Origin of the sequence: Aquabacter sediminis, assembly GCF_028863665.1 — a bacterium.
Classification (GTDB): Bacteria; Pseudomonadota; Alphaproteobacteria; order Rhizobiales; family Xanthobacteraceae; genus L1I39.
In genome coordinates, this window is record NZ_JARBFX010000005.1 from 445,048 (window position 1) to 548,030 (window position 102,983).

Genomic DNA, 102,983 nt, shown 5'->3' on the forward strand with positions numbered 1-102,983 from the left:
GTCTTCTGGAATTGCGGCAGCGGCGGGCGGCTCGAAAAATCGATGAGCATGGCGGCCTCCCGGGGTCAGTCGACGGGCAGGAGCTGGGCGGCATCCGCCGGCCAGCCCACATAGACGGTGGAGCCCAGCACCGGCCGGGTGCGCAGGCGGTGGTTCAGCTCCTGAACCAGGAAGGTGTCGCCATTCTCCAGCCGCACCACATGCTTGATGCAGCTGCCCACCACCATGGAGGTCTCCAGCACGCCCTTCAGCGCATGGGTCTCGTCCGGCGCGGAGGCGATGTTGGCGCTCTCCGGGCGCACATGGAGCATGGCCGCGCATCCTTGCGACGCGGCGAAAGCCGGGCGCGGCACCTGGCGGGAGGACCCGTTGCCCAGCGCGATGACGAGCCGCTCGGCTGCCTCGCCCGCCACGGTGCAGGGCAATTGGTTGGAATGGCCGATGAAGTCCGCCACATAGGAGGAGGCGGGATTGAAATAAAGCTCGTCCGCCGTGCCCACCTGCACGCACCGCCCCTCCCGCATCAGCACGATGCGATCGGACATGGAGAGCGCTTCCTCCTGGTCGTGGGTGACGCACAGCATGGTGATGCCGGATTCCCGATGCAGCCGGCTGATCTCGATCTGCATTTCCTCGCGCAGCTTCTTGTCGAGGGCGCCGAGCGGCTCGTCCATGAGGATCAAAGCGGGGCGATAGACCATGCAGCGGGCAAGCGAGATGCGCTGCTGCTGGCCGCCCGACAATTCACGCGGCATGCGCGCGGCCACATGGGGCATGCGGATCAAGTCCAGCGCCTCCGCCACCCGCCGCTTGATCTCGGCCTTGGGCACCCGGCGCACCCGCAGCGGAAAGGCGATGTTCTCGAACACGCTCATGTGGGGCATGAGGGCATAGTTCTGGAAGACCATGCCGAGGTCGCGCTTGCTGGGCGGCAGGTTGGTGACATCCACGCCATCGATGCGGATGGTGCCGGAGGAGGGCCGCGTCATGCCGGCAATGAGGTTGAGCAGCGTCGTCTTGCCCGATCCGCTCGGACCCAGCAGGCTGACAAACTCGCCCTTGGCCACGGTGAGGTTGAACTCGGCGACCGCGAGGAAGTCGCCATAGCTCTTGGTCAGCCGTTCAATCTCGATCATCGACACCGGGGCAACTCCTGAAAACGGCAAGCCGGGCCGCGCGGGCGGCGGGCGATGGCAAGGGGATCAACGACGCGATCAACGACGTTTGGCATCGCGCAGGATCTCGCGGGCGGCATTGTGGCCGGGCACGCCGGTCACCCCGCCGCCGGGATGCACGGAGGCGCCGCACAGATAGAGGCCGGGCACCGGCGTGCGATAATCCGCGTATCCCGGCGCCGGGCGGCGCATGAACATCTGGTCGGCGCTGATTTCCGCATGGTGCACATGGCCGCCGGGCAGGTCGAACACGCGCTCCAGGTCCGCCGGGGAATAGATGTGGCGCTCGCGGACGAGGGCCTTGAAGCCGGGGGCGTAGGTTTCCAGCGTATCCACCACCGCATCGCCAATGGCTTCGCGCGCGGCGTCGGTCCAGCCGCCCTTGAGGTCATAGGGGGCGTGGCCGGCCATGATGCTCATGAAATGCCGGCCGGGCGGGGCCAGCGTCTCGTCCAGCACGGTGGGCGTCATGGCCACCATGAAGGGATGGCGGGCATAGTCGCCATATTTCGCCGGATCGAAGCTCTGCTCCAGATAATCCACGCTCGGCCCAATCCGCACCTGCGCCGGATAAGGGAAGCCGGCGGCGGCGGGATCGAAGGCGCTGAAGCGGGGCAGGGCGTCCAGCGCCAGATGCACCTTGTAGACCGAGCCCCGCGCGCGCAGGTTCTGGGCCGAGGCCGTCACCTCCGCCGGCACATGGCGGGCATCCAGCAGGCGGGTAAAGGTGGTGCGGGCGCTGGCATTGGCGGCGACGCGCCCCGCCCGCAGCGTCTCGCCGGAAGCGAGCACCACGCCGGCGGCGCGGCCATTCTCCACCAGGATGGAGGCCACCTCCGCATCGGTGCGGACCTCCATGCCATGGGCCTTGCCGGACGCGGCGATGGCGCCGCTGATGGCCCCCATGCCGCCCCGCACGAAGCCCCAGCCGCCCGCCGCCGTCTCATGGTCGCGCACCAGAGGGCGCAGCAGCACATAGCCGGTGCCGGGGGAGCGCAGGCTGGCGCTGCCGCCGCCGCCGGTGGCGTAGAAGCCGAGCGCGGCGCGGATTTCATCGCTCTCGAACCAGTGGCTGAGCACATCATGGGCGCTCAGCGTCAGCAGGTCATAGAGCTGGTAGAAATCCCCCACATAGCCGCGCTTGCCCCACAGGAAGCGGGCGGCGGAGAGCAGGTCGCGCGGGTTGGACGAGACGTTGAAGGGCGTGTCCCAGATGATCTCGCGCATGATGGGCGCAAGGCGGCGCATATAGCGCCGGTATTCGGGATAAGCCGCCGCATCCTTCTTGGAGAACTTGGCGATCTCCGCGCAGGTGCGGTCCTCCTCGTCGAAGAAGGTGAGCGAGCGCCCATCCGGGAAGGGCTGGAACATGGGCGGCGGCTTGAGGATCTCATAGCCGTAGCGCGCCAGCTCCAGGTCCAGGATCACCTTGGGCTGGAGGAGGGCCATCACATAGGAGGCGGTGGAGACCTTGTAGCCGGGCCACACCTCCTCGGTGACGCAGGCCCCGCCGATGAGGGGGCGGCGCTCCAGCACCAGCACCTTCTGGCCGGCCCGGGCAAGATAGGCGCCGCAGACGAGGCCGTTATGGCCGGCGCCGATGATGATGACGTCGTAGCGGGCGTCACGCATTTGCGGTGTCCTTCCGGGCTGAGTCCTTCAGGTGCCAGCCGGCGGTCACCCGGTCATAGGAATTGACCCGCAGGTCCGCCTGCTCGGCTTTCAGCACGTGCTTGGCCACCTTCAGCGAGGGGGTCTTGGGCAGGGCCGTGCGGAATTCGTAGAAGCGCGGCACCTTGAAGGGCGCGAGGTTGCGCTGGCAATGGGCGATGACCGCCTCCAGCGTCGCGGCGTCCGGCGCCTCGCCGTCCTCCAGCACCAGATAGGCCTTGATTTCCTCGCCGCGGGTCTCGTCGGGCACGCCGACGACCGCCGCCTCCATCACCACGCCGGAGGCTTGCAGCACCCCTTCCACCTCGCGGGCGGCGATGTTCTCGGCGGACCGGCGGATCATGTCCTTGGTGCGGCCCACAATGGTGAAATAGCCGCGCTCATCCACCCGGAACACGTCGCCGGTGCGGAACCAGCCGTCCAGGAAGGCCTCGCGCGTCGCGTCGGGGCGGTTGTAATAGCCGCGGAAAATGCCCTTGCCGCGCACCACCATCTCGCCCTCCTCGCCCGGCTTGACCGGCTGGCCCTCGGCGTCCACCACCTTGCATTCGCGGAAGGGGCCGGGCTGGCCGCAGGCGCCCGAGCCCACCATGTCGGTGGCCTCAATGGGCATGAAGAGGGTGGGCCCCAGCTCCGTCATGCCGAAGGCTTCCCGCGCCACCAGGTTGAAGCGCTCCTCCACCGCCGCATGCATGGCTTTCGGCAAGCCATAGACATTGGCGCGGACGATGGCGTTGCGGGCATCATCGGGGTGGGGCGGCTGCTTGAAGGCGAGGAAGGGCAGCAGGCAGAAATTGATGTTGTAGGCCCGCACCCAGGACATGAAGCGCGAGGCGCTTTGCTTGGCCGCCACATAGAGCGTGCCGCGCTGATAGAAGGTCATCAGCAGCAGCCACTGGGGGTCCATGTAGAAGAAGGGCGTGGAGGCGAGGATCCGCCGATAGACGCGCCCGTCGCGGGTGGCATTCACCTTGCCAGCCACCAGCCAATAATCCTGCGCCAGCAGGCACCCCTTGGGATAGCCGGTGGTGCCGGACGTGTATTGGATGTTCAGAAGGTCATCATGGCCGACGGGCTCGGAGGGCACGAAGGGGCCGGCCCCTTCCACCCGGCAGTCCTCCCAGGACGGATGACCGTCCGCCATTCCATCCACCAGGAAGGCCCGTTCCGCCGGCACGGTGATGGCCCCCTCGGCGCGGGCGGCTTCAAAGATGGGGCGCACGCTCTCGTGCAGCACCAGGAATTCCGCCTCGCTGTCATTGACCACATAGGCCAGTTCCCGCTCCCGGTAATTCACGTTCACCGGCACCATCACCGCGCCCATGACGCCCAGCGCCAGCCAGGTGAGCGGGAAGGCGGAGATGTTGGGCAGCATCACCGCCACCCGCGTGCCCTTGCGCACGCCGTGGCGGGCAAAGCCGTGGGCCAGCGCATGAACGGCGGCTTTGACCTCGCCATAGGTGGCGCGCTCGTCGCTCTCGAAGAAGTGCCAGGCCAACTGGTCCGGCACGTCGGCGGCGACCATCTCAATGAGGGCGGCGATATTGTCCGGCAGCGGCTCCGCCTCGATGGCGGCGCGCCGCTCCGCGACGGGGCGCACGGGCGCGGACAGGACTTCAACCTTGGACATCAGTGACCTCGGGGAGACTTGCGCAGGGCGATCAGAGCAATGCTGAAGACGAGCGAGAGAACGGTCAGCATGGCGGAGACGGCGGCGATGACGGGGGAGATTTCCCAGCGCAGGGCGCTGTACATCTTCACCGGCAAGGTGGTGGTGGCGGGGCCGGCGACGAAATAGGACGCAACCACTTCGTCGAAGGAGATGAGGAAGGCCAGCAGCGCCCCCACCACCAGGGAATCCTTGATCTGCGGCACCACCACCTGGAAGAAGACCCGCGCCCGGGAGGCGCCCATGATGATGGCGACGCTCTCCAGCGCCGGATCGATCTGGCGCAGGCCCGCGCTCACCGACACCACCACGAAGGGGGCGATCAGGATGGTGTGGGCGAGCACCAGGGCGAGGTCCGTGCCGCCGATGCGGAAGGTGTTGAAATTCAAATAGAATCCCAAGCCCAGCACCACCACGGGCACGAGGATGGGGCTCATGAGGAAGAGGTTCAGCGCCCGCCGGCCGAAGAAATCGCCCCGCACCAGCGCATAGGCGGCGGGCACCGCCAAAGCGAGGGTGAGGAGGGTGGAGGCCACCGCGATCTTCAGGCTCTGCACAGCCGCGCCCCACCAGGAGGGATCGGCGAAGAATTGCGCGAACAAGGCCAGCGAGAGCCGCTCGGGCGGGAAGGTGAGGTTCTGCGAGCCGTTGAGCGACACCGGGATGATGATGAGCGTCGGCATCAGCAGGAAGAGATAGCCGGCCCAGGCGACAAGGCCCCCGGTGGCCCGCCAGAAGCGCGTGGTGCGGTCGACCAGTTCGTTCATGGCGCCCTCACAGCACTTCCGCCTGCCCGCCCCGCACGCGGGTGAGCAAGGCGACGATGGCACCGGTGATGACCAGCAGGATCACGGCGATGGCGGAGGCGGCGGGCCAGTCGAGCGTCTGGCGGGTGTAGAAGTCCACGAGGTTGGCCAGCATCATGTCCGTACGCCCGCCCAGAAGAGCCGGCGTGATGTAGGAGCCGATGGCCAGCGACAGGCACATGAGGACGCCCGAGAGCACGCCCGGCAGGCTGAGCGGCAAGGTGATGCGCAGGAAGATGCGGACCGGCCCCGCCCCCATGGTCTGCGCCGCCCGCGCCAAAGCCGGGTCCTGCGCCATGAGGTTGCTCAGGATGGGCAGCACCATGAAAGGCAGCAGGAAGTTCAGCATGCCCAAGAGCACGCCGGTGCGGTTGAACAGCATCTGGATCGGCTCTTTGTTGCCGAACACGAAGGCGATGGCGCGGTTCACAAGGCCCGCATCGCCCAGCACGATGGTGAAGGCGAAGCTCTTCACCAGGATGGAGGTCCAGAAGGGCAGCATGACGAAGATCATCATTACCGCCCGGTGGCGCGGGGACAGCCGGGCCAGATGCATGGCGATGGCATAGCCCACCACCAGGGTCACCAAGGTCGCCTGGATGCCGATGACGAGCGTGGTGGTCAGCACCTTGTGGAACAGCGCGCTGGTCAGCAGGTCCAGATAGGTGGAGGGGTCGAGCTTGGCCCCGTGCAGGCTGGTCCAGATGATGGAGCCGGCCGGCAGCAGGAAGAAGAGCAGCATCACCACCATCAGCGGCGCCATCAGCAGCGCCACGAAGCGGGTTTCCAGGGCATGGTTCATGGCGCGGCACCGGGCATGCGGGGGCCTTTCGGAACGGCCTTCGGGAACGGGCTATGGAGCGGGCGAAGGAGTGGCCTGATATGGACTGACGGTCACCCTATCTCCCAAAAGCCACCGTCATGGCCGGGCTTGTCCCGGCCATCCACGGGGCTCCGCGATGACGGACTTAAGGGAGAGCCGTGGATGCCCGGGACAAGCCCGGGCATGACGTTTCAAGGGACGGGGAGGCGCTTCCCATCATGAAGCCTCCACCCCCGCGCCGCCCGACCGTCAGATCAGCAGCCACTCCGTGAAACGCTTCTGGAGCTTGGCGTAATTGTCGGACCACCACTCGTCATTGACGACCGCATTGGCGGGGTTCTGCAGGTCCGGCATGTATTGCCGGGCCGCGGGGCTCGCGGCGGCAAGGCCCTTCTTGGAATTGGGGCTGAAGAACAGCATTTCCGCGAACGCCGTCTGCCGGTCGGGCTTCAGGACGAAGTTCACATAGCGCATGGCCGCCTCGCGATTGGGCGTGCCCTTGGGTACGGCCAGATATTCCAGCGAGTTCAACGTCTGCTTGGTGGAGATGGCGATGGAGGCGCCGCCGATCTCGGCCGGCCGCACGCGGCTGATATAGGAATAGGTGAAGTCCAGCTCGTTGGCGGTGACGAGGGTCACCGTCTGCGGCGTGGTCTCGATCCACTTCTTGATGTGGGGCTTGATCTTGTCGAGGGCGGCAAAGCCGCGCTCCACGTCCAGCGGATAGAGCTTGGAGGGCTCCACGCCGCTGGCGATCAGCGCCATTTCCAGCGTCTCGGAAATGCGCGGGCGCAGGCCGCGGCGGCCGGGATAGGTCTTCACGTCCCAGAAGGCGGCGAAATCGGCGGGAGCCTTGTCCGCAGGGGTGCGCTTGGGATCGAAGGCGAGGCCGCCGGCGAACATATAGGTGCCCACATAAGTGGGGCCACCGGGGGCGAAGAGGTCGGAGCGGTCGACGATCTTGGTGTCCACCGGCTCCCACAGATTGTCCTTGGCGCCGGCCGTGATCTGCGGGCCGACGCTGTCGAACACGTCCCATTCCACCCGCCCGCTCTCCACCTGCGCCTTCATGCGGGCAAGGTCCGCATTATCAACCAGGCGCACGGCGATGCCGGTGGCCTCGGTGAAGGGCTTGGCAAAGCAGCGTTCCACGCCGGCGCGGTAGTCGCCGCCCCAGCAGGTGACGGTGAGCGTGGTGTCCGCGCGGGCGCGGCCGGTAATGACCAGAGGCGCCGCCAGCGCGGCGGAAGCACCGATGAGCAGCGACCGGCGATTGAGGCCGTTCGCGCCCGTTCCCTTCGTGTCTTGTGTCATGTTCTTTGCCTTCCCCTCACCAACCGGTTGTTTCCGGATCAGGTCGCGAACCAGACCGCCTTCAGGTCCATGTATTTCTCGATGGCGTGCAGGGACTTGTCGCGGCCGAAGCCGGACTGCTTGAAGCCGCCGAAGGGCACCGACATGGTGCCGCGATCAAAGCAGTTCACCCACACGACGCCGGCCCGGATGGCGCGCGCGGCGCGGTGGGCCTTCTTCACGTCCCGCGTCCAGATGGAGGCGGCGAGCCCATAGATTGTGTCGTTGGCGACCGCGAGGGCTTCCTCGAAGCCCTTCACGGGAATGGTGGCGAGCACCGGCCCGAACACCTCTTCCTGGGCGATGGCCATGCGGTTGTCGACGCCATCGAAAATGGTGGGCTCGACGAAATAGCCCCCCGTCTCGGTGAGCACCCGCCCACCGCCGGTGACGATGCGCGCGCCAGCCGCAGCGGCGCCCTCCACATAGCCCATGACCCGGCTCATCTGCGGCGCGCTCACCAACGGGCCGAGGCGGGTGTCGGCGTTGAGCGGATCACCGGGGCGCAGGGACTTGGCGATGGCGGCGACGCGCTCCAGCAGGTCCTCGCGGATGGCCTCTTCCACCACCAGGCGCGAGCCGGCGTTACACACCTGGCCGGCATTGGTGAAGATGCCGGCGGCCACCGCGCGGGCGGCGGCGTCCAGGTCATCGCAATCGGCCAGCACGATCTGGGGCGACTTGCCGCCCAGTTCCAGGCTCACGCGCTTGGCGTTGGAGCGGCCGGCATATTGCAGGAACAGCTTGCCCACCTCGGTGGAGCCGGTGAAGGTGATGCAGTCCACATCCATGTGCAGGCCGAGCGCCTGGCCGGCGGTCTCGCCATAGCCGGGCAGCACGTTGAGCACGCCCGGCGGCACGCCCGCCTCGGTCGCCAGTTCCGCCATCCGCAGCGCCGTGAAGGGGGACTGTTCCGCCGGCTTCACGATCACCGAATTGCCGGCGGCCAGCGCGGGGCCCACCTTCCAGGCGGTCATGGAGAGCGGATAGTTCCAGGGCACCACCGCGGCCACGACCCCCAGCGGCTCGCGCATGACGAGGGTGGTGAGGTCCGAAGAGGTGGGGGCCACCTCGCCATAGATCTTGTCGATGGCCTCGCCATAGAAGGCGATGCAATTGGCGGCGCTGGGAATGTCGCCATTGAAGGCGCTGGTGATGGGCTTGCCCACGTTCAGCGTCTCAAGCAGCGCCAGCTCCTCGCGATGGGCCAGCAGAAGCTCGGAGAAGCGCAGCATGACGCGCTTGCGGTCGGCGGGCGCCATGCGCGACCAGGTGCCGGCCTCGAAGGCGGCGCGGGCGACGCGCACCGCGCGGTCCACATCCTCCGCCTCGCAGGCGGCGACCTGGGCGATCTCCTGGCCGGTGCCGGGAAACACGCAGGGAAAGGTCTTGCCGGACGCGGCCGGGACGGACGTGCCGTCAATGAAGGCCTTGGTCGGCAGCGCCACAGCCTTTGCCCGCGCCGCCCAGTCCGTCGTCAAAATCTGAGACATCCCAATACCACCCGAATTCCGCCGTCATCCGTGTTGACGGGGGGAAGTGTCGAGGCGGCTACCCATATAGTCAAATATATAGTTTTACGTCATAAAGTTCATTAAAGTTATATGTAGACAAATAAACTAGAGGTTGTCCGTGGCCTGCGCCTCCCTCACCGCAGCGGCGCGCTGGCGATGAGGAAGGGCGCCTGGACGGGGAGAGTCATCTCGTTGCCGGGGGCCTGAAGCAGGGTGCCGTCGAGCGTCCGCCACTCCCCGTCGGGCCAGGGGTCCAGCAGCCGGACACTCGGCTCATCGTCTCCCTCCTGCGGCATCCGGGTGGGGACCAGAACGCGTACGCGGGCGCCGTCTGCCTCCCGTTCGAACCCGAACCAGCCCCAGGGGGAGGGGCCGAGCCGCAGCGCCCGATAGAGGCCGCCGCGCAAGGCGGGGGTGTCGCCGCGCAAGGCGAGGAGGCGGCGGGTGAGATCGAATTTTTCGCGGTCGGCAGCGTCCAGCGTGCCACCGCCTTGAAGCGCAGCCTTGCGCGCGTCCCAGTCCACGGGGCGGCGATTGTCCGGGTCCACCAGGGAGAAGTCCCGGAATTCCGTGCCCTGGTAGAGGTCCGGCGTGCCGGGCAAGGTGTGCTGGAGGATCACCTGGGCAAGGCCTATGAGCCGCCCGGCCCGCTCCAGCCGCGCCGCCAGCCGGGCGAGCGCGTCGCGCACGCTGGCGCCATCCTCCCCTTCGATCATCGCCGCGCTGAAGGCTTGCGCATGGGCCTCATAGGCTTCGTTGGGCGTCTCCCAATTGGTGTGGCGCTTGGCTTCCCGCAGGGCCTTGGTGAGATATTCGCCCATGCGCGCGACGCTCACCGGCCAGACCGAGACGAGGGTCTGGAGGATCAGCACCTGGTCGAGCAGGTCCGGCTGAAGCACGCCCTCCTCCTCCCGCGCCAGGGCGGTGCAGGCTTCGCGCGTCTCTTCCAGGAGGTCGAGCCAGGCTTGGGGCATGGTGCTCAAGGCGGCGAGGCGCGCGCGGGTGTCGGGGCCGCGCTTGGTGTCGTGGGTGGCGAGGGGCGTGAGGTCGCGGGCGCCGGCTGCCGCACGCACCATCTGGAGGTCGTGCATCTGCCCCCCGTCCCGCGCGGGATGGAGGAGGCTCCCGCCCACCTCGTTGACACACAACAGCACGGGATGGCGATAAAGCTCGGTGTCCTCGAACCCCTTGGCCATGGCCGGCCCGCTCAATTGCTGGAAGCGCTGGCGGAAGCGGCGGTCGCTGTCGATGCGGGGATTGCGCAGCCGGTCCAGCAGCACGGCGGCGGCGGCGGCGGTGAGCGGGTCCTCGGCGGCGACGAGCGCCTCGCCAATGGCATCCCAGATGGCCTCGTCCTCCGGCGCGTGCCGGTCCCAGGTGGCATAGGAACGATAGACCGGGCAATGCACCAGGAGCGCGGCCACCGCCTGCCGGATGGCGCCGTCCGTGAGGTCGCCTTCCTGCATGTCGCGGTCGAGGCCGTCGCGGGCGAGCGTCGTGAGCGCCTCCAGCTCGGCGGCAAGGCTGGACTGCAGCACCTGCCGCTTGGCATCGGCGAGACGGGCGGAGGGGGTGCCCGTGAGGAGGTTGCGGGTGCGCAGGTCGCGCTCCAGCATGGCGTATCCCTCACCCTCGACGAACAGGCCGTTGATCTCGTTCAGCCGCTCATAGCCGGTGGTGCCGGTGATGGGCCAGTCGCGCAGCGCCTCCCCCGGCTCCAGGATCTTCTCCACCAGCAGGGGCACGCTTGGCCCCGCCGCCGCCCGCAGCCGGGCGCAATAGCCGGCGGGGTCGGCGAGGCCGTCCACATGGTCGATGCGCAGTCCGTCCACGAGACCGCGCTCCACCAGCTCCAGGGGCAGGCGGTGGAGGAAGGCGAACACCTCCGGGTCCTCCACCCGCGTGCCCACGAGGTCGGTAATGTTGAAGAAGCGGCGGTAATTCAGGTCATGAGCCGCCGCGCGCCACCAGGCGAGGCGCCAGTGCTGGTCTTCCAGAAGCGCGGCGATGTCCGCCTGCGCCAGCACCCGTTCGAGCGCCGCGCGGCTTTCGTCCGTCAACGCTTCCCCCTCATGGAGGCCGGCGGTGGCGCGCAGCGCTTCGACGCTTTCGTGGCGCAAGGGATAGGCATGGTCGGCATAGGACAGCACGATCCGTCCGCTCTCCTGGAGGACGAGCGAAAGAGCACCCGCCTCCAGCGTCGCCTTCAGCGGATCGCCCAGCACGGGCAGCATGAGCTTGCCGGTTTCCCAGAACACGTCGAACAGCCGCGCGGCGGGGGCGTCGGGGCCCTGTTCCAGCATTTCGATCCAGAACGGATTGTGGCTGGAGGCGGCCATGTGGTTGGGCACGATGTCGAGGATCACCCCCATGCCGTGGGCGTTGAGCAAGGCGGCGAGCCGCTCAAAGCCTTCCGCGCCGCCCAGTTCGGGATTGATGCGGGTGGGGTCGGCCACATCATAGCCGTGGGTGGAGCCGGGCACCGCCGTGGTGATGGGAGAGGCATAAAGGTGGCTGACGCCGAGGCCGGCGAGATAGGGGACGAGAGCCTCGGCGTCGGCGAACGTGAAGCCGGCATGGAATTGCAGGCGATAGGTGGCGATGAGATCGCGCTTCATGCGGTGGCAAGGCTCCGGGCGGCAAGGCTCCACAGGGCGGCGGAGAAGGGGGGAAGGGCGAGGTGGCCATCGGCGCCTTCGACGACGGGGCCAAGGGTGGCGTCCGGCGCGCGCCCGGCGCAGCCTTGGGGCGGGGCGAGGGTGGCCTCCTGCGGGCCGGCATTGAGCACCAGCACGAGCGTGCCCGCCTCAAACCGCCAGGTGACCGCCAGCACATCCCCCGCCCGTTCCAGGGCGCTGTCCATATAAGGGCTCGCCGTGAGCGGCCAGACGAGGGACCGGCGCAAGGCGCAAAGGTCGCGGAAGGCGCGCAGGTGGGCCTGGGCGTCCTCGGTGGCGAAGTCGGTGGGGGCGAGAATGGCGGATTGGAAGGTTTCGTCCGCCAGCGGGTCGGGAAAGAGTGCAACCCCATGGGCGGCGAAGAAGTCGGCGAACTCGCCCCGCCGGCCCTGGCGCACCGCGTCCGCCAGGTCGCCCTCGAAATCACAGAAGAACGGGAAGGGCGTGGGAAGCAGCGCCTCCTCCCCCTGGAACAGCAAGGGGATGGCAGGAGAGAGCATCACCACGAAGCGCAGCAAGGCGAGGCGCTCTGGCGGCAGGGTGCCGGCGAGGCGGTCGCCCAGGGGGCGGTTGCCGATATGGTCGTGGTTCTGCGCGAACACCACGAAAGCGTCGGGCGGCAGATGGGTGGAGGGCGCGCCGCGCGGGTGCCCGCTCGCATCGGGATAGGGCTCGCCCTGGAAGACGAAGCCTTCGGTGAGCGCGCGGCCGGCCGCGGCCACGGGATCGGCGGCATAGGGGGCGTAGTAGCCGGTGCCTTCGCCAGAGGCCAGAACGTGGAAGGCATGGTGCCAGTCATCGTTCCACTGGGCGGTGAAGAGGCCGCGATCGCCCTCCATCCAGTGCGCGGCATTGTCGTGGTTTTCCAGCACCAGGAAGGCATCCGGCCGCACCGCCCGGCAGGCCTGCGCGATCTCTTCCAGCAGGCGGCCGGCGCTGTCGGTGGCGAGCGCATGGACCGCATCGAGGCGCAGCCCGTCTAAGCCGAACTCGGCCAGCCAATAGGCCGCATTCTCCGAAAAGAAGGCGCGCACATGGGCGTCGTCCAGGTTGATGGCGGCGCCCCAGGGGGTGGCGATGTCCTCCCGGAAGAAGGATTTCGCGTAAAGCGGCAAGTAATTCCCGCTCGGCCCGAAATGGTTGTAGACCACGTCCAGCATCATGGAGAGGCCGCGCGCATGGCCGGCCTCGATGAGGGCGCGCAGGTCGTCGGGCGTGCCATAGGCGCGATCGGGCGCATAGAGCAGAACGCCATCATAGCCCCAATTGCGGCGGCCGGGAAAATCCGCCACCGGCATCAGTTCCAGCACGGTGAAGCCGGCATCGCGATAATGGTCCAGCCGGTCGATCAGGGCGCGGAAGGTGCCCTCGGGCGTCGCCGTGCCCACATGGATCTCGGCGATCACCGCCTGGGTCCACGGCCGGGCGAGCGGGGCGGGCGCCACAGCGGGGGCGGTGAGCACGCTCCAGCCCTCCGCATCCTCCGCCTGCATGCGGGAGGCGGGATCGGGCGCCGCGCGACCGGACACCTCGAAGCGATAGCGGACGCCGGGCGACACGTCGGCGACGAAGCGCTCGAACATGCCGTGAGGTCCATGGGCCATGGGCAGGAAGCCATGCCCGTCCAGTTCCAGCATCACGTCCGCCGCATCCGGCGCGAACAGACGGAAGCGCGCGCCGCCCTTCTTCAGCTGCGGGCCGAAGCTCCAGTCGGGGCGGGGGAGGTCGTCGTCCGTGGAGACGGCGGAAGCGCTTGGCGTGTGCGGCATGTGGCTGGAAACCGTCCTGATCGAACCCAGGCGGACAACGGCCCCGGCCCCGCCAGCGTTCCGCCCGCGGGGGAGAATTCCCGGCGCGCGGGGCCGCGTGCGGCCTCAAGCTTGACGGTGCCATGCCCGAAAGTGTGCCCTGCCACGCAAAGAAAAGAGGAGCGGGACGGCCGGGGGAACGGTAAAAGCAAAGGGATCGACGAGGGCACCACGCACAGGCGGACCCGATGCGAGACAAGAGTGGAGATCTGACGGAGTCTTCTCCCCTGTGGAACCGCGTCTCTGCGGGCCACGGCGCCTTTGGCGCGCGTCTGCGCACCTGGCGGCGCATGAACAACATGAAGCAGGAGGCGCTGGCCCAGGTGCTGGGCGTCACCCAGAAGACCGTTTCCATCTGGGAAAGCGGGGTCGACCTGCCGTCCGCTGCCCATTTGGCGCGCCTCGAAAGCTTGATGGCGCAGACAGCCAGTTCCGAACTGGCGCTGGAGCGCCTGTTCACCGAGCGGCAGGCGGGGGTGCGGGCCCTGTTCGACGTGGACGGCACACGCCTCCTGGCGGTGTCCCGCGGCTATCGGGCCTTCTGGCCCAACACCGCCGATCTGGAAGGCGCCTTCCTGGTGGAATATCTGGTGAACGAGGCGCAGCACCTCACCGCCAATCCGGAATTTGCGCAGGCGATCCTGTCGGGCGACCTGGTGCTCGCCAGCGGCTACAGCCTGCGCATGACCAGCCTGGAACTGGACGAGATGGTCCCCCATCGCTGGCACGCCTGCTTCCGCCGCTATGGGGCGCGGACCATCGTGGATGTGGTGAGCGAGATGGGGCCGCTCGCACGCGAGCCGGGCATTGACGACATCGTCTACCTGGACGAGATCAAGCCCAGGTGAGCACAGCCCAGCTGAGCACAGCCTGGGTGAGCACAGCCCAGGTGAGCACAGCCCGCGCAATCGCCTCCTGCCTGAATTTCAGCCAGCCTGGCCGCGCAAAAATGTGCAGCGAGACCGGCGAAAAAATCACAAAACCATCATAGAATGAGGGGCATACATCGTCGAGAGTGCGATCGTTCAGACTGGCGCAGCCGGAGCGGCCAGGCGCCCTCTCGGTTTGCCATGAGCCGGATATGCCGGGCCGGCTCCAGACCAGGGATAGCAGCGGGCCCCACATGCCTCCCCAGAATGGAAAATTCGCCGCTATCCCCTCGCTGGAGGGGCGTTCCGGGGTGGGGCAGGGCGCCTTCGCCGCGCGGCTGCGGACCTGGCGGCGCATCAACGGCATCAAGCAGGCGGCGCTGGCGGAGATGCTGGGTGTGTCGCAGACCGCCGTCTCCATCTGGGAAAACGGCCATGAGTTGCCCTCGGCCGAACGCCTCGCCCGGTTGGAAAGCCTGATGGCCCATACCGCCCGCGACGAGGTGGCGGTGGAGCGCCTGTTCGTGGAGCGCCAGCAAGGCGTGCGGGCGCTGTTCGATCTCGACGGCATCCGCGTGCTCGCCGTGTCCCGCGGGTTTCGCGCGCTCTGGCCCCAGACCGGCGAGCTGATGGGTAGCTTCCTCATCGACTATCTGGTGAATGAAGCCCGCCGCCTCGCCTCCGACCAGAAATATGCCCAGGCCATCCTCTCCGGCGAACTGGTGCTGGCGAGCGGCTATAGCGACCGGATGACCGATCTCGACATTGACGAGATGGTGCCGCATCGCTGGCACATGTGCTTCCGCCGCTACGGCGCCCGCACCATTGCGGACGTGGTCTATGAGCCGGGCGAGGGGGAGCACGGGCCGGGCATCGACGACCTCGTCTATCTCGACGACCTCAAGGCGGAATAGACTCGCGCGGGGCGACGCGGGGGCGGTCTGCTGATAGGCTCCCCCTTCCGCATCGGCACCGTCAGGGGGCACCGCGTGTTCTATCCGTCCGGAAAGCCGTTCACCCGCTGGTGGTGGTTCGCCTGCGAGATCCGGCGGGGCGACATCACCGCCCAACTGGAATGGGTCAAGGCCAACGGCTTCGGCGGGGTGGAGATCGCCTGGATCTATCCTCCGCGCGGCGAGCGGCCCTGGCGGCGCCTTTTTCCCGACATCACGCCCGAGGAAGAGGAGCGCCGCGCCAAGGCCGCGCCCTGGCTTTCGGCGGAATGGACCGACGACGTGGCTTTCGCCAAGGCCGAAGCAACCCGGCTCGGGCTCGGTTGCGACTTCACCTTTGGCACGCTCTGGCCCTTCGGCGACAGCCAGGTGCCACTGGCCGATGCCAGCCGGCAATTCGTGGTGGATGCCCTCGGCACCGTCGTCTTCCCGCTCCAGGAGATCGACCAGTCGTGGGAGATGCCCGCCAAGGGGCGGGTGATCGATCATCTCAACCGCGACGCCTTCGCCCGCTATGCCGACCGCATGGTGGCGGCGCTCCAGCCTGCGCTTGCCGGCCCGCCCTCCGCCGTCTTCTGCGAAAGCTGGGAGGTGCGGTCGGAGACGCTGTGGACCGAGGGCCTCGACCAGGCCTTCCTGGAGCGCTATGGCTACGACATCCGCCCCTATCTGCCGGTGATGTGGGCGCCGGGCAGCGATCCGGACACCCGCCACGACTATCTGGAGCTCCTGTCGGATCGCATCATCGCCCATTTCTACCAGCCCTTCGCGGACCAGGCCCGGGCGGCGGGGGCCTTCTCCCGCGCCCAGGTGGCCGGCGCGCCGGTGGACATGCTGCACGCCTATGCGCTGATCGACGTGCCCGAGACCGAGGCCATGCTGTTCGAGCCCGCCTTCAGCCGCGTCGTCGCCTCGGCGGCGGTGCTGGGCGGGCGGGGCGAGGTGAGCTGCGAGGCCTTCACCTGCCTCTATGGCTTTCCCCGCTGGGTGCCGGACACCCACCAGTTCCGCGAGGAGGTGGGCGACCTCAAGCTGGTGGCCGATGCGCTCCTCGCCCATGGGGTAAACCAGTTCGTCTGGCACGGCATGCCCTTCACGCCGGAGGGGGCGGAGCGCGACTTCCCCTTCTATGCCTCGGTGCATCTGGGACGGAACGAGGGCGCCCTTTCGCGGGTCGCGAGGGACCTCAACGCCTATCTGGAGCGGGTGTGCCAGTTCATGAAACGCGGCCGCACCTATTCCGACGTGGCGGTGTGGCTGCCGCTGGAAGATGGCCGCATGGAGCTGGACTATCCGCCGGAGCGCCAGATCCCCGGCGCCAGCCATCCCTATGAGCTGCGCTATGTGAAGGCGCCGGAGGAGCTGGCGGGCTACCACCCCCTTTATGTGTCGAACGCCCTGGTGAAGGACGCGCGGGTGGTGAACGGGGCGCTGAGCGTGGGCGACGCGGTGTTCCGCGCCCTCTATGTGGACGTGAAATACCTCGCCCTTGAGGGCCTTGAGACCCTGGTCCGCCTCGCCCAGGAGGGCCTGCCGGTGGTCCTCAAGCAGGTGCCGCTCCAGCCGGGCCGCGCCAAGTCGCCCCGCTATGCGGCGCTGATCGCCCAGTTGCGGCGGCTCGGCGTGCACGGCGATTTCCGCCAGACCGTGCCCTGGCAGCCGCTGGCGCGGTCCGCCGACGGGACGCGCCTGCCCGACCATTGGGCGCGCGTGCTGGCGCCCAATGACATCCTGGTCTTCTTCGCCCATCCCCACGCCCAGGACCTGGCCATTCCCGTGGACCATGGCCGTGCCGCCCGCTGCCCGCCTGCCATGCGCACCGTGGTGCTCTCGCCCGATGGGGTTCGCCAGCACACGGTGCGCCTGCCCTTTGCGCCCAACCAGTCCATCCTGGTGCGGGTGCGGCCGAGCGGGGTGGAGTTCGTGGAGATCGTCTATCCCCGACCGGAGTGAGGGACGGGCGGCCGCCCTCCATCCAGATCGGCGGGCGCAATCAGGCTCGGGGCCACCAAATGCCGCGCCCGGAGCTTCAGGAGCGGGCGGGACATGAGCAGCGGCAACAGGCGGCGGTTGAGCCAGAGGCCGGCGGACGAGCGCGGCACATAGCTGCGCGCCATGGCCCGCGCCTGATGCTGCACGCGGGTGAGGGTGGGGCGAAGGCCCGCCTCCCAGGCGGCGAGCGCCTGCGCGAGGGCGCCAGACGGGATGGCGGAACCGCCGCCCATCCCGGCGGTGCGCAGCGCCTGCGCCAGGAGATAGGCCCCCGCCATGGCCATGGACGCCCCTTGGCCGGACAGGAAGGACAGGCCCCAGGCGGCATCCCCCAGCAGCACCGTCCGCCCGTCCCACCAGCGCGGCATTTCGATCTGGCCGAGGGCGTCGAGATAGGCCGCCTCCCAGTCCACCGCGCCATCGATGATCTGCCGCAGCACCGGCCAGGTGCCGGCATAGGCGTCCAAGACCACGCGGTGACGGTCGCGGGCTGGCACGGGGGCGAGGTCGTCGCAGCGCCAGCACAGCAAGGTGGAGAGCTCCCGCGGCCCCGACTGGTAGAGAATGACTTGCCGCCCCACCTCCATATAGCCCTCATAAGGCGGGTCGAGCCGCCCGTCGAACGGCATGCGCCAGGCGGCGCCGCGATAGCCGAGCGGCCGGCAGAACTGAGCCTCCGGGCCGAAGGCCAGCGCGCGCACCTGGCTGTGCATGCCATCGGCGCCCACCACCAGGTCGTAGGCCGCCGACGTTCCGTCACCAAGGCACACCTGCGCGCCCTCCCCCGCCTGAGCGAGCGCAGTGACCGTGCAGCCAAAGCGCGGGCCGGGATGGCCGGTGGCGGCGAGAGCCTCGGCGAGGCGGGCCACCAGCACGTCGCGGGGCACGTGCAGCATCTTGCCGCCGGTCAGCTCGGCCACCACCTGCGCCTTGTAGCGGAAGAGCTCGCGGCCCGTGGCGCCGTCGCGATAGACCGAATCCGCTGCCGGCAGGGCGCAGGCACGCACGTCCGCCAGCAGGCCGAGCCGGTCCGCCACGTCCCAGCCATTGGCCTGGAGGCTGACCACGTAGCCGCCCGTATTCAGCCGGGGCGCGCGCTCGATGATGTCGGCCCGCACGCCGCTGCGGGCGAGGCAAAGCGCCAGCGTGAGGCCGGCCGGGCCGGCGCCGACGATGAGGACCCGCATGGCGCCCTCAGAACCGCGCGCGGGCCTGGACGCCGATCATGCGCGGATCGCCGGGCGCGCCATAGGGGCCGTAGCCATTGTTGGTGGCCACCACATAATAGTCCTGGTTCAACAGGTTGAGCGCCACCAGATAGAGGCTCCAGTTCGACGCCTCGACGCCGAGCCGGGCATTGAAAATGCCGTAGGCCTCCTGCTGGATGGTGTTGTCCACGTCGAAATAGAAGGCCGAGCGCCAGTTCCAGTCCAGCCGCGCCACGCCGTTGAGCTGCGGCGTGAGCGGCGCCTTGTACTGGGCCGACAGGGACAGCGAATAGCGCGAGGCCAGCGGCTGCCAGTTGCCGTCCGCATTGCCGCCGGTCTGCGATGCCGGCGCATCCACGAAGCGGGCATCCAGGAGGCCGAGGCCGGCGAACAGTTCCAGGCCCTCCATGGGGCGCGCGGTGATCTCGAACTCGGCGCCGTAATTGCGCGACTGGGGCGCGTTGGCGATCCAGACCGAATAGCCGTTGAAGGAATAGATCTGCTGGTTGCGCCAGTCGAAATAGAACAGTGAGCCGGACACATCCACCCGGCCGTCGAACAGCGAGGCCTTGATGCCGGTCTCATAGTTCCAGGCGGCTTCCGCCGCATAGGACAGGTCGCTGGTGGGGGCGAAGGAGATGTTGTAGCCGCCGGCCTTGTAGCCCCGCGACACGGTGGCATAGGTGCGCACCTTCGGCGCGATCTCGTAGGAAAAACCGACCTTGGGCGAGAGGTCCGAGCTGCCCATGGACTGGGTCTGCGTCTGCCCCGGCGCGCCCAGCGTGATGCCGGCCACGTTGGAGGCGTGGGCATAGTCGATGCTGCGATTGTCATAGCTGAGGCGCGCGCCCAGCAGCACGTCGAAGCGATCACTCACATGCCAGGTGGCATCGCCGAACAGGGCCGCCGACCAGCCGGTGAGGCTGGAAGTGGTGCCCTCCTCATAGCCGGCCGGCAGGGCCGGCTGGCCGGGATAGAAGACATTGGCGGGGATCGCCATGTTGAAGCCGGTATATTCGTATCGCTCGTCCTTGCTCCCGAAGAAGAAGGCGCCGAGCGTCCAGTCCACGGTCCGGTTGGGATGGGAGACGAGGCGGAATTCCTGCGAAGCCTGGTTGTAGTCACGGGAGAAGCCGTTCTGGCGCAGCGGCGAGAGGGTGAAGTCGCCGCCGTCCCCGTCGCCCTGCGAGCCGCGCCAGGCGGTCACCGAGATCAGCTCCGCGATGCCTGCGTCATAGCTCGCCTTGAGCGAGGCGCCATAGCTGGAAATGCTGGAATCATAAGGGATGGCCGCGTTGTAGCCCTGCTGCCAGACGGTGCCGAACGGGCCGCGATTGCCGCGGCTGCCCTGGTCGGTGGCATAGTCGGCGGAGAACAGCAGGTCGAGCCCTTCCGTTGGCCGCGCCGCCACCTGGATACGGCCGCCGCCATCCTTGTCGCCGTCATAGTCCTTGCCATCGGGGGTGTTGGTGACCCAGCCGTCGGCGGTGTCGCCGAAGATCACCGCGCGCATGGCCAGGTCCTGCCCCAGCGCCGCATTGAGCACGGCGCGCCCCTGCAAGGTCATGTCGGTGCCGAACAGCACGTCGAAGGCAGTGTAGGAGGCGCCGAACTCGGGGGCCATGCTGCGCACATTCACCGCGCCGGCAATGGCGTTGCGGCCATAGAGCGTGCCTTGCGGGCCGCGCAGGATCTCGATCTGCGACAGGTCAACCATGGTCAGGTTGAAGGTGGCGTCATTGCCGATGAAGACATCGTCGCGATAGATGGCCACCGTCGGATCGGTGCCAAACGCGGTGTTGGCGACGCCGCGAATGGAGATGACCGAGGCATCGTTGCCGCCCCGCTGGCTGCGCATCACGGTGTTGACGCTGGCATCGAAGGCATCTTCCAGCCGCTCGATGGTGCGCGCCTGGATGTCGGGCGCGGTGAAGACGGCAATGCTCGCCGGCACCTCCAGCCAGGGCTGGGCGCGGCGCATGGCTTCCACTGTCACCTCGTCGAGGGTGATGTAGGTTTCGCCGGGCTGCGCCATGGGCGGGGGCACGCTCACCGCTTGCGCCTCCTGCGCCATCGCCGTGCGGCCAGCGTCCAGCGCGAGCGCCAAAGCGAGCACCGAGACGGACAGGGAGAGCGCGGCCCTGGGCTGCGTCGGGCGGGAAGACTGGGTCATGAGCTTGAACCCCGAAACCATGCGCCGCCGGACAGCGGCATCCTGCGATGACTTTTCGCAAACAAGGGCAGGTGGTTGGATGGGAAAGGCGTATGCCTTCAGCTCAAAGGCGTATGCCTGAGGCCCAGCCCCGCTCAGCGGCGCAAGGTGGAAGGGGCAAAGCCGAACCGGCGGCGGAAGGCGGTGGAAAAATTGGTGGGGTGGCCATAGCCGGCCCGATAGGAGGCTTCCGACACGGACAGCCCCTCCCGCTCGATCAGGGCGCGGCCGAGCAGCAGGCGGCGCTCGTTCACATAGGCGCCCGCGCAGGTGGCGAATGCGCTGAAGAAATCCCGCTTCAGCTTGCTGGCGCTGACCCCGAACTCTTCGGCCAGCCCGGCAAGGCTGACGATGCTGGCCGGATCGGCATCGATCCGCTCCCGAATGGCTTTCACCCGGTCCAGGTCCCGCGCCCGCAAGGCATCGGCGCCCTGGGGCGTCGCCTCGCCCACCGCCTCCACCAGGGCGCCGAGCAGATCCAGCGCCCGGCTTTCCAGCATGAGGGCGGCAAGGCCCGCCGCCTTGGGTGGCTCCAGCACCTGCCAGGCGATGCGCCGCAAATGGGCATCCAGCGGACGGCGCAGGACGTGGAGCGGGCGTTCCATGGAAAGGCGCAGCGGCTCGAAATCGGTGCCGGAATTGCGCCGCGAGGCTTCGAACCAGTGCGGCGTCACCACCAGTTCCACCGTGCGCACCTGCCGCCCGCCATGGAGCACCGTGCGGCAGGGCCGGCGGTCATTGTCCGAGGCGATCCACACTTCGTTGGGCCTGAAGCCGTCCACCCCCGGCGTATGCGAGGTGGCCTCTCCGTCCAGCACCACGCTGAGCGTGCTGGCCGGAAAGCTCTCGCTGTCGAATGTGAGCGGCGCGTCCACCGCCAGCTCCCGCGAGAGCAGGAACAGCCCGCTCTCCACCTCCACGGAGAGGAAGCGCGCGGCCCCCGCCCGATCCGCCCCCTGGGGCAGGTGCACAAGGCGGCGCAGGTCCGCGAGCGTGGTGGGGTGGTGGGTCGGCGTCATGGCGGCTCGGCTGCGGGCGGGAAGGCGCGGGTGGCGGCAGTCTAAAGATAAAAGCGCGCCATGCGTAGCGCTTCGTCAAAGACGTTATTTTGAATAACTCAAATAAACGTCGCGTGCCCTTTCTGTATTTCCGATCAAACCCCATCGCGCCGATCGCGGGCGCGGGCCCGCACGGTCTTTCTCGAAGCACGCCACGCCGGACCCACCGGGTTGCCGAAAATAACATAGCCCCCTATACTATTTTGAGGAGCACGACATGTCCCACACCCTCCGCGACAAGGACCGTCTCATTGCCCGTGTGCGCCGCATCCGGGGGCAGATGGAGGGCATTGAGCGGGCGCTGGCCGCGGAGGCGCCCTGTGCCGAGGTGCTGCGACAGGTGGCCTCCGTGCGTGGGGCCATGAACGGGCTCACCAGCCAATTGTTCGACGCGCACCTGCGCGCCCATGTGCTGGGCGCCGCCTCCGAGCCCGAGCGGGCGGACGGGGTGGAGGAGCTGATGGGCATCGTGCGCACCTATCTGAAATGAACCGCCGGTGGCGCGCATCCGCGCCGGCGAGAGCGCCAGGGAGAGCACGATGACGGAGGAGGCCATCCCGCAGGCCAAGGGCGCGTGCGACCTTTCCGACTTCCGGCACGAGCACGTCTTCCTCGGCGCCGACCACCGGCGCAACGAGCGCAAGGTGTGGGTGGTGATCGGGCTGACCGCCGCCATGATGGGCGTGGAGATCGCCGCCGGCACGCTTTATGGCTCCATGGCCCTGGTGGCGGACGGCTGGCACATGTCCACCCATGCGGGCGCCATGCTGATCGCGGCACTGGCCTATCTCTATGCCCGCCGCCATGCCCGAGATGCGCGCTTCACCTTCGGCACTGGCAAGCTGGGGGATCTGGCGGGCTTTGCCAGCGCCGTGGTGCTGGCGCTGGTGGCGGTGCTGATCGGCGCCGAAAGCCTGGTGCGCCTGGCCGATCCCGTGCCCATCAGCTTTCCCCAGTCCATCGCCGTGGCGGTGATCGGCCTGCTGGTGAACCTTGCCAGCGCGTGGCTGCTGAAGGACGAGCCCCACGGGCACAGCCACATGTCGCATCACGATCACCATCACGACCATCCCGGCCCCGGCGCAGGAGCCGCGCGCGACAACAATCTGCGCGCCGCCTACCTGCATGTGCTGGCGGATGCGCTGACCTCGGTGCTGGCCATCGCGGCGCTGCTGCTGGGCAGTCTGAACGGCTGGATCTGGGCCGATCCGCTCATGGGCCTGGTGGGCGCGCTGGTGATCGCGCGCTGGTCGATGGGCCTTCTGCGCGACACCGCGGGCGTCCTCCTGGACATGGTGCCGGCCACCCATGCGGCCGAGGAGGACCTGGAAGGCGAAATCCGCGCCGCCCTTGCGGGGGAGGGCGCCGTCATCACCGACCTGCATGTGTGGCAGGTGGGGCCGGGCCATCACGCGGCCATCGTCGCCCTCGCCACCCCCACGCCCAAGGCGCCCCGCCACTACAAGGCGCTGCTGGCGCCCATCCATGAACTGGCCCATGTGACGGTGGAGGTGCAGCCCGCTTGACCCGCCCTCGACCGGAGGCGGCGAGCCCTTGACGTGGACGCCGCACCGGTCCAGTCTATTTCCATGAACATCGAAATAGCCGCCCGCCAGATGGAAGCCCTGGGCAACGCCACCCGCCTCGGCCTCTACCGCACCTTGGTGCGGGCCGGCGAGGCGGGGCTGAGCGTGGGCAGCCTGCAGGAAAAGCACGGCATTCCCGCTTCCACCCTCTCGCACCATCTGCGGCGGCTCATCGACACCGGCCTTGTCACGCAGGAGCGCCAGGCGACCACCCTCATCTGCCGGGCGCACTATCCCAGCATGAACGCCCTGGTGGGCTTCCTGGTGGATGAATGCTGCGCCGATGCCACCTGCGCCCCCGGCGCCGCTCCCTTCACCGCGTGCGACGTGCGCGCGCCCTGATCGCCACCTTTATGTCGTCCAAAATTTCCATAGACCTGGAATAATGGAATAAGAGAATGCCCCTGTCGTCCCTTCCTGTCGCCGTCATCGGGGCCGGCCCCGTGGGCCTCGCCGCCGCCGCCCATCTGGTGCGGCGCGGCCTTGTTCCCGTTGTCCTCGAACAGGCGGCCGAGGTCGCCGCCTCCCTGCGCGATGTGGCCCATGTGCGCCTCTTCTCGCCCTGGCGCTACAATGTGGACAGCGCCGCCCGCGCGCTGCTGGAGGAGACCGGCTGGCGCGCGCCGGATCCCGAGGGCTTGCCCACGGCCGGCGAACTGGTGGCGGACTATCTTGCGCCGCTCGCCGCCCATCCCGCCCTCGCGCCCCGGATCCGCCTTGGCACCCACGTCACCGCCATCGGCCGGCGGGGGCTGGACCGCATGCGCTCCGAGGGGCGGGCGGAGGCGCCCTTCGTGATCCGCTGGCGCACCGCCGGCGGGGAGACGGGCCGCCTGGAGGCGCGCGCGGTGATCGATGCCACCGGCACCTGGGGCCATCCCAGCCCCATGGGGGCGGACGGCATGGCGGTGGAGGGGGAGGACAGTCTCGGCGAGGCCCTTGCCTATGGACTTCCCGACGTGGCCGGCCGCGCGCGGGCCCATTATGCGGGACGCCGCGTGCTGGTGGTGGGCTCCGGCCATTCCGCCACCCAGGTGGTGCTGGACCTGGCCAAGCTGCGCGAGGCGGACCCGGCGACCCAAATCCTGTGGGGGCTGCGCACCGAGCATGTGGCCAAGCTCAGGGGCGGTGGCGCGGCCGACCAGCTTCCCGCGCGGGGGGCGCTGGGCCTGTCCGCCGCCCGGGTGATCGAGACCGGCGCCGCGCGGGTGCTGGCGCCGCTGGCCATCACGCGGGTGGAGCGGCAAGGGGAGGGCGTCGCCGTTACCGCCACCCTTGGAGGCGGACCGACCGTGTTCGAGGTGGATCGGATCGTGGTCGCCACCGGCCTGCGCCCAAGCTTCGGCCTGCTGCGGGAATTGCGCGTCGCCATCGATCCCATCACCGAGGCGCCCCCCACCTTGGCGCCGCTCATCGACCCTAATCTGCACGCCTGCGGCAGCGTCCCGCCCCATGGGGCGGTGGAACTGGCCCATCCCGAGCCCGGCTTCTTCATCGTGGGCGCCAAGTCCTATGGCCGAGCGCCCACCTTCCTCATGGCCACCGGCTATGAGCAGGCGCGCTCGGTGGTGGCGGAGATTGCCGGCGACCATGCGGCCGCCCGGCGGGTGGAATTGGTGCTGCCGGAAACCGGCGTGTGCCGCGCCCCGCCCGCCTTGGAGCGGGCCGGGGTTGGCTGCTGCGGCGGGCCGCCGCCGGAAACGGCCCCGGAGACGGCTTCCGCCTGCTGCGCGGACGATGCCCGCGCCAAGGCGGAGGGCCTCACCGGCTGCGGCTGCGGCGTGCCCGCATGACATCGTCCGCGCCCGCCGGCGCCTATGTTCCCTTGAGCGGCCGCAGCCGCTTCATCACCGGGCTCGGCATCGGGCAGGTGTGCTCCTGGGGCTCGCTTTATTATGCCTTCCCCCTCATCGCCGAGGCCATGGGGCGGGAGATGGGCTGGACCAAGCCGCAGCTCTATGGCGCTGCGACGCTGGGCCTGGTGCTGGCGGGGCTCGCCGCCTATCCGGTGGGGGCGGCCATCGATCGCGGGCATGGGCGCCTGGTCATGTCGGCGGGCGCGGCCTGCGCCGGGCTCCTGCTGCTGGCCTGGTCTCAGGTGGAGGGGCTCGCCGCCTTCTATGTCTGCATCGCCGGCATCGGCATTCTCCAGGCCGCGACCCTCTATGAGCCCGCCTTCGCGGTGGTGGCGCGGCGGTCCGGCACGCGGGGCGCCCGCGCCGGCATCACCGCCCTGACCTTGTGGGGCGGCTTTGCCTCCACGGTCTTCATTCCGCTGACGCAGGCCCTGCTCGACCAGATGGGCTGGCGCGGCACGCTGATGGTGCTGGGCGCGGTGAACCTCCTGGTCTGCGCCAGCCTCTATGCCGGCGTCATCGACCCGGCCGCCGACCATCCCGACCAAAGGGAGGCCAAGAGCGCGACGGCCGGGGGCGGGGTGGTGCGCCATGTGATGCGCCAGCCGGCCTTCTGGGCGCTGGCGCTCGCCTTCACCGCCTATGCGGCCACCTTCTCCGCCTTCACCTTCCACTTCTATCCGCTGCTGGTGGAACGGGGCTTCGACACCGCCACCGTGGTGGCGGCCATGGCCATTATCGGGCCGGCCCAGGTGGCCGGGCGGATCGCCATCTGGGTGTTCGCGCCCAAGGCGTCCGTGCGCCTCATCGGCTGCGCCGTGGTGCTCGCCTTTCCCCTGGCGCTGCTGCTGCTGGAAGCAGGCCCGCCCACCTTCGTCCTGGTGGCGGGGGTGGCCGCGCTTTATGGCGGCGCCAACGGCATCATGACCATCGTGCGCGGCCTTGCCGTGCCGGAAATGGTGACGCGGGAGGCCTATGGCGCCGTCAATGGGGTGCTGGCCGCGCCCGCCACCGTCTCCCGCGCCCTCGCGCCCGTGGGGGCGGCGGCGCTGTGGGCCTGGAGCGGCTCCTATGACGCGGTGCTGCTGGCGGCCATTGGCGGCGCCCTGCTGCTGGTGGCCGGCTTCTGGGCGGCGGCGCTCCTCTCCGCCCGCACCTCCTAACACAGGGAAACCCGAACCATGTCCCTCTTCGAACGCTACCTGACCGTCTGGGTCTTTCTGTGCATCCTCGTCGGCATCGGGCTCGGCGCGCTGGCGCCGGGGCTGTTCCACGCCATCGGCAGCCTGGAGGTGGCGCGGGTGAACCTGCCCGTGGCCGTGCTCATCTGGCTGATGATCGTGCCCATGCTGCTGAAGATCGATTTCGGCGCGCTGGCGCAGGTGAGCCGCCACTGGCGCGGCATTGGCGTGACGCTGCTGGTGAACTGGGCGGTGAAGCCCTTCTCCATGGCGCTCCTGGGCTCGATCTTCATCGGCCATCTGTTCCGGCCCTATCTGCCGGCGGACCAGATCGACAGCTATATTGCCGGCCTCATCCTTTTGGCGGCGGCCCCCTGCACGGCCATGGTGTTCGTGTGGTCGAACCTCACCAAGGGCGAGCCCCATTTCACCCTCTCGCAGGTGGCGCTCAACGACGCCATCATGATCGTGGCCTTCGCCCCCGTGGTGGGGCTTCTGCTGGGCCTGTCCTCCATCACCGTGCCCTGGGCGACGCTGCTTTTGTCCGTGGCGCTCTATATCGTCCTGCCGGTGATCGCCGCCCAGATGCTGCGCCGGCAGGTGCTGGCCTCAGGCGGGGCGGCGGGGCTGGAGCGCATCCTGCGGGTCCTCCAGCCCGCTTCCCTGGTGGCGCTGCTGGCGACCCTCGTCCTCCTCTTCGCCTTCCAGGGCGAGCAGATCCTCGCCCAGCCTGTGGTGATCGCGCTTTTGGCGGTGCCCATCCTGATCCAGGTCTATTTCAATTCGGGGCTGGCCTACTTGCTGAACCGCGTCTCCGGCGAGGCCCATTGCGTGGCCGGCCCCTCCGCCCTCATCGGCGCGTCCAACTTCTTCGAGCTGGCGGTGGCCGCGGCCATCTCCCTGTTTGGCTTCCAATCCGGCGCGGCGCTCGCCACCGTGGTGGGCGTGCTCATCGAGGTGCCGGTGATGCTCTCCGTGGTCTGGATCGTGAACCGCTCCAAGGATTGGTACGAGGCCGGCGCGCGGGTGAAGGCGCACAGCGGGGGGAAGGGGTGAGGGGGCGCCTCACGCCGCCCGGCGCAAGGCGAAGGACCGGCCGTCCGGGGAGGCGACAAGCCCCATGCGGAACAAGGCTGTGAGCACATCGGCGACGGCCGCGCGCACCTTGGGGGCGGGCTTGAAGGTGGCGGCGATGGCGGCGGCGTCCAGGGGGCCGGCGGCCTCCATGAGGGCGGCCATGACCACGGCGGTCTGCTCCCGGTCGGTCTTGGGGAAAGCGGGGCGCGCGCCGGGGGCGGCGTCGGGCGTGTCGTCTCCCAGATCCGCCTCCAATTGCTCGGCCTTCTCCTTGGCGGAGCCGAAGCGGGGAATCTGGTAGTCCGGCCGCAGCCAGCGCACGAGGCCGCGCTTTTCCTCCGCCGCCCGTTGCTTGTTGAGGGCGACGAGGCGGGCGAGCACCTCTTCCTCGGGCAGGTCCACGGGCCAGCCATAGGCCTCCGCCACGGCGGCGTCGATCTTCTCGTGCAGCTCTTTCAGGATCAGGACGAGGCCGTCATCGAAGATGCGCTGCTCCTTGGCGTCGAGGTCGGCCCGCGCCGCCCCCGCCTTCAGGCGCTCCAGCACATTGTAGAGGCCGGTGAGGGTGAGATGCTCATGGGCCGCCAGCACGCGCTTGCGATGCGCGTCCAACTCCTCCGCGAGGTCACGGATGACGGCTTTTTGGGCTTCGGTGGCGGCGGGGAAGGGGAAGGGATCGAAAGTGCGGGATTTGACATAAACGGGATCGTTACCGATGCCGAGCCAGCCACCGGCTCGGAGGGCCCAGCGCACGTGTATTTGCGATGAAACAACTCCAAGTACGTATGCATCAGATGAAGAAATGGCAATAAGCTTGTTGTCGGGAGTGATTTCGTCTTTCAGAAACTGAAAAATAGTATGTCGAGATGTTTCTATAGTCGCGATGTATCGCTTTAGTCCGACCAGTGTCGGCCTTAGCTCTCGCCTGGGTTCGCCAAATATCCACCAATTATCCCGATACGAGGGGCGGTTGTTGTGATCCCGCTCCGGCTTCACGGTCCGCAACAGATGCTGATAGACCTCAGGGTATCGGTCCCGCACCTCATCGGCCTCCAGCCCGAAGAGATCGATCACCATGACACCGCGCGGTCGTGCCGCCAGATCGCGCCCATTGCGATAGGGGCGGATGTGCCGCTCCAGTCCCGGACGACGCCCCAGGCCCAGAGCGGCCGCTTCCTCCGGCGTCACAATGAAGCCGGACCCATGCAGTGACATTCCTCTCGACGATAGCCCCTCATTGGCGCGCAATGGGACGGCCGATGCAACATCCACCCCCACCGTCAAATCCGAATTGATCGTCCCCCTCCGCTCGGCAAAGCCGATGATCGGCGCGTCGGTGTCGACGCCCTCTTCGCTGGTCACCTCCCGCAGCAGGCCCTCGCGCTTGCCATTGACGGCCACCGTCATGGCGATGCGCACCGCCGCGCTGTCGCGGGCCGCCTTGGTCCAGGGATGGTCGGGAATGGCCATGACCAGGGAAATGGGCTTCTTGGCCTGGAGATAGCGCTCCATCACCCGGCGCTGGAACACCTGGCTGATGGAATTGGTGGTGACGAAGCCGAAGCGGCGCAGCATTGTGCCCTTGCGGGAGAGGATGTCCGCCGCCCGGTCCCACCAATACATGACGAAGTCGGCGCTCTCATTCATGTGCGGATGGGCCGCCCACAGCGCCTCGGCTCGGGCATCCCCGAGCCGCGCGCGCAAGGTGGCCCCACCGATGAAAGGCGGGTTGCCGACGATGAACTCCGCCTTCGGCCATTCCGGCACCCGCGCGCCGGGATAGGCCTCCTTGCCCGCAACGAATTGCGGGGCGGGAGAACCGTCCCAAGTGAGCACCGCGTCCATGGCCTTGATGTTCTTGAAGGCGCGCAGGATGGGCTCGCTCGGCTGGCCGCCGCGCGTGCGCACATGCCATTGCAGATGGCCGATCCACAGCACCAGCTCGGCGATGGCCGCCGCGCGCGGGTTCAGCTCCAGGCCCAGAAACTGATGCGGGTCCACCGTGTGGCCTTCCAGGCCGATGAGCGCTTCCTGGCCGCCCAGGTCCGCCAGCGCCTCCAGCACCTCGCCTTCCAGGCGCTTCATCAGCTCCAGCGCCACATAGAGGAAGTTGCCGGTGCCGCAGGCGGGGTCCAGCACCCGCGTGGCGCACAATTTGTCGTGGAAGGCCTTCACGGTGGCCGCCGCATCCTTGCCGCGCGCGCCCGCCTTCTGCCGCTCGGCGGTGGAGAGCACCTGCGCCCATTCCGCCCGGAGCGGATCGATGATCGTGGCGATGACCAGCCGCTCCACATAGGCGCGGGGCGTATAATGCGCGCCGAGGCGGCGCCGCTCCACCGGGTCCAGCGCCTGCTCCAGCAGCGTGCCGAAAATCGCCGGCTCCACGTCGCGCCAGTCATATTCCGCCGCCGCCCGCAACTCGCCGATGGCGCCCTTGTCCAGGGGCAAGGCGCGGCGGTTCTTGAAGAACTCGCCATTGAAGCGGCGCACCTTGTGCTTGATGGCGGCGGAAAAGGCGCCCTCGTCCATGGCGCGCCAGAGGTCCTCCAGCATGGCGGGGAAGATGTCCGGGCTCGCCTCGCAGGCGCGCAGCAGCGCCTTGAAGCTGTCCTTGGGCAGCAGCTCCACATCCTCCGCGAACATGGTGAAGAGCAGGCGCATGAGGAACATGGCCACCCCTTCGGCCGGCTGGCCGGCTTCCTCCAGGGCCTTGGAGACGGTGGCGAGGCGCACGGCAATCTCCCGCGTCACCCGCGCCGCATGGCGCGAGGGATCGAGCGACATGGGATCGCTCCAGATCGCTTTCAGCCGCCCGCGCACCTTCTCGTCGCGCAGATCCTCCAGATAGATGCGGAAGGCCGAGCGGTCCGGGAACTGGTCATAGGCCTTCCCGTCGCGGCGGAAATTGGCATAGACCTCGATGCAATGGCCGATGTCGCACACCAGCACGAAGGGCGGCGGCTCGTGGTCCGGCGGCAGCAGGCGCACATAATCCTCCGCCTGCCGGCGGGCATTCATCATCAAGACGTCCCACGCCCGGTCCGCGCCGCGCTTTCCGCGCGTCTTGCCGCCGCCGTCCTGCGGCGCGTCGGCGAGCTTCTTCTCGCCGGAAAAGCGGGATTGCTTGGCCTCCAGGATGAAGCAGTCGCGCTTGTAGAGATCGATGCGCTTGCTGGAGACCGTGCCGTCGCGGGCGGTCTCCTTCACCACCCGCTCGAACACATAGTCATTGCCCTGGGTGGAGGCGTTCGCCGGGTCGGGCGGGGCAAGGCCCAGGATGGCGCACAGTTCCGGCAGGAAGAGCGCGTAATTGGCCCGCTCCTGGCCGCCCTCCCGATCCTGCCACCGCGCGATGAACGCCTCGACCGCCGCACTCATGCCATCCCCCGTCTCAGCCGGGGACAGTAGGGGACGTGCAACCCACGCGGCAAGTGTCTCACGCCCTTGCCTTACGTCCCTGCCTCGCGCCCCACCCTGGCGGCGGCGCTCAAGTTCGCTAGGATGGCGCCGGTTCGTTCGATCCGGTGCCTAAATGTCCGTCTGGTCGCGTTTTTTCGCCGAGCCCGCGCCGCTTCCCGTGCTCGTGCGCCAAGCCTGGCATCCCGGGTTGATCGTGGGCCTCGTCTGCCTGGGCGCGCTGATCGGGCAGCTGGATGCCACCATCGTGCAGCTGGCCCTGCCGACGCTGGGGCGCGTCTTCGACGCGCCGCTCCAGCATGTGAGCTGGGTGGCGCTGGCCTATCTTGCCGCCTTCGTCTCCTTCCTGCCGGTGTTCGGGCGGCTGTGCGAGATGTTCGGCCGCAAGAGCCTCTATCTGGTGGGCTATTTCATCTTCATCCTGGCCAGCGCCCTGTGCGGCCTTGCCGCGAGCTTCGAGCAATTGCTCCTCTTCCGTTTCCTGCAGGGCATGGGCGGCGCGCTGCTGGGCGCCAACAGCATCTCCATCCTGGTGAAGACGGTCTCCCCCGCGCAGCGCGGCCGGGCGCTCGGCTGGTTCGCCGCCGCCCAGGCGGTGGGCATGAGCGCGGGGCCGGTGCTGGGCGGCCTGCTGCTCTCCACGCTCGGCTGGCGCTGGATCTTCTGGCTGACCGTGCCGGTGGGCGCGCTGGCCTTTCTGCTCGGCTGGCTCGCTTTGCCGCGCAGCGCCGAGGCCGGGCGCGCGGAGCCGTTCGACTGGGGCGGGGCGCTCCTGATCGGGCCGGCCTTGGTGCTGGTGGTGACCGTTCTGAACCATGTCTCGCGCGGCGGGCTGCTGTCGGGCGAAACGCTGGGCGGCCTTGCCGTGGTGGCTTTCCTCCTGGCGCTGCTGGTGAGGCGCGAGCGGGCGGCGCCGGCGCCCCTCATCCATCCGGCGCTGTTCAAGAGCCCGGCCTTCTGCAGCGCGGCCGTGGGGGTGATGCTGGCCTATGCCCAGCTGTTCGGCATGTTCTTCCTCATGTCGTTCGCGCAGGGCCATGGCTTCGGCGAGCCGCCGGGGGTGGCGGGCCTCCACCTGGCCATCATTCCCGTCGCCCTCGGCCTCACCGCGCCCTTCAGCAGCCGGGTGCGAGAGCGGATCGGCGAACGCTGGATCGGCCCTGTCGGCATGGCCCTGAGCCTTGCCGCCGTGCTCCTGCTCCTGGCGACGCTGGGGCGGGTGGAGAACCATCGCCTCAGCGACGGCATCGCCTATGGGCTGTTCGGCATGGGCCTTGGGCTCTACATCGCGCCCAACAATCATGTGGCGCTCGCTGCCGTGCCGCCGGCCTTGTCGGGGCCGGCGGGTGCGCTGCTCAACCTGATGCGGGCGCTCGGCACGAGCCTGGGCGTTGCCGGCGCCGCGAGTGTGCTGGCGCTGAACCTCGCCGGACGCGCGGAGGCCGCGAAAGGATGGATCGCCACCAGCGGCGCCGACATGGTCCTTGCCGTGCGGGACAGCCTGCCGGTACTGGCGGGAGTGGTGCTGCTGGCGGCCTTGGCGGCGGCCTCTGCGGCGCGGTGGGTGGCCGTGCGCGCCGAGCGCGGGAACGCCTCACATTGAATCCCCTGCACGTTTCAATGTGAGGGGTGAAAGCGTCTCTGTTCCATAATTCAGAGCGAGAGGTTGGAGGTGTCCGCGCTGCTCGCCACACGGTTGCCGCCCGCGCGCTTGGCGCGGTAGAGCGCTGCATCCACCTGGGAGAGCAGCGCATTGGCATCTTGCGGGCCGGCAGGGATGCAGGTCAGCACACCGAAGCTGGCGGTGACGACGCGGCCGGTGCGAGAGGCCTCGTGAACTATCTCGAGCGCCTCGATGGCGCGACGCAGCCCTTCGGCGAAGGCCATGGCCGCGGTTTGGTCGGTCTTCGGGAGAATGACGGCGAATTCCTCCCCGCCATAGCGCGCCGCGCGCGCGCCCGATTCCCCCGCCGCCAGCAGGACGGATGCGACCCGCCGCAGGCAGGCGTCGCCCGCGGGATGGCCATAGAGGTCGTTGAAGCTCTTGAAGGAATCAATGTCCAGCAGGACGAGAGACAAGGGCAGGCCTGCGCCCGCGTGGTGCTCCAGTTCGTCCAGGAGCGTCCCATCGAAATGGCGGCGGTTCGCCAGGCCGGTGAGAGCGTCGGTGATGGAGAGGCGCAGGATGCGGTCGTTGAGGCTGCGCAACTCTGCCTCCGCGGCCTTGCGGGCACTGATGTCGCGGACGATGGAGCAATTGTAGCGGACGCCTTCATACGCAACGAGGTTCACGGTCACCTCGATGGGAATGTCCTGCCCGGACTTGGAGCGGTTCACGGTCTCGATCTTGAACGAGCCTTTTTCCTCGATCGCACGCCAGTGCTCGCGCCAACGGTGCTCGTCGAACAGAGGATCGATGTCCCAGACACGCATGGTGCGCAATTCGTCGGCGGTGTAGCCCAACAACCGTGTGGCGGCGGGATTGACGAACACATAGCGGGCATCCGCATCAAGCCAGATGACCATGTCGGTGATCCGTTCGACCGTGTATTGCGTCAGCCGCGAGCGATACTGGTCCTCGCGGGCGCGCTGCGCGTCCTCGAGGATGACGGTGAAGGTGGCCGATCCTGTGGTGGCCGGCCGAACCGTCACCGTCGCGTCGCGCCACGCCCCAGCGCGCGGGCGATACCGGGTCTCCATCACCGCCCCATAGGCATGCTCGGGGCGGCCCATATAATCGCGGATGAGCCGGCATCCGTCAGCGGTGATGAAGGTGTCGATGGACGTACTCAGGAGCTCGGCGCACGGTAGTCCGGCCATGGCGCTCCAGCCGGCATCAGCCGACAGCAGGGTTCCTTGGGCATCAATGACGCCGCTGCCGCGGATCGGGCGTTGCCTCAGTGCATGGTCCACGATCCCGAGAGCCCCGTTTTCATCGCACGCTGCGCACTCACTACCTGTACGGGTGATCGCTGGGCTATGCGAGAGTGGCGCTCCCAAGGGGACTCGAACCCCTGTTTTCGCCGTGAGAGGGCGACGTCCTAGACCGCTAGACGATGGGAGCCGGCCGGGAAGGCGCTTCGTATATCCGCGAACGGGGGGCACATCAAGCCCTCATTCGCGGGGCGCGCAGTTTCGCCCCGCGGGCGGGGGCGGGGCTGTGGATAAGGGCTCGGCTTGTCCTTTCAGGCGGCGGGGCGGCCTGCCAGGGCGCCGACATAGGCGTTCAGGAAGGGAATGATCCGCTCGCCCAGCGAAGCGCCAAAGCGGGGATTGATCTCGAACACCAGGGGGCGCCCGGCCACCAGGCGGTAATCGATGCAGCAGATGCCGTCCCGGAATCCCGCCGTGGCGAGCATGCGCAGGAACAGCGGCAGGCAGGGCGTCGCCTCCAGCCAGTCGCTGCGCACCGGCCGCTCGCTTGCGCCCATCACATAGGGGCTGGCGCGCAGGGTGTGGCGGACAGTGGCCGCGAACAGCAACGCGCCGCCTTTCAGCAGGATGTGGGTGGCATATTCCATCGCGCCCGGCACATAGGCCTGGATGAATTCGGTCGCCCGGTCGAAGGCGACGGGCCCGTCGGGAGGCGCAAGCAGGATGCGCCCGCCCACGCCCCATTCCCCCTGGCGACGCTTGATGATGACCGGATAATCCTGCGCGGCGGTGGGAAGGTTTTCATGCATGGCTGGAACATGGGCGCCGAAGCCATGGATGCGCAGATGGGTGTTGAGCGCCACCTTGTCGTGGCAGAGGGCTTCCGCCTCCGCCGAGGGCAGCAGGCTTGCGGCGGCATCGCCCCGCCCGCAGCGCTCGGCCAGGATGCGGCGGTCGTCCAAGGTCAAGGGGACGATGCCATCGAAGATGCTCAGGTCCGCTGTTCCGAGCGGGTCCATGGCGTGTGCGAAGCGGGAGCCGGCGAGCCGATAGGCCAGCCCCTCCCGCCAATCGGGCTTCGCCCCGAACAGGATACTCACCAAGTGCCCCACCGCCGTCTCCCCCAGACGGTCGTCTCGCCGAACCCTCATCCCTCCGGGTGATGGTCTCCCGCAGACGACTTTTGGGGTGCCGACCCCCAGCAGGTCGGCACCCGGGCGCCATTAAGCGCCCGGAAAGCAACGTTCGTCCACTCCCCGAACGGGATCAGTCCAGCTTCACGCCGGTGGTCGCCGCCACCTTTTTCCAGCGGGCCACGTCGTCGGAGATCTGGGTGGCGAAGGCGGCAGGCGTGTTGGCGACGGGCTGCGCCCCCACGTCCAGCAGCTGCTTCTTCACCTCGGGCTTGGCCACGGCCGCAGCGACCGCCTTCTGGAGGGCGTCCACGATGGCCGGCGGAGTGCCGGCGGGGGCGAGGAGGCCGAACCAGCCGGAGACCTCATAGCCGGGCACCGTCTCGGCCACGGTGGGGATGTCCGGCGTGCCGGGCCAGCGCTGCGCGGTGGTCACCGCCAGCGCCCGCACCTTGCCAGACTGGATGGCCGCCACCGAGGACGGCAGATTGTCGAAGCCCACCGGAATATGGCCGCCGATCACATCGGTGAGCATGGGCGCCGCGCCCTTATAGGGCACGTGGGTCATCTTGATGCCCGCCATCATCTGCAGCAATTCCGCGCTCATGTGCGGCGAGCCGCCGGCGCTGGTGGAGCCGTAATTGATCTTGCCCGGATCGGCCTTGGCCAGCGCGATCAGCTCGGCCACGGTTTTCGCCGGGAAATCCGGGTTGACGATGATCACATTGGGCGTGCTCGCGACCACGGTGACGGGGGCGAAATCCTTCACCGCGTCATAATTGAGATCGGACTTGACCGCCGAATTGATGCCGTGGGTGTTGGCGGTCCCCATGAGCAGCGTGTAGCCATCCGGCGCCGAGCGGCCCACCGCCGAAGTGCCGATGGCCCCGCCCGCGCCGGGGCGATTGTCCACCACGAAGGGCTGCTTGAAGGTCTCGGCCAGTTGCTGGGCGATGATGCGGGCGATGATGTCCGTGGTGCCGCCGGCCGGATAGGGCACCACCAGCTTCACCGGCTTGGAGGGATAGGTCTCGGCGGCGGCCGGCACGGCGGCGAAGGCGGTGAGCGCGAGGCCGGCGGCGAGCGCCGTGCGCAGGATGGCGCGGCGGGGCATGTGGGTGCGATCCATGAGGTTTCTTCCCGATTGTTTATGAACGAAAGCGCCGGGCTCTTTTGCGGCCCGGTCGCGGAAGCTGGATGGGGCGGCTCAGGCGGCGTTCAGGCCCTTCAGGCGGGGCATGAGGGCCTCGGGCACTTCGATCTCGAAGCCCAGCACGGCGGCCGAGAGCGCCTTGCCGTAATTGTCCAGCGCCAGGCTGCGGGAGACCCCGCCCCCCAGCGCCCCGTGGGCGACGAAGTTCAGGGCGTCGATATTATCCACCTCATAGCGCAGCACCTCGCCGGTGATGGCCGCGCCATAGAAGGCCTTGAAGGCTTCCGCCGTGAGCTGGTCCTTCAGGTGGGGATAGAAATCCGGCTCATAGGCGAAGACAGAGATGTTGGACGTGTTGCCCTTGTCGCCGGAGCGGGCATGGGCGAGGTGCTGGAGCTTCACGCGCGGCATGGCTGCCTCTCCTCAGCTGACGAAATAGGACACGGACGGCGTCACCGCCGTGCGCGGCACGAGGGTGGACCACACGCCGATCACCTCGCGGGTACGATCCTGGTGGGGCACGCGCTTGCCCGTATGGGCGATGCCCGACACCGCCATGCCGTCCACCTCGCGGCCGACCTTGGCGGCCTCCTCGCGGGTGCGGGTGCGGGCGGCGACGCGCACCGCGATCTCATAGGGCTCGGGGGCATCGGCCGGGGTCGCTGCGCCATGCACCGCATTGAGGCCCAGGAAGTCGATGCGCATGTCCTCGGCCTTCAGATCGACGATCTTGAAGCGCTCGGTGAGGATGGTCTTGGCCAATTGCGCCCGCCGCAGCGCGCCGGGGCCGGCATAGAAGAACATGTCCTCGCCGATAAAGCCCTCGGTGCAGCCCATGGAGACCTTCAGGGTGGGCGTGCGCGGCTTGCCGGTGAGGCCGGTGACGCGCACCCGGTCGGGGCCCACCTGTTCGAGCTTGGCCTTGGTGAAGTCCACCACCACGTCGGGGGTGATGTAATTGGCGGGGTCGTGCACCTCGTAGAGCATCTGCTCCTTGACGGTGGCGAGCGAGACCATGCCGCCCGTGCCCGGCGTCTTGGTGATGACGACGGAGCCGTCCGCCTCCACCTCGGCGATGGGGAAGCCGAAATTCCACGGCTCGGGCACGTCCTTGAAGCCGGGATCGGTGAAATAGCCGCCCGTCACCTGCGCCCCGCATTCCATCAGATGGCCGATGCCGTTGCCGGCGCCCAGATGCTCATAGTCATCCGCCGCCCAGCCGAATTCATGCATCATGGGGGCGAGGAACAAGGAAGGGTCCGCCACCCGCCCGGTGAGGACGATCTGCGCCCCCCGCCGGAGCGCCTCCACGATGGGCTCGGCGCCCTGATAGGCTTCCGCCGAGATCAGCGTATTGCCGAGCGTGGCGGTGGGGGCGCCGTTTTCCAGGATGGTGTCGGTCAGTTCGATCACCCGCTCGGTGATGAGCGAGCCATTGACGGAGGCCACCTTCACGCCCGTGGCGCCCAGCTCCTGCAGCAGCTCCACCACCCGCTGGGCGGCGCCATCCGGATTGATCCAGCCCTGGTTGGAGATGATCTTGGTGCCCCGCTTCAACGCCGCCGGCAGAACGGCGCGCATGCGGTCATCCAGATAGGTGTCATAGCCCGGGAAGGTGGGGTCGCGGCGCGCCCGCACCTGGGCGGCGGAGATGGTGGCCTCCGCCATGGTCTCGAAGCACAGATAATCCAGATCGCCCCGCTCCGCATTGAGCCGCGCCGGCTCCACCCGATCGCCCCACCAGGCCGAGCCGGAGCCGATCCGCACGGTTTTGGTCATGGCTGTCCTCCCATCGTCATTCTCGTTGCGGCCATTCTTCATCCGGGGTGAAATGGCGCAATGCCTCGCGTGGCAAAGGGGTTGTGACGCTGCTTCACAGGGCAGTGCAGCATGAAGGGGAGGCATCGTGGACAAATATGGCGAGATGACCGTGTTCCTGACGGTGGTGGCGGAGGGCTCCTTTTCCGCCGCCGGGCGCAAGCTCGGGCTCTCCCCGTCTGCGGTCTCAAAGCTCATCGGCCGGCTGGAGGCGCGGCTCAAGGTGGCGCTGTTCGAGCGCGTGGCGGGCACCCTGCGCCTCACCGAGGAAGGCGACACCTTCCGCGCCGCCGGGGAGCGGGTGGTGGAGGCCATGGCGGCGGCCGAGGATGCGGTCAGCGCCGGCAGCGGGGCGGTGTCGGGCCTCGTGCGCATCCATACGGCGCTGACCACGGCCAAATATCTCATCGCCCCCCATCTGCCTGAAATCATCGACCGCCATCCCGGCCTGCGGCTGGAATTCGTGCTGGGCACGGAGCGGGCGAACTTCGCCCGGCAGGGGGTGGATGTGGCCATCCATTCCGGCCGGCCCACCGAACTCTCCCTCATCGGCCGCCCGCTCATGCGCCGGCCCTGGACCATTGCCGCCGCCCCTTCTTATCTCGCCCGCCATGGCGTGCCGGCGCGGCCCGACGACCTCCTCGCCCACCGCTGCCTCAACTTCACCATCCGCACCCAATGGAATTCCTGGACCTTCCACGAGGAGGAGGAGGGGCTGAAGACCATCGACATTCCCAGCCATATGGGCGCCGACCAGGGGGAATTGCTGCGCACCTTCGCGCTGGTGGGGCTCGGCATCGTGCGCCTCGCTCATTTCCACATCGCCCATGACCTGGCCGCCGGGCGCCTCGTGCCGCTGCTCACCGAGTTCCAGGAGCGCACGGACGATGACCGCTTCTATCTGCTCTATCTGCGCGGCCGCGCCCGCGCGCCGCGGGTCAAAGCGGTGATCGACTTCCTGGCCCGCAAGCTGAGGTGAGGGGAGGGATTTGCCGCCGGTCAAACTGTGCCCTGGCGTTCGCGGCTAAGCTTTGCCTTAGATCCGCCACGACCCGGGCGGAGCGGGGCGGCGTGGAATAATGTGGGGTGTGGACATGCTCATCGACCGGCGCAACCTGTTGCGGGCCTCGGCCCTTGGCGCGCTCACGGCGCCCTTCGCGGCGGGCGGCCTTCTTGGCGCCACGGGCGCGATGGACCAGACGGCGGCGGGGCGGCCGGGCTTCCTGAAGGCCAAGGACATTGCGGAAGCGGCCTATGTGTTCGGCCTGCCCATCGTGATGAATTACGGCGTGATGTACGAATACATCGTCGACCGCAACAGCGGGCAGTGGAAGGCGCCGTTCAACACCCTCTATAACGAGGCGCGGGTCTTCACCTGGCAGGATACCACCATCGTCACGCCCAATTCCGACACGCCCTATTCGCTGCTGTGGCTGGATCTGCGGGCCGAGCCCCTGGTCATTTCCGTGCCGGACGTGGACCCCAAGCGCTATTATTCGGTCCAGTTCTGCGACGGCAACACCTACAATTACGGCTATATTGGCAGCCGCGCCACCGGCAGCAAGGCGGGGAAATATCTCGCCGTGGGGCCGGACTGGAAAGGCGAGACGCCGGCCGGCATCAACGGCGTGTTCCGCTCCAGCACGCAATTCTCGCTGGCCATCTTCCGCACCCAGCTCTTCTCCCCCTCCGACATGGACAATGTGAAGGCGGTGCAGGCGGGCTATCAGGTGCAGCCCCTTTCCGCCTTCCTGGGCAAGCTCGCCCCCGCCGCGCCCGCTGAGGTCACCTTCCCCGCCTTCTCCAAGGAAAAGGCGAAGACGGACTTCCTGGACTATCTCGACTTCGCTCTCACCTTCGCCCCCGTCCGCCCGGAGGAGGCAGAGATCCGCGCGGCGCTGGCCCGCATTGGCGTCGGGCCGGGCAAGACGTTTAATTTCAAGGCGCTGCCGCTGGAGGACAAGGCCGAGGTGCTGCTGGGCCTTGCCGAGGGCAAGCGCAAGGTGGATGAGAAGGCCGCCTCCATCGGCACCGACGTGAATGGCTGGCGCCTGTCCTCCACTTTCGGCGACGCCGCCTTCTTCAACGGTGACTGGCTGATGCGCGCGGCGGCCGCCCAGCTGGGCATTTATGGCAATGACGCGGTGGAGGCGGCCTATCCCGTCACCCGCGTGGATGCCAAGGGCGAGACGCTGGATGGGTCCAAGAAGGCCTACACCATCACCTTCCCCGCCGATGCCCTGCCGCCGGTGAACGCCTTCTGGTCGATCACCATGTATGACGGCAAGACGCAGCTGCTCATCAAGAACCCCATCGACCGCTATCTCATCAATTCGCCCATGCTGCCGAATCTGAAGCGCAACGCGGACGGCTCGCTGACCCTCTATATCCAGGCCACCTCCCCCGGCCCGGACAAGGAAGCCAACTGGCTCCCGGCCCCCGCCGGCCCCATGTACATCGCCATGCGCCTCTATTGGCCGAAGGAAACTCCCCCCTCCATCCTGCCCCTCGGCCAGGGCACCTGGCAGCCGCCGGGGATCGTGGCGGGGTGAGAGGACGGGGGCGGCGTGGGGGTGACCCGCGCCGCCCTGGTGGGGCGGGATGCAGGGATCAGCGCGTCGCTGACTGGCTGCCCCGGTTGAGGACAGCTGTGCGTTCCATCTAGGTCGTTGATCTAGCTATGGCGGCCCATAAGCCACAAGTCTCGAGTGTGGCTTGCTGGGCGAAGTTCGGCATGCGATGCTCGCATTTCAAATCGATCCGGTCGCGAGGAACGCTTGGACACCCCTCTAAATGCGTCCGCCAGCAACGCTGGCGCGATTTTCGCAAACAACACATTTGAAATACCTCGGTTTCAGAGAGAATATTCATGGGGTAGCGATGAGGTGGGAGAATTCTGGTCTGATCTTCAAGGGAGCTTGGAATCAGAATCTTATTTCCTTGGCCTCATCATTTTGACCACGCCAAAAGATGACGAAGAAGCCGGCCGTAAGCGGGTAGTTGACGGACAGCAAAGAATCCTGACACTGAGTCTCCTTGCCAACGCCATCTATCATGAGGCGATAAGAAGTGACCGCAAGGCGTTAGCTGATCGTATACGGGCAAGCTTTCTGCGGTCTATTGATTATCACACGGATGAAGAGACGCGCCGTGTAAAGCTTACAGATGAAGCCGATGATACAACATTTCAGTTAATCCTTGAAACGGGCACTCGACCTACCAATATTCTAGACGAGGCGTCAGTTTCGGCAAAGTTGTCTGACTCTTACGACTTGATCGTTCGACGCCTTCGGGACGATTTGCGTGCGGATCCGTTCAAGCGGTTGGGGAAATGGACTGATTTCCTCACCAATAGGTTATATTTCGCGGTATTTCTCCATCCCAGCGCCGATGCCGCCTATCAAGTGTACGAAGTTATAAACACCCGCGGGCGCGATCTCACAACAGCCGATTTGCTTAAGAACTATATTCTGAGTCAATCGGGTGGCGATGAATCTTTCCGATATTCTCAGTGGCAATCAATAGCGAAGCAGTTTTCTACAGAGGGGACAAACAATTTCGTACAGTACATACGCCATGTTGTAACCGTCAAAAGCGGTTACATTCTGCCAAAAGACCTCTACGGGTTCCTTGCTAATCGGAAGCATATGGGTGATCGAGAGCCGCCTCGGTCGAACGAAATCATGTCGATGTTGGAAAAAAATCTCCCACTCTACATGCAAATGATTGATCCAACAGCGGCGGGTCCAGCTGAGCTTGGTGCGCTTGGCGTATTTTCATCGCTGAGTAGTCTAGGTGTCTTGACGGTTAGGCCTATACTTTTGGCATGTTCTGAAGTTCAAGATGCGCTGGACGGGATGGAGTGGATATTAAAGCTGGTCGTGCGCCGCATTGTCGTAGGAAATCTTGGTACCGGTAACGTTGAGCGAAGGTTGGCCGAGGCTGCAAAAGCAATTAACGACGCTAGAAGCTGGAAAGTTATGATCGACCAGCTTCAGGACTTAAATCCGTCACGCGAAGACTTCGTTGGTCAGCTCAGGAAGCGATCATTGAACAAAAACGTGCTGACATTTTTGAGGAGATCGATCATTCAGCGGTCGATCACGCCCACCCCGCATGGCTTCCTTCATTTTATATGGATCAAGTCCGCAGAGTTCGATGGTATCGATCAAGGTGGAGGTAGTTACTGGGGTTCAACGCTCGGAAATACCTTCATTTCCAGCCTCGAGAAGAGGCCGCGTGCGGCGTTGGACTGGCCTACGTTCAAGAGTTCCATGCTGTCGACCGGTGCTGATGGCGAGTGGGTTCATAAGCTAAATCACTTGAAGGACTGGGATGCGGGGGCGGTCGAGCAAATGGGTTTCGAGTTAGCTAGCGAAGCTGGTCGGATCTGGTATGATGATTGACGCCTCGGGTGTTGATAATGAATGCGAAATTCAAGTTTGCGAATTGCTCGACCGGAAGGCCGAGATAAACGCGCTTAAATCTCTCTCTTCGGCCCTCAAGTTTGAGTTGCCAGAGTGCGAGCTTGCAGAAACCGTGATTGCCTTCGATGCGAACGTGTTGCTGAGGATGAGCAAGCACAGTAGATGTGATGATATCGTAGATTATCTGCGTGCGAAGTTTCCCGGCCGGATTATACTTCCGGGTCAGGTTATCCAAGAGTTTTGGAATAACCAATTTCTCGGAGTAGAATCAATATCGGCCGCGCTGCAAAAAAAATTTAAAGAACTTAGCGATACAATTGGAGGGTTCGACGATCAATTTGGCGAATATGCTACCCGATTCAAGGATTTAATGCGTGAGTTTGATGAAGATTATGGTTACATATTCGACGATAATACAGCCAGAAAAACTAAACTGTTTGTTGATCTTCTTGTCGAGAAGGCTCGTGTTCCTTTCGTGACGCGCTCGCTTCTCTCCGCGTTGGCTGATGTACGGAAGAGGACGAGAACCCCTCCAGGTTTCAAGGATGGGGGGGATGGGGACTTTTTTGTATGGGCTGACCTGCTTTTAGGCTTAGCCGTGCTAAAAAAAGAAGGTGTAAAATATCGGCGTGTTACGCTCGTAACTCTCGACAAAAAGATCGACTGGAGTCGAGGTGGTATTCCCCACCCAATCCTGACTGCCGAGGTCCATGCGATTAGCGGCGCCGAATTCGAAACCATCACTCTGGAAAATTTGGCAAGGCGACTTTTAGGCTAATTCCCGATAAAACGTCAGCTGGCTTCGTGGGCCGATACGGGCGCGGGAGCTTTACCCCCGCCCCACCCGCTAGCCCCCCCCCAAAAAAAATCCCCCTCAATCCACCTTCGCCCCCGAAGCCTTCACCACCGCCCCCCATTTGGTGATCTGCGCCGCCACATAGGCGCGGAAGCTCTCGGGCGTCGAGGGTGGGCAGACGGCGCCCAGGTCCGCGAAACGGGTCTTCACCTCCGGCAGGGCCAGCACCTTTTCCACCTCGGCATTCATGCGGGTGACGATCTCGGCCGGCGTGCCCTTGGGGGCGACGAGGCCGTTCCAGGCGGTGGCCTCATAGCCGGGCAGGCCGGCTTCCGCGAGGGTGGGCACGTCGGGGGCGAGCGGGATGCGTTCGGCGGAGGTGACCCCCAGCGCCCGCAGCCGCCCCTCCTTCACATAGGGCAAAGCGGACTGGGTGGTGTCGAAGATCAATTGCACATGGCCGGCAATGACATCGGCGATGGCCGGGGCGCTGCCCTTATAGGGCACATGGGTCATCTTGATGCCGGCCATGGTGGCGAACAACTCGGCCGCCAGGTGCGTGGACTGGCCCACCCCGGAGGTGGCGAAATTGATCTTGCCCGGCTCGGCCTTCGCCGCCGCGATCAGGTCCTTCACCGTCTTGAAGGGCGAGGACGTGGGCACCACCAGCATCAGCGGGTTCTCGGTGAGCAGGGCCACCGGCGTGAAGTTGTCGAGGATGTGGTAGGTCAGGTTGGTGAACAGGGTCATGTTGATGGCATGGGCGGTGGTGGCCACCGCGAAGGTATAGCCATCGGGCGCGGAGCGGGCCGCCGCGTCCATGCCCAGATTCCCGCCCGCCCCGGCCCGGTTGTCGATGACCACCGGCTGGCCGATGAGGGGGGCCACCTTCTCCATGACGAGCCGCGCCGTAATGTCGGTGGAGCCCCCCGGCGGATAGGGCACGATGACCTTCACCGGGCGGCTCGGCCAGGTGTCAGCAAAGGCGATTTCGGGCAGGACGGGGAGGGCGCCGGCGGCGCCGGCGGCGAGCAAAAACGTGCGACGGTTGATCATGGGTTTTTCCTCCGGGAATTGGTCTTGTTCTGTTGGGGCTAAGCCGAGATCACAGGCCCGTTCCGGCCACTGCGAACACCACGGCATCGAGGGCCGTATCGGCCCCTTCGCCCACCATGAAGGGGTTGATGTCCAGCGAAACGATGCGGTCATCCGCCCGCATGAGCGCGCCCACGGCCACGGCGGCGTCGCAGTAAGTATCTAGATTCACAGGGATTTCTCCCCGCGTGCCCGCCAGAACCGGGGCGATGCGGAGCCTGGCGAGCGCCTCGCGCACATCCCTCTGGTCGAAGGGCGGCAGCAGGAGGGCGACGTCGGGCAGCGCCTCCACATATTTCCCCCCCTCTCCCACCACCACGACCGGCCCGAAGACGGTATCTCGGTGTGCTCCCAGCAACATCTCCCGGCGCCCCCGGACCATGCGGGAGACGATCACTCCATCGAAGGAAGCGTTCGCATTTTCAATGGCTTGGCGGCAGGCGGCGAAGGCATTTTCGACCTCTTCCGGGGTGGAAAGGCCGAGATGCACAAGCCCCAGCTCCGACTTGTGCGCCACATCCCGCGAGCACCCCTTGACCGCCACCGGGCCCTTCAACTCGGCGAGCGCCGCCAGGGCCTCCTTGGGCGTCCGGCAGAGCCGGTGCGGCACCACGGGAATGCCGGAAGTGCGAAGGAAATCAAGGCTTTCCGCCTCGTTGAGCAGGATCGTCCCGCCCGCGCGGGCCGGCACGTTCGCCACCGGCCCCGCCTGCCGCCGCTCGGCCCGCTCCATCAGCTCGTGATGCCCGATCAACTGGCTAAGCGCTTGAATCGCCTCGGCTTCTCCCGTGAAGACCGGAGCGCCATGGGCCTTGAACCGGGCCGCCACCGAGGGCTGGGGGGCCGCCACTACCACCGGCTTTCCGGTCGCCTCGGCAAAGGCCGCCGTGTCCCGGGCGAAGGCATCCACATCATAGCCCGCCCCCGCCACGGGCACCCCGACAAAGAACGCGTCCGCCGCCTTATCCCTTGCGATCACAGGCAAAATTTCGCTGAAGAGGCGGCTGTTGGTGAGCAGGGCGGCGGTGATATCAACCGGGTTCCGGGTCGCCGCAAAGCTCGGCAGGATGGCCCCCAGCGCCTCCCGCGTCTCCTGCGCCAAGGGCTCCAGGCTCAGCCCCCGGGCGGTCGCCGCATCCGCCGCCAGAACGCAAGTCGCCCCCGAATTGGAAATGGCCACCAGCCGCCGCCCCTCCGGCTTCCAGCCCTTCAGATAGACCTCCGCCGCCATCACTAAGTCACTGGTATCCTTGGCCCGCCAGATGCCGTGCTCCTCCAGGAACGCGTCCACCACAGTGTCTTCATTGGCCAAAGCGCCGGTGTGGGAGCGCGCCGCCGCCTGCCCCGCCGCCGTCCGGCCGGACTTCAGCGCGATCACCGGCACGCCCCGCTTCCGGGCGATGCGGGCGGCCTCGGCGAGGTGCTCGGGGTCGGGAATGCTCTCCAGATAAAGCAGCAGCAGCTGGACGCCAGGGTCCTCCGCCACCGCCATGGCAAGCTCGCAAACCGTTACGTCACAATCGTTTCCCGTGGCATGGGCATGGCGCACGCCGATCCCGCGCCCCCGCAGCAGACCATAGGGCACCACGCTCATGGCGCCGCTCTGGCTGACGATGCCCACCGGCCCGTCCTTGGGCTCCGCCTCGATAAACATGGTGGAAAAGGAGGCGATGGCGCCGGTGCCGAAATTGGCCAACCCTTGCGAATTTGGCCCCACCACCCGCATGCCCTGCGCCCGCGCCCGCGCCACCATGTCCTTCTGGCACGCTACGCCGTCCTCGCCCTCGGTCTCGCCGAAGCCGGAACTCATCATCAAGGCCAGCTTCACCCCGCTCTTGCCGCAGGCATCCAGCGCCTCCACCGCCGCCGCGCCCGGCACCGCGATGATGGCCATCTCCGGCGCCTCGGGCAGGTCGAGCAGCGAGGGGGAGGTGGCAAGGCCCTGAACTTCCTTGCGTTTCGGATTGATGGGGTAGATCTTGCCCTGGTATCCAAAGCGAGACAGATAGAGCAGCGGCCGCCCGCCAATCTTGTTGGGATTTTCCGAAGCGCCGATCACGGCGATGGATCTGGGATTGAGGGCGACATCCAGGCCGCTGCGCATCGGGTTACTCCACGCGTTCAAAATAGGGGACAAGGCCGGCGCCGAAGGGCCGGAAGCTGGCGGCAACCGCGTCGCCGATGGCGATGTCGGCGGCCGCGTGGGCCATCAGTCGGAAGCCTTCCTCGGCGTCGACCAGGACGATGCAATAGGGCGCATGGGCCCGCAGGTCCTCGGACGGTGCCCGGACCACAAGGGTCGCCGCATGCACCGTCCCACGCCCGCTGGCGGCGCGGGTTTCCATGTCTTTGGACCCGCAGTGCGGGCAAAAGCTGCGGGCAAACAGCCAGCGATGTCCGCAGGGCCGGCAGGCTTGGAAGGCAAGGGCTGGCTGGCCCTTGGTCCAGTCGCCGGAGAATGGGGTTTCATCGCTCATGCGGCGCGCTCCAGGACCAGCGAGACGTGGGAGGACAGAACGCCGCCATCGCCATGCAGCAGCGCCAGGGGCGCGTCCCTGGCGATCTGGCGGTCGCCGGCGCGGCCCAGCATCTGAAGGCGGGCCTCCACCAGATGCGCCATGGCACCGCCCACCCCGCAATGGCCATAGCTCAAGAGACCGCCATGGGTGTTCAGGGGCAGGGCGCCGTTCCGATCGAAATGCCCGTCACGGGCGAGCCGCCCCGCCTCACCGCGCGGGGCAAGGCCGATCTCCTCCAGAAGGATGGCGAGCGTGATGGTGAAGCTGTCATAGATCGCCGCATAGCCGATGTCGGCCAGCGAAATGTCGGCCTCGGCCAAGGCCTTGGCGGCGCTCGCCCTGGCGCCGAAATGAGTCAGGCTGGGGGCGGCGGTAATGTGCTGGTGGGTGTGAGCCTGGGCTGCACCGATGACCCGCACCGAGGCGCCGCCGAGAGGCTCCCGGCTGACGATAAGCGCCGCGCCGCCGTCGGAAACGGGGCAGCAATCCAGGAACTTCAGTGGCGTGGCGATGGGCCTGGACGCCATGACGTCGGCGACCGTGATCGGCGTGCGCAATTGCGCGCCGGGATGCCGGGCTGCGTTGCGGCGCATGAGGACGGACAGTTCCGCCAGATCCTCTTGCCTCAGGCCAAATTCATGCATGTATCGGGAGGCGACAAGCCCGTAATAAGCGGGAATGGTCGGCCCCAGCGGCACTTCGTAGATCGGGTGACCCACCTGGGCGAGGGTCTGCACGGCGGCGTCGCGGGTCTGGCCGGTGAGCCGGTTTTCGCCCGCCACCACCAGGATGTTGCGCGCCGCGCCCGATTGCACCAGCCGGTGAGCCAGCATCACCATGGCAAAGCCGGTGGCACCGCCCAATTGAATGGCATGGGCATAGTCCGGCGTCAGGCCGAAATGCTCGGCAAAGACGGTGGACAGCATGAGGTGAGGCAAGGTGGTGGAATAGCCGGTGATGAGGCCGTCAATGTCGGCGCGCACCAGTCCGGCATCGTCGAGGGCGGTCTGCGCGGCCTCGCTCATCAGCGCGAGCGTGTCGCAGCCCTCGCGCCGGCCGTAGGCGGTGTGGCCGGCGCCGGTGATAAAGCTCATGAGGTGGATTTCCTGCGTTTTCCGGCGACAGGCGGCGTCGCCATGCCAGACATCAATTCCCGTTTCATCAGGTCCGCTTCCCGCTGGAGGGCCTGGGCGAGCGCCTCCTCGCGGTCGCGGATGCGCTCGGTGAGGCCAGCAATGGAGAGGGCGGCGATGGGCCGGCCATGGGCGTCGAAGACCGGCACGCCGATGGCGCCCATCTTGTCGATGACGAAATCGAGCAGCATCACATAGCCACGCCGGCGGGCGTGGGCCGCCTCGTCCTTCAGCCGCTCGACGGTAACCTGCGGATAGGGCTGGAGCCTTGGTCCCAAGACATCGAGCACGGCTTCCGCCTCCCTCTCCGGCAGGAAGGCCAGAAGCGCCATGCTGCCGGCACCGACGCCGAGCGGGCGGCGGCTGCCGATGTTCAGGTAATTGGCGCGGATAGGGAAGGAGCCTTCCTGGCGCTCCACGCAGACGGATTCGACGCCGCTGCGGATGGACAGGAGCGCCGTGTCGCCCGAATGCTCCGCCAGCCGTACAAGGCTCGCCCGCGCCAGTTCGCGTACGTCATCCGAGCGCTTCTGGGATGCGGAAAACGCCAGCGCCTCCTGCCCGGGCACATAGCCTTTCCCATCCGGCGTGCGCTGGACGAAATTCTCCTGCACCAGCGTGTCGAGGATGCGCAAGGCGGTGACCTTGTTGAGCCCGGCGGAAGCAGCCAGTTCGGTGAGGCGCTGAGGGGCATGGGCACCGAGCGCCCGAAGGAGCGCGCACACCTTCTGGATGGAGTTAGTGTCGTTGTGCGCGCCCGCGGCGCGTGGGGCGCGGGCGGGAGAAGAAGCGTTGGCTTCCTTCGTGTTCATGGGCATGTCAGTCGACCTCGACGCCGCCGAGATAGACGCGGCGCAGGAGGGCGCTGTCCTGCAGTTCGGCGGCGCTGCCTGCGCCACCGATGCGTCCCGTCTCCAGCAGATAGCCGAACGAGGCGTGGCGCAGGGCCTTTTCCACCAATTGCTCCACCAGCAGCACGGCGATGCCCGTGCGGCATAGGGCGCTCGCCACATCGAGGATGCGGTCCACCACCAGGGGGGCCAAGCCGCCCGAGGGTTCGTCCAGGATCAGCAGCGCCGGCTTGGCCGCCATGCCCTGGCCCACGGCAAGGATCTGCTGCTGGCCGCCGGACAGGCGCGAGGCCTGCTGGTGGCGCCGTTCCGCGAGCTCCGGAAAGGTGTCGTAGATGGGCTCCAGGACCGAGCGATCAGTGACGTCACCGGAATAGGCGCCGATCAGGAGATTGTCCTCCACGGATAGGGAGGTGAAGACGCGGTGCCCCTCCAGGACCTGCACCATTCCGGCCCGCACGATGTCGCGGGCGCTGGACCGCGTGATGTCAGCACCGCCGAAGACGACAGCGCCCGCCCGCTTGGGGATGAGGCCGGAAATGGCGTGGAGAATGGTGCTTTTGCCGGCGCCATTGCGACCCAGCAGCACCACGAATTCCCCCCGGTGCACGGTGAAGGAGACACCGTGCACCACCTCGGCCTTGCCATAGGCCACATGGAGATTGTCCACCTCAAGGAGCGGCGTTCCGGGACGGTTGGCAGCGAGCATGCTCAGGCTCCCAGGTAGACCCGGACCACGTCCGCGTCGGTGCGGACCTCGTCCGGCGTGCCGTGCTTGATGATGCGGCCGCGATCGAGCGTGGTGACGCGGTCGCAAATGCGGAACACGAAGTCGGTGTGGTGCTCCACCAGTAGGATGCCCACGCCGCTGTCGCGCACCACCATGAGAATGCGGCGCAGATGGTCGATCTCCGCCCCGGTAAGCCCGCCTGCAGGTTCGTCCAGAAGAACGAAGCGCGGCCGCAGGACGAGCGCGCGGGCGATCTCCAGGAAGCGTTGCTCGGCATGCTCCAGGAGGTTGGCGCGCCGCTCGATCACGCGCGCGAGGCCGACGCCGTGCAGAAGTTCTGTGGCGCGGGCGCGCATGTCCCGCTCTTCCCGGCCCGAGCGGGACAGGGCCAGAGCGGTGGCGATGAAGCCCGAATTGACGTCCCGCCAGCCGCCCAGCATGGCATTGTCCAAGACGGTCAAGGAGCCAAGCAGGCGCGGCTTTTGGAAGGTGCGGGCAATGCCAAGGCGCGGGCGCTTCTGCACCGGCTGCCCGCCCAGGCTTGCTCCATCCAGCATGATGTCGCCGGCATCGGGGCGGTAATAGCCGCAGAGCAGGTTGAGGAGCGTGGTCTTGCCCGAGCCGTTGGGGCCGATAAGGCCATGAACCTCTCCAGCCTTCAGGTCCAGCGAGACCTGGTCGAGCGCCACCACGCCGCCGAAATGCTTGCCCACGTCGCGGGCGACGAGACCCGTCATGGCGCACCTGCCTGCCCGTCGAGGGCGCGGGAGAGGCGGGGCAGGTCGGGCTCGATGGCGAAGCTCTCCTGCGCGCTGCGTCGGCCAAACGAGATGATGCGCTCCAGCAGGCGGCCAATGCCGTCCGGCACGAGCAGCACCACCAGCAGCAAGGTCAGTCCGTAGAAGAAGTGGCCGAGCTTCGCCAGCGGCGCCACCAGTTCCGGCAGAGCGGTGAGGATCACCACGCCCACAAACGGACCAATAATGCTCCCGCGTCCGCCAATGATGATGCAGACGAAGAAGAACAGGCCCATCTCGAAAACGAAGGTGTCCGGCGTGATGTAGCTCTGGAGCGATGCGAAGAGGGCTCCGGCCACCCCGGCGGTGACGCCGGAAAAGATGAAAACGGTGAGCTTCAGCCGGAAGATGCCGATGCCCAGCGAGGCAGCCGCCACCTCGCTGTCGCGCACCGCAATGAGGGCGCGGCCCCACATGCGGCTCGCCACGTTCCAGGTGAGCCAGGTCACGAGGAGGCCCACGATCATCACGAGCCAGTACTGCCCCCAGGGCGTGTCGAAGGGGGCCGAGAAGAAGGGCACGGGAAGGCCGGTGCCGCCGCCGGTGAGGTCGCCGTGCGCCAACGTCATCTCTGCGACGATCAGCGCGAAGGCCATGGTGGCCATGGCGAAATAAAAGCCCGGCAGTCGCAAGGAGGGGAGGCCGAGCAGTGCGCCAGCAAGCCCGCCAAGGGCACCGCAAGCCAGCATGGCCAGTTCTGGGCTCCAGCCCAGGGTGCCCGCGAGAATGGCGAAGGCATAGGCTCCCACCGCCAGGAGGCCCACATGGCCGATGGAGAGCTGGCCGGCATAGCCGACCACCAGATTGAGCCCAGACACCAGCACCCAATAGGCGCCGATGAGCGCCGCCAGGTGGAGCTGGTAGAGGTCCGAGGTCCAGTAGGGCAAGGCGGCCAGCACGGCGATGCCACCCACCAGGGCGGGAAGGCGCAGGGAGGCACGCATCACACCGGCCTCACGCGCTTGGCGCCGAGGAGACCCTCGGGACGCACGATGAGAACGAGGAGAAGGAGGCCCACCGCAATGGTCTGCTGGTATTCGCCGCCGAAGAAATAGGTTGCGAAGGCGCCGAGAAGCCCGAGCGCGATGCCACCGAAAAGTGCCCCCAGGTTGCTGCCGAGGCCGCCCACCGCAAGCGCGATGAAGCCGTTCAGCGTCAAGGTGAGCCCAAGGGCGAAATAGGCGAAGGTGAGCTGCCCGGCTGCGAAGCCCGCCAAGCCACCGATCACGCCGGCCAGCGCATAGGAGAGGGCCCGCACCCGGTCCGTGGCGATGCCGCGGGCGCGGGCGGCGAAGGCATCTTCAGAGGTGGCGATGAAGAGCTTACCCCAGAGGGTGCGTCGGTAGAACAATTCCAGCGCCACCACCAGGATCAGCACCAAAGCGATGGGCAGCCAATATTTCTGGTCAAGCACGCCGGCTGAGAAATCCTGCGGGAAGAGGCGCGGGAAGGGGCGGGGCTCGGTGCCCCACCACAGGCCGACGGCCTGCTGCACCATTGTGGCGAGCGCCAGGGTTGAGAGCAGCCACAGATGCTCGTCGGAGAGCGCCAGGACCCGGCGCACGGCGATGATCTCGGTGAGCAGACCGAACACCGCGCCAAGGACGACGACGCCAAGCAGCGCGAGCCAGGCCGGCCAGCCCAAGCCGTTGATGAACCAGGCGCCGAAGACGCCGCCCAGCATGCACAATTGTCCGGTGGAGACGCTCAGCACCTTGGAGGTGGAGAACATCACGTTGTAGGCGAGGGCGACCGACGCATAGAGCGCGCCGATCGCAAGCCCGGAGACGATCACGGCCAGCATGGGCGCGTCACTTCATGGGAGCGGCGTCGTAGCAGCCGTCCTTGAAGCTGTCGGCGACATTGGCGACGATGTTGCTGTCCGGGAAGCCGTTATGGTTCTCCGGCGACCAGGAATAGGTGGCGTAAACGCCGGGCAGGTTCTTGGTGCCTTCGAGGGCCGTCTTGATCTTGGCCGGCTCGAGCGAGTTCGCCGTCTTCGCCGCGTGTTCGATGATCTTGACCGTGTCGTAGCCGAGCGCCACCCACCAGAAGGTGAAGTCGATCTTGCCGCCAAACTCAGGCTTGATCTTGTCGATCAAGGCCTGGGTGCGCGGCGGCAGCTTGCCATCCACGAAGGTGGTGCTGGTATAGCCCGCTGCGTAGGCGTTTTTCCAATAGTCCGGCTTGTTCAGCAGGCTCTTGATGGGCAGAGCCATGATCGCGGGATGGCCGACCACGGGCACGTCCCAGCCCATGTCGCCCCGCGTGTTGAGAATGCGCGCCATCAGGCCGGTGGCGGCGGTCCAGGGCATCACCACGTCGGCGCCTGCAGCCTTGGCCTTGGCCATCTCGTCGGTCAGGTCGGTCTTGTTGGGGTCAACAAGGACGGAATAGACCGGCTTGATGCCTTGCTTTTCCAAAAGCGCCGCGGCCGTCTTTGCGCTCGACGTGCCATAGCCGGAGGTGTCGCCGATCACGGCCACGTTCTTCTTCTTCAACACGTCGATGGCATAGGTATTGCCGCCCTCGATCCATTGCGTATTGGTATTGATGGCTCGAAAGGCGAGGGGATACTTCTTCGGGTCGATCAGCTCATCGATGGAGCCGATGACGATATTGGGGATACCGGCGCGTGCCACGATCGGGATGGTCGCCAGCGACTCGCCCGAATTCACCGGGCCGATGACGAACTGAACCTTGTCGCTGAACACGAGCTGCTGGGCCAGGTTCACCGCCTTGGTGGGATCGCCCGCAGTATCGCGGGTGAGAAGCTCGATCTTCTTGCCCAGGATGCCGCCGGACTTGTTGATCTCCTCCACGGCGAACTGCACGCCTTGGTTCTCCGCGATGGCGGCTGAAGACAGCGGGCCAGTCAGAGACGACAGCCAGCCGATCTTAATTGTTTCCTGCGCTTGAGCAGAAAAAGGCAAAGCGAAGATCATCGCGCCCATGAAAAGGGCACGTGAGCGTGAAAGCACGCGCATTGGATGTTCCTCCCGACCGAGTCCTTATGGATCTTCTGTCGTCCGAACGTTACGGCTGACCTCTCCTCTGTCAAACATAAATTCGGAATGCAGGAACAAAAAACGCATGCTAATGTGAGAAATCATGATTTCCAGCGAGTTTTGTTTCGTATGACGGAACATAATGGTGCGATCGCGAAAAGGGTCGTTTCGTGGAGTGAAACTTTTTGCGACTGCAAAACTAAGCCCCGGACGGTTCTGGATGCTTGTGGACATCTTGACCGGAAAAAAGGGGTTGGGAGGGCGGAAATGCACGGCGAGATGAAGGATGTGGCAACGGGGCTGCGCTTCCCGGAAGGTCCGGTGGCGCTTCCGGACGGTTCGGTGCTGGTGGTCCAGATCGCGAGCGGGACGCTCGACCGCGTCCGGCCGGACGGCACAGTCGAACTGGTGGCGCAACTTGGAGGCGGGCCCAACGGTGCGGCGATCGGGCCGGATGGGGCGTGCTACGTCTGCAACAATGGCGGCTTCCGCTGGACGCCGGAAGACGACGAAACCGGCCTTCGGCCCATCGGCCAAGCGGAAGACTATTCGGGCGGCCGCATCGAGCGGGTGGATCTCACGACAGGCGCGGCCCAGTGCCTCTATCGGGAAAGTGACAAGGGGCCATTGAAGGGGCCGAACGACATCGTCTTCGATGGGTTGGGCGGCTTCTACTTCACCGATCTCGGCAAGACGCGCGCCCGCGAGCATGACCGGGGCGCCATCTATTATGCCCGCGCCGATGGCAGCCACATTCAGGAGCTGGCCTTTCCGCTCTTCACACCCAACGGCATCGGCCTGTCTCCCGACGGATCGGTGCTCTATGTGGCCGAAACCGAGACGGCGCGGCTGTGGGCATTCGACCTGGAAGCTCCCGGTGTCATCCGCCGCGCCCCCTGGCCCTCACCCCATGGCGGGCGGCTGGTCATCGGGCTCGGCGGCTACCAGCGCTTCGATTCCCTCGCGGTGGAGGCCGGTGGCAACATCTGCGTCGCCACCTTGGTCACGGGTTCCATCTCGGTGATCTCGCCTCAGGGTCAGTTGGTGCGTTCGGTGCCGTTCCCCGAGCGGTGGGTCACCAATATCTGCTTCGGCGGGCCCGAGCTGCGCACCGCGTTTGTGACCCTGTCCAGCACCGGCCGCCTGGTGAGCCTGCCCTGGCCGGAGCCGGGCCTGCCCTTGGCGCACCTGAATGTCTGAACACCCGAAGAAACGCGGAATAAGCAAGAAAAGCGGAGGCTACATGAAGCACGCCCTTGTGGTCGGCGGCCTTGGGGTCGCTGGCGCCGGCATCGTCCATGCCTTGTCGGACAAGCCGGACTGGAAGGTGACCATTCTTTCCCGCCGGAAGCCGGAAGGCGCCAGCGTGCCCTGCGTGTCCGTCGATCTGCTCGACAAGGCGGATGCGGAAGCAAAGCTCGCGGACCTAAGCGATGTGAGCCATGTCTTCTACACCGCCTACCAGGAGCGCCCCACCTTCGCGGAGGAGGTGGCGCCGAATCTGGCCATGCTGGTGAACGTGGTGGAGGCGGTCGAGCGCGCTTCGTCCGTGCTGGAACATGTCAGCCTGATGCAGGGCACCAAGGCCTATGGCACGCATCTGGGCCCTTATCCGACGCCGGCACGGGAGAGCGATCCCCGTCACATGCCGCCCAATTTCTATTACGACCAGGAGGACTATCTGCGCGCCCGGGCGCCGAAGGCCCGCTGGTCCTGGTCGGCGCTGCGCCCGCGCACCATCTATGGCCACGCGGTCAATAGCCCCATGAACATGACCTCGGTCATCGGCATCTATGCTGCCATGTCCAAGGAGTTCGGCCTGCCGCTTCGCTTTCCCGGCACCGAAGCTTGCTATCGCACCATCCAGCAGACGGTGGACACCAACCTCCTTGGCCAGGCGGCGGTGTGGGCGGCGACCACGCCCAAATGCGCGGGTGAGGTCTTCAATGTCACCAATGGCGGGCTTTTCCGCTGGGAGCAGATGTGGCCGCGCATCGCCGCGATGTTCGACATGCCCTGCGGGCCGGTGATGACCATTCGCCTCGCCGACGTCATGGCGGACAAGGAAGCGCTCTGGAACCGGATGGTCGAGACGTATGGCCTCGTGCCCCGCAGCTATCGGCAGGCAGTGGCCTGGGCCTTTGGCGATTTCCAGTGGCACATGGACTATGACAGCCTGGTGGAGACCACCAAGATCCGCCGCTTCGGCTTCCATGAGATCGTCGATGACGAGGAGATGTTTGCCCGCCAGATCCGCGAGATGAAGGAAATGCGCCTCATCCCCGGTAACTGAGAGGCCGCGGGAGCGCGGGGCCCACCCCCCGTGCTCTTCAGCCGCCCTTTCCCTCCGATGCCGCGAGCCGCATATAGAGCGTGGAACGCGCGATGCCGAGGCGGCGGGCGGCGCGCGAGAGATTGCCGCCGCAGGCCTCCACAGCAGCGCGGATGGCTGCCTCCTCGACCGCCTTCAGGTCCTTGGCGTCGGATGTGCGGGCCGAGGTTCCACAGACCTCGGGTGGCAGGTCGGCAAGGTCGACCTCCCCTTCGCCGCGCTTCATGGCGACCAGCATGTCCACCATGTTGCGCAATTCCCGCACATTACCGGGCCACTCATAGGCGGTGAGCGCGGCGCGTGCGGCTTCGGAAAAGGACGGCGGTGGAAGGTCAGCCCGGGCGGCGGCGAGGGCGCCGAAATGCTCCATGAGGATCAGAACGTCGCCTTCCCGCTCCCTGAGCGGAGGAATGCGCAGGCGAAGCGCGGCTATGCGGTAGAACAGGTCCTTTCGGAACCGTCCTGCCGCCACTTCGCCGGTCAGGTCGCGGTTGGTCATGGAGACGAGGCGAAGGTCCACCCGGCGCCCCGTATGGCTGCCCACCCGATAGACGACGCCGTCCTCCAGCACCCGCAGCAGGTAGGATTGCAGTTCGAGCGGCATCTCGCCGATCTCGTCCAGGCACAGAAGACCGCCATTGGCCGCCTCCACCTTTCCCTGCTTGCCGGCAGCATCGGCGCCGGTGAAGGCGCCTTTTTCATAGCCGAACAGCTCGCTGGCGATCAGCTCGCGCGGCAGGCCTCCGCAATTGAGGGGGACAAAGGGGCCACAGGGCAGGCGCGCGCCGTGGATGGCGCGGGCAAACACCTCCTTGCCCACGCCGGTCTCCCCTTCGAGGAGGATGGGCAATCCGCTCTCCGCCATGCGCCGGGCCTTTTCTCGGGCTTCGCGCATCACCTTGCTCTCGCCGATGATGGCGTCGAAGAAGACCGTCTCGGGCTCCCGCGGCGTGTCCTTGGCGCTGTGGCGCACCCGGCGGGGGGCGTGCAGCACGAGGACGCCGCCGATCTCTTCCCCGTCTTCCCGCACGATTTCCACGCTCGCTCCCGGCAGAAACGCCGCGACGCGGGTGGGCCAGTCCTCGGGCCGCGTGTCCCGAAGAGCGGCCAGCCGTCCGTCTTCGACGAACCGGTCGGAGCGGCGGGCGACTTCTTTCAAGGCGCGGTCGGTGGAATAGATGAGCGTGCCCGAACGGCCGAACGCGATGATCTCCTCGGACACCCATAACCCACGCTTGGAGAGAAAGTGGCGCAGCACCTGCTCATGCTCCATCTCCAGCCGGCGGCCCAGAACCGCCTCGATCTGGTGCGCCAGCGCCACCGCATGGGCAAGGTTCTGCGGATTGAAGGTGTCGGTGGAGCCTGAAATGTCCACCGCACCGATCACGCTGCCCTCAAGGGGGTGGCGGACGGGCGCGGCGGCGCAGGTCCAGCGCTGCACCGGCGCACAGAAATGCTCGGTGGCGTGGATCTGGACAGGGCGACCGGAGGCCAGCGCCGTGCCGATGGCATTGGTGCCGATCTCGGCTTCGCACCACAGGCCGCCACGCTGAAGCTTGACCTCCTGGCCGGTATCCACTGCCCGGGCATCGCCCTCTGTCTCCAGGATGGTGCCCGCCGGGTCGGCGAGGATCAGCATGGAGCTGGCGTCGGCGAGCAGATTGCGCGCCTCCTCCATGGCGGGGCGCGCAGCGGCGAGCAGACGCATGTTCTGGCGGCGGCGGCGAAACAGTTCGGCCTCGCTCAGGAGCGGGGCCCCTGAACGGTCCGCTGCGATGGAATGCTGCCGTGAGCGCTGCCAGGAGGCGAGGACAGCGGGTCGCACGACGGGGGATGTGACGCCGTCCCGGTGGAAAGCCTCCCAGGCACGGGCGATCTCTCGATAAGGCACCAGCTCTGCCCTCCGGGCCGGGCGGCGCGGCGTTCCCGCTGGCGCCGCCTTAGCCGTTGGCCTCGCACGCGGCCTGCATGGGCGCGGCCGGGCGCGATGGCGGTTCACTCCCACTGTGCCGCTTTCGGTGTGGCGACGTCATCCCGCCCTGCGGCTTGATGGAGGAGAATAGACGCTCTGGCATGGTCATCGCAAGGCCCTGCTGCGTGCAAGTGTAGTCGTCGTTTGCGGTGATTGAAGCTCGGACAACAAGTGTCCGGAAATCGGACAATGAAGCCGAATTTAATTACATGTTGCGTTGCGGAAATGCGTTGAATTGGTGGGTTATTATGGGTGTGGCCGAGTTTGGCACGGGATCTGCTCTTTGAATGGCGAGCCGGCAGGAAAAAGCACGGCCGGCATAACAGGGAGGACCCGAGCGTGAACATACCCGTGGGAAACCTGCGCAACGTCCAGGTGCTCGGCATCGATGCCGGCGGCACCATGACGGACACTTTCTTCGTGGATGCGGACGGCGACTTCGTGGTCGGCAAGGCCCAGTCCACGCCCCAGAACGAGGCCTTGGGCCTCATCGCCTCGTCGGAAGACGGGCTGGCCAATTGGGGCATGTCGCTGCATGACGCGCTCGCCCAGCTCCAGACCGGTGTCTATTCCGGCACCGCCATGCTCAACCGCGTGGTCCAACGCAAGGGCCTGAAATGCGGCCTCATCGTCAATCGCGGCATGGAGGACTTCCACCGCATGGGCCGCGCGATCCAGTGCTATCTGGGCTATGCCTATGAGGACCGGATCCACCTCAATACGCACCGCTACGATCCCCCACTGGTCCCGCGCCAGCTGACGCGCGGCGTCATCGAGCGCACTGACATGATGGGCGTGGAGGTGATCCCGCTGCGCGAGGAGAGCGCCCGCGCCGCGGCGCGCGAGCTCATCGCATCCGGGGTCGAGGGCATCGTCATCTCGCTGCTTCACTCCTACAAGAACCCGAAAAACGAGCGCCGGGTGCGTGACATCGTGCTGGAGGAGGTGGAGAAGAGCGGCCGCAAAGTGCCGGTCTTTGCATCTGCCGACTACTATCCGGTGCGCAAGGAAACGCACCGCACCAACACCACCATCCTGGAGGGCTATGCGGCCGAGCCGTCCCGCCAGACGCTGTCCAAGATCTCGGAAGCCTTCAAGGATCGCGGCACCAAGTTCGACTTCCGGGTGATGGCGACCCATGGCGGCACCATTTCCTGGAAGGCCAAGGAACTGGCGCGCACCATCGTGTCCGGCCCCATCGGCGGGGTGATCGGCGCGAAATATCTGGGAGAGGTGCTCGGCTACAAGAATATCGCCTGCTCGGACATTGGCGGCACCTCGTTCGACGTGGCGCTTATCACCCAGGGCGAAATGACCATCAAGAACGACCCGGACATGGCTCGGCTCGTCCTCTCCCTGCCGCTGGTGGCCATGGATTCCGTGGGCGCGGGCGCCGGCTCCTTCATCCGGCTCGATCCCTACACCAAGGCCATCAAGCTCGGCCCGGACAGTGCCGGCTACCGGGTGGGCGTGTGCTGGAAGGAAAGCGGCATCGAGACGGTGACCATTTCCGACTGCCACATGGTGCTCGGCTATCTCAACCCCGACAATTTCCTCGGCGGGGCGGTGAAGCTCGACCGGCAGCGCTCGGTGGATGCCATCAAGACCCAGATCGCCGATCCGCTCGGCCTCACGGTGGAGGATGCGGCGGCCGGCGTCATCGAACTGCTCGACAGCGACCTGCGCGATTACTTGCGCTCGATGATCTCGGGCAAGGGCTATTCGCCGGCAAGCTTCGTCTGCTTCTCCTATGGCGGGGCAGGGCCTGTGCACACCTATGGCTATACGGAGGGCCTCGGATTCGAGGACGTGATCGTGCCCGCCTGGGCGGCCGGTTTCTCCGCTTTTGGCTGTGCGGCGGCGGACTTCGAGTATCGCTACGACAAGTCGCTCGACATCAACATGCCCCCGGACGCTCCGGAGGCCGACAAGGTGAAGGCGGCCGAGACCCTTCAGGCGGCCTGGGAAGAGCTGACCCACAACGTGCTGGAGGAGTTCAAGCTCAACGGCTATGCGCCCGAGCAGGTGACGCTTCAGCCCGGTTACCGCATGCAGTATCGCGGCCAGCTCAACGACCTGGAGATCGAAAGCCCCCTGAAGCAGGCCGGCACCGCCGAGGACTGGGACCAGCTGACCGACGCCTTCAACGCCACCTATGGCCGCGTCTATGCCGCCTCCGCCCGTTCGCCGGAACTCGGCTACTCGGTCACCGGCGCCATCATGCGCGGCATGGTTCCGATCCCCAAGCCCAAGATCCCGAAGGAGCCCGAGGAAGGCGAGACGCCGCCCGAGGAAGCCAAGATCGGCACCCGCAAATTCTATCGCAAGAAGAAGTGGGTGGATGCGCAGCTCTACCGCATGGAGGCGCTGCGCCCCGGCAACCGCGTGATGGGTCCTGCCATCATCGAATCCGACGCCACCACCTTCGTGGTGCCCGGCGGCTTCGAGACCTGGCTCGACGGCCACCGCCTGTTCCACCTGCGCGAGGTGTGATCGGCCGTTCCCCCTCCCGGCACCGGGAGGGGTTCGTGGCCGCCGCCGACCCCGGCGGCGGGCCGGAATTGCCAAGCCAAAACATGCGAAGGAAACGACCCGATGAACGTCAACGTCAACCAGAGCAGTCTTCACGGCGCGACCCGCGGCATCGTGCGCGGGGGCGAGACGCTGAAGGAACACCGCGACCGCTTGATGGCGGCCACCAAGGCCACCGGCCGCTATGCCGGCCTTGAGAAGCTGGAACTGCGGGAGAAGGAGCCCATCCTCTACAACAAGCTCTTCTCTCGCTTGCGGGCCGGCGTGGTGGATGCCCGCGAGACCGCCAAGAAGATCGCGGCCTCGCCCATCGTCGAGCAGGAGGGCGAACTGTGCTTCACCCTCTACAATGCGGCGGGGGACAGCCTCCTGACCTCAACCGGCATCATCATCCATGTGGGAACCATGGGTGCCGCCATCAAATACATGATCGAGAACAATTGGGAGGCCAATCCCGGTGTTCGCGACAAGGACATCTTCTGCAACAACGATTCTCTGATCGGGAACGTCCATCCCTGCGACATCCACACCATCGTTCCCATCTTCTGGGAAGGAGAACTGATCGGCTGGGTGGGCGGCGTCACCCACGTCATCGACACCGGCGCGGTGGGGCCGGGCTCCATGGCCACGGGCCAGGTGCAGCGCTTCGGCGACGGCTATTCCATCACCTGCCGCAAGGTCGGCGAGAATGACACGCTGTTCCGCGACTGGCTGCACGAGAGCCAGCGCATGGTGCGCACCACCCGCTACTGGATGCTGGACGAGCGCACCCGCATCGCCGGCTGCCACATGATCCGCAAGCTCGTGGAAGAGGTGGTCGCGGAAGAGGGCATCGAGGCCTATTGGAAGTTCGCCTATGAGGCGGTGGAGCACGGGCGCCTCGGCCTCCAGGCCCGCATCAAGGCCATGACCATTCCCGGCACCTACCGGCAGGTGGGCTTCGTGGACGTGCCCTACGCCCATGAGGACGTGCGGGTGCCCTCAGACTTTGCCAAGCTCGACACCATCATGCATGCGCCCTGCGAGATGACCATCCGCAAGGACGGCACGTGGCGCCTGGATTTCGAGGGTTCAAGCCGCTGGGGCTGGCACACCTATAATGCCCATCAGGTGAGCTTCACCTCCGGCATCTGGGTGATGATGACCCAGACGCTCATCCCCTCCGAAATGATCAATGACGGCGCCGCCTACGGCACCGAGTTCCGCCTGCCCAAGGGCACCTGGATGAACCCGGACGACCGGCGGGTGGCCTTCTCCTACAGCTGGCATTTCCTGGTCTCCGCCTGGACGGCCCTATGGCGCGGCCTGTCGCGCTCCTATTTCGGGCGCGGCTATCTGGAGGAGGTGAATGCGGGCAATGCCAACACGTCCAACTGGCTCCAGGGCGGCGGCTTCAACCAGTATGACGAAATCCATGCGGTGAACTCGTTCGAGTGCGCCGCCAACGGCACCGGCGCCACCGCCGTGCAGGACGGTCTCTCCCATGCGGCCGCCATCTGGAACCCGGAAGGCGACATGGGCGACATGGAGATCTGGGAGCTGGCGGAGCCGCTGGTCTATCTCGGCCGGCAGATCAAGGCGTCCTCGGGTGGGTCGGGCAAGTATCGGGGCGGGTGCGGGTTCGAGAGCCTGCGCATGGTCTGGAACGCCAAGGACTGGACCATGTTCTTCATGGGCAATGGCCACATCTCCTCCGACTGGGGGCTGATGGGCGGCTATCCGGCGGCGTCGGGCTATCGCTTCGCGGCCCACAAGACCAACCTGAAGGCGCTCATCGCCGATGGGGCGGACATCCCGTTCGGCGGCGACACCGATCCGGAACACCCCACCTGGGATGCCATGCTCCCGGCCGCCCAGATCAAGCGCGACAAGCAGGCGATCACCACGGAGGAGATGTTCTCCGACTATGATCTCTACCTGAACTACATGCGCGGTGGCCCCGGCTTCGGCGATCCGCTCGACCGTCTGCCCCAGTCGGTGGCCGATGACCTCAATGGTGGCTACGTCCTGGAGCGTTTCGCTGCCCAGGTCTATGGCGTGGTGGTCAAGAAGGGCGATGACGGCCTGTACGCGGTCGACACGGCGGCGACCGATGCCCTGCGGGCGCAGATCCGCAAGGATCGCATCGCCAAGTCCGTTCCCACCAGGGACTGGATGAAGGGCGAGCGCGAGAAGATCCTCGCCAAGGACGCTGCCACACAGGTGCGGCAGATGTTCGCCGCCTCCTTCCATCTGGGCCCGCGTTTCGAGCAGCAGTTCCGGGCTTTCTGGAACCTGCCGGAGAGCTGGACCTTGCCGGAAAGCGAGATCGGCGTTCCGACCTATGGCTCGCGCTACTCCATGGACATCTCCGAGTTGCCGGACGTGAAGACGGTTCAGTTCGTCGAGGAGTGAGCGCGCCGTCCCAAACCCCTCCCCGCGTGCGGGGAGGGGGAACCAAAATTTAGTGAATCAGGAGGAAATCCAATGGCCTACACCCGCGCCAAGATCGCCGATCTCGTCGATGGCAAGATCGATCCCGATACCCTGCACCAGATGCTGTCCACCCCGAAGGACCCGGAGCGCTTCGTCACCTATGTGGAAATCCTGCAGGAGCGCATGCCGTGGGACGACAAGATCATCCTGCCGCTCGGCCCCAAGCTCTTCGTGGTTCAGCAGAAGGTTTCAAAGCGCTGGACCGTGCGTTGCGAATGCGGTCACGACTTTTGTGACTGGAAGGACAATTGGAAGCTGCACGCCCGCATCCACGTGCGCGACACGCCCCAAAAGATGGAGGAGATCTATCCCCGTTTGATGGCGCCGACGCCCAGCTGGCAGGTGGTGCGGGAGTATTTCTGCCCGGAATGCGGCACGCTCCATGACGTTGAGGCGCCGACGCCCTGGTATCCGGTGATCCACGACTTCGAGCCGGACATCGACGCCTTCTACACGGAATGGCTCGGCTTGCCGGTGCCGGAGCGGGCGAACGCCTGAGCACAGACCTTTGCCGGCCAGCAGGCGTGACAGGGGGGCGCTCCGGCGACGGGGCGCCCTTCCTGTTCAATCGGAGCGGGCGCAGGCCAGCAGGACCGACTGTCTTCGGCGGCTGGCGGGCAGCCTATATGGGGTCGGAAAGGAGAGGCGCGAGCCGGGCGCCGGATTTGGTGGACTGCTTCACCTCATACATGGCCCGGTCGGCGATGCGGATCAGTTCGGCCGTATCGCGGCCGTGGTCGGGATAGACGGCGACGCCGATGGAGGCGCTCACATTCACGGTGCTCACGAGCCCTTCATTGGACACAGCGTAGGGCTTGGCCAGGTGCTGCACCAATTCATGCGCCTTGGAGGCGGCAGCCTCCCGGCTGGAGATGGGCGCGATGATGACCGCAAATTCGTCGCCGCTCAGGCGCGCGGTAATGTCCTCCTGGCGCACGCTGGTGCGCAGGCGTTGGGCGATGGCGCTGAGGACGAGGTCGCCGGCGGCATGGCCATGGCTGTCATTGACGGCCTTGAAGCCGTCAATGTCGATGTAGAGCAAGGCAAATTGCCCGCCATGGCGATCGGCAAAGGCCGCCTCTCGGCCCAGATGCTCCAGGAAGAGGATGCGATTGCCAAGGCCCGTGAGCGCATCGTGCGTGGCCATGTGGCGGATTTGTTTCTCGATCCGCTTGCGCTCGTCAATCTCGGCTTCCAGCTGCCGGTTCCGCCGCTCCAGTTCCTCCAGGGCGGCGGTGAGGCGCAGCTTGCTGGTGTGGAGGTCCAGAAACACCGTCACCTTGGAGAGGAGGACAGCATCATTGATGGGCTTGGCGATGTAGTCGACGGCGCCGAACGTGTAGCCCTTCAGGCGGTTGAGGTCGTCAATATAAGCGGCGGTCACGAAAATGACCGGAATGGTGCAGGTGCGCGGATCGTCCGCCAAGTGCTTTGCCACCTCGAACCCATCCATGTCCGGCATGTGCGCATCGAGCAGGATGAGAGCGAAGTCATGGTCGAGGCACAAGGCGAGGGCGTCATTGCCGGAGCTGGCCTCGTAGAGCTCCGCGTTGACGCTGGCGAGCAGGCGCTGCATCGCCTTCAGATTTGCGGCGATGTCGTCGACGATCAGGATCTTCGGCCTGTCGGTGCCATCGGGAAGAGCGGGGTGCAGCAGTGTCATCTTTCCTTAAAGCCGTTCAGAAATGCCGCCAGGTCCGCCACCTTGGCGCACAGATCGGCCCCCGCTCGATCAAGCGCCATCCGTGGCATCGCCTCCACAACCGCTTCGGCGGGATCCTGCACCAGGGCTGTTCCCCCGTTTTGCCGGATCACGCGAAGGCCTTCCGCGCCGTCGCCGTTTGCGCCGCTCAGAACAATGCCCACAAGTTCCTGTCTATAAACCCTTGCTGCGCTCGCGAACAAGACATCAATGCAGGGGCGTGAAAAGCCGATCCGTTCATCGACGGACAAGGCGAGCCGCCCCTGGCACTCGAAGAGAAGATGGTAGTCGTCGGGGGCGACATAGGCGTGACCGGGCTCCAGTGGCACGCGCTCGGCTGCCAGATGAACCGGCAGAGCCGAGTGCATGGCCAGCCCGCGCGCCAAAAGAGCGGCGCCACCGCGCCCCACATGGCTGACGATGACCACTGGCGCGGGAAGGCGCGGTGACAGGCGCGCCAGCAGCTCATGCAGAGCCGCAGGCCCTCCGGCCGAGCTGCCCACCACGACCGCCTCCATCAGGCCTCCATCGTTCGTCGCAGTCGATAAAGCTGCACATCCCCTTCCTGCCGCTGAAACGGCGCCGCGGCGGTAGAGAGCAGGTTTTCCTTCTGGCCGACGCACAGAAACCCTCCCCGGACGAGGGATTGCGCAAACAGCCCCAAAGCCCGCGCCTGCAACCGATCGTTGAAATAGATCATGACGTTGCGGCACAGGATCAGGTGGGCTTCGCAGAATACGGCGTCGGTGGCGAGGTTGTGTTCGGCAAAGGTCACGTTTTCCATCAGCCCGCTATCGAGCTTCGCCAGATCATAGCGGGCATGATAGTGGACCGAGAGGCTCTCGCTGCCCCCGCATTCCAGATAGCGTCGGCTGGCCTCGCGCATCTCCGCCGCCGGATAGATGCCTTCCGCCGCGCTCTGCAGGGAGGCCTTGGAGATGTCGGTGGCGAAGATCCGGCAGCGGGAATAGAGCCCGGCCTCCTTCAGCAGGATGGCCAGGGAATAGACCTCCTCGCCCCGGGCGCAGCCGGCTTGCCAGATGGTGATCTGCGGGTAGGAGGCGAGGACGGGGAACACTTTCATCCGCAGGGCCCGGAATGTTTCCGGATCGCGGAAGAACTCGGAGACCGGAACCGACAGGGCGCCGATCACCTCGGTGATCCGGTGGGGCGCATGCAGGACGCGGGCGGTCAGATCGGTGATGTTCTCCGCCTCGAAGCGCCCCACCAGATTGAGGATGCGGCGGGTCAGCGACGCCCGGCCATAGTCCCGGAAGTCGTAGCCGTACCGGCGCAGCACCGCCTCGATGAAAAGATCGATCTCCAGGGTTTCGAGATCACCCCTGTCGGCCTCGCCAATCATGCGGGGGGCAGCCAGGCGCGGATCATGGAAATGAGCCGCGGCACGTCGATGGGCTTGGCCATGTAGTCATTGGCACCGGCGGCCAGGCACTTCTCGCGGTCGTCCTTCATGGCCTTTGCTGTCAAGGCGATGATCGGCAGGCGTGCCCAGGCTCCGCCGCGGGCGCGGATCTTCTCCATGGCTTCATAGCCGTCCATGACGGGCATCATGATGTCCATGAGCACCATCTCCACGTCGCGATGCGCCTCCAGTTGCGACAGGGCCTTGGCGCCGTCCTGCGCGAGGGTGACGGTCATGCCCTTTCCCCGCAGAACCTTGGCCAGCGCGTAGATGTTGCGCATGTCGTCGTCCACCACAAGGACGTGCCGTCCTGCCAGGTCGCCGTCCGGGTGGTCCGGCACCGTGCCCTTCTCGCCCCGTACCGAATGCAGGAAGAGGCTGACCTCGTCCAGCAGGCGCTCGGGCGAGAGCGCGCCCTTGATGACGATGCTGTCGGTGTAGTTGCGCAGCCGCAGGCTTTCCTCAGGCGTCACCTCGCGTCCTGAATAGATGACCACCGGGACATGACGCGAGCGGGCGGAAAGATGTTCCAGCACGTCGAAGCCCGACATGCCGGGCAGGCCGAGATCCAGCACCAGGCAATCGAACTCGGCTTCGTCCATGCGCGCGATTGCGTCCTCGCCGGACTCGGCGGCGAACACTTCCACCCCTTCGCGGGACAGGAGCTTGACCACTGCGCGGCGGGCGGCCTCGTCATCATCAACCACCAGCACGCGCCGCTGCCGGCCCGGGGCGAAATGGGCGAGGTTCGAAAGCGCTTCCACCAGTTGCTCTGACCGCACCGGCTTGGTCAGGAAGCCGATGGCCCCCATCTGGCGCCCGCGGGGCGCCTCTTCCAAGGCCGAGACGATGTGCACGGGAATGTGCCGGGTGGCCGGGTCCTGCTTCAACCGCTCGATGACCGTCCAGCCATCCATTCCCGGCAGCATGATGTCGAGCAGGATACCGGTGGGATTGTGCGCGCGGGCAAGGGCAAGGCCACTCTCGCCATCGCCCGCTGCAAGAACCTGATAGCCGCTGCGCCGCACGATGTTCACCAGGGTCCGTGCGAACACCTGATCATCTTCCACCACCAGGATCCGCGCCTTTCCGTCCTCCAGCTTGTCCCGGTCGTCCTCCACCGTGACCGTGGGGCGCGCCGCGAGGCGTGGGGCGGGCGCGGGGCCTTGGGACACGGGATGGGCCGGCACCCGCGCCGTCTCACCTTCGGCGGGGGTGACCGGCAGTTGCAGGCGGAAGGTGGCGCCATCTCCCATCACCGAGCGGACGGTCAAGCTGCCCCCCAGCAATTGGGCAAGGCTGCGGGAAATGGCAAGGCCGAGCCCCGTGCCGCCATATTGGCGTCGACTGCTGGCGTCCACCTGCTCGAACGCCTCGAAGATCGCGTCCAGCTTGTCGTCGGGAATGCCAATGCCGGAATCGGCGACCTCAATCACGAGGCTTTGGCCAGCATCGGCGGCGGCAAATGTCACGGCCACGTTGCCGTCGTGCGTAAACTTGAAGGCATTGCCCAGGAGATTGTTGGTGATCTGCTCCAGCTTGCCTTCATCGCAGATGAAGGTTGCGGGCACGTCGGGAGCGCAATCGATCGAGAAGTCGAGCCCCTTGTCCTGTGCCACGTGGCGGAAGTTCCGCTCCATGCGCTGTGTGAAGGCGGCGACCGAGATGGGCTCGCGCATCACGTCCATCTTGCCCGCCTCCACCTTGGACAGGTCGAGGATCTCGTTGATGAGACGCAGGAGATTGGAGCCGCTGGAGTGGATGATGCTGGCCGATTCCACCTGCTCCTCGTCGAGGTTGCGGGACCGGTTCTCGGCCAGATCCTGCGAGAGGATGAGCATGCTGTTGAGCGGCGTGCGCAATTCGTGGGACATGTTGGCCAGGAACTGCGATTTGTACTGATTGGCCCGCTCCAGGTCGGCGGCCTTGATCTCGGTTTCCTTTTGGAGTGCCTCCAGCCGGTCCTTCTGCTCGCTGATGGCATCTGAATGCCGCCGGAGGTCCGAATTGGATTTCTGCAGTTCCTCCGCCTGCACCCGCAATTCCTCCTCGGATGCGATCAGGCGCTGCGATTGCTGCTGGAGCTGGTCGTTGGTGGTCCGCAACTCCTCCTGCTGGACGCGCAGCTCCTCTTCCGCAACCTGGAGTTCCTGCGCCTGCCGCTGGCTCTGTTCCAGGAGCTCGGCGGTGCGCAGGGCGCGCATCAGATTGTCAAGCGAGAGCCCCACCACCTGCGCCGCATCATCCACCAGGCGCTGGCGCATGGCGTCGAAGGGCTCGAAGCTCGCCAGCTCCAGCACCCCCAGCAACCGGCCCTTGGACAGGATGGGCGTGACGAGAACACAGCGGGGGCTTGCCTCGCCCGTGCCGGAATGGATTCGGATATAGTCGTCCGGCACCGGGCTGAGCAGGATCGGCTTGCGCTCCAGGGCACTCTGCCCCACCAGGCCCTCGCCAAGCCGGTAGGTGGTTGTCATGTGGCGCCGCTCGCGGAAGCCGTAGCTGCCGGAGAGGGTGAGTTCCTCCCGGGTCTCGTCGAAGGCGAAGAAGACGCCGACACCGGCATTGAGGCGGGGGGCGAGGTCCTTGAGCAGGGTGTCCGCGAAACTCCGCAGGTCCGAGCATTTCTGGATGCTGGCGGAGATGTCGCCCACGCCGGATTTCACCCAGTCGCTCTGGTAGGTGGCGACGGACATGGCCTTGAACACGCCCAAGGCGCGGCTGATGGTGCCCACCTCGTCACGCCGATCCCCATATGGCACCTCGATTGACAGGTCATGCCGCGCGAGCCGCTCCATGAGCTCGGCCAGATGGCGCAGCGGCTGGGCGATGGACCGAGCGGCGAGGAAGAAGGCGCCGATCCCCGCCGCGATGGTAAGGGCCAGTGCGGAGAGATTGAGATAGCGCAGCTGGGTCTCGCGTTCCTGGAGGAGGTCGCGGGTATCATCCAGCTTGGCATTCACAGCCTTGATGAGGGCATCCAGGCCGGCAACGATCCTGCGGCTGCCGCCGTCCTGTGCCTCGGTCGCGAGGAATTCGGACATGCGCTCGTCGCGCTCGGACGTCGAGGCGGTCCCTGCCCGCACCTCCTTGGCGAGCTGGACCATGGGAAGGCTGCTGGTGCGACTCCATTGGTCGTTTATCGTCGCCGCCGCCTGCAGGAGGTTGAGCAGCTTGGGCGTATCCTCCACCATGTCGGAGAGCGCCTGGAAGTCCGCGCGGACCGCGGCACTGGCCGCCTCATAGGCCGCTTCCGATGCATCGCCTGCCCCATAGACCAGGCGGACCAGCGCGATCTGCCGTCGGTTGAGGGAGCGGGCGGTCACATTGCTTTGGTTGATGATCTGCGCGAGGTCGTCCGCCTCCCGCTGGGCCTGGGTGGCGCTGCGCACCGCATAGGTATCTACGGCAAGGACGGCCATCATGAGCGCGATCAGGACGGCGATGACGGTGGCGAGCTTCCATTGAAGCGGAAGATTGGCCAGCAGGAAGCCGTTCGACCGTGTGTTGCCCATGCCACTCTCCACGCTTGCCTTCCGCTCCCGCAGCGCCTCACGGCCTGCGGCGGCCTAAGTCCGGGCCGAGGAAATGCCTTGCGATGGTATGTCTCAGGAAAGAGTTGAGGAAGCGTCAGCATCCGCAGTCGGCGTTACAGGATGGGAAGACCCGGCCGCGACGGCCTGTCCTCGCCGATGGTAATCTGACGCTACCGGGGCGGACGTGGCAGGGATAAGATCCTATGCGCCGGCTGGCTCGGTGGAGCGCGGGCCGGCGGCAAGGGGGAGTGGGGGTGGGCGACCACATGCGACTGACGGTGCCGCTGAATGCATTGCGTGCCTTCGAGGCGGCGGCGCGGCATCTGTCCATCAAGGAGGCGGCGGCCGAGATCGGCGTGACGCCCTCCGCCGTCAGCCATCAATTGCGAATCCTGGAGGAGATGCTGGGGGTCGACCTGATGCGCCGATCCGGGCCGCGCCTTGAACTGACCGAGGCCGGGCGCGCACTCTCGCCGGACCTTACCGCCGGCTTTGCCCGCATCAGCGCCGCGGTGGGCACCCTGACGGCAGAGCGGCGGGTGGGGCCGTTACGCCTCTCCATTCTCCCGACATTCGCGGTCCATTGGCTGTCGCCGCGCCTCGCCACCTACCCTTTCGCACGCGCCGGCTTCGAATTGGCCATAACCACCTCGCAGAGCGTGGTGGACCTGAATGCAGGCGTGGCGGACGCCGCCGTCCGCCACGGGGCGGGGGGCTGGCCGGGCCTCGTCAGCGATCTCCTGTTCGAGGACAATGTGGGGCTGCTGGGATGCCCCGATCTCAGCCGGGGGAGCGAAGCGGACCTGCGCGCGGTCATCGGGCGCTCCAACCTGTTCCTTTCGGAGCATCGCCGCGCCCATTTCGACCGATGGAATGCGAGTCTGCCGGGAGGCCCGGTGACCCCGGGGGCCATCACGGTCGTCGATTCCGTGGGGCTCGGCTTGCAAGCGGCCATCAATGGAGCTGGCGTCACCCTGGCGGGCACCGAGATCGTCGCCTCCGATCTCGCCAGCGGGAGGCTCGCTCTTCTGTTCGATCACCGCATTCCCGCAGGCGCGGGCTATTATCTCGTCTATCCCGAAGCCCTGGCCCGGGACCGGCGCGTGCGCAATCTTCGCAGCTGGCTGCTGGCGCAGGTGGAGCAGGCCGGGCCTTCCCGCGCCTGACCGGGGCGGGGGGTCACCACCCGCCGGTTCGGATCCATTCCTCCATCATGGGCAGGCGATCCCAGCCCCAGAAGGGCTCCCCGTCCACGAAGAAGAAGGGTGACCCGAAGACGCCGCTGGCCACAGCCTCTTCGGACACCAGACGCACCTTCTCCTTGATGCGCGGATCCGATGCCGCCTCGGCCAGCGCCGCGCCCTCAAGGCCCAGGCCATCGGCGACGCCCCGGACGTCATCCATGTTCCCGCTATCGATGCCTTGCGTGAAATAGGCCTGGAACACCGCCTTCGCGAAGGCGCGCGCGAGGGCGGGGTCCCGCTCTTCAAGCACATAGAAGACCCGCGTCGCCGCGAGGGCCACCGACGGGTGATGAGGGGGCAGCCTGAAGGTGACGCCGGTCCTGCGGGCGATCCGCGCCCAATCCCGCCACGCATAGTCCTTCTTCAGGGGTGTGGAGGAGAGCCCGCGCGCGCCCGTCACCTTGAAGGCGGTGCCCAGCAAGAAGGGCCGCCAGTGCACCGGCCGGCCCACGCGGCCCTCCAGGGCCTCCATCTCCAGCGCGGCGAAATAGGCGTAGCCCGAGGCGAAGTCGAACCAGAAGGGAATGGGAGAGGCCGCTTGGGTCATCTGTGTTCTCGTCAAGGGGGAAGCCCCTTCACGCATGCAAGATGAGGCAGGGGTGGGCAAATGAGAAAGGCTCATTGGGGCCGGAAAGATGCTCATTCGACAGGTGTCGATGCGCGCGGGAGGCTGTGGGTCCCTTTTCCTGACGGTGAGTGGCATGCGGGTGATGGACGGACATGGAGAGCGCGGATCTGCGGCGGGTCGTCCGTTCCGCATCCGCACCCCGGACCGGTTGTCCCTTGGTGGCTTCCTTTGGCGTCATCCTTCCAGCCGGCCGGACCGGCCCGTGGTGGTGATCGCCGCCGCGACATCGGTGCGCTGCCGCTATTATGCGCGCTTTGCTGACTATCTGCACGCCAACGGTTTCGATGTCGCCACCTTCGACTATCGCGGCATCGGGGAGTCGCGCCCGGCATCGCTCAGCGGCATGAAGGGCGACTGGGTGGACTGGGGTGAGCAGGATCTTGAGGCCATTCTCCAGCATGTGCAGCGGACCTTCCCAGGCCAGCCGGTGGATGTGGTAGCCCATTCCATCGGTGGCTTCGCCATTGGCGCGGCGCCCTCCGCCCGGCATGTCCGGCGCATCTTCACGGTGGGGGCTCAATATGCCTATTGGCGGGATTATGGCGCTGACCAGCGCCTGCGCATGGTCCTGAAGTGGCACGTCCTGATGCCGGCCGTGACGCGGATCTTCGGCTACTTTCCCGCCAAGCGCCTCGGCTGGATGGAGGACACCCCAGCGGGCGTGGTGCGGGACTGGAGCCGCATGAAGGCCCGCTTCGAGGACACGATCCGGCAAGGCATCTTTATCGGCGGCGAACGCGAAGCGGAAGTGATCGTGCAGCGTTTCGGCAAGGTCCAGGCTCCCATCCTCGCGGTTGGCCTGGACGATGATCCCCACGGGACGCAGGCCGCGCTCAATCGGCTTCTGGACTACTTCACCGCCAGCTGCCGGCTGCACCTGCGCATCGATCCGGTGGAGACCGGGCAGGAGAAGATCGGGCACTTCGCTTTCTTCCACGACCGGTTCAAGGAGACCCTCTGGCCCACGGCCTTGCACTGGTTGCGAAACGGCACGCTCCTGCCGGACGGCCCAGGCCGGCTGGTACGCCGTGCCGCCCCCTGTCCGCCCGGCCTGACGCGCCCGCGCGCTGTCCGCCTGGAGCGCTGATGGCGCTTGGAGCCTGGCTCGCGCCCCATACCGATGGGTCTGGGCGCTCCAATCGGTGGGGGAGGGGCTGTTCTAAGGCACGGGCTGCCAGGGCTCCATCCGCAGCAAAGTGCCGCCGAGCTTGGCGAAGGCGCGCTGGCGGCAGGTGAAGACGATGACCTGCTGACTCTCTGCTTGGTGGTGCAGGGCATCGAACATGCGCTCGATCCGGGCATCATCCGAATAGACGAGCGCGTCATCGAGAATGACCGGCACGGCTTCGCCGTTGCGTGAAAGCAGCCGGGCAAAGGCAAGACGCGTGAGGATGGCGAGTTGCTCGCGCGTGCCGCCGCTGAGCACGTCGAGCTTCTCGTCGAAACCATCCCGCACCATGGTGCGGGGCAGGAGAGTCTCCTCGTCGAAGGTCACCGAGGCATCGTCAAACAGCAGCCCAAGCAGCGGGCGCAATTCCTGGAGCAGCGGAGCGAAATAATGGTCCCGCGTCCGGGTGCGTGCCTCTTCAAGTGCTGATCGAAGACGCATGAGCACCGCCACCTCCCGGGCATAGGCGGCGACTTTTCGCTCGGCCTCTGCCAGTTGGTCACGGGTCTCCTGCAGAGCCTCCTCGACGGCGCTTTCCGAACGAGTCTGGATGCGGCCGTCCAGGGACGCCGCCTGCTCGCGCGCTTCTGCTATCTCCTTGCGGGTGACCTCGGCGACGGAGTGCAGCCGCCGGTGGCGGGCCTCAAGGCTTGCAAGGTCAGGCGCATCCCGCGACAGGTCGGCGACTGCGGCCATGGCGTTGGCATAGGTGTGTTCGGCCGCAGCGGCCTCGTCCGCCAGCTTCCCGTCCCGCTCGGCGCGCGCGGCCTCGGGACCGAGGCTGTCCGCAAGGCTCATCAGGCTGGAGGTGAGGCTGGCCGCCCGCCGCTCCGCCTCCACCACGCCTTCTCCCGCCACGTCCGCGCGCGCCTGTGCCGCGCGCACCTCTTCCCGGCCCCTGCGCACATCCATCTCGATGGCCGTCAGGCGCGCGCGGACGTGATCCGGGTCCTGCGTCACTTCGGCCGTGTCCTGTGCCTTGGCTTCCAACTGCACAATCTGCTCGCGCAAGGCAGAAAGGCCGTGCGGGGCCAGGAGGGCAAGGCGCTGGCGGGCGAGCTTGACCTCGCCATCCATCTCCCGCCACCGGATTTCCCGCAGGCGCCCTGCCGCCAGGTCCGCAATGCCGATCTGGTCCAGGAGCCCCCGCCGCCGAGCCTCAGCCTTGCGGATCTCGTCGAGGCCCTCGCCGTGGGTGGGAAACGATAGCGTCAGGCGCCCCACGCCCTCGATCTCCAGGGTGGTCGAACCGGCCAGCAATCGCTCCTCTTGCGGCGCGAGCGGCACCCCTTCGATCGCCACCCGGCCGACTGCCCCCGGCTGATAATCCATGCGCAGATGGGGTGCGCGCGCCGTTGCGGCGGCCCTCAGGACCGCCAACTGCGCCTCCACCTTCTCAAGTTCGGCCAGCGTACCGGGAGGGATGGCATGGCCTCTTAGCGCGGCCTCAAGGCTCTCCAATTGGCTCCGTGCTTCTGTGGCCTGGCGCAGGATGTCGCGGGCGTGGGCCAGTGCCCGGCGGGCCTCTTGCGCGGCGACGGCCCGCTCCAGGCTGGCGAGCTGCTCGCGCAAGGCGCGTTCCTGCGTCTCTGTCGCGGTCAAGGCCACCATGGCGTGGCGCGCCTCGTCCTGCGCCTGCCTCTGTCGCTCGCGCGCCTCTTCGCGAAGACCTGTCGCCTGGGTGGTCTCTCGGGCGAGCTGAGCGTGGCGCGAGAGTGCCTCGCGAAAGCGAGCCAGCGCGGCCACGGCCGTGTCGCGCCGGGCTTGCATGGCGGCGGCCTCGGCGCGCGCGGTCGTCAGGGCCTGCGCTTGGGCCTGGGCCTTGGCCAATGCCGCAGCCGCTGTCGCCACCGCCTCCTCCCGCTCCCGCGCGGCCTCGGGACTGTCGATCTCCGCGAGGCGGGCGCGCAAGGTCCGGCGCTGGTGGAGGGCGGCATGGAGATCGCTCACGCTAGCCGCCTGTTGCTCCTCGAGCTCCAGGAGGCGATCGCGTGTCTTAAGCGCTGCATCATAGGGACCGTTGGCCTTGGGGCGTCCCGTGGCTGCCGTGACGAGGCGCGATAGCTCGGCGTCGCAGGCGGCCAGCGCCTGCGCCATGCGGCGGCCGCCGGTGAGCACTTCCACTTCCCCCTGAACGGAGGTGAGGACGGTCTCCCGCGCCCGCCGCTCCGCCTCGTCCTCGGACCTGGCCTGCCGCTCAAGCCCGATGATGCCCTGGCGTACCCAGAGCAAGCCCGCAGGACCCCCGGCGCCGTCGCTGATGAGCCGGGTGATGAAGCGTTCGGCCTCATCCGCCTGGGCGAGGAGGCGCCCGCTGTCGCGCTCGCGCACCTGGGCCCGCTTGCCGGAGAGGAATTGCTTGCTTAGGCGGAAGGCGCCAGCGGGTGTGACGATGTCCGCCTCCACCAGGGGACCGCCGCCGCTATAGGGGCGCAGCGCCTTCACCGCGCCGGACGCGCTGGTATGGGCCTGGAAGAAGAGGGCATACAGGGCGTCGAAACAGGTGGACTTGCCCTGCTCATTGGCCGCGCACAGCACATTCACCCCCGCCCCGATCCCCTCGATCCGGACGCCGGTGCCGGCGAAGCGGCGCACATTGTGGAGGCGAAGCGCAGTGAGCTTCATGAGGGCAAAGCCGCGCAATAGGAGAAGAGCCGCATGAGCGCCTCGCGGGCGAGGTCACGCTCGGCCAGCGGGCGATCCGTATCGCGGCTCTCCGCCAGGAGGGAATCGGCGGCCTGCCGGAGTGCGCCGGAGCGGTCAATGAGGTCGAGATCCTCGCTCTCGCAGGTGAGGGCGAGGTCCTGTGCGTCCAGTTCCAGCAGGGCAAATTCCGGCGCGGCCGCCGCAATGGCCTGATCCAGCACGGCCCGTGCCTCCGGCCGCACCCGCCCCCTGGCTGCGATGCGCAAAAGGGCCTGACGCCGCATGGATCCCGTGGGGAGGAGGGCTGCGATGTCGCGCGCCATGTCCCCCTCGGGCAGGCAGTCCAGGGAGGCCGTGCGCCAGGTGAAGAGGCCGGTTTCCACCGGCTCCACCATGGGCGGCGCGCCGGCGCCGGCCAGGGTGACGCGCAAGGCCCGGCCCGGCGCGTCATGCTTGAAACGGTCGGGCTCGGGCGTTCCGGCATAATAGGTGCGTGTGCCAAGGCTGATCTGGCCGTGCCAGTCCCCCAGCGCGAGATAATCGAGGCCGGCCTGGGTCGCGCGGTCGGGCGCGATCACGTCGTCGGCGCTCCCATCCTCGGAGAAGGACTGAACCGGCCCATGGGCGAGCCCAATGCGCGCCACGCCTTCGACCGAGGGGGATTGGTTCATCCAGGCGGTGAGGTCCCGGCCCGGCCGCCGGGTGGTGCAGGGGGCCGGGAGAAGGAGGGCGCCGGGGCCAAGCGGCAAGGGCTCGGGAGTGGTGGCGAGCGTGAGATTCGGGGGGAGGGCCCGGGCGGCTGCCGCCCAGAGCTCCTCCGCCGCCAGCGAATCGTGGTTTCCGGGCAGGATGATCCAGCGCAGGTCGCCGTGCCCTGCCATGGCGGCCAGGGCCTGGCGAAGCACGGCGGGGCTGGGCGTCTCCGTGTCGAACACGTCGCCGGCCAGCAGGATGATGGGAGCGCCGCCCTCTCGGGCCCGGGCGGCCAGGCGATCGAGCACGGAATGGCGCGCTTCCCGAAGCCGGCCGCGGAGCTCTTCCGGCATGGAGCCGTAAGGCTTGCCGAGATGAAGGTCCGCGCTGTGCAGAAATCGGATCATCCCCGCTCTATAGCAGCACGGGCGCCGCCCCGCATGGGTTCAGAAGCGGCTCAGGAGGTCGGAGCGGAAGGAGGCGTCCAGGCGCCGCATGAAGCCCTCGGCGCAGCACATGTGCTCGTGCATGATCTGCCCCGCCTTCTGCACGTCCTGGGCCCGCAATGCGACCAGTAGCTCCTTGTGGCTGGCGATGTTTTCGTCGCCGAACCGCTCGTGCTCGGTCATGCTGGAGGAGCGGAAGCTCACCAGGTCCCGCAGCATGGCGTTCAGGAAGCGGCACATGAAGACGAGGATGACGTTGTCGCAAGCCTCGCACAGGATGTCGTGAAACTCGGTCTCCGCACTGCGCACCACCGAGCGCGCCGCCTGTTGGTTGGCCTCCTCGCACAGCCGGATATTCTCTTCCAACCGGCGATATTGGTCCTCGTTAAGCTTGCCGATGACGTTCTCGACAAGGATGACTTCGAGCACCTTGCGCAACTCATAGACGTGCTTGAAATCCACCGGCTGGAAGTGGAGATACTGGCGCAGCTGCTGCATCACGATGTCGATGGAGGAGCTCTGCACCTCCGGGCCGCCATTGGGTCCGGACACCATGCGCACCAGGCCTTCCACCTCAAGGGCTTTGAGCGCCTCGCGGATGGTGCCCTTGGAGCAGGCGTACCGCTCCATCAAAGCGCGCTCATTGGGCAGGCGGTCGCCGGGCTGAAGGCTGTCGCGGGCGATCTGCCGGCGCATATCCTCCGCCACCTGATCGGACAGCTTGATGCGCGGCAGTTTCCTGACATCCGTGCCGGATGAAGTTCGCCCGCCGCTCATCTGCTCATGCTTCCCAATTCAGGTCCCCGTCGAGGGGATATATGGGGCGCTTGAGCTTTTTGAAAGCAAACAAACCATAGTCGGACGCGGTCACCCCGCTACCGGCGCATTCCACCACCTGCGTGCACAGGGGTTCGAAGACCGGCCGGCAATACATGCGCGATTTCAGCACGAGAAAGCGGGACGGCAGGGGGGCGATGCCGAGGCATGAGAACACCCCGAGGTCCAGCGGTTCGTGAGGCTGCTCGCACACCACGATCATGGCCTGGTCGGTCTCAAAGGCCGCGGCGCGGCCCATGGAAAGGACTTGCCCGGTATAGATGGGCCCAGTGACCTTGTAGGTGCCCGGGCTCAGGGTCCGCACGCGGCCGGTAAGGCGCAGGGGCGGGCGGGGGGCAGGCAGGCCTTGTGCCGGCGTTTTATTGCCCAGGGCCAGGGTCAGGGACGCGCCTTCACCCGCCGCTAACAGGGTCGCGACGGCCTCCCGGTCCGCAATGGGACCGACGGCGATGCCGGTCTCTCCCGTGGCGAGCAGGGCCTCCAGCACATCCATGGAATCGCAGGGGCCGCCGGAATTGCAGTTGTCGCTGTGGTCGAGAAGAAGAACCGGCTTGCCATGCCCCGCCAAGCCCCGCGCGCGCGCGATCGATGCGGGCAGGGGCTCCTGGTCATAGACGAAGGCCGCCCGCTTCTCCCACGCCGCGCGGCCGATCTCGGCGGCGACCGTTCGGGCAAGGTCCGGCGTATCCGCCACCGTGACAATTGAGACGCCGGTCTCGGCCAGATCCGCGATGGGGAAGCCGCCGAACACGGTGACCGCCTGCACGCCCGGTCGCGTCTCGGCCGCGCGGGCAAGGGCAATGAGGTCCGCCATGGCGCCAGGCACAGTGGTGTTCATGCACAAGGTCGCGGCCAGCATGGGCGGGTGGCACAGTGCCATTGCGGGGCGCGGCGCGCCGTTCAGCAGCGGCTCCATCAGCCGCGCCACATGCTCGCCCGTCTCGACCATGTCCACATGGGGATAGGTCTTGAAGCCGACGATGACGTCGCAATGGTCCAGCAGGCGCTGGGTGATATTGCCGTGCAGGTCCAGGGCGACGCCGATGGGCGTATGGGGCGCTGCGCGCCGCACGCGGGCCACGAGTTCACCCTCGGCATCATCATGGCCGCGTGTGACCATGGCCCCGTGCAGGTCCAGCAGGATGCCGTCGCAGCCCCCGGCCACCGCCGCCAGGATGGCGTCCGCCATGGCATCGAAGGTGGCGTCATCGGTGGGGCCGGAGGGGTCCGCGTGGGCGATCAACGGCACGTTCATTTCGGCGCCGAGACGGCGCCCGAACGCTTCAAAGGCGCCGAGCGCCGTGGGGTGCCCTGGCGCCGCGGCGAGCGCCTCTTCTCCCCAGAGGGGACGGAAGGCCGAAAGAGGCGTCGGGACGGGAGAGAAAGTGTTGGTCTCGTGATTGAGCCGAGCGAGGACGAGGCGCATCAAGCGGCTCCCTTTGCCGGCTGTGCGGCGGCGATGCGGCGGTCATAGTCGAGCACGGCGCCGAGCAGCACCTGCGCGCCCGCGTGGCACTGTTCCTTGGAGGTGAATTCCTCCGGATTGTGGCTCAACCCCTTTTTCGAGGGCACGAAGATCATCGTGGTGGGTGCCACCGCCGCCACGTGGGCGGCATCGTGCCCCGCGCCTGAAATGATATCCCGCATGGACAGACCCGCTGCCTCCGCCGCGCGCCGCACGCTGGCGATGAGGTCGGGATGGAAGGCCACCGCAGGGACCCGCGAAATGGGGCGCAGGTCAAAGGTCAGGCCGAGCTCGGCCACCACCTGCTCGATCAGCGCCTTCACCTCGGCTTCCAGGGGATCAAGAACGGCGTCGTCATGGTGGCGCAGGTCGATGGTGGCGCGCACCCGGCTGGCGATGACGTTGTGGGAATTGGGCGTGATGTCCAGGAAACCGATGCTGCCGACGGCGTCGGGATAGGTCTTCGCGATACGGTCAATGCCGTCGATGATGCGGGCCATGCCCAGCAGCGCGTTGCGCCGCATGCCCATGGGCGTCGACCCGGTATGGGCTGCGGTGCCGTGTACCTCCAGGTCGAACCAGCGCATCCCCTGGACGCCCTGGACGACGCCGATGGTGGCGCCCTCCGCCTCCAGGATGGGCCCCTGCTCGATGTGCAACTCGAACATCGCGCCGATCTCGATGGACCCGGCTTTCGCCGCACCCCGATAGCCGATGGCCTCCAGTGCACTGGCGAAGGTTTCGCCGTTCACGTCCTCCCGGCTGTCGCAATAAGCACGGCTATAGGCGCCGGCATAGCAGCCGGAGCCCAGCATGGCGGGGGCGTAGCGGGAGCCTTCCTCATTGGTCCAGTTGGCGATCATCAGGGGCGCTTCGGTGCGGAAGTCCGCCTCATGGAGCGTGCGGACCACTTCCAGCGCCGCGAGCACACCGAGAACGCCGTCGAACTTGCCACCGGTGGGCTGGGTGTCCAGGTGGCTGCCCATGGCGATAGGGGCGAGGTCTGCGCGGCGGCCGGGGCGGGTGGCGAACATGTTGCCCACTTCGTCCACGGTGATGGTCATGCCGAGGTCGCGGCACTCCCCTGCGAACCAGTCGCGCACGGCCTTGTCCTCTGCGCTCAAGGTCAGCCGTGCGATGCCGCCGTCGGGCGTCCCGCCCATGCGGGCGGTGTCCATCAGGGCGTCCCAGAGGCGGTCGCCATTCACGTTCAGGTTGGACATTCTCTTCTCGCTTCCCGCTCAGGCGGCCTTGACGCCCAGATAGCGGTCGATGATGGACGTGTTGGTCCGGAATTCCTGGGCACTCGCCTCGTGGGCGATGCGACCCAGTTCCAGGATGTAGTGCCGGTCCGCCAGCTGGCCGCAGACCGCCAGGTTCTGCTCCACCAGGAGGATGGGCACGCCGTCGTCACGGATCTTGCGGATCTGGTCGACGATTTCCTCCACGATGATGGGGGCAAGGCCCTCCACGGGCTCGTCAAGCATCAGGACCTTCGGGCCGCCAAGCAGCGCGCGGGCAATGGACAGCATCTGCTGCTCGCCGCCGGAAAGCTGGCCACCGCCATTGCGGGCGCGCTCTTTCAGCCGGGGAAAGATGCGGTAGATGTCCGCCAGCGACCATCGGGCGCCCTTGCGCTGGGCGATGCGCAAATTCTCTTCCACCGTCAGGAGGTGGAAGATGCCGCGGTCCTCGGGAACCAGGGAAAGGCCGGCATTGGCGATCCTGTAGGCGGGTTGCCCGGTGACATCCTGCCCCCCCAGTTCCACCCGGCCGCGCGCCGGGGTGATGAGGCCCACGATGGTCTTCAGGGTGGTGCTCTTGCCGGCGCCGTTGCGCCCAAGCAGCGTCACCACCTCACCTTCGCGCACCTCCAGGGAGACGCCGTGCAGGATGTGGCTCTTGCCGTAGAAGGAATGGATCTCGTCGACCCTCAGGGCTGGTGTCACGCCATGTCCCCCGTGATCATGTTGCCGAGATAGGCGCGCTGCACCTCCGGGTCCGCGCGCACGACGGCCGGAGGTCCCTCCACCAGCTTGCGCCCGAGACGCATGACGGTGACGGTGTCGGAGATGTTCATGACGATCCCCATATTGTGCTCGATGAAGAGCACCGTATGGTCGCGGCCCAGGTCCCGGATCAGCGCCTTCATGTCCTCGATATCGTCGATGCCCATGCCGGACGTGGGCTCGTCCAGCAGGATGAGCTTGGGACGGGCCGCCATGGCCATGCCCACCTCCAGCCGGCGCTGCTGGCCGTGGGAGAGCTCGCCGGCAAGACGGTTCGCGACGCCGCTCAGGGCAAGGCGTCCCAGCACATAGTCCACCGTCTCCAACGCTTCCTTGTTGGCGTCCGCCCGGCCCCAGGGCAGCAAGGCGGGCCACGGGGTGCGGCCCTGGCTGGCGAGGCGCAGGTTTTCCTTCACGGCGAGGTTGGGAAAGAGGCTGGTGACCTGGAACGAGCGGGCGATGCCGGCACGCACGCGGTCATCATCCGAAGTGTCGGTAATGTCCCGGCCTTCCATCAGGATGCGCCCGGCGGAGGCGCGAACCCGGCCGGTGAGGGCGTGGAAGAGGGTGGTCTTCCCCGCCCCGTTGGGGCCGATGATGGAGTGCACCGAATTCTTGCGGATGGTCAGGTTGACCTCGGCCAGCGCCACGAACTTGCCGTAGGTGATGCCGAGCCCCCGGGTCTCCAGGGTGATGTCTGGGGCCGTGTTCGAGGTCTCAGACATGGCCGCCCTCCCGCGCATCCTTGGGCGCCGTCTTGCGGCTCGTGAGGGCGGCACTCGCCTTCTCCACGAGCCCCCACAGTCCCCGCTGCATGAACAGCGCCACCACGATGAGCGCGAGGCCCAGCAGCAGCAGCCAGCGCGGCCAGATGGTGGAGAGCGCATCCGCCATCAGCAGGAAGAAGCCCGCCCCCAGCACCGAGCCGAACAGGCTCGACGTGCCGCCTATGATGGTCATGATGAGGATCTGCTCGCTGGTGTGGTACTCGATGTTGGAGAGCGGCGCGACGCCGATCAGCATGGCGTGGAGCGCCCCGCCGAAGGCCGTCACCGCGCCGGAAATGGCGAAGGCCTGGGTCTTGAAGACCTTGGTGGGAAAGCCGATGGCGGCGGCGCGCGGCTCGTTCTCCCGGATGGCCAGCAAGGTCCGCCCGAAGGTGGATTGCGTGACGATCAGCAGGAGGCCGAACACCACCACGAAGCATATGGCGACGAAGATGTAGTAGGCCCAGGGATCGTTCAGCACGCCGCCAATATTGGGGCGCGGCACGTCCAGAATGCCGTTGTCGCCGCCGGTCAGGTCACTGAACGTATAGGCCAGGAAGTAGAAGAGCTGGGAAAAGGCCAGCGTGAGCATCACGAAATAGACGCCCTGCCGGCGGATCGACAACCAGCCCACTGCCGCCGCCACCACAGCTCCGAGCACGGTGGCGCCTGCGAGCACGACCGGCACCGCAAGGCCATAGCGCGTCAGGCCAACGCCGGCGAAATAGGTGCCGAGGCCAAAGAAGATGCCCTGGCCGAAAGACAGGAGCCCCGTATAGCCCAGCAGCAGATTGCAGGCGGCGACCACGATGGCGAAGATCAGAACTTCGCTCGCCAGGATGCCGGAAGACAGGCAGAAGGGCAGGGCGAGGGCCACCGCGACAGCGAGGCCGAATTGAACGAGAGGGCGGTCGACCACGTTCATCTCATGCCCTCCCCAGGAGGCCGCGGGGACGCAGGGCAATGACCAGCGCCATGGCCACATAGATCATCAGCCGCGCGCCTTCGGGCCACAGCGTCGTCATGAGGCTCTGGATGACGCCCACCAGGATGCCGGCCACCAAGGCACCCGTATAGCTGCCCATGCCCCCGATCACGACCACCACGAAGGCGATGGCCAGTGCCTCGGCGCCCATGAAGGGCTCGACGCCGCGAATGGGCGCGGCAAGGGCCCCAGCAAGTCCCGCCAGCCCCGCCCCGAAGCCGAACACGGCAGTATTGATGCGCAGCGTGTCATAGCCCAGCAGGGCCATGTTGGAATGGGATTCAGAGCCGGCCCGCACGATGGCGCCCAGTCGCGTGCCCTCCAGCAGCCACCACAGCAGCCCCGCCAGGACAGCGGTGAAGGCAATGGTGAAGAGGCGGTATTCGGGATAGACGAAATTGCCGAGGATCACGACGCCCTGGAGCCCGTCGGGCGCCGGCACGCTGCCGCCGAGCGGTCCCCACAGGATGATCGTAACCTCCTGCACCACCAGCGCCAGGCCCACCGTCACCAGGATGTGGAAGGAGTGAGGCAGGTTGTAGATGCGCCGCAGGAGCAGCACTTCCACCAGGGCCGCAAGGCCCGCCACGATGAGGGTCGCGACGGGCATGGCGATCCAGAAGTCGAAGCCGCGCGAGACCAGGTCGTAGGTGAGATAGGCGCCCAGCAAATAGAAGGCGCCGTGCGCGAAGTTGACGAACTGGAGCAGCCCGAAAATGACGCTCAATCCCACCGCCAGCAGGAAGTAGAGCATCCCGAGGCCGACGCCGTTCAGGATCTGGAAAAGATAGATCAAGCGACACTCCCGATCGCCAGGGACAGCCCGCCGCACCGCGCGCCTTCATCCGGCCGGCGACGGCGCGGCCCCATGAGCCGCCACCGTCGGGCCGCGCCGGGGGACGCGGATGTGGAGTGAACCCGCTACGGGGCGGGTCACGTGTCTGCGGGCGAGCAGGCCCGCCCGATGGGCCCTCAGGCGGGCATCTTGCAGCCGGCCTGCTCGGGCGACAGGAACGATTTGCCCGAGCTCAGGATCTCGGCGAAGTCGTCCTTGTCCTTCATGGCGCTCTTCGCCTTGCCCTTCAGCAGGTAATAGTCCTTGATCACCTGGTGATCAGCGGCGCGGATTTCCTCGCGGCCGGTGGGGCCTTCATAGCTCAGCCCCTCCAACGCCTTGGCAACCGCGGGGCCATCGGTGGATCCCGCCTTGACGGCGCCGTCCAGCAGCAGCTTCGAGCAGATATAGGAGCCAACGAACGAGTAATTCGGGCTAGAGCCGTACTTTTCGCGCACCTTGGGAACGATGTCGCGATTAAAGGGCGTGTCCGCCGTGTGCCAATACTGGGCGCCGAAATAGATGCCCTCGCACACATCAGCGCCCAGCGCCTCGAACTGCTCTAGCCCCGAGGCCCAAGCGACCAGGATCGCCATGCGCTTCTTCATGCCGAAGCTGATGGCCTGGCGCAGCGTGTCCGACGACTGCGAGCCGAAGTTCAAAAGAAGCAGAACGTCCGGCTGGGCGGCCATGGCATTGGTGAGATAGCCGGAGAATTCCTTGTCCGTCAGAGAGTGGTAGCTGTTGCCCACATGCTGGATGCCCTTCTCGGCGAAGATATCCTTGGCCGCCTTCAGCAATCCCTCTCCGAAGACATATTGGGGCGTGATCGTGTACCACTTCTTGGCGTTGGGCAGCAGGTTGATGAGCGGCCGCACCGTTTGATTGATCGCGCCATAAGTGGGCACCGACCAGCGGAAGGTGGCGCGGTTGCAGTCCACGCCCGTGATCTCGTCCGCGCCGGCGGTGGTCATGAAGGCGCCCTGGCCGCGATCCACTTCCTTGCCCATGGCGAGGGACTCGGAGGACAGGATGCCGCCGGCGAACAGCTTCACGCCGTTCTGTGCCATGGCGTCCTGCACCTTGCGTACGGCCACCGCAGGCTTGCCCTCGGTGTCGAGATCGAGCGTGGAGACCTGCTTGCCGCTGGCCTTGGAGACCACTTCGGCGGCCATCTGTGCGCCCATGGTGGCGTACTTGCCGTTGGCGGCATAGGCCCCCGAAATCGGGACGGGCACGCCGATCCGCAAGCCGTCATCGGCCGCCAGAACGCGGCGCGACAATCCAGGCGCCGCAACCGCCGCCGCCAGACCCGTGGTTACAAGGAATTGCCTGCGATCCATGTCCAGTCCCTTTGCTGAAAGGTTCATTCTTCTATTCATCATATTTATGCGTATAGATCGGATCGAGGCAAGCGCATTCTGGCGCCGGACTGCGCGTTTGACGCGGCGGCAGACAGCCGCCCGCTGGTTGCGGGATCGGCGGGAAAAAGGGGGGATGAGCGAGAGAGGGAGGACGGGCCGCGGCCCCAGGCGCTTGCCGGCGGCTCAGTCGGCCCAGCGAGGGAAATCGTAGAGGCGCGCCGGATTGTCCACGAGGACCTGTCGGCGAAGGTCGGGCGCGAGAAGATCGATCTGGTGTGCCAAATCCACGTCATCCGGCATGCCAGCCGACAGCTCCGTGTGCGGCCAGTCCGTCGCCCAGACGAGGCGGTCCGGCCGGTGTGAAAGCAGAGCCATCGTGAACGGCTTCAGGTCATCATAGGGATGCCCCCGGTGCGAAAGCCGATACGGCGCCGACATCTTCACCCAGAGGTCACCCGTCTCCAACAGGCGCAACACCGCGCCGAAGCGCGGATCATCCACCGGCCAGCGCGGATCCAGAAAGCCGAAATGATCGAGCACTAAAGGCACGGGGCATCTGGCAGCGAAGTCAGCCAGTTCCACCCCGCGCGCCAGTTCCACCTGCAATTGGAAATGCCAGCCCAGGGGCGCGATGCGCCGGGCGAGCAGCGTCGCGTCGTTCAAGGTCAGGCCACCGGGATTGCGCCGGTTGATCCGGATTCCGCGCACGCCCCTATCATGCAAGGCCTGAAGGGCGGAATCTGACACTCCGGGATCCACGACCGCGACGCCGCGCAGGCGCTCGGGCCGCTGAGCGAGGGCATCGAGGAGCGCGGTATTGTCGGCCCCGTAGACGCTCGGTTGGACCACCACGGCGCGGTCGATGCCGAGCGCCTGCATGATCTGCTCATAGTCGTCCAGCGTCACCGGCACGGGTGTGTAGCCGCGCTTCGGGCTCAGCGGAAAGCGGTCCACCGGGCCGAAGACATGCATGTGGCAGTCACAGCTGCCGGCGGGCAGAAGCCGCGCTCCGCCCGCCCCTGGTACGCGGGGCGGCAGGCAGGTGGGAGCCGCCCCGCTCATTCCTTCGCGCCGGGGTGGCGCACCAGGAAGTCGAAATCACACCCTTCGTCCGCCTGGAGAACGCTCTGCTGGAACAGCCGCGCATAGCCGCGTTCCGGCAAGGCGCGGGCCGGCAGAAGGGCAAGTTCCCCCCGGCGGCGCTCCAGTTCGTCCTCCGCCACCAGAAGGTCGATGCGCCGGCCCGCCACGTCGAGCCGGATCATGTCCCCGCTGCGCACCAGCGCAAGCGGCCCGCCAATGGCGGATTCGGGCGTGATGTGAAGCACAATGGTGCCGAACGCGGTGCCGCTCATGCGGGCATCCGAAATGCGCACCATGTCCTTCACACCCTGCCGCCCCAGCTTCTTCGGGATAGGCAGATAGCCCGCCTCCGGCATGCCCGGAGCGCCCTTGGGGCCGGTATTGCGCAGGACCAGGACATCGTCCGCAGTCACATCGAGATTGGGATCATCGATGCGGGCCGCCATGTCCACCACCGATTCGAACACCACCGCGCGGCCCGTGTGCTGGAGCAGCCGCTCGGTGGCCGCCGCCTGCTTCAGGATGGCGCCGCCGGGCGCAAGATTGCCCCGCAGCACCACCATGGAGCCTTCCCGCTTGATGGGAGAAGAGCGATCGCGGATGACATCCTGGCCGGGCACGTCCTCAGCCTCCGCCACCACATCGCGCAGCGTGCCGCCGGCCACGGTTGGGGTGTCGAGATCGATCAGTTCTCCCAGCTGCTTCAGCAGTTTGGGCACGCCGCCGGCATGGTGGAAGTGTTCCATGTAATGGGCGCCGGAAGGCTTCAGATCCACCAGAACCGGAACGTCGCGGCCGATCTCGTCCAAGCTCGCCAGCGACAGGGCGTGGGGTGTCCGGTTGGCGATGGCGGAAAGATGGATGATGCCGTTGGTGGAGCCGCCAATGGCCTGCATAACCACCATGGCATTGCGGAAGGCGGCGGGGGTGAGCAGTTCGCTCGGCCGCGGGCCGCCTTCCACCGCAAGCCGCGCGGCCACTTTGCCACTCGCCTCGGCAAGGCGCACGCGCTCCGCATGGGGCGCGGGAATGGTGGCGCTCATGGGCAGGGACAGGCCGAGCGTCTCGGTGATGCAAGCCATGGTGCTGGCCGTGCCCATGACCATGCAGGTGCCAACCGAGGGGGCAAGCCGGCCGTTGACGGTGTCAATCTCGGCCTCGTCGATCTCCCCCGCCCGGTGTGCGCTCCAGAGCCGCCGACAATCGGTGCAGGCGCCCAGCACTTCGCCGCGATGATGGCCCACCACCATGGGCCCCACGGGGACCACCACCGTGGGCAGATCCACGCTCGCCGCCGCCATGATTTGCGCCGGCAAGGTCTTGTCGCAGCCGCCGATCACCACCACCGCATCCATGGGCTGGGCGCGGATCATCTCCTCAGTGTCCATGGCCATGAGGTTTCGCAGGAACATGGACGTCGGGTGCGCGAAGCTCTCATGGATGGAGATGGTGGGGAACACCATGGGCATGGCACCCGCCAGCATCACGCCGCGCTTCACCGCCTCGATCAGTTGGGGCGCGTTGCCGTGGCAGGGATTGTAGTCGCTGTAGGTGTTGGTGATGCCGACGATGGGGCGGTCGAGGGCGTCGTCCGAATAGCCCATCGCCTTGATGAACGCCTTGCGCAGGAACAGCGCGAAGCCGTCGTCGCCGTAACTCGTCAAGCCTTTTCGCAATCCTCGGGCCATCCGCGCCTTCCTCGTGTCGATCATCGCCGACCTGGATGGCGACAATCTGCGCGGTATCGATCATTGTCAATAATGAATGCCGTTCAGGCGCATAAAGGATCGAAAATGCCGGATATGCGGAATCATTATTGACAATGTTGGCCACGACGCTCAGTCTCCCGGCAAAACCCACCCATAAGGGTCAAGACGGGAGCGAAGCGGATGAGGAGCATTCGAGGGACTGGTGCGGCGGCTATTCTGGCCATCGCCATGGGCTGGGCCGGGCATGCCGCCGCGGATCCCACCGAAATCACCATGTGGAGCAACTGGCCCGACGAGCCCGCCAAGAAGGAGTGGGTGACGGCCCGCGTGAAGGACTTCGAGGCGGCCAACAAGCAATGCACGGTGAAGCTGAGCTTCATCCCCAAGGCGGACATCTACACTCAGGCCAAGTCCGCCGTGCGCACCGGGCAGGCGCCCGACATTTTCTACATGGAGCCCGACCAGCCGGAATTCCTGGCCGGCGGCTTCCTGGAACCACTCGACGGCTATATCGATCTCAATGGTCTTGAAGACTGGGCAAAGCCCGCCTGGACCTCCAAGGGCAAGGTCTATGGCGTGCCGGTGGAGGCCTATACGGTCGAGCTTTACTATAACAAGGATCTGGTCAAGAAAGTCGGCGTGGATGTGCCGGCTTCCTTCCAACTCACGCAGGCCCAGTTCCTGGATCTCGTGAAGAAGGGCGTCGCCGCGGGCATCACGCCGGTGTCGCAAGGCGTGGGCGACCGCCCCTTTCCGGGTGGTCAGCTGCTGTTCGAGTCGCTCCTGCGAAAGCTCGGGCCGGACGATTACAAGAAGCTCTTGAGCGGCGAGTTGTCCTTCAAGGATCCTCGCGTCCAGCAGGTCATGACCTGGGTGAAGGAACTGGTGGATGCAGGCGCCTATCCCAAGAGCTTCTCAACCCTGAAGCTCGGCGAGTCCCATTTCTATTTCTACAATACGCCGGGCGCGCTGACCTTCCCTGATCCCAGCTGGTTTACGGGCCGCGCCTTCGCACCGCCGGAGAAGGGCGGCATGCCCGCGAACTTTCCGCTCGGCATCATGAAGTTCCCGGCCATGGACCAGGGGGCTTGCCCAAACTGCAAGACGCTGGCGGTAGCCGGCAGCTTTGTCATGTACTCCAAGGGCAAGAACAAGGATTGCGCCGGCGCGCTCCTGAAATCCATGGCGACCGCCGAGAACGGCACCAAGTGGATCAGCGAAGTCTCGCTCCAAAGCGGCCTCAAGTCCGATCCCGCCAAGATCGTCAGCCCGCACAAGGCCTATTTCGACGAGCTGAACGCCCGCAACAAGGACGTGACCTACTTCTTCGGAACGCCGCTGCTCTATTACCGGGCCAAGTGCGCCGAAACCTATGTGCAGGTTATGAACAATGCCTTCCCCGCCGGCCTCATCAGCGTCGCCGATGCGGCGGACAAGATGGATGCCGCCTGCCTGAAGAAGTGAGCGATGCCCGACGTTCTCTCCTTGCAGACCTCGGCCAAGAGCGGGGAGGTGAAAGCCTCCTCGCGGGCCACCCTCGCCGATCCCCGGCGTGCCACGCGGCTCGTGCTGGCGATCTTTCTCGGGCCGGGGCTTCTGGTTTATTGCGGGCTGACGGCCTATCCCGCCTTCCGCACCATCTATGACAGCTTCTTCACCATCGAAGGCCTCGATGCCACCTTCGTGGGCCTGGCCAATTATCGCGACCTGATGGGCGACGAGACCTTCTGGGTGGCGGTGCGCAACACCTTCATCTGGTCTTTCGTGGCGCCAATTCTGGACGTGGCGACGGGGCTTTTGCTGGCCCTCGCCCTTTATGCGGGCGTGCCGTTCGCCCGCTTCCTGCGGGTGGCCTGGTTCACGCCCGTGCTCCTGTCCTATGTGGTGGTCGCGATCCTGTGGATGTGGATCTACAATTATGACTGGGGCATCCTGAATGTGATGCTGCGGGCGGTGGGCCTCGGCGCCCTCGCATCTTCCTGGCTCGGCGATCCCAACCTCGCGCTCGGCTCGGTCATCGTGACCCATGCCTGGAAATGGGCCGGCTTCAACATGGTGGTGTGCCTTGCGGCCATCCACTCCCTGCCCAAGGAAGTGCTGGAGGCCGCCGACCTCGACAATTGCGGCTGGGGCGCGAAGCTGCGCTACATCATCATTCCCATGCTGCGGCCGACGCTGCTCAGCCTCTATATCCTGTCTTTCATCGGCAAGATGAAGGTGTTCGACCTGGTCTGGATCATGACGCAGGGCGGTCCGCTCTGGGCCACCGAGACCGTCTCCACCTACGTCTATAAGCGCGCCTTCAACTGGAACACCTTCGACCTCGGCTATCCCTCGGCCATTGCGACGGTGTGGTTCCTGGTGGTTTGCGCCTCGGTGATCCTCCTCAACCGCGTGCTCGGCTCGCGCGAGCGGCTGGAGTATTGAGATGTCCGCTACACACGCCATCCGTGAGGGCCGGGCGCCCCTGCCGCGCCTGTTCTCGCGGGGCATTCTCGGCCTCGTCCTGGCGATCTACACGATCTATCAGCTTGGCCCTTTCCTGTGGCTGGCCACCATGTCGGTGCGGACCACCGCCGAGATCAGCGCCGATCCCTATGCCTTTCCGACCCGCTTTCATTTCGACCAGTTCCGCACCGCCTGGGTGGATTCCGCCTTCGCCACCTATTTCTGGAATTCAGCCCTGGTGGTTGTGGGCGCGGTGGCAGTGGTGACCCTCATCGGGGCGGCGGCGGCCCATGCACTCGCCCGCTATCGCTTCCGGGGCAACCGGCTGATCTATGGGGTGCTGTTCTCCTCCATCATCTTCCCGCCGCAGATCACGCTGATCTCGCTCTACCAGATCCTGGTAGAGTATAATCTCTACAATAGCCTGTTCGGGCTGGCGCTGGTCTATGTCTCCCTTCAACTGCCGCTGACGGTCTATCTGCTGGAGGGCTTCTTCGCCCGCATCCCGCAGGACCTGTTCGATGCTGCCAAGATGGATGGCTATGGCGACCTGGAGATTTTCTGGCGCATCGTCCTGCCGGTGGGCATGCCGGCGATCGCCACCACCTTGATCTTGAACTTCATCCAGCTTTGGAACGAGTTTCTGTTCGCCGTGGTGCTGATCACCGATCCCGACAAGCGCACCTTGCCCATCGGCATCCGCGCCTTCATGGGCGATCATTTCCAGGACATCGGCATGATCGCCACGGGCGTCATGATCTCGGTCATCCCGGTCATCGTCGCCTACGTTTTCTTCTCCGAAAAGCTCATCCGCGGCATGACCGCCGGCGCGATCAAGTGAGGCTCCCATGGCCGTTGTGAAACTGGACAAGATCGTCAAGCGCTACGGGCTCATGGGGCCGACTGTGGTGGAGAATGTGGACCTGACCATTGCCGATGGCGAGTTCATGGTCCTTCTGGGCCCCTCCGGCTGCGGCAAGTCCACGACGCTGCGCATGATTGCGGGGCTGGAGACCATTTCCGGTGGCACACTCTCCATCGATGGCCGCGTTGTGAACGACGTGCCCGCCAAGGATCGGGACATCGCCATGGTGTTCCAGTCCTATGCGCTCTATCCGCATATGAGCGTCGCCGAGAACCTCGCCTTCGGCTTGCGTCGGCGCTCCTTTGCCACGGCCGAGGTCGAGCGGCGTGTGGCCGAGGTGGCCACTTTGCTCGGTCTTTCTCCGCTCCTTTCACGCAAGCCAAGTGCCCTTTCCGGTGGCCAGCGCCAGCGCGTGGCACTGGGGCGGGCCATGGTGCGCGAGCCGCAGGTGTTCCTGTTCGACGAGCCGCTCTCCAACCTCGATGCGGCGCTGCGCGTCAACACCCGCAGCGAGATCATCAAGCAGCATCACCGCCTCGGCTCCACCATGATCTACGTCACCCACGATCAGGTGGAGGCCATGACCATGGGCACCCGCATCTGCGTGATGAATGCGGGAAAGGTTGCTCAGATCGGCGCGCCGCTCGAGGTTTACTGGCAGCCGGCCAACACCTTTGTCGCCCGCTTCCTCGGCTCGCCGCCTATGAACCTCATGACCGCCCGCATCGCCGCCGGCGCGGGCCGGGCGCACAGCCCGGCGCTGGATGCGCCGCTCATCCGTTGGAGCGATGCCACCCTCGCCGCCCATGACGGGCGCGAAGGCGTGATCGGCGTGCGGGCCGAGGACATGATGGTCGACCCGGCGGGCCTTGAGGGCGCGCCCTTCGGCACGGTGCGGGGGCGGACCATCGCTGTCGAGCCGCTGGGTGCCGAGACCCTCCTGCTGCTCGAACTGCCCGGCGGCGGCGAGATCACCGCGCGCCTTCCGCGCCATGTGACCTCGGTGCCGGACGAGGCGGTGACCCTCTATTTCCGCGCTGATGCCGCTTATCTGTTTGATGGTCAGACCGGCGATGCCGTTTCCATGCGCGAAGCCGGCGCGGACGCTGTACGTGCGGCGGTCCAGCGGAGGACCCATTGATGGGCGCGCCACTTAAGGTCGGCCTCATCGGCGCGGGCTGGGTGACACAGCACCATTTAAAGGGCTGGGCGACCCTGCCTGATGCGGCGTGCGTGGTTGCCATCGCCGATCCTTCACGGCCGCACGCTGAGGAGCGCGCGGCTGCCTACGGCATTTCCGCTGTGTTCGACAGCGCGGAGGCGATGCTGGCCGCCGGTAGCCTCGATGCGGTGGACATCGCCGCGCCACGGGCGGTGCATGCGGATCTGGTGCGGCTGGCGGCGGACCATGGCCTGCCCATCCTGTGCCAGAAGCCGCTGGCGCCCACGCTTGCGGAGGCGGAGCAGCTGATTGTCGACATTGCCGATCGCGTGCCCCTCATGGTGCACGAGAACTGGCGGTTTCGAGCCTATTACCGCAAGGCGGCGGAATGGTTGCGGGCGGGCCGCATCGGGACCGTGCGCGCGGCCCATCTCTCGCTCATCACCTCCGGCACCGTGCCGGATGCGGAGGGCCGGCTCATGGCCCTGGAGCGCCAGCCCTTCATGCGCACGGAGCGGCGCATGCTGGTGGCGGAGGTGCTGATCCACCATCTCGATACCCTGCGCATGCTGCTCGGCCCCCTCACAGTGAAGGCCGCGGCCCTCAGCCGTACCTGCCCCGACATGGCCGGCGAGGATGGCGCGGTGATCCAGTTGGAAACCGCCTCCGGCGCTGGCGTCGGTGTCTTCGCCACTTTCGCGGCCCATGGTTCGCCGGCCCAGCAGAGCGACCGGCTCATGGTGCTGGGCGATCAAGGGACGCTGCGGCTGGATGGGACCGAGCTCAGCCTGGTGGGTCCGCAGCCCGAGCACGTCGCCTATGAGAGCGAGGCCACTTATGCCGGTTCCTATGCGGCGGCCATCGCCCATTTCGTTCACGGCGTGAGAACCGGCGCGCCGTTCGAGACCGGGGCGCTGGACAATCTTGAAACGCTGCGGCTGGTGGAGGATTGCTACCGCCTCTCAGGCTTCGAGACGCGCAACGGATCTGTCCCATGAGCGAGCCATCCCTTTCCCCGTCGCGGGCGGACGAACAGGCCGAAGTCCTGCGCCGCCTGGAGGACGACATCATCTTCGGCCGGCTGGCGCCGGGCGCGCGGCTCGTCGAGGACAATCTGATGGCCCGCTACGGGGCCTCGCGGCATTATATCCGTCAGGCCCTGGTGCAGCTGGAACGCACGGGTGTCGTGCGGCGCGAGAAGAATGTGGGGGCCACCGTCTGCTCCTATTCCGCGCAGGAAGTGGCCCAGATCTACCAGGTGCGGGAGATGCTGACGCGGCAGGCGGCGCTCTCCATCGCGCTGCCGGCGCCGCCGGACTTCATCGCCCGCCTCAAGGCCATCCAAGCGGATTATTGCCGGCACGCGGAAGCCGGCAATCTGCGCGGCATCCACGAAACCAACGACTTGTTCCACCTGACCCTGTTCTCCGGCTGCGGAAACCCGTATCTGGTGCGCACCCTGCAGGATTATATGGGATTGACCCTGCCCATGCGCGCCAAGAACCTCGCCGACCGGGAAGGGCTGGAACTCTCCCGCCGCCAGCATGACATCATGATTGAGCTTTTGCAGGGTACGGACCATTGGGCGCTGGCGCAGCTGTGCGTCGACCACATGCAATACAGCAAGGTGGATTATCTGGAGCGCACGGCGAACGGCCCCGCCAAGGGCCCGCTCCGGCTCGCCGATTGAGGCGGGGCGTCGCGCACTCTTTTCACGAAGGACGTGACTCATGGATCTTGGATTGAACGGCAAGGTGGCGCTGGTGCACGGCGCCGGTGGCGGCCTGGGCGGCGCCATGGCGAAGGCGCTTGCGGCGGAGGGGGCGCGGGTCGCGGTCGCCGGGCGCACGCTGGCCAATGTGGAGCGCACGGTGGCCGCCATCACCGAGGCGGGCGGCACTGCGTTGGCCCTGCAATGGGACCTTTCCGACCTCTCTGTGATCGAGGACCAGTTCAAGGCCATCGAGGCCCGGCTCGGGCCAGTGGATGTGCTGGTCAACAATACCGGCGGCCCTCCGCCCACCACCGCCGCCGGCCAGTCGCCGGACCTGTGGGCCAAGAGCTTCCAGCAGATGGTGCTCTCCGTCATTGCCATCACCGACCGAGCGCTGCCCGGCATGCGGGCCCGAAAGTGGGGGCGCATCATTACCTCCACCTCGTCCGGCGTGGTCTCGCCCATTCCCAATCTCGGCATTTCCAACGCGCTGCGCATGTCGTTGGTGGGCTGGTCGAAGACGCTGGCCCGGGAAGTGGCGCGGGATGGCGTGACCGCCAACATCGTGCTGCCCGGCCGCATCGCCACCGACCGCATCACCTTCCTGGACGAGCAAAAGGCCAAGCGCGAGGGCCGTGCGGTGGAAGAGGTGGCGGCCGAGAGCAATGCCGCCATTCCCATGGGCCGGTATGGCGATCCCAGCGAATATGGCGACGTGGTCGCGTTCCTCGCCAGCACCCGCGCCTCGTATCTCACCGGCTCCGTCATCCGCGTGGATGGCGGGCTGATCGCCAGCATCTGAAGGTGACTGCAATGGCTCTGACCGCCGAGGCCGCCGGCCTCTTCCCCATCGCTCCGACGCCCTTCCTGCCGGACGGCCGCATCGATGTGGCCTCCGTCGACACGCTCATGGCGCGCTACATGGCCGCTGGCGCCACCGGCGTGACCGTGCTTGGCATCATGGGCGAGGCGCCCAAGCTGGAGCCGGACGAGTCCCTCGACATCGCCTCCCGCTTCGTGACCGGAATGTCCGGCCTGCCGGTGATTGTCGGCGTGTCCGCCCCCGGCTTTGCCGCCATGCGCTCGCTGGCCCGCGCGGTGATGGACAAGGGCGCCGCCGGCGTGATGATCGCGCCCGTGCCCTCGCTGCGCACGGACGATCAGATCCTGACCTATTACCGCCAGGCCATCGAGGCCATCGGCGATGACATTCCGTTTGTGATCCAGGACTATCCGCTCACGCTCTCGGTGCAGATGACACCGAAGGTGATCCGCCAGATCGTTCAGGACCATCCCTCCTGCGTGATGCTGAAGCACGAGGACTGGCCGGGCCTCGACAAGATCTCCACCTTGCGCGGCTTCCAGAAGGACGGGTCCATGCGGCCCATCTCCATCCTCACCGGCAATGGCGGCCTGTTCCTCGATTTCGAGATGGAGCGCGGCGCCGACGGCGCCATGACCGGTTATGCCTTCCCCGAGATGCTGGCCGATGTGGTCCGCCTCCAGAAGGAAGGCGAGCGGGAGGCGGCGCACGATCTGTTCGATGCCCATTTGCCGCTGCTGCGCTACGAGCAACAGCAGGGGGTGGGCCTCGCCGTGCGCAAATATGTGATGATGCGACGCGGCTTTATCGCCTCGGACGCCCAGCGCAAGCCCGGCGGTACGCTCAATGCCGCGGCCCGCGCCGAGGTGGATTTCCTGCTTGAGCGCCTTGGCCGCAAGGACGCCCGCGCCCGGCTCTGACAGGGCAGGGCGGTTCATCGCCGCCCCGCTTCCTTGGGTGGAAGCGACCGCACGAATGACAGCGCGGCGACCATCAAACGCCGCGCGAAATTCTCGTCCGCGAAGGCATCCGGCGACACACGGATCCAGCCGGGCATGGGCCGGCCCTGCATGATCATGGGCTCCACGCCCTCGGCCTCCAGCGCCCAGACATCGTTTCCCTTGCCGAGACGAAGCAGCACGCCATCGGTGCGCGCGCCGCACAGCAGGTTGCCGTCGAGCAGCCAGGCCCAGCCGCCGAACATGGGGCCTTGCGTGAGCCCTGGCTCGCCCGCCACGAGGTCCCCGACCACCTCTTCCAGCCCCCTGTCCCGCGCCATCCCCGCCCCCTTCGCTCCGCTTCCGCCATGGTGGCCCAATCCCGGCGGCGCTTCACCGGCTTTCTGACGGCGCCCTCATTCGCGGCCGGAACCGGGCTCGGCCATCTTGCGATGCTGCTCGGCGAGCGTCCCCGCGGGCATGACATTGGCGAGCGCCGCCTGAATGCGGTTCTTCCACCCGGCCACCACGTCGCCTTCGCCCGACATCATGGCGTCGAAGCCGGCGCGGGCCACGTCCTGCGGGCGATCCTTCTTGTCCTGGCCCACCTTGGTGTCAATGAGGTCCGCCCGCTGGAAGAACTCGGTCTGGGTCGGGCCCGGCATCAGGCAGGTGACGGTGATGCCGCTGTCCTTCAGTTCGTTGCGCAAGGCCCATGAGAAGGAATCGATGAAGGCCTTGGTGCCATTATAGACCGCCTGGAAGGCGCCTGGCATGAAGCCGGCGATAGAACCAGTGATGAGGATGCGGCCGAAGCCTTGCGCCCGCATGACATTGCCGAGGCGGTGCAGCAGATAGAGCGTGCCGGTGACATTGGTGTCCACACATGCCGGGCGTCCTTGAAATCCTGGTCCAGGAAGGCCTTGCCAAGGCCATGGCCGGCATTGGCGCACAGGATCTCGATAGGTTGGCCGGTGCCCGCCACAAGATCGCACAGGCGGTCCACCCCTTGCGGGGTCGAGAGGTCGACCAGGAGGGCATGGACCGTGACGCCCGTGCCCTTCAGCGCGCCGGCCGCGCTCTCGATGCCCGGCTCATCGGCGGCAATGACGAGATCGTGGCCCGCCGCGGCGCACAGCTGCGCCAGCTCATAGCCGATGCCGGAGGAGGCACCGGTCACCACGGCAAGCCCGGTCCCGGCAGAGCGCGCGACGGTCATGTCGTGTCCTTTCATGGCTTGAGAACGACTTTGATGCAGCCGTCCTCCTTGTCGCGGAAGGTGCGGTAGAGGTCGGGGCCATCCTCCAGCCCCGCCTGGTGGGTGATGACGAAGGAGGGGTCGAACGTGCCGTCCTCGATCAGCTTCAGGAGCCGCGGCAGATAGCGCTGCACGGGCGTCTGGGCCATGCGGAAGGTCAGGCCGCGATTGATGGCCGAGCCCATGGGGATCTTGTCCAGGAAGCCGCCATAGACGCCGACAATGGAGACCACGCCGAAGTTCCGGCAGCACTGAATCGCCTGGCGCAGCACATGGGGCCGGTCCGTGCCCATGAAGGTCGCCACCTTGATGCGATCAATGCGGGCATAGAGGGAGGAGGAGGCATCCGCCTCCGTGCCCACCGCATCGATGCAGGCATCCGCGCCGCGCCCCTTGGTGAGCTCGCGGATGCGCTCGTAGATGTCCTCTTCCAGGAAATCGAGGGTTTCCGCGCCGCCGGCGCGCGCCAAGGCGAGGCGTTCGGGCACCGTGTCGATGGCGATCACGCGCTCGGCGCCGAGCAGAAAGGCGCTGCGGATGGCCATCTGGCCCACCGGGCCGCAGCCCCAGATGGCGATGGTCTCCCCGCCTTTGATGTCGCAGAATTCTGCGCCCATATAGCCGGTGGGGAAGATGTCCGAGAGGAACAGCACCTGCTCGTCGGTGAGGCCCTCCGGCACCTTGATGGGCCCGGAATCGGCGAAGGGCACGCGTAGATATTCCGCTTGTCCGCCCGAATATCCCCCCAGCATGTGCGAGTAGCCAAAGAGCCCCGCGGGCGAATAGCCCCACATCTTCTCGGCCATCTGGTGGTTTGGGTTGGAGCGCTCGCAGCCCGAATAGAAGCCGCGCTGGCAGAAGAAGCACTGGCCGCATGCGATGGTGAAGGGCACCACGACGCGGTCGCCCACCTTCAGCGCGGTGTTGTCCCTGCCCACCTCCACCACCTCGCCCATGGTCTCGTGGCCGAGCACGTCGCCATGCTCCATCGATGGGATCACGCCGTCATAGATGTGCACGTCGGAGCCGCAGATGGCGCAGGCTGTGACCTTGATGATGGCATCGCGCGAATCTTCGATGCGTGGATCGGGCACCTGCTCGCAGCGTATGTCGCCCTTGCCGTGAAAGGTCAGCGCCTTCATGTGCGTCTCCGGAGCTTGGCGGGTGTCCCCCGCTCCGAAGAGGCCCGTGCGGCGCGGGCGGGGATGCTCCAGGAACCGCCCGCCGGCCCCGTTGTTCCTCCAGCCGCGCTTGATGATTTGCAAGCCCCGCCAAGGTCTGGCTGGCAAAAGGGCAGGGCGCGCGCAATGGCAGCGGGCGTCGGCTTGGCGATGGCGGGCACCGCGAAGCTGGCGGGATCTCCCCGGCGCGCGGCAAGCCGCGCAGCGCGAAGGTGATTGCGCCGTCTTTTCTGAAAGGGCCGACTTGGCAGCTGAAACGAGTGGCTGGGGGACCTGGATTCGAACCAGGATTAACGGAGTCAGAGTCCGCGGTTCTACCGTTGAACTATCCCCCAACGGTGCTGTGCCGGGCGGGTTTGGGCCGCGCGCTGCAAGCGAGGCGCTCCTATACGCAATTCGATGCGGGCGGTCCAGAGGGGTGGTGAAGTTTTCCACACGCCACCGGGCCGCCGGGAGACGGTTCCTGGTATACGGCATCCGCAATGGTGCCATGCACAATCGGCCATGTTGCAATGCACTATCTTCCCCTATGTTAGGGGCCAGTTGATGGAGGCACACATGACCACGATGACCGCACACCACCACGGCGCCGAGCGTCTTTTCGGCCGGTTCGGTGCGATCGTGTCCGACTTCGTTGCCGCCGTGCGCGAGGCCCGCGAGATGAACGCGCGCTACGAGAACCTGACCCGCCTGTCCAATACCGAACTCTCCCGGATCGGCCTGAGCCGCGAGGGAATTCCGCAGGCGGTTGTCAACGGCCGCTGAGGCGGTTGGACACCGATTGGATTTGAAGCGGGCGGCGTTTCTCGTGCCCGCTTCCCGGGGGCTGACCCTCAGGGCCGGCCCCCGCTCTTCCCCCGTCCAGATCTTCGCGCCTGAGCGCGGGCGGTCTGGCGGTCTTTGATTGGCTTGCGCCCCTTTTGGGTCCTGCCAGGTCCACAGAGCTTCGCCGGCGGCTTTGCCCGCGCCCGCTTTGTGGTGCACGGCACGCATCAGCGCATGCCCCCTCGTGCATTGGCGACACGCGAGCGCGCGGCGTCGGTCCGGGTTGGTCTTTTCCCTTCCGCTCTCTTTTCCGCCTGCCACCTTCCCTTTCGTGCCAGGCGATGTCCGTACGTGTGCGGCCTGTGCCGCGCCTTCGGTGTGCCGGCATGGGAGCTGTGGCGCCTCCAGGTCCCCGTCGACGAGATCGAGCGGATCTGAGCGATCTGAGGCGTGGGAGCGTCTGTGCGGCGCCGCATCTTGGTGTGGCTCTCCATGCCGCGCCTCATGCGCCTCGCCTTCCGTCCTGTGGTGCCGCTGCGGCCTTCTCGCCGTGCATCTGACCGGGGAGTGCTTCCGTCCCGCTCCGGCTCTGCTTGCCGGCCTCGTGCTGCGGCGACGGGGCAGTGGAACTGCGGGACCATCGGCGCGAAGCGTGAGTGAGGGCAGGGCTCTCAGTCCGCCCTTGCAACCTTGTGCGCCCGCAGCGTGCCGGCTTTGATGTCTCCCCATCGCCCCCTCTTTGTTCCAGGTCTCTCCGCGCTTCCGTTTGCGCCTTGCCCCTGCCTTCCCTCCCATCTCCCTCCGCTGCCCCCTCCCATCCCTTCCCGCCTGCCCCCTCCGTAACTTTGCCCCGCGCCTGCCCCCTCCCTAACCCTCCCCCGCTTCGCGGGAGAGGGGGACTTTGGCGGGTCCGGTCGGGGCGGTGTTTTGCCCGTCATGGCCGCAGTTATCCGCACCTCTCCCCCAGCGCTACAGGCCCCCTCTCCCGCGAAGCGGGGGAGGGCAGGGGAGGGGGCAAGGACGCCACGCCACGAGCAAGCCGCCCCTCTGACGCCCCCAGCACAAACATCCCCGCCAAAGGCAGGGTGGAGGGATGCGGGAGCGGCCGGCGCGCGGCGGCGCGCCGTAGAAGTGTGGGATGAGGTGTAGCCGGGCTCCGTCCGCTCCCGCGCGGGGATTTATGGCCTCGGCCCTGCGCCGCGTGGGCAACAGGTTCTCCCATCAGCACCGGCCGAACCAGAACCGGATCGGTGCGCCTGGGCCTTCAGCCTCCTCTGCTAACGGAAACGGAGTGCGTTATTCCCCGCCCCGTCGGACACCCGCCCCCGACACCACCCGTCAGGCCGCTCCGGACGCGCCCCTCCTTGGTGCCAGGTGAGGACACCATAGCAGAGTGGATCGCAAATAGGAATATCATCTAGTATTTTTTCCTAAACACACACCCGTGCCGTGGCTCGCGGCAAGGACGCGAGCTCCGCGAATCTCTCCCTCCTGCACTGGGCCGCCGGACGTGGACGCTACCGCTTCAGTCTCCGGGTGCCCTGTGGAAAAGTGAAATGTCCTATAACTATTTGATTTAATTGAAAAATATAGACTATCTCCGGCTGCCGCGAGCCGGTTTCTTCGTCGCCTTCCGATAAAACCGAAAGAGGGGTGTTGCAATCGCCTCCAGCATTTGGCAATAGAACGCACCGCCGGCCGAGACATCGGGTCGGCAGATGGATGCGGGTGTAGCTCAGGGGTAGAGCACAACCTTGCCAAGGTTGGGGTCGAGGGTTCGAATCCCTTCGCCCGCTCCAAATTTCTCTAGAAAATCGAATGGCTTGCAGAATTCCCGCCTTCGGGCGGAGGCTGGCGTTTGGCAGCCGTTAGGCACCTGTGAGGCACGCGGATGAATCTGGCGCGTCGGGTGGCTCAAGCGGGCTCCAGCGGAAATGCACGCGGTTGACGTTTCCGCCTCAGCGGGCATCTGCATGGTAGAGCCACCCGCTAGAACCGCATCGCATCTGCTCGACGGGTCGGGCACCCAACAAAGCCGGGGGCATAGCGATTTCATTGCGGGTGGGGAGGATGCAAAGAGCCCGATATTCGGCGGGTTCGACAGGATTCCGTCCGCGGCGCAGCACGTAGCGTGCGACGACAGGTTAAGGGCGAAATTGCTGTGCAGTGATCGGAAGCGGCATAGGGAGCCTCCGCCTCACGGCTTGAAACAATGCTCCCTGTGCCAGCGCAGGAAATGAGGATGGGGTCGCTCGATCAACCTGCGTGGCGCGATGGCGCGGCCGTCTTTGTTGATGAAGGCGCGCACGCCGTCGGCATCGTTGGTCTGCCGGGAAATGAGGATGTCCAGATCATCCGAGAGGCTGATCAGTCCGCGATCGAACATCCAGTGCGCCGTGCCCGACAGCGCCAGCCCGTTGCTAACGATGTCGGGGCCATTCGCTTCCACCGGGCGGATATGCGCCGCGGCCACCTCGGCACGCCCGCCGCCATTGATCAGCTTCAGCCCGCTGATGGCGCAGCGCTCGTCATAGGCGCGCAGCACGACGCGCCGGAAGATGCGGTCGCGGACGATGCGAGAGGACAGAGTGTTGACGCGCTCGCGGGGCGGCTCGAACACGAATGGCGCCTGTTCTTCTTCAAAACCTGAGAGGGACGCTCCCTCGTCGACGCGGGGCAGCAGCGGCTCGCTATCATTCAGTCCGAGAGTGACGATCCGGTTGAAATCGTCCGGCGAGAGCGGACGCACGGCGGCTTGCGCACGCCCTGAAATATGCGCCCGTCCGCGTTCAGCACACCGCGCTCGACCACGCCATCCGCATCGGTGAAAGGCACCGGGCTGGCAAAATCGAGATAGCTGCCTGGTTTGATGAGAGCGAGATACATGCCCGGAGCGGTGGGATCAGGGACGACGCGCTCGACCCTGGCGATCGCGAAATAGCCCCGGGTCTCCGCCACTTTCCGGGGTTCGTAATAAACGATCCAGTCGCCGACGCAGGCCTCGACGCGTCCCAGATATGGGCGCGGGAACTGATACCGTACAGCCGGGCTGTCGTCATAGATCGAGTCCGAGCGGTGAATGAAGACGCCGAATCCCATGTGCCATCCCTGATCCCCATTCGATCGTAGCGCACAATGGGTATCATTCGGCAGCAGGTGGACCTTTCACCCCTTGGTCGCGCGCGTCACGTTATCGACCCGGCATCACGCTCTCAGTCTCCTTCGCGCTGCCATGAGCGATAGGACAGCTATCTATCAATCGCAATTCCGCTATTATGTGAGCGATAGAAAGGAATTCTATCGCTCATGGCTTGGAACTGGACCCAGCACGGCTGGCCGCATTTTGCCTATGATCCGGTTGCCCTCGAACCGCTGGAGCGGCGGTTCCTGCTGCTGACCGGCGAGGTGATCGGCGCGGTCCGGCATGTGAGCGATGACGAGCGGGACCTGCTGCGGATCGAACTCCTCAGTGACGAGGCCGTCAAGACCAGCGCGATTGAAGGAGAGACGCTGGATCGCCTCAGCGTGCAATCCTCTCTGCGCCGTCAGCTCGGCCTCGACACCGACAATCGCAACGTGAAGCCGAAAGAGCGGGGCATCGCAGAGATGATGGTCGATCTCTATCGGAGCTGGGCCGATCCCCTCGACGGCGATACGCTGTTCCGCTGGCACCGCATGCTGATGGCGGACAGCTGGCACTTGGAGACGATCGGCGGATATCGTCGCCATGAAGACGCGATGCAGATCGTATCCGGCCGCCAGGATCGGCCGACCGTGCATTTCGAGGCGCCGCCATCCTCTCGGGTTCCGGACGAGATGGCCGCCTATCTCACCTGGTTCAATGGCTCGGCCCCGAACGGCGACAATCCCCTGCCGGCACTCACCCGGGCCGGGATCGGCCATCTCTATTTCGAGAGCATCCATCCCTTCGAGGACGGAAACGGCCGCATCGGACGAACCGTCGCGGAAAAATCCCTCGCCCAGAACATCGGGCAACCGACGCTGATCGCGCTCGCCCATACCATAGAGCAGCATCGCAAGGCCTATTACGATCAGCTCGAGGTCCATCAGCGGACGCTCGATGTCACGGACTGGCTGGTCTATTTTGCCGAAACGATCATCGCGGCCCAGCAGACGACGCTCGGCCGCGTCGCCTTCCATATCGCCAAGGCACATTTTTACGATCGCTTCCGCGACAAGCTGAACGAACGGCAGGAGAAGGTGATCGCCCGTCTCTTCCGTGAGGGCCCCGGCGGCTTCACGGGAGGCCTGAGCGCGGAGAACTACCTCGCGATCACCGGCACCTCGCGCCCCACCGCCACACGCGACCTACACGATCTGGTCGAGAAAGGGGCACTGACCCGAACTGGCGAACGTCGCTACACGCGATACCACCTGAACCTGCAGAGTGCGGGCTGATTGTTGCGGGCGGCAACGTCAGTGGTGCAACCGCTTTGTCCTTTCGATCGCCCTTGGGGCATCCACTTCAAAGGATGCGCCAGTTGCGGACCTTGCCAAGAGCGGCTCTGAACGTCCGGTATGGGGCCGAGGCTGTGTGAAAACCCCTGATGATGCTATGATCTGGCACTGCTTCGGGGGTGCCAGATGGGACGTTTCGTTGAAGCTGCTGACCGCCACCAAGCAAGCTTTTTGCCGACGTGCCTGGAAGACTATGTGGATGCAGACAACCCGGTCCGCATCATTGACGCCTTCGTCGATGAACTCGATCTGGCCGAAC

Annotated in this window: 80 protein-coding genes, 3 tRNA genes and 2 pseudogenes (1 of these 85 running past the window's edge); 32 read left to right on the top strand and 53 right to left on the bottom strand. The window is 66.5% G+C overall.

All coding sequences use genetic code 11. From position 1 onward, the window contains the following. From PV781_RS13085 to treZ, 10 genes are all read right to left on the bottom strand, one after another. On the bottom strand, positions 1–50 hold the start of the coding sequence (locus PV781_RS13085) for an amidohydrolase family protein (RefSeq protein ID WP_274776067.1). 802 nt of this gene lie to the left of the window's left edge; only the first 50 of its 852 coding nucleotides appear in the window; its start codon is at positions 48–50; its stop codon lies off the left edge, out of view. Between the two features lie 15 nt (positions 51–65). After that, entirely contained in the window at positions 66–1,136 is a 1,071-nt protein-coding gene (locus PV781_RS13090; protein ID WP_274776161.1) for an ABC transporter ATP-binding protein, read from the bottom strand. A gap of 78 nt (positions 1,137–1,214) precedes the next feature. Continuing rightward, positions 1,215–2,807: a phytoene desaturase family protein gene (locus PV781_RS13095; protein ID WP_274776068.1), complete on the bottom strand. Its 1,593-nt coding sequence runs from the start codon at positions 2,805–2,807 to the stop codon at positions 1,215–1,217. Next, entirely contained in the window at positions 2,800–4,476 is a 1,677-nt protein-coding gene (locus PV781_RS13100) for a class I adenylate-forming enzyme family protein (protein ID WP_274776069.1), read from the bottom strand. The genes PV781_RS13095 and PV781_RS13100 overlap by 8 nt, the downstream gene beginning before the upstream one ends. Then, the gene (locus PV781_RS13105) at positions 4,476–5,282 is read right to left on the bottom strand and encodes an ABC transporter permease (protein ID WP_274776070.1); all 807 of its coding nucleotides are present in this window, start codon (positions 5,280–5,282) and stop codon (positions 4,476–4,478) included. The genes PV781_RS13100 and PV781_RS13105 overlap by 1 nt, the downstream gene beginning before the upstream one ends. Positions 5,283–5,289: 7 nt before the next feature. Further along, the gene (locus tag PV781_RS13110) at positions 5,290–6,123 is read right to left on the bottom strand and encodes an ABC transporter permease (protein WP_274776071.1); all 834 of its coding nucleotides are present in this window, start codon (positions 6,121–6,123) and stop codon (positions 5,290–5,292) included. 270 nt (positions 6,124–6,393) lie between these two features. Then, positions 6,394–7,458, bottom strand: coding sequence for an ABC transporter substrate-binding protein (locus PV781_RS13115; RefSeq protein WP_274776072.1), 1,065 nt, complete (start codon positions 7,456–7,458; stop codon positions 6,394–6,396). 38 nt (positions 7,459–7,496) lie between these two features. Next, positions 7,497–8,990: an aldehyde dehydrogenase gene (locus PV781_RS13120; protein ID WP_274776073.1), complete on the bottom strand. Its 1,494-nt coding sequence runs from the start codon at positions 8,988–8,990 to the stop codon at positions 7,497–7,499. Positions 8,991–9,145: 155 nt separating this feature from the next. Next, on the bottom strand, positions 9,146–11,629 hold the full coding sequence (gene treY / locus PV781_RS13125) for a malto-oligosyltrehalose synthase (RefSeq protein WP_274776074.1): 2,484 nt from the start codon (positions 11,627–11,629) through the stop codon (positions 9,146–9,148). Continuing rightward, complete coding sequence (treZ, locus tag PV781_RS13130) at positions 11,626–13,458, bottom strand: malto-oligosyltrehalose trehalohydrolase (protein WP_274776075.1); 1,833 nt, start codon at positions 13,456–13,458, stop codon at positions 11,626–11,628. Before treZ ends, treY begins: the two co-directional genes overlap by 4 nt. Positions 13,459–13,685: 227 nt before the next feature. Here treZ and PV781_RS13135 point away from each other — a divergent pair, with 227 nt between their 5' ends. From PV781_RS13135 to PV781_RS13145, 3 genes are all read left to right on the top strand, one after another. Then, the gene (locus PV781_RS13135; protein WP_274776076.1) at positions 13,686–14,345 is read left to right on the top strand and encodes a helix-turn-helix domain-containing protein; all 660 of its coding nucleotides are present in this window, start codon (positions 13,686–13,688) and stop codon (positions 14,343–14,345) included. A gap of 275 nt (positions 14,346–14,620) precedes the next feature. Then, positions 14,621–15,280 carry a helix-turn-helix domain-containing protein gene (locus PV781_RS13140; protein ID WP_274776077.1) on the top strand — a complete coding sequence of 220 codons (660 nt, stop codon included), beginning with the start codon at positions 14,621–14,623 and terminating at the stop codon, positions 15,278–15,280. 75 nt (positions 15,281–15,355) lie between these two features. After that, positions 15,356–17,272 carry a glycosyl hydrolase gene (locus PV781_RS13145; RefSeq protein WP_274776078.1) on the top strand — a complete coding sequence of 639 codons (1,917 nt, stop codon included), beginning with the start codon at positions 15,356–15,358 and terminating at the stop codon, positions 17,270–17,272. Here PV781_RS13145 and PV781_RS13150 read toward each other — a convergent pair. The 3 genes from PV781_RS13150 to PV781_RS13160 form a co-directional block, all read right to left on the bottom strand. Next, positions 17,254–18,498, bottom strand: coding sequence for an FAD-dependent monooxygenase (locus PV781_RS13150; protein WP_274776079.1), 1,245 nt, complete (start codon positions 18,496–18,498; stop codon positions 17,254–17,256). The two genes, PV781_RS13145 and PV781_RS13150, sit on opposite strands and share 19 nt — an antisense overlap. A gap of 7 nt (positions 18,499–18,505) precedes the next feature. After that, positions 18,506–20,692, bottom strand: a complete 2,187-nt coding sequence (locus PV781_RS13155) for a TonB-dependent receptor (RefSeq protein ID WP_274776080.1) — start codon at positions 20,690–20,692, stop codon at positions 18,506–18,508. Positions 20,693–20,826: 134 nt separating this feature from the next. Further along, entirely contained in the window at positions 20,827–21,750 is a 924-nt protein-coding gene (locus PV781_RS13160) for a helix-turn-helix transcriptional regulator (protein ID WP_274776081.1), read from the bottom strand. Positions 21,751–22,006: 256 nt separating this feature from the next. Between PV781_RS13160 and PV781_RS13165 the strand changes: the two genes are divergently transcribed. The 6 genes from PV781_RS13165 to arsB all read left to right on the top strand — a co-directional run bounded on the left by PV781_RS13165 (position 22,007) and on the right by arsB (position 27,468). Continuing rightward, a complete protein-coding gene (locus PV781_RS13165; RefSeq protein ID WP_274776082.1) occupies positions 22,007–22,279 on the top strand; it encodes a metal/formaldehyde-sensitive transcriptional repressor in 273 nt (90 codons plus the stop codon). A 49-nt stretch (positions 22,280–22,328) separates the two neighbouring features. Continuing rightward, complete coding sequence (gene dmeF / locus PV781_RS13170; RefSeq protein ID WP_274776083.1) at positions 22,329–23,315, top strand: CDF family Co(II)/Ni(II) efflux transporter DmeF; 987 nt, start codon at positions 22,329–22,331, stop codon at positions 23,313–23,315. Between the two features lie 63 nt (positions 23,316–23,378). Continuing rightward, positions 23,379–23,717, top strand: a complete 339-nt coding sequence (locus PV781_RS13175) for an ArsR/SmtB family transcription factor (protein WP_274776162.1) — start codon at positions 23,379–23,381, stop codon at positions 23,715–23,717. 56 nt (positions 23,718–23,773) lie between these two features. Then, on the top strand, positions 23,774–25,168 hold the full coding sequence (locus tag PV781_RS13180; protein WP_274776084.1) for an NAD(P)-binding domain-containing protein: 1,395 nt from the start codon (positions 23,774–23,776) through the stop codon (positions 25,166–25,168). Next, complete coding sequence (locus PV781_RS13185; protein ID WP_274776085.1) at positions 25,165–26,394, top strand: MFS transporter; 1,230 nt, start codon at positions 25,165–25,167, stop codon at positions 26,392–26,394. The genes PV781_RS13180 and PV781_RS13185 overlap by 4 nt, the downstream gene beginning before the upstream one ends. 18 nt (positions 26,395–26,412) lie before the next feature. After that, the gene (arsB, locus tag PV781_RS13190; protein ID WP_274776086.1) at positions 26,413–27,468 is read left to right on the top strand and encodes an ACR3 family arsenite efflux transporter; all 1,056 of its coding nucleotides are present in this window, start codon (positions 26,413–26,415) and stop codon (positions 27,466–27,468) included. Between the two features lie 9 nt (positions 27,469–27,477). Here the strand turns inward: arsB and PV781_RS13195 are convergent, their stop codons facing one another. Continuing rightward, positions 27,478–30,867: a class I SAM-dependent DNA methyltransferase gene (locus PV781_RS13195; RefSeq protein WP_274776087.1), complete on the bottom strand. Its 3,390-nt coding sequence runs from the start codon at positions 30,865–30,867 to the stop codon at positions 27,478–27,480. 154 nt (positions 30,868–31,021) lie between these two features. Here PV781_RS13195 and PV781_RS13200 point away from each other — a divergent pair, with 154 nt between their 5' ends. After that, positions 31,022–32,509 (top strand): MFS transporter, encoded by a 1,488-nt coding sequence (locus PV781_RS13200; RefSeq protein WP_274776088.1) that lies wholly within the window; start codon positions 31,022–31,024, stop codon positions 32,507–32,509. Between the two features lie 50 nt (positions 32,510–32,559). On the opposite strand, the gene PV781_RS13205 is transcribed toward PV781_RS13200, so the two are convergent. The 6 genes from PV781_RS13205 to PV781_RS13230 form a co-directional block, all read right to left on the bottom strand. Further along, positions 32,560–33,726, bottom strand: a complete 1,167-nt coding sequence (locus PV781_RS13205; RefSeq protein WP_274776089.1) for a GGDEF domain-containing protein — start codon at positions 33,724–33,726, stop codon at positions 32,560–32,562. Between the two features lie 168 nt (positions 33,727–33,894). After that, positions 33,895–33,970: transfer RNA gene (locus PV781_RS13210), tRNA-Glu, on the bottom strand. Between the two features lie 121 nt (positions 33,971–34,091). Next, the gene (locus PV781_RS13215) at positions 34,092–34,880 is read right to left on the bottom strand and encodes an ATP-grasp domain-containing protein (RefSeq protein ID WP_274776090.1); all 789 of its coding nucleotides are present in this window, start codon (positions 34,878–34,880) and stop codon (positions 34,092–34,094) included. A gap of 166 nt (positions 34,881–35,046) precedes the next feature. Continuing rightward, entirely contained in the window at positions 35,047–36,042 is a 996-nt protein-coding gene (locus PV781_RS13220) for a Bug family tripartite tricarboxylate transporter substrate binding protein (RefSeq protein ID WP_274776091.1), read from the bottom strand. Between the two features lie 78 nt (positions 36,043–36,120). After that, entirely contained in the window at positions 36,121–36,477 is a 357-nt protein-coding gene (locus PV781_RS13225; RefSeq protein ID WP_274776092.1) for an AtuA-related protein, read from the bottom strand. 12 nt (positions 36,478–36,489) lie between these two features. Beyond that, positions 36,490–37,845 carry an acyclic terpene utilization AtuA family protein gene (locus PV781_RS13230; RefSeq protein ID WP_274776093.1) on the bottom strand — a complete coding sequence of 452 codons (1,356 nt, stop codon included), beginning with the start codon at positions 37,843–37,845 and terminating at the stop codon, positions 36,490–36,492. A 127-nt stretch (positions 37,846–37,972) separates the two neighbouring features. Here PV781_RS13230 and PV781_RS13235 point away from each other — a divergent pair, with 127 nt between their 5' ends. The 4 genes from PV781_RS13235 (at position 37,973) to PV781_RS13250 (ending at position 43,089) form a co-directional block, all read left to right on the top strand. Then, a complete protein-coding gene (locus PV781_RS13235; RefSeq protein WP_274776094.1) occupies positions 37,973–38,863 on the top strand; it encodes a LysR family transcriptional regulator in 891 nt (296 codons plus the stop codon). Between the two features lie 100 nt (positions 38,864–38,963). After that, the gene (locus PV781_RS13240; RefSeq protein ID WP_274776095.1) at positions 38,964–40,436 is read left to right on the top strand and encodes a DUF1254 domain-containing protein; all 1,473 of its coding nucleotides are present in this window, start codon (positions 38,964–38,966) and stop codon (positions 40,434–40,436) included. A 225-nt stretch (positions 40,437–40,661) separates the two neighbouring features. Continuing rightward, positions 40,662–42,290 carry a DUF262 domain-containing protein gene (locus tag PV781_RS13245; RefSeq protein WP_274776096.1) on the top strand — a complete coding sequence of 543 codons (1,629 nt, stop codon included), beginning with the start codon at positions 40,662–40,664 and terminating at the stop codon, positions 42,288–42,290. Then, the gene (locus PV781_RS13250; protein ID WP_274776097.1) at positions 42,280–43,089 is read left to right on the top strand and encodes a PIN-like domain-containing protein; all 810 of its coding nucleotides are present in this window, start codon (positions 42,280–42,282) and stop codon (positions 43,087–43,089) included. The genes PV781_RS13245 and PV781_RS13250 overlap by 11 nt, the downstream gene beginning before the upstream one ends. A gap of 96 nt (positions 43,090–43,185) precedes the next feature. On the opposite strand, the gene PV781_RS13255 is transcribed toward PV781_RS13250, so the two are convergent. Genes PV781_RS13255 through PV781_RS13300 form a run of 10 tightly spaced genes read right to left on the bottom strand, consistent with a single transcriptional unit; the run spans position 43,186 to position 53,219 of the window. Then, positions 43,186–44,163 carry a tripartite tricarboxylate transporter substrate binding protein gene (locus PV781_RS13255; protein ID WP_274776098.1) on the bottom strand — a complete coding sequence of 326 codons (978 nt, stop codon included), beginning with the start codon at positions 44,161–44,163 and terminating at the stop codon, positions 43,186–43,188. Between the two features lie 49 nt (positions 44,164–44,212). Further along, positions 44,213–46,306 (bottom strand): acetate--CoA ligase family protein, encoded by a 2,094-nt coding sequence (locus PV781_RS13260; RefSeq protein ID WP_274776099.1) that lies wholly within the window; start codon positions 46,304–46,306, stop codon positions 44,213–44,215. A 4-nt stretch (positions 46,307–46,310) separates the two neighbouring features. Further along, a complete protein-coding gene (locus PV781_RS13265; RefSeq protein WP_274776100.1) occupies positions 46,311–46,679 on the bottom strand; it encodes a Zn-ribbon domain-containing OB-fold protein in 369 nt (122 codons plus the stop codon). Beyond that, on the bottom strand, positions 46,676–47,815 hold the full coding sequence (locus PV781_RS13270) for a thiolase family protein (RefSeq protein WP_274776101.1): 1,140 nt from the start codon (positions 47,813–47,815) through the stop codon (positions 46,676–46,678). The genes PV781_RS13265 and PV781_RS13270 overlap by 4 nt, the downstream gene beginning before the upstream one ends. Continuing rightward, the gene (locus tag PV781_RS13275; protein ID WP_274776102.1) at positions 47,812–48,666 is read right to left on the bottom strand and encodes an IclR family transcriptional regulator; all 855 of its coding nucleotides are present in this window, start codon (positions 48,664–48,666) and stop codon (positions 47,812–47,814) included. Before PV781_RS13275 ends, PV781_RS13270 begins: the two co-directional genes overlap by 4 nt. A gap of 7 nt (positions 48,667–48,673) precedes the next feature. Then, positions 48,674–49,414: an ABC transporter ATP-binding protein gene (locus PV781_RS13280; RefSeq protein ID WP_274776103.1), complete on the bottom strand. Its 741-nt coding sequence runs from the start codon at positions 49,412–49,414 to the stop codon at positions 48,674–48,676. Between the two features lie 2 nt (positions 49,415–49,416). Beyond that, entirely contained in the window at positions 49,417–50,172 is a 756-nt protein-coding gene (locus PV781_RS13285) for an ABC transporter ATP-binding protein (protein WP_274776104.1), read from the bottom strand. Next, the gene (locus PV781_RS13290; RefSeq protein ID WP_274776105.1) at positions 50,169–51,176 is read right to left on the bottom strand and encodes a branched-chain amino acid ABC transporter permease; all 1,008 of its coding nucleotides are present in this window, start codon (positions 51,174–51,176) and stop codon (positions 50,169–50,171) included. The genes PV781_RS13285 and PV781_RS13290 overlap by 4 nt, the downstream gene beginning before the upstream one ends. Continuing rightward, positions 51,176–52,036 carry a branched-chain amino acid ABC transporter permease gene (locus PV781_RS13295; protein ID WP_274776106.1) on the bottom strand — a complete coding sequence of 287 codons (861 nt, stop codon included), beginning with the start codon at positions 52,034–52,036 and terminating at the stop codon, positions 51,176–51,178. Before PV781_RS13295 ends, PV781_RS13290 begins: the two co-directional genes overlap by 1 nt. 7 nt (positions 52,037–52,043) lie before the next feature. Beyond that, on the bottom strand, positions 52,044–53,219 hold the full coding sequence (locus tag PV781_RS13300; RefSeq protein WP_342455450.1) for an ABC transporter substrate-binding protein: 1,176 nt from the start codon (positions 53,217–53,219) through the stop codon (positions 52,044–52,046). Positions 53,220–53,507: 288 nt separating this feature from the next. Between PV781_RS13300 and PV781_RS13305 the strand changes: the two genes are divergently transcribed. Together PV781_RS13305 and PV781_RS13310 are read left to right on the top strand one after the other, a co-directional pair. Then, positions 53,508–54,440: an SMP-30/gluconolactonase/LRE family protein gene (locus PV781_RS13305; RefSeq protein ID WP_274776107.1), complete on the top strand. Its 933-nt coding sequence runs from the start codon at positions 53,508–53,510 to the stop codon at positions 54,438–54,440. Between the two features lie 43 nt (positions 54,441–54,483). Continuing rightward, positions 54,484–55,533, top strand: coding sequence for an SDR family oxidoreductase (locus PV781_RS13310; protein WP_274776108.1), 1,050 nt, complete (start codon positions 54,484–54,486; stop codon positions 55,531–55,533). 37 nt (positions 55,534–55,570) lie between these two features. Here the strand turns inward: PV781_RS13310 and PV781_RS13315 are convergent, their stop codons facing one another. Next, on the bottom strand, positions 55,571–57,463 hold the full coding sequence (locus PV781_RS13315) for a sigma-54-dependent Fis family transcriptional regulator (protein ID WP_274776109.1): 1,893 nt from the start codon (positions 57,461–57,463) through the stop codon (positions 55,571–55,573). A 420-nt stretch (positions 57,464–57,883) separates the two neighbouring features. On the opposite strand from PV781_RS13315, the gene PV781_RS13320 reads away from it, so the two are divergent. From PV781_RS13320 to PV781_RS13330, 3 genes are all read left to right on the top strand, one after another. Continuing rightward, positions 57,884–60,037 (top strand): hydantoinase/oxoprolinase family protein, encoded by a 2,154-nt coding sequence (locus PV781_RS13320; RefSeq protein WP_274776110.1) that lies wholly within the window; start codon positions 57,884–57,886, stop codon positions 60,035–60,037. Positions 60,038–60,139: 102 nt separating this feature from the next. After that, a complete protein-coding gene (locus tag PV781_RS13325; RefSeq protein WP_274776111.1) occupies positions 60,140–62,470 on the top strand; it encodes a hydantoinase B/oxoprolinase family protein in 2,331 nt (776 codons plus the stop codon). A 72-nt stretch (positions 62,471–62,542) separates the two neighbouring features. Then, entirely contained in the window at positions 62,543–63,049 is a 507-nt protein-coding gene (locus PV781_RS13330; RefSeq protein WP_274776112.1) for an acetone carboxylase subunit gamma, read from the top strand. A gap of 124 nt (positions 63,050–63,173) precedes the next feature. Here the strand turns inward: PV781_RS13330 and PV781_RS13335 are convergent, their stop codons facing one another. The 4 genes from PV781_RS13335 to PV781_RS13350 are packed head-to-tail and all read right to left on the bottom strand — an operon-like array spanning position 63,174 to position 69,191. Next, a complete protein-coding gene (locus PV781_RS13335; protein WP_274776113.1) occupies positions 63,174–64,214 on the bottom strand; it encodes a two-component system response regulator in 1,041 nt (346 codons plus the stop codon). Further along, entirely contained in the window at positions 64,211–64,771 is a 561-nt protein-coding gene (locus PV781_RS13340) for a chemotaxis protein CheB (RefSeq protein WP_274776114.1), read from the bottom strand. Before PV781_RS13340 ends, PV781_RS13335 begins: the two co-directional genes overlap by 4 nt. After that, the gene (locus tag PV781_RS13345) at positions 64,771–65,616 is read right to left on the bottom strand and encodes a CheR family methyltransferase (RefSeq protein WP_274776115.1); all 846 of its coding nucleotides are present in this window, start codon (positions 65,614–65,616) and stop codon (positions 64,771–64,773) included. Before PV781_RS13345 ends, PV781_RS13340 begins: the two co-directional genes overlap by 1 nt. Then, a complete protein-coding gene (locus PV781_RS13350; RefSeq protein ID WP_274776116.1) occupies positions 65,613–69,191 on the bottom strand; it encodes a response regulator in 3,579 nt (1,192 codons plus the stop codon). The genes PV781_RS13345 and PV781_RS13350 overlap by 4 nt, the downstream gene beginning before the upstream one ends. A gap of 287 nt (positions 69,192–69,478) precedes the next feature. On the opposite strand from PV781_RS13350, the gene PV781_RS13355 reads away from it, so the two are divergent. Beyond that, positions 69,479–70,378 carry a LysR substrate-binding domain-containing protein gene (locus tag PV781_RS13355; RefSeq protein WP_274776117.1) on the top strand — a complete coding sequence of 300 codons (900 nt, stop codon included), beginning with the start codon at positions 69,479–69,481 and terminating at the stop codon, positions 70,376–70,378. A 13-nt stretch (positions 70,379–70,391) separates the two neighbouring features. Here PV781_RS13355 and PV781_RS13360 read toward each other — a convergent pair whose 3' ends face one another. After that, on the bottom strand, positions 70,392–71,003 hold the full coding sequence (locus PV781_RS13360; RefSeq protein ID WP_274776118.1) for a 2-hydroxychromene-2-carboxylate isomerase: 612 nt from the start codon (positions 71,001–71,003) through the stop codon (positions 70,392–70,394). A 283-nt stretch (positions 71,004–71,286) separates the two neighbouring features. Between PV781_RS13360 and PV781_RS13365 the strand changes: the two genes are divergently transcribed. Then, positions 71,287–72,171 (top strand): alpha/beta hydrolase family protein, encoded by an 885-nt coding sequence (locus PV781_RS13365; RefSeq protein ID WP_274776119.1) that lies wholly within the window; start codon positions 71,287–71,289, stop codon positions 72,169–72,171. A 72-nt stretch (positions 72,172–72,243) separates the two neighbouring features. Here PV781_RS13365 and PV781_RS13370 read toward each other — a convergent pair whose 3' ends face one another. From PV781_RS13370 to PV781_RS13425, 12 genes are all read right to left on the bottom strand, one after another. Next, the gene (locus PV781_RS13370) at positions 72,244–74,877 is read right to left on the bottom strand and encodes an AAA family ATPase (protein WP_274776120.1); all 2,634 of its coding nucleotides are present in this window, start codon (positions 74,875–74,877) and stop codon (positions 72,244–72,246) included. Next, positions 74,874–75,998: a metallophosphoesterase family protein gene (locus tag PV781_RS13375; RefSeq protein ID WP_274776121.1), complete on the bottom strand. Its 1,125-nt coding sequence runs from the start codon at positions 75,996–75,998 to the stop codon at positions 74,874–74,876. Before PV781_RS13375 ends, PV781_RS13370 begins: the two co-directional genes overlap by 4 nt. A gap of 39 nt (positions 75,999–76,037) precedes the next feature. Further along, on the bottom strand, positions 76,038–76,814 hold the full coding sequence (locus PV781_RS13380; protein WP_274776122.1) for a FadR/GntR family transcriptional regulator: 777 nt from the start codon (positions 76,812–76,814) through the stop codon (positions 76,038–76,040). A 4-nt stretch (positions 76,815–76,818) separates the two neighbouring features. Further along, positions 76,819–78,300, bottom strand: a complete 1,482-nt coding sequence (locus PV781_RS13385) for a M81 family metallopeptidase (protein ID WP_274776123.1) — start codon at positions 78,298–78,300, stop codon at positions 76,819–76,821. Next, positions 78,300–79,562, bottom strand: coding sequence for a Zn-dependent hydrolase (locus PV781_RS13390; RefSeq protein ID WP_274776124.1), 1,263 nt, complete (start codon positions 79,560–79,562; stop codon positions 78,300–78,302). The genes PV781_RS13385 and PV781_RS13390 overlap by 1 nt, the downstream gene beginning before the upstream one ends. 18 nt (positions 79,563–79,580) lie before the next feature. Further along, positions 79,581–80,288, bottom strand: coding sequence for an ABC transporter ATP-binding protein (locus PV781_RS13395; RefSeq protein ID WP_274776125.1), 708 nt, complete (start codon positions 80,286–80,288; stop codon positions 79,581–79,583). Next, entirely contained in the window at positions 80,285–81,073 is a 789-nt protein-coding gene (locus PV781_RS13400) for an ABC transporter ATP-binding protein (RefSeq protein WP_274776126.1), read from the bottom strand. Before PV781_RS13400 ends, PV781_RS13395 begins: the two co-directional genes overlap by 4 nt. After that, a complete protein-coding gene (locus PV781_RS13405; RefSeq protein ID WP_274776127.1) occupies positions 81,066–82,040 on the bottom strand; it encodes a branched-chain amino acid ABC transporter permease in 975 nt (324 codons plus the stop codon). The genes PV781_RS13400 and PV781_RS13405 overlap by 8 nt, the downstream gene beginning before the upstream one ends. A 1-nt stretch (position 82,041) precedes the next feature. After that, positions 82,042–82,896, bottom strand: coding sequence for a branched-chain amino acid ABC transporter permease (locus PV781_RS13410; RefSeq protein ID WP_274776128.1), 855 nt, complete (start codon positions 82,894–82,896; stop codon positions 82,042–82,044). 176 nt (positions 82,897–83,072) lie between these two features. Beyond that, complete coding sequence (locus tag PV781_RS13415) at positions 83,073–84,305, bottom strand: ABC transporter substrate-binding protein (RefSeq protein WP_274776129.1); 1,233 nt, start codon at positions 84,303–84,305, stop codon at positions 83,073–83,075. A gap of 177 nt (positions 84,306–84,482) precedes the next feature. Beyond that, complete coding sequence (locus PV781_RS13420) at positions 84,483–85,361, bottom strand: amidohydrolase family protein (protein ID WP_274776130.1); 879 nt, start codon at positions 85,359–85,361, stop codon at positions 84,483–84,485. Next, a complete protein-coding gene (locus PV781_RS13425; protein WP_274776131.1) occupies positions 85,358–87,070 on the bottom strand; it encodes an IlvD/Edd family dehydratase in 1,713 nt (570 codons plus the stop codon). The genes PV781_RS13420 and PV781_RS13425 overlap by 4 nt, the downstream gene beginning before the upstream one ends. Positions 87,071–87,271: 201 nt before the next feature. Here PV781_RS13425 and PV781_RS13430 point away from each other — a divergent pair, with 201 nt between their 5' ends. Genes PV781_RS13430 through PV781_RS13465 form a run of 8 tightly spaced genes read left to right on the top strand, consistent with a single transcriptional unit; the run spans position 87,272 to position 95,023 of the window. Continuing rightward, complete coding sequence (locus PV781_RS13430) at positions 87,272–88,555, top strand: ABC transporter substrate-binding protein (protein WP_274776132.1); 1,284 nt, start codon at positions 87,272–87,274, stop codon at positions 88,553–88,555. Positions 88,556–88,558: 3 nt separating this feature from the next. Further along, entirely contained in the window at positions 88,559–89,518 is a 960-nt protein-coding gene (locus PV781_RS13435) for a carbohydrate ABC transporter permease (protein WP_274776133.1), read from the top strand. Between the two features lies 1 nt (position 89,519). Next, the gene (locus PV781_RS13440) at positions 89,520–90,380 is read left to right on the top strand and encodes a carbohydrate ABC transporter permease (protein WP_274776134.1); all 861 of its coding nucleotides are present in this window, start codon (positions 89,520–89,522) and stop codon (positions 90,378–90,380) included. A 7-nt stretch (positions 90,381–90,387) separates the two neighbouring features. Next, entirely contained in the window at positions 90,388–91,545 is a 1,158-nt protein-coding gene (locus PV781_RS13445; protein WP_274776135.1) for an ABC transporter ATP-binding protein, read from the top strand. Further along, positions 91,545–92,564, top strand: coding sequence for a Gfo/Idh/MocA family protein (locus PV781_RS13450; protein ID WP_274776136.1), 1,020 nt, complete (start codon positions 91,545–91,547; stop codon positions 92,562–92,564). The genes PV781_RS13445 and PV781_RS13450 overlap by 1 nt, the downstream gene beginning before the upstream one ends. Then, the gene (locus PV781_RS13455) at positions 92,561–93,256 is read left to right on the top strand and encodes a GntR family transcriptional regulator (RefSeq protein WP_274776137.1); all 696 of its coding nucleotides are present in this window, start codon (positions 92,561–92,563) and stop codon (positions 93,254–93,256) included. The genes PV781_RS13450 and PV781_RS13455 overlap by 4 nt, the downstream gene beginning before the upstream one ends. A 40-nt stretch (positions 93,257–93,296) precedes the next feature. Further along, a complete protein-coding gene (locus tag PV781_RS13460; protein WP_274776138.1) occupies positions 93,297–94,082 on the top strand; it encodes an SDR family oxidoreductase in 786 nt (261 codons plus the stop codon). Between the two features lie 11 nt (positions 94,083–94,093). Next, complete coding sequence (locus PV781_RS13465) at positions 94,094–95,023, top strand: dihydrodipicolinate synthase family protein (protein WP_274776139.1); 930 nt, start codon at positions 94,094–94,096, stop codon at positions 95,021–95,023. A 14-nt stretch (positions 95,024–95,037) separates the two neighbouring features. Here PV781_RS13465 and PV781_RS13470 read toward each other — a convergent pair whose 3' ends face one another. The 4 genes and pseudogenes from PV781_RS13470 to PV781_RS13485 all read right to left on the bottom strand — a co-directional run bounded on the left by PV781_RS13470 (position 95,038) and on the right by PV781_RS13485 (position 97,815). Beyond that, positions 95,038–95,382: a TfoX/Sxy family protein gene (locus PV781_RS13470; protein WP_274776140.1), complete on the bottom strand. Its 345-nt coding sequence runs from the start codon at positions 95,380–95,382 to the stop codon at positions 95,038–95,040. 75 nt (positions 95,383–95,457) lie between these two features. Further along, a pseudogene (locus PV781_RS13475) lies at positions 95,458–96,260 on the bottom strand (SDR family NAD(P)-dependent oxidoreductase). An 11-nt stretch (positions 96,261–96,271) separates the two neighbouring features. Further along, complete coding sequence (locus PV781_RS13480; RefSeq protein WP_274776141.1) at positions 96,272–97,441, bottom strand: zinc-dependent alcohol dehydrogenase; 1,170 nt, start codon at positions 97,439–97,441, stop codon at positions 96,272–96,274. Positions 97,442–97,741: 300 nt separating this feature from the next. Then, positions 97,742–97,815: transfer RNA gene (locus PV781_RS13485), tRNA-Gln, on the bottom strand. 223 nt (positions 97,816–98,038) lie between these two features. Here PV781_RS13485 and PV781_RS13490 point away from each other — a divergent pair. Further along, entirely contained in the window at positions 98,039–98,245 is a 207-nt protein-coding gene (locus tag PV781_RS13490) for a hypothetical protein (RefSeq protein ID WP_274776142.1), read from the top strand. Between the two features lie 1,724 nt (positions 98,246–99,969). Continuing rightward, a tRNA-Gly gene (locus tag PV781_RS13495) sits at positions 99,970–100,044 on the top strand. Positions 100,045–100,442: 398 nt separating this feature from the next. On the opposite strand, the pseudogene PV781_RS13500 reads toward PV781_RS13495, so the two are convergent. After that, a pseudogene (locus PV781_RS13500) lies at positions 100,443–101,344 on the bottom strand (HNH endonuclease). Between the two features lie 207 nt (positions 101,345–101,551). Here PV781_RS13500 and PV781_RS13505 point away from each other — a divergent pair. After that, a complete protein-coding gene (locus PV781_RS13505) occupies positions 101,552–102,664 on the top strand; it encodes a Fic family protein (protein WP_274776143.1) in 1,113 nt (370 codons plus the stop codon). Positions 102,665–102,983: the final 319 nt, after the last annotated feature.

What these genes read in the sequence shown, in the direction of transcription:
- PV781_RS13340 (WP_274776114.1), bottom strand. Translation starts at nt 64,771, where the DNA reads ATGGAGGCGGTCGTGGTGGGCAGCTCGGCCGGAGGGCCTGCGGCTCTG.
- PV781_RS13285 (WP_274776104.1), bottom strand. Translation starts at nt 50,172, where the DNA reads ATGACGGGTCTCGTCGCCCGCGACGTGGGCAAGCATTTCGGCGGCGTG.
- PV781_RS13110 (WP_274776071.1), bottom strand. Translation starts at nt 6,123, where the DNA reads ATGAACCATGCCCTGGAAACCCGCTTCGTGGCGCTGCTGATGGCGCCG.
- PV781_RS13330 (WP_274776112.1), top strand. Translation starts at nt 62,543, where the DNA reads ATGGCCTACACCCGCGCCAAGATCGCCGATCTCGTCGATGGCAAGATC.
- PV781_RS13450 (WP_274776136.1), top strand. Translation starts at nt 91,545, where the DNA reads ATGGGCGCGCCACTTAAGGTCGGCCTCATCGGCGCGGGCTGGGTGACA.
- PV781_RS13470 (WP_274776140.1), bottom strand. Translation starts at nt 95,382, where the DNA reads ATGGCGCGGGACAGGGGGCTGGAAGAGGTGGTCGGGGACCTCGTGGCG.
- PV781_RS13175 (WP_274776162.1), top strand. Translation starts at nt 23,379, where the DNA reads ATGAACATCGAAATAGCCGCCCGCCAGATGGAAGCCCTGGGCAACGCC.
- PV781_RS13250 (WP_274776097.1), top strand. Translation starts at nt 42,280, where the DNA reads ATGATGATTGACGCCTCGGGTGTTGATAATGAATGCGAAATTCAAGTT.
- PV781_RS13095 (WP_274776068.1), bottom strand. Translation starts at nt 2,807, where the DNA reads ATGCGTGACGCCCGCTACGACGTCATCATCATCGGCGCCGGCCATAAC.
- PV781_RS13090 (WP_274776161.1), bottom strand. Translation starts at nt 1,136, where the DNA reads ATGATCGAGATTGAACGGCTGACCAAGAGCTATGGCGACTTCCTCGCG.
- PV781_RS13505 (WP_274776143.1), top strand. Translation starts at nt 101,552, where the DNA reads ATGGCTTGGAACTGGACCCAGCACGGCTGGCCGCATTTTGCCTATGAT.
- PV781_RS13345 (WP_274776115.1), bottom strand. Translation starts at nt 65,616, where the DNA reads ATGATTGGCGAGGCCGACAGGGGTGATCTCGAAACCCTGGAGATCGAT.
- PV781_RS13375 (WP_274776121.1), bottom strand. Translation starts at nt 75,998, where the DNA reads ATGATCCGATTTCTGCACAGCGCGGACCTTCATCTCGGCAAGCCTTAC.
- PV781_RS13490 (WP_274776142.1), top strand. Translation starts at nt 98,039, where the DNA reads ATGACCACGATGACCGCACACCACCACGGCGCCGAGCGTCTTTTCGGC.
- PV781_RS13385 (WP_274776123.1), bottom strand. Translation starts at nt 78,300, where the DNA reads ATGCGCCTCGTCCTCGCTCGGCTCAATCACGAGACCAACACTTTCTCT.
- PV781_RS13265 (WP_274776100.1), bottom strand. Translation starts at nt 46,679, where the DNA reads ATGAGCGATGAAACCCCATTCTCCGGCGACTGGACCAAGGGCCAGCCA.
- PV781_RS13150 (WP_274776079.1), bottom strand. Translation starts at nt 18,498, where the DNA reads ATGCGGGTCCTCATCGTCGGCGCCGGCCCGGCCGGCCTCACGCTGGCG.
- PV781_RS13290 (WP_274776105.1), bottom strand. Translation starts at nt 51,176, where the DNA reads ATGCGTGCCTCCCTGCGCCTTCCCGCCCTGGTGGGTGGCATCGCCGTG.
- PV781_RS13305 (WP_274776107.1), top strand. Translation starts at nt 53,508, where the DNA reads ATGCACGGCGAGATGAAGGATGTGGCAACGGGGCTGCGCTTCCCGGAA.
- PV781_RS13435 (WP_274776133.1), top strand. Translation starts at nt 88,559, where the DNA reads ATGCCCGACGTTCTCTCCTTGCAGACCTCGGCCAAGAGCGGGGAGGTG.
- PV781_RS13240 (WP_274776095.1), top strand. Translation starts at nt 38,964, where the DNA reads ATGTGGGGTGTGGACATGCTCATCGACCGGCGCAACCTGTTGCGGGCC.
- PV781_RS13135 (WP_274776076.1), top strand. Translation starts at nt 13,686, where the DNA reads ATGCGAGACAAGAGTGGAGATCTGACGGAGTCTTCTCCCCTGTGGAAC.
- PV781_RS13325 (WP_274776111.1), top strand. Translation starts at nt 60,140, where the DNA reads ATGAACGTCAACGTCAACCAGAGCAGTCTTCACGGCGCGACCCGCGGC.
- PV781_RS13380 (WP_274776122.1), bottom strand. Translation starts at nt 76,814, where the DNA reads ATGAGCGGCGGGCGAACTTCATCCGGCACGGATGTCAGGAAACTGCCG.
- PV781_RS13465 (WP_274776139.1), top strand. Translation starts at nt 94,094, where the DNA reads ATGGCTCTGACCGCCGAGGCCGCCGGCCTCTTCCCCATCGCTCCGACG.
- PV781_RS13480 (WP_274776141.1), bottom strand. Translation starts at nt 97,441, where the DNA reads ATGAAGGCGCTGACCTTTCACGGCAAGGGCGACATACGCTGCGAGCAG.
- PV781_RS13400 (WP_274776126.1), bottom strand. Translation starts at nt 81,073, where the DNA reads ATGTCTGAGACCTCGAACACGGCCCCAGACATCACCCTGGAGACCCGG.
- PV781_RS13275 (WP_274776102.1), bottom strand. Translation starts at nt 48,666, where the DNA reads ATGAACACGAAGGAAGCCAACGCTTCTTCTCCCGCCCGCGCCCCACGC.
- PV781_RS13120 (WP_274776073.1), bottom strand. Translation starts at nt 8,990, where the DNA reads ATGTCTCAGATTTTGACGACGGACTGGGCGGCGCGGGCAAAGGCTGTG.
- PV781_RS13165 (WP_274776082.1), top strand. Translation starts at nt 22,007, where the DNA reads ATGTCCCACACCCTCCGCGACAAGGACCGTCTCATTGCCCGTGTGCGC.
- PV781_RS13270 (WP_274776101.1), bottom strand. Translation starts at nt 47,815, where the DNA reads ATGAGCTTTATCACCGGCGCCGGCCACACCGCCTACGGCCGGCGCGAG.
- PV781_RS13405 (WP_274776127.1), bottom strand. Translation starts at nt 82,040, where the DNA reads ATGAACGTGGTCGACCGCCCTCTCGTTCAATTCGGCCTCGCTGTCGCG.
- treY (WP_274776074.1), bottom strand. Translation starts at nt 11,629, where the DNA reads ATGAAGCGCGATCTCATCGCCACCTATCGCCTGCAATTCCATGCCGGC.
- PV781_RS13225 (WP_274776092.1), bottom strand. Translation starts at nt 36,477, where the DNA reads ATGCCGCGCGTGAAGCTCCAGCACCTCGCCCATGCCCGCTCCGGCGAC.
- PV781_RS13420 (WP_274776130.1), bottom strand. Translation starts at nt 85,361, where the DNA reads ATGAGCGGGGCGGCTCCCACCTGCCTGCCGCCCCGCGTACCAGGGGCG.
- PV781_RS13255 (WP_274776098.1), bottom strand. Translation starts at nt 44,163, where the DNA reads ATGATCAACCGTCGCACGTTTTTGCTCGCCGCCGGCGCCGCCGGCGCC.
- PV781_RS13430 (WP_274776132.1), top strand. Translation starts at nt 87,272, where the DNA reads ATGAGGAGCATTCGAGGGACTGGTGCGGCGGCTATTCTGGCCATCGCC.
- PV781_RS13310 (WP_274776108.1), top strand. Translation starts at nt 54,484, where the DNA reads ATGAAGCACGCCCTTGTGGTCGGCGGCCTTGGGGTCGCTGGCGCCGGC.
- PV781_RS13355 (WP_274776117.1), top strand. Translation starts at nt 69,479, where the DNA reads ATGCGACTGACGGTGCCGCTGAATGCATTGCGTGCCTTCGAGGCGGCG.
- PV781_RS13460 (WP_274776138.1), top strand. Translation starts at nt 93,297, where the DNA reads ATGGATCTTGGATTGAACGGCAAGGTGGCGCTGGTGCACGGCGCCGGT.
- arsB (WP_274776086.1), top strand. Translation starts at nt 26,413, where the DNA reads ATGTCCCTCTTCGAACGCTACCTGACCGTCTGGGTCTTTCTGTGCATC.
- PV781_RS13335 (WP_274776113.1), bottom strand. Translation starts at nt 64,214, where the DNA reads ATGACACTGCTGCACCCCGCTCTTCCCGATGGCACCGACAGGCCGAAG.
- PV781_RS13360 (WP_274776118.1), bottom strand. Translation starts at nt 71,003, where the DNA reads ATGACCCAAGCGGCCTCTCCCATTCCCTTCTGGTTCGACTTCGCCTCG.
- PV781_RS13185 (WP_274776085.1), top strand. Translation starts at nt 25,165, where the DNA reads ATGACATCGTCCGCGCCCGCCGGCGCCTATGTTCCCTTGAGCGGCCGC.
- PV781_RS13415 (WP_274776129.1), bottom strand. Translation starts at nt 84,305, where the DNA reads ATGAACCTTTCAGCAAAGGGACTGGACATGGATCGCAGGCAATTCCTT.
- PV781_RS13260 (WP_274776099.1), bottom strand. Translation starts at nt 46,306, where the DNA reads ATGCGCAGCGGCCTGGATGTCGCCCTCAATCCCAGATCCATCGCCGTG.
- PV781_RS13155 (WP_274776080.1), bottom strand. Translation starts at nt 20,692, where the DNA reads ATGACCCAGTCTTCCCGCCCGACGCAGCCCAGGGCCGCGCTCTCCCTG.
- PV781_RS13205 (WP_274776089.1), bottom strand. Translation starts at nt 33,726, where the DNA reads ATGGCCGGACTACCGTGCGCCGAGCTCCTGAGTACGTCCATCGACACC.
- PV781_RS13195 (WP_274776087.1), bottom strand. Translation starts at nt 30,867, where the DNA reads ATGAGTGCGGCGGTCGAGGCGTTCATCGCGCGGTGGCAGGATCGGGAG.
- PV781_RS13425 (WP_274776131.1), bottom strand. Translation starts at nt 87,070, where the DNA reads ATGGCCCGAGGATTGCGAAAAGGCTTGACGAGTTACGGCGACGACGGC.
- PV781_RS13115 (WP_274776072.1), bottom strand. Translation starts at nt 7,458, where the DNA reads ATGACACAAGACACGAAGGGAACGGGCGCGAACGGCCTCAATCGCCGG.
- PV781_RS13180 (WP_274776084.1), top strand. Translation starts at nt 23,774, where the DNA reads ATGCCCCTGTCGTCCCTTCCTGTCGCCGTCATCGGGGCCGGCCCCGTG.
- PV781_RS13440 (WP_274776134.1), top strand. Translation starts at nt 89,520, where the DNA reads ATGTCCGCTACACACGCCATCCGTGAGGGCCGGGCGCCCCTGCCGCGC.
- PV781_RS13160 (WP_274776081.1), bottom strand. Translation starts at nt 21,750, where the DNA reads ATGACGCCGACCCACCACCCCACCACGCTCGCGGACCTGCGCCGCCTT.
- PV781_RS13455 (WP_274776137.1), top strand. Translation starts at nt 92,561, where the DNA reads ATGAGCGAGCCATCCCTTTCCCCGTCGCGGGCGGACGAACAGGCCGAA.
- PV781_RS13370 (WP_274776120.1), bottom strand. Translation starts at nt 74,877, where the DNA reads ATGAAGCTCACTGCGCTTCGCCTCCACAATGTGCGCCGCTTCGCCGGC.
- PV781_RS13230 (WP_274776093.1), bottom strand. Translation starts at nt 37,845, where the DNA reads ATGACCAAAACCGTGCGGATCGGCTCCGGCTCGGCCTGGTGGGGCGAT.
- PV781_RS13300 (WP_342455450.1), bottom strand. Translation starts at nt 53,219, where the DNA reads ATGCGCGTGCTTTCACGCTCACGTGCCCTTTTCATGGGCGCGATGATC.
- PV781_RS13280 (WP_274776103.1), bottom strand. Translation starts at nt 49,414, where the DNA reads ATGCTCGCTGCCAACCGTCCCGGAACGCCGCTCCTTGAGGTGGACAAT.
- PV781_RS13100 (WP_274776069.1), bottom strand. Translation starts at nt 4,476, where the DNA reads ATGTCCAAGGTTGAAGTCCTGTCCGCGCCCGTGCGCCCCGTCGCGGAG.
- treZ (WP_274776075.1), bottom strand. Translation starts at nt 13,458, where the DNA reads ATGCCGCACACGCCAAGCGCTTCCGCCGTCTCCACGGACGACGACCTC.
- PV781_RS13105 (WP_274776070.1), bottom strand. Translation starts at nt 5,282, where the DNA reads ATGAACGAACTGGTCGACCGCACCACGCGCTTCTGGCGGGCCACCGGG.
- dmeF (WP_274776083.1), top strand. Translation starts at nt 22,329, where the DNA reads ATGACGGAGGAGGCCATCCCGCAGGCCAAGGGCGCGTGCGACCTTTCC.
- PV781_RS13390 (WP_274776124.1), bottom strand. Translation starts at nt 79,562, where the DNA reads ATGTCCAACCTGAACGTGAATGGCGACCGCCTCTGGGACGCCCTGATG.
- PV781_RS13295 (WP_274776106.1), bottom strand. Translation starts at nt 52,036, where the DNA reads ATGCTGGCCGTGATCGTCTCCGGGCTTGCGATCGGCGCGCTCTATGCG.
- PV781_RS13200 (WP_274776088.1), top strand. Translation starts at nt 31,022, where the DNA reads ATGTCCGTCTGGTCGCGTTTTTTCGCCGAGCCCGCGCCGCTTCCCGTG.
- PV781_RS13220 (WP_274776091.1), bottom strand. Translation starts at nt 36,042, where the DNA reads ATGGATCGCACCCACATGCCCCGCCGCGCCATCCTGCGCACGGCGCTC.
- PV781_RS13445 (WP_274776135.1), top strand. Translation starts at nt 90,388, where the DNA reads ATGGCCGTTGTGAAACTGGACAAGATCGTCAAGCGCTACGGGCTCATG.
- PV781_RS13140 (WP_274776077.1), top strand. Translation starts at nt 14,621, where the DNA reads ATGCCTCCCCAGAATGGAAAATTCGCCGCTATCCCCTCGCTGGAGGGG.
- PV781_RS13350 (WP_274776116.1), bottom strand. Translation starts at nt 69,191, where the DNA reads ATGGGCAACACACGGTCGAACGGCTTCCTGCTGGCCAATCTTCCGCTT.